Genomic DNA, 113,588 nt, shown 5'->3' on the forward strand with positions numbered 1-113,588 from the left:
TCCTTCGAAAGGCCGCGCCACTGCTGGAGGACGGCACGAGTGCCTTGTTCAGTTATCTGGCGGCGGGCAAGCGAAGCCTGGTGTGTGATCTGGAAACCGAGGCCGGTCAGAAGGTGCTGGCCCGGGAGCTGGAGCACGCCCATATACTGATCGAGGATACGCCCAGGATCGACCGAAGGGTGTATGGTCTGGAAGAGACTGTGCTGGCTGAGCGTTTTCCTTCCCTTGTGCACGTAAGTGTTTTGCCTTTTGGGAGTAGCGGTCCCAAAGCGGACTGGAATGCCGAAGAAATCAATCTGATTCATGCCAGTGGTGAGGGGTTTTTGCTACCCAACGGGCGAACCCAGGAGCTTTATCCATCTCGCCCGCCTCTCAAGGTGTACGGCCATTTTGCCCAGTATCAGGGCGGTTGTGCCGCTGCCTTGTCGGCGCTGTCCGCCTGGTGGGCCGTATCTGATACCGGTGGCCAGTATGTCGATGTCTCGGTTCAGGATGCCATGCTGCTGTGTGGCGCCTTTGCCATGCAGCGCCTGGGTGACGGTTCCCTGGAGCATCGGGCGACCCGGAGCTTCCGGTATGGCGGCGTGTTCGAGGCACGAGACGGCTATATTGAGCTGCTTACCCTGGAAGATCGCCAGTGGCAAGGACTGGTTCAGTTGCTGGGTAATCCCGAGTGGGCGCAGGACAGGGCGCTGGAGGACCCACTGGAGAGGAGTCGGCGTGGTTCTTTTATCAACGACCGAATCAGAGCCTGGGTGGCTGTTCGAAATGTTGAAACAGTAGTAGCCAATGCTCAAAAACTCGGAGTTCCGGCAGCAAAGTATCGCGCGCCTCAAGAAGTAGTTCGGGGTGACCACGAGTTCATTCGCGGTTTGTTCGCCACCTCCACACTGGAAAACGGGGAGCAGGCGCAGATTCTGGTAGCCCCGTATCGATTCCAGAGAACGCCGCTAAAAATTCATAGGGTGCCTTCTGTTGGGGAGCACAGTGGACGCGTCGCGTCGATCAAAGAGGGTGCCGGAAAAGTTGCTGTGCAGGAGGGCCTGTCATGAGCGAGGCTCTGCTCCCTTTGGCCGGCGTGCGAGTAGCGGATTTCACCATCCATGCCGCTGGCCCTTTTTCCACTCACGTGCTGTCCCAGCTGGGTGCCGAATGCATCAAGATTGAAAGCCAGTCCCGGCCGGACGCCTTCCGCAAGCCCCATGCCGTCTACGGCCGGATGACCGCTGCCACCTTTGATCAGGTGTCGGCTAACAAACTGTCGGTGCGCCTGAATCTCAAAAAGCCTGAAGCGGTGGAAATCGCCAAACAGATCGTGTCCCTCTCGGATATCGCCGCTGAGAGTTTCCGCCCGGGTGTCATGAAACGCCTGGGACTGGACTATAAAGCACTGAAAGAGGTGAAGTCCGATCTGGTGATGCTGTCGCTGTCCTCTTCCGGGCAGTGTGGCCCGGACTCCCACTTCGCCGGGTACGCCCCGCTCTTTGGGGCCTGGGGTGGCCTTGGCTGGATGAGCGGCTATCACGACGGCCCGCCCATGGAAATGCGCCACGTGATGGATCATTCCGCCGGTTATCACGCAGTGGTCGCCCTGCTGGCCGCACTGCATCAAAAGCGCCGGAGCGGGGAAGGCCAGTACATCGACCTGGCCGCCCGTGACGTTGCCTCCGCGATGATAGGCGATGCCCTGTTGATGGCCAGCCTGGGGCAGGAACCGGTACGCCCCGGCAACGATGATCTGATGATGTCGCCTCACGGCGTCTACCCCACCTCCACCAACGATCGCTGGCTCACCATTGCGGTTCGGAACGACCGGGAATGGCGAGCCCTGGTGGGCGTGATCGGCACGCCGTCAGCGGCCGACGATCCGCGCTTTGCCCGGCCCGAGGCGCGACTGAAAAACCGGAAACTGGTCAACGAACTGGTCACTGGCTGGCTCAGGGGGAAAGGTGCTGAATCGACAGCGAAGCGCCTTCAAAACGCCGGCGTATGTGCTCACGCTTCGTGGAATATGCAGGAGATTGCCGATGATCCGCACTTGCGACAACGCGGTGCGCTGACGGCCGTTGATGATCCCCTCACCGAAAAGCGATTTGCCATCGGCATGCCAGCCCGTTTCAGCAAAGCTGGGGGAGTGGGAATTCGCAGAGGCACCCCGGACCTGGGGCAGGATGAAGATTATGTTTTTGGGGAATTGCTCGGGTTGAGCTCAACTCAACGAGTAGAATTGGAAGACCGCGAGATTATTTTCTGAGGGTGCACCTCGTGCTACCCGACTACGAAAACAACAAACGCATCAATTTGCAGTGAGGCTGAAAATTATGAGTCATAAACCGCTTGCTGGTCGCAGGGTTATCGAAATGGGGACGATGATCGCAGCCCCATTTGCAACCCATATTCTTTCCCAGTTGGGTGCCGAAGTGATCAAGGTCGAGCCGCTGACAGGGGATACCACCCGAGCGCTGGTACGAGGTGGACCGAGTGGCACGTTTATCGCCTACAATCATGGTAAAAAGAGTCTGGCCATTGACTTAACTACCGCTGATGGCCGCCTTGTCTTCCATAAACTTGCGGAAACCGCGGATGTGGTGATCCATAACCTCTCGCCCGCTGCGACTAAAAAGCTCGGAATAACTGCTGAAGATCTGGCGAAGGATAACCCTGACCTCATATATTGCCACGTCCGCGGTTATTCCGCCGGGCCAATGCATGACGGCCTGGCAACCAATCCCGTTGCCGAAGCAGCAACCGGCGTTATGGACGACCATCGTATCGATGGTCGCCCCAGTCGCCTCGGTCCCTCCTATCATGATCAGTTTGCAGGCGCCTATGCGGTCATTCGTGTGCTCGCCACACTCATGAACCCGGCACCGACGCCGGAAGAAAAATATATCGAAATAGGCCTATATGAAACCGGACTCCACATTGCGAGTCGCGATCTGGCCGGTGTGCAGCTTAAAACCCAGTTGTTGGGTCGCCCCGAGAAGGAAGCAGGGGGGGAGTTTGCGATGCCCGGCTATGGCGCCTACCAGACCCAGGATGGTCGATGGATTTATCTTCTCATACTGACCGATGCCCATTGGCGCAAGCTCTCTCAGGGGCTGCAGATGCCAGAAGCGGATGACGCTCAGCTGGCTGGTCTGAGAGAACGGAAAAAACAACGCGAGCGTGTAGAGGCAGCGGTCAGAAGAGCCATTGGTAGCCTGTCTTATGAGGCGGCTACCGAAAAACTGGAAAGTGCAGGGATTGGATTTACCGAGGTTTTACCTCTCGAAAGGGTATTGGAAGCTCCGCAAGCGCGGCATCCGGGAAAACTTCGAACACTCGAGTTCGGCGGGCTTAAGTTCGACGTGCCTGAGTTTCCTGGTGACGGGGCAATTGAGCCTGGACTGGCGCCCCCGCATTTGGGGCAGCATACCCTTGAGATACTTGAACAGCTGGGATTCGACGACGGCGCGTGTGCCAATCTGCTCGAGGAGAGCGCGGTGTCAGTTCATGCTGACAAGGACCATGTTTGGGCCCCTCGAAAATAAATTGCTGCAGGGGGGCGACCGGAAAACGGCCGTATCCTCCTCTGCCCGCTCCATTTTGCGATCAGTTTTAACGATTAACACCTGGAGAGCACTTCGGGTATCAGAGAGGGCGTCTGCTCGTGACCAGAACAGCAAGATTGGTAATTGATGACTCGGAAGTCTCCATTGAGCTGCCGATTTACTCCCCATCCATCGGTCAGGACGTTATAGATGTTCGTCCTCTGACGGCTGAAGGCATCTTTACCTACGATCCAGGATTTGTCTCCACCGCTGCGTGTGAGTCTTCCATCACTTTTATAGATGGAGATCGGGGGATTCTGATGCACCGTGGCTACCCCATTGAGCAGCTTGCTCGCCACTCTTCGTATGTTGAACTGTGTTACTTGCTTTTGTTTGGTGAGTTGCCGAATTCTTCCCAGTACACGGAATTTGACGCTCGAGTAAGGAATCACACACTGGTTCACGCCCAGATTGCCAATTTCTTTCAGGGGTTCCGGCGTGATGCACATCCAATGGCCATTCTTTGTGGCGTCGTTGGTGGGTTGTCCGCTTTTTATCATGATCATACGGATAACTCTGATCCTGAGGACAGGCTAATCAGCGCAGTCCGTCTGGTCGCCAAGATGCCAACCATTGCAGCAATGTCCTACAAATATGCATTGGGTCAACCCTTCAGGCCGCCGAGGAATGACCTGAAATATGCAGAGAATTTTCTCTACATGATGTTCAGTACGCCTTGCGAGTCATACGAGGTGAACCCCGTATATTCAAAGGCTCTCGAGCGAATACTCATGTTGCATGCTGATCATGAGCAGAATGCGTCGACCTCGACTGTTCGGTTGGCAGGATCAACCGGAGCAAATCCTTTTGCCTGCATCAGTGCTGGAATTGCCGCACTATGGGGACCGGCTCACGGGGGAGCTAATGAAGCCGTCCTGAATATGCTGGATGAGATCGGTGATGATTCCGAAGAAAACATCCAGCGATTTATTGATCGTGCCAAGGATAGAAATGATCCTTTCAGGCTAATGGGCTTTGGGCATCGTGTCTACAACAGTTTTGATCCGCGAGCGCGGGTCATGAAAGAGACCTGTGACGAGGTTTTGGCAGAGCTCGGGAAAGCCGACGACCCGAAACTTCGAATAGCAAAAAGGCTTGAGCAGATAGCGCTGGAAGATGAGTATTTTGTGCAGAGAAAACTGTACCCAAATGTTGATTTCTACTCTGGCATTATTCTGAGGGCTATGGGTATTCCGACGAATATGTTCACAGTCATCTTTGCTGTTTCAAGAACAATCGGCTGGATCGCGCATTGGAACGAGATGGTTGCCGGAGGATTGAAAATTGGACGTCCAAGGCAGCTATACAGTGGCGAGAAACGCAGGGATTACCCGGCCAGATAGCTCTTTCTGAAATACGCTAATGAATGCGCCTGGCTTCCGTTAATCTGAGGCTATACTTAGGGAATGCCCCGAAACCTTTGGTGTTGTTTGTAAGGGGAGTTGAGTATAGAGTCTCACGGTTGACTTCGCCAGAATCTGCGCGCCACTGCAATTGTTGGCGAACCCATTCTCAAACTCAGAATTCGTGACGCCCTATGATGGATTACAGAACCAAAGAGGAAAGAGTCGCAGATTATTTGCGCGAGGGGATTATTTCAGGTGTTTATCCCAGGGGGTCGAGGCTAAAGCAGGCCGAGATTGCAGAAAAGTTGAATCTAAGCATAACCCCGGTTCGGGAAGCGCTGAAACTTCTTGAGGCAGAAGGATATATCAAGAGAGATTCGTACAAAGGCGCCTCAATCGTGCCTTTTGATGCAGCAGCTTCGGAAGAGGTTCTTCAGCTGAGGCTCCTTCTGGAGGCGAAACTGGTTCAGGCGGCTGTAGACAAGGCAACATCCAAAGATATTGAAGATTTGAGAGCCCTGGAGATAGAGTTCGAGCAAGCATTTGCGAGTGGCGATCGAGCAGTGGCGCGAGGGGTGAATTATCGCTTTCACCGAAAGATGTACGATATTGCCGCAATGCCTCACACGCTGCACTTTGTTCAGATTCTCTGGGCGCGCTATCCGTTTGACCTGATCAACATGTCGAGCGGAAGAAGCGACAGAGCCATTGAAGAGCACGAAGAGATCCTCCAGGCAATTTGCGCGAGGGACGCTTCTGCAGCCGTCTTTGCAATGCGTAAGCATATTGAATCGGGGTGGGAAGTGCTCAAGGCTTCCGTGGCGGAGACCTTGTCTCAAGAAGCTGCTAGTTAGTTCCTCCTTCCAATATGCGCCCAGTCCTTCGCAAAGACATCAGGAAGCAAACAAAAACCCCGGCGAAGCCGGGGTTTTTGCTGAGTTAACTAACTTCTAACGGAAGGATTAGAAGTTGTACTGCGCTGCGAACATAACCCGATTTGCGTCGCTGGAGTCGCCTGCAACCGTTTCCTGGTCAAAGTAGCCGTATTCGACGCCCATCATGACGTTCTGAACAGGTGTCCACATATAGTTAACCAGGATGTTCTGGTTGGTTTCAGGATCAGCATTGGTGGTTGCACCAGCTGCGATCGCATCGTCTAGATCCAGCGTGGTCATGCCATAGCCAACGTTGATGCTACGACCGCCGCCGAGTGCCATGCTGACACCTACGGAACCGCCGTAACCTTCGATAGTTTCAATGCTGTTACCGTCCATGTAAGCGCTTGGGCCATAATAGTTGCTGCCAGAGCGCCACAGGTAGCCAGTTGCGCCGTCAGTGTAGTTGAGAGCGCCCTGAACGCTGAACATATCGCTCAACTTGAGCTTGGCTGCACCAAAAACTGCGAAGCCCATTGCGCTGTCATCATTGGTTCCGTCGTCTGAGGTGACCTGGCTTGCCAAAACAGCCGCAGAGTAAGAAAGCGCGTCAGCAGAGTCCTGAAGTCGAGCAGTGAGTGCCGGAGCAGAGGTGCGACCTGTACCGCCCAGAATTGATTGTGAGCTAGGATCCTCAAGAGAAAAAGACATGGGACCGGTAGTGTAGCGAACCTGCTCTGCCCGATCCTGGCTGCCTGCGGTGCCGGCCAGACTGTCAAAGTCCAGAGTTGGGGTGTTGCCCACGAAGCTCAGGTAGTTGGACCAGGTACGACCAGCCAATACGCCGTTATATGTGCCGTAGGCGTGACGCATGCGAAGGCTTCCTGGGCCAGAACCTGAACCACGGAAATCACCTTCGATATTAACCATTACGCCGGAAGCGTGATTTACTTTAACGCCAATACGGCTCTGCTGTACGTCAGCGCCGAAGTGACCAGTAATATCTTCGTTCGCGGGAGAGAAAGAACCTGCACGAGTAGATACAGCCCGGTTGTCGTCCAGGTCGTAACTCATGTTCAGACGAGCGTAGCCGTACAGGCTCGCTTCGGTATCGTCACCTACGTTCAGCGTAAGCGCGCTCGCTTGAGAGGCAACCCCCATTACTACTGTTGCTGCCGTCGCACGAATTGCCAATCTCAGTTTGTTGCTTTGCATCGTTGTTGTCTCCACACATTTTTGTTGTTGGACCCAAAAACAAGGTAGTTACGAATTCGTGACAATTCAAATAAATTCATGCAGAAATTAGACGAATGTCTATAACTGCTTTTCGTTCATATACAGACATCTGCAGTTGCCAACGAGGCGTAAAGTTGTTCCATGACGTCCGAAAGTACAGTTCTTGAGTCAGCCACGTTCGCGTTTCTTGATATTGAAACTACGGGCGGCAATTCAGCCCGGGACCGGATAACCGAGATCGGGATCCGGTTCTGGCGGGCCGGTGAGGTGGTGGGTGAGTGGCAGGCTTTGCTGAATCCGGAAACGCGGATTTCGCCGTTTATCGAAAACTTTACCGGCATTTCCAACGAAATGGTGGCGGATGCGCCAGTGTTTGAAGAGATGGCGGATGAGTTGGAGGCGCAGCTTAAGGGCAAGGTTTTTGTCGCCCACAATGCCCGTTTTGATTACGGCTTTATCAAGGCTGAGTTCCGCAGGCTGGGGCGACTGTTTTCGGCGAAGGTGCTGTGCACAGTAAAGCTGTCCCGTCGGCTGTACCCGGAGTTCCGGCGCCACAACATGGATGCGCTGATCGCCCGCCATGGCCTTGCCCAGGTTCAGCGGCATCGGGCAATGGGGGATGTATCCGCGATGCTGTCCTTCTTCGAGCATGCCCGTGCCGAGAAGGGGGATGGTAAGTTCGAGAGTGCCCTGCGCGAACTGCTCCAACGCCCGAGCATTCCCTCTCACCTGCCAACGGATATCCTGCAGGATCTGCCCCGGGGGCCGGGGGTGTATCGCTTCTATGGCGAGAACGATGTGCTTTTGTATGTGGGCAAAAGCACCAACATTGCCCAGCGGGTGGCTTCGCACTTTTCCGGCGATCACAACTCTGCCCGGGGCGTGCGCATGTCCGAGAGCCTGCGTCGAGTTGAGTGGACTGAAACGGCCGGTGAGCTTGGAGCGCTGCTACTGGAGCTCAAACAGATCAAAACCCTCAAGCCCCTGTTCAATCGCCGCTCAAGGGCCGCCAAGAATCTGGTGAGCATTGAGCTGTCGAAAAACGAGGCGGGGTATCTCCAGGCGCGCCTGGTTCGTGAAATCGAGCCCCACCGGTTGGGGGATTATTTCGGGTTGTTCCGAAGCAAGCGGGATGCCGAGCGGGCATTGAGCGGCATCGCGGCCAAGAATGAATTGTGCAACCGGCTGCTGGGCCTGGAGCCCGAGCACGAGGGCCCTTGTTTCCAGCGTTCGCTGGGGCGATGCAAGGGCGCCTGCGAGGAACTCGAGAATGTCGAGCGCTACAACCTCAGGGTGCAGATTGCCTTTCACGGCCTGCGACTGAAAACCTGGCCCTGGAAAGGGCCGGTCGGGATCGTTGAACGGGATGAGCGGTCCGGGCGTACGGACATCCTGGTGGTCTATAACTGGATGCATGTAGCCACCCTGCATGAAGAGGAGGAGCTGGCGGATCTCTCACTCCGTGGCCAGGCAGTCACCTTTGACCTGGATTCCTACAAACTTTTGATCGGCGCCCTCATGGACAGAAAAAAGGGCGGGCACGAACAGCAGCGGGTGATCGAGTTGCCTGCCATCGGGGAACCGGATGTTCTTATGCCGTGAGTGGCGTATTATGGTGCAAGAGTCCGCACACCTACTTACTTGTTTGGTGTGGCCACTCTACTATTTTTAATTGCTTAGCCGCTTTCCCGAGAGAGATTTATGAATAAAGAACCCGTCAGCCGCGAACTGTTCGATGAAGTCATGGTGCCCAACTACGCTCCCGGTTCCATCATTCCGGTGCGAGGAGAGGGCTCCCGGATCTGGGATCAGGAAGGCCGCGAGTTTATCGATCTCCAGGGCGGCATCGCAGTGACCTGCCTGGGCCATTCCCATCCGGGGCTGGTGGGCGCGTTGCACGATCAGGCTGAGAAAATCTGGCACCTGTCCAACGTGATGACCAACGAACCTGCCCTGCGTCTGGCGAAAACCCTGTGCGACCTCACCTTTGCCGAACGGGTGTTCTTCGCCAACTCCGGAGCCGAGGCCAACGAAGCGGCGTTCAAGCTGGCCCGTCGGTACGCGTGGGAGCATCACGGTAAAGAGAAGAACGAGATTATTTCCTTCAAAAACTCTTTCCACGGTCGCACTTTGTTTACCGTGAGCGTCGGCGGCCAACCCAAGTACCTGGAAGGTTTCGAGCCGGCACCGGGCGGCATTCACCATGCCGAGTTCAACGATCTGGAGTCGGTGAAGAAGCTGATCTCCAAAGAAAAAACCTGCGCCATTGTGGTCGAGCCGATTCAGGGTGAGGGCGGTGTTATGCCCGGGGATCAGGCGTTCCTCCAGGGGCTGCGAGATCTTTGCGACGAAAATGACGCGTTGCTGGTGTTTGATGAGGTTCAGTCCGGCGTCGGCCGAAGCGGCCACTTCTACGCCTATCAGATGTACGGCGTGGTGCCGGACATTCTCTCCAGTGCCAAGGGGCTTGGCGGTGGTTTTCCGGTCGCAGCCATGCTGACCACGGCCAAGGTTGCAGCCAGCCTGGGGGTGGGTACTCACGGCAGTACCTACGGCGGTAACGCACTGGCCTGTGCGGTGGCGCAAAGGGTAGTGGATACCGTCAGTCAGCCAGAGATTCTCAAGGGCGTGAAAGCCCGTTCGGACAAGCTACGCAAGGGCATGATGGATATTGGCGAACGCTACGGCGTATTCACCGAAGTGCGCGGTGCCGGCCTGCTGCTCGGTTGCGTGCTCACCGAGAAATGGCAGGGCAAGGCCAAGGACTTCCTGAACGCCGGGCTGGATGAGGGCGTGATGGTTCTGGTGGCCGGCGCAAACGTGATTCGTCTGGCGCCATCCCTGATTATTCCCGAACCGGACATCGAATTAGCCCTCGAGCGTTTCGAAGCGGCAGTGAAAAAACTGACGGCCTAAGGAGATCTTATGTGGCTGGTACGTCCGGCTGAGCCGGATGATCTGGACCAGATTCTCGCCATCGCGGGCACCCAGTGTGCCCGTCTTTCTTCCACCCTGCCCAAACAGGGCGACGCCCTGGCCTACAAGATCGAGCAGTCCCTGGCGTCGTTTGCCGGCCGGATCAGCGCAGAGGATGACCCTCCCAGGTTCCTGTTCGTGCTTGAGGACACCGAAACCGGAGACATCGCCGGCACGGCCGGTATCGATGCCCATGCCGGCAATGGCCAGCCTTTTTACAGTTACCGGCGGGATGCCCTGATCCATGCCTCCCATGAACTGGGCGTGTCCCGCCGTGTGGAGGTGTTGTACCCCTCCCACTCGCTGACCGATGTATCGCTGCTGTGCTCTTTCTCGATCCGCCCGGAGCTGCAGGGCACGGATGCATTCGAGTTGCTGTCGCGGGCCCGGATTCTGTTTATTGCTGATCACCGTGAATGGTTTACCCAGCGTATGGCCGTGGAAATTCAAGGCGTTCAGCTCGAAGACGGGAGCGTGCCCTTCTGGGACAGCCTTGGCCGGCATTTCTTTGATATGGATTTTGAAACGGCGGACCAGTACTCCGGACAGCTCAGCAAAACCTTCATTGCAGAGCTCATGCCGCCCAATCCCATTTATGTGACGCTACTGAGTGAAGCGGCCCAGAAGGCGATGGGGCAGCCGCACCAGATTACCGTGCCTAACTTTGAACTGCTCCAGCGGGAAGGGTTCCAGCCGGGAAGCTATCTGGACATTTTTGATGCCGGTCCGGTTCTTGAAGCTCGTACCGACAGCCTGAAAACCCTCGTGACCAGTCACCCGAAGGAACTTCATGGGACCAACGAAGACACCGGCGAAACCTGTCTCATTGCCGCTGGCGAGGGTGAACAGTTTCGCTGCACCCTGACACCGGTCGCCGAAACACTGGACGACAAACTCAAGGTGCCGGTCTTGACCTGGAATACGCTGAACCGGACCGCGGGTGACCGGGTAAGGATCGCGCCGTTATGACCTATTCGGGAACCGATGACGCAGTCAAGTATCAACCCGCCGGGATCACGGAGGCGACACCATGCTGGTAATCCGCCCGTTGCAGGAAAGCGATCTGGACGACCTGTATGCCATGGCCCAAAGCGCCGGGAAAGGGCTGACCACCCTGCCGGCGGACCGGGAGCTGCTGCAGAAGAAGATCAACCACGCCCGGGAGACTTTTAACCAGCGCATTGCGCCGGAAGCAGGGCTCTATCTCTTTGCTCTGGAGGATACCGAACGCAAGAAAACGGTCGGTATCAGCGGTATCCAGGCTCGCGTTGGTCTGGATGAAGTGTTCTACAATTACCGTCTGAGCGTCACCGTCAATGCCTCGAAAGAGCTGGGTGTTCACGTGCGGACTCCAACGCTGCATCTGTCAAACGACATGACCGATACCAGCGAAATCTGCTCCCTGCTGCTCTCCGATGAGTATAAAGGCGGAGGCAGCGGCCTGCTGCTTTCCCGCTGCCGGTTCATGTACCTGGATGAATTCCGCAAACACTTCTCGGAAAAAATCTTCGCGGAAATGCGGGGTGTGTCGGATGCCAACGGCCGGAGCCCTCTGTGGGACGCGCTGGGAACCAAATTCTTCGACATGGAGTTCAGCGAGGCGGACATGCTCTCGGGGCTGGGCAACAAGTCGTTTATTGCCGAGTTGATGCCCAAGTATCCGATATACCTGTCCATGTTGCCGGATTCCGCCCGTGCCGTGATCGGCCGGGTCCATGACAACACCGCTCCGGCACTCCGGATGCTTCAGTCCGAGGGCTTCAACTTCAACGGACTGGTAGACATCTTTGATGGCGGGCCCGTGGTTGAAGCCTTCGTTCACAATGTCCGGACGGTTCGGGAAGGCATGAACCGACACGCCATGGTCACTCGCAAACCGGTCAACCTGGACGTGCCATCTGAGGAGCGGGTCATGGTTTCGAACCGCTCATTCCGGGATTTCCGGGTGACTACCGTGCCGATAGATTGCATCGGACCGGATACCGTCAGCCTGCCACCTGAAGTAGCCGAAGCCTTGCAGATTGAATCTGGCGATCCGGTTCGCCTGGCCCCCTTGAAAGACTCGGGGTTGCTGACCAAACATAGTTATAGAAGCTCAGTACCGGGAGGTGCATCGAAATGGCAAAGCTGACGGGTGAACTGTTTATCGACGGGCTCTGGCTACCGGGCCACGGGCCGGTATTCGAATCTGTCCAGCCGGTGACCGGTGAAACACTCTGGGATGGCGAAAGCGCCAACCTGGAGGATGTGGATGCGGCCGTTCGTGAGGCCCGCAATGCCTTTGTGAAGTGGCAGCGCAAGAGCTTTGCCGAACGCCAGGCCGTTGTTGAAGCCTTTGGTGAGCTGCTTGAGGCTCACAAGGAAGAGCTGGCACACCAGATTGGCCTGGAGACGGGCAAGCCGCTGTGGGAATCCCGCACGGAAGTGGCGGCGATGATCGGCAAGATCGGTATTTCCGTGAAAGCCTACAACGACCGTACCGGGACATCTGAATCCGATGTTGCCGGTGGTCACGCTGTGCTCAGGCACCGGCCCCACGGGGTGGTGGCGGTGTTCGGCCCCTACAACTTTCCGGGGCATTTGCCGAATGGCCACATAGTCCCGGCTTTGCTGGCCGGGAACACGGTGGTGTTCAAGCCGAGTGAGCTGACCCCGGGGGTCGCCGAGCTGACGGTAAAGCTCTGGGAGAAGGCCGGCATTCCCGATGGAGTGATCAACCTCGTTCAGGGCGCCTCGGCCACGGGCAAATCCCTGGCCGGCCACCCGTTAATTGACGGCCTGTTCTTTACCGGCAGTTCCACTGTGGGTCATCTGTTGCACAAGCAGTTTGGCGGTCAGCCCGAGAAAATCCTGGCCCTGGAGATGGGCGGTAACAATCCGCTGATCGTTCAGGATGTGGCTGATGTGGATGGTGCCGTGCATCATGCCCTGCAGTCGGCCTTCCTGTCGGCCGGCCAGCGTTGCACCTGTGCACGTCGCCTGCTGGTACCCAAGGGCAAGAAAGGCGACGCGTTCATCGACCGGCTGGTGGAAGTCTCCGCCCGCATCAAGGTAGGCGAGTTCGATGCTGATCCGCAGCCGTTTATGGGCTCCTTGATTTCCGCGGAGGCCGCCGAAAAACTCCTGGCGGCCCAGGCCAGCCTGCTTGAAAAGGGCGGCAAATCCCTGCTGGAGATGAAGTCCCTGAAGTCGGGAACCGGCCTGCTGTCGCCGGGTATCGTGGATGCCACAGGTCTGGATGTGACCGATGAAGAGTTCTTTGGCCCCTTGCTAAAGGTGTATCGCTACAAGAGCTTTGATGATGCACTGGCGCTGGCCAACGATACCCACTATGGGCTGTCAGCGGGCATCCTGACGGACGACCGGAAGCTCTACGAGCGGCTGGTGGAAGAAGTGCGCGCCGGTATCGTGAACTGGAACCGGCCGCTGACTGGCGCCAGCAGCGCGGCGCCCTTTGGCGGTGTTGGTGCCAGTGGCAATCATCGCCCCAGCGCCTACTACGCTGCCGACTACTGTGCCTGGCCCATGGCTTCTCTGGAGGCCGGCAAGAGTGAGATGCCAGAGTCTCTGGCACCCGGCCTCAATTTCGATTAACGGAACCCAGTGCCATGGTGAAACACGCGGTTGAAGCAAACTTCGATGGTCTGGTCGGTCCCACCCACAATTACGCGGGACTGTCCTGGGGTAATGTAGCCTCCAAATCCAATGTCAGTTCCGTCTCGAATCCGAAAGAGGCGGCACTGCAGGGCCTGGCCAAAATGAAGCGCCTGGCGGACCGGGGTTATGTGCAGGGCGTTCTGCCGCCCCATGAACGGCCGCATATTCCGACACTTCGGGCCTTGGGATTTGAAGGTCCGGATGCTCGCGTTCTTGAGCAGGCGGCCAAATCCAGTCCGTCGATCCTGGCAGCAGTCTCTTCTGCCTCGCCGATGTGGACGGCCAATGCGGCCACGGTATCGCCGAGTGCCGACACCTCTGACCATCGTGTGCATTTCACCCCGGCCAACCTGAGTGCCAAGTTTCATCGCTCCATCGAACACACGGTGACCGGTAGGTCCCTGAAATCCATTTTTGCCGACGAAAGCTACTTTGCGCACCATCCGGCGCTGCCATCAGTGAGCCACTTTGGCGATGAGGGCGCGGCCAACCACACCCGGTTGTGTGCCGGTTATGGTGAACCCGGGGTGGAACTGTTTGTGTATGGCCAGATGGCATTCAATGAACAGGCGCCAGCCCCGAAGAAATACCCGGCACGACAAACGCTTGAGGCATCCCAGGCAGTGGCACGGCTGCATGGCCTCAGGGATCAGAATGCGGTGTTTGCCCAACAGAATCCGGACGCCATTGATGGCGGCGTTTTCCACAACGACGTGATAGCGGTGGGCAACGGTAATGCGCTTTTTTACCATGAAATGGCGTTTCTCAACGAAACGCAGGTGCTGGCGGACATCAGGGAGCGGCTCACCGGTGCCGAGCTGGAAGCGGTCCGGGTTAGCAGTGCCGATGTGCCGCTGGAAGATGCGGTGGCCTCCTACCTGTTCAACAGTCAGTTGCTGAACACGCCCGACGGCATGCTGCTGGCGGTGCCCGGCGAGTGTCGGGAAGTGGCTTCCGTCAGCCGTTATCTGGATGGCCTCGTGAAGTCTGGCGGGCCGATTACAGCGGTGGAAGTGTTTGACGTCAAGCAGTCCATGCGCAATGGCGGTGGCCCGGCCTGTCTGCGGTTGAGGGTGGTTCTCAACGACGATGAGCTTAGGGCCATCAACCGGGGTGTGCTGCTCACCGATGAACTCTATGAGCGCCTGACCACCTGGGTAGAAGCCCATTATCGGGACGAACTGAGCCAGGGCGACTTGGGCGATCCCATGCTGCTGGAAGAAGTCCGTAAAGCGCTGGACGAACTCACCGGGATCATGGGGCTCGGCTCCATCTACGATTTCCAGCTCTAGCGGCCTGCCGGGCTGCGAGCTGTCAGGCGGAAATCGAGGACGTCAGCATATCCATGGTATGACGGATCAGCTGCTCGGCAGGAAACTCCGGGTTGCCTTCCCCCATTTCCGACTGACAGAGCAGGATCACCCCGTGAAGGGCCCCGCGCAGGTACAATGCGGTCTGAACGGGGTCGTTAATCCGGTCACGGTTCATGGTGCCGTCCCGTAGCCCCAGTTCGATGGCCCCCACCATCAGCTCCATCAGGTCTGATTTGGAGCACAACATTTCTTCCGTCTGACTTTCATCGGCCTCCGCCATGGCGGTGGACGCCTTGGTCAGGGCCGAGAAGTAATCCGGTTCTTCCAGATAAAAGCGGTAGTAGGATTCTCCCATCGCCCGGATCTGGGCAAGGCCGTTATCCGCAGTCTGTCTTGCTTCTTCAAATCGCCGGAACAGGCTGTGGCCTGCCCTGAGCATAATGCCCCTCTGTATCGCAGCCTTGTCCTTGAAGTACACGTACAGCAAGGCCCGGCTGAGGCTGGCGGTACGCGCGATGTCGTCCATGGACGTGCGTTCGTAGCCCTTTTCCGAGAACACCAGTTCGGCGGCGTCCAGAATGGTGTCGTAACGGGCCTGTTTCTCACGCTCGCGACGGGTTTTCAGCGGTTCGCTCATTCAATCATCCGGTTAGTTGGCAACAGCACGCATAGGATACCTGAAATCGAATCAAACCCGATTATTGACAAAATGTCAAAGAATGACATGATGTCTAAATCAATCATCGGGCTTCTCCAGGGACAGGACCCCGCCAACTACACAAGCAAGGATGAAAGGAAGAGTCATGACACCACTTCGAATCCCCGTTGCCATCGTTTCGCTTGCGGTTTTTTCACTGTTTCTGTCGGGCTGTAAAGCCAGTGACGTAGCCCCGGAATCCGGGCAGCAGAAGGTTTCAGTGCGTGTGTCTGAAGTTGCCGGCGGCGAGAGCCAGGATATGCCGCTGCGGTTTTCCGGAATTGTTCGTGCTACCCAGAGAGCGACGCTGACCTTCCAGGTCAGTGGCACCCTCAAGGAGCAGGCGGTGGAGCTCGGGCAGAAAGTGCAGGCCGGTGATCTGCTTGCCAGGGTCTATAACCCCGGCCTGGAGCCGGCCAGGGATTCTGCCCGGGCCCGGCTGGAAGAACTGAGAACCCAGTATCAGCAGGCTCAGCGGGAGTGGGAGCGCTCCAGCCGATTGCACGAGCGCGGTGTGGTGTCCGAACAGACGCTGGAGCAGCTTGCCGCTCGGCGGGACTCCCTGGAGGCGAGCGTCGCAACGGCGCGGGCCTCCCTGGCGGAGGCAACCCAGCTGCTCGAAGAGAGCACACTTCGGGCGCCCTTTTCCGGACGGGTTGAAGCCCTGCTGGTGGAGCGGGACGAATTCGTCGCGGCCGGACAGCCGGTGATGCGGCTTTCCTCGCCCGAGGGCCGTGAGGTAGAGGTGCGGGTACCGGCGTATCTGCTGGATCATGTTGAGCTGGAGCAAACCTTGCCTGTCTGGTCCGTCCAGGACCGCAGCCGCCCGCCACAATCCGGTTCGGTGGTCGAGATTGCCCAGGCAAGTGCCATTCGCGGCGAGCTGCATCCGGTTCTGGTGAGCCTGCCGGTGAATACGCTTGAGCCTGGCGAGCCAGTCGAGGTTGGTATCACGCCGGTGCGGGAATCTGCCATCACGGTGCCCTTGCTGTCGGTGATCCGCAACGCCGAGGGTGTCAGTGTGTTCCGGGTCCAGGATAATGTGGCCTCCCGCGTTGCGGTGGAAGTCGACCGGGTCGTGGGCGAGCGAGTGGTGGTTACCTCCGGCGATCTGTCCCCGGGTGACCTGGTGGTTTATGCCGGCATGACACGGCTGGTGGACGGTGATGCCGTGGAGGTGCGCTGATGACCCACCGGCTTCTGAATTGCCAACGCCTGCTGGGCATGGTGGTTACCATGCTCTGCCTGCTGGGTATTGCCGCCTACAGCACCATGCCGCGCCAGGAAGACCCGTCCTTTCCCTACCGGGCCGGCCTGATCAGCATCAATTATCCCGGCGCCAGCGCCGAGGCCGTTGAACGGCTCGTACTCCGGCCCCTGGTGGATGAACTTCGGCAGGTGGAGGAGGTGGATTACACCCAATCCACCGCCCGTACCGGCGTTGCCATTGTGCGCCTGCGCCTGAATGATGACATCTACGACACCGACCCCGCCTGGGATCGTGTGCGCCAGGCCATGGAACGGGCGAAACAGGACTTCCCGGACGATGTGGGCCGGATGGTGCTCGATGATCGCCTGATTGATATTCCCGCCATTGTCATGGCCGTAGGAGGCTCGCCGTCGGTCACGGAATTGTCCGGTGTTGCTGAACGGCTGAAGCAGAACCTCTCGGATTTGCCGGGGGTTTCCCGGATTGAGCTTGAAGGCGATGCCGACGAACAGATTACCCTTGCCCTGGACGATGCCGCGCTCTTCCGGCTTGGAATCTCCCCGGCGCGGGTGTTAGACACACTGGCGCGACGAAACCAGACCATTCCCGGCGGCTTTGTGGTGGTCAATGGCCGCCGCCTGTCGGTCCTTCCCAACAGCGAGTTTGCGGATATTGACGCCATCCGCGCCACGCCCATTGAACTTCCGGATGGCTCACAGGTTCCCCTGGCCGCGGCAGCGGATGTCTGGCGTGGACCAGTAGAACCCAGACAGCCGGAAACCTGGTACGACGGCGAACGGGTGGTGCTGGTCTCCATCATTATGGAAGAGGGCACCACCGATGCGATCCGCTTTGGTCAGCGGGTGCGCGAACGCATGGAGCAGATCCGCGGAGACTTTGAACCCTACGAAATCCGGGAGATGTTCTTTCAGCCGGACAAGGTAGAGGAACGGCTCGATAACCTGGCCTGGAGTCTGGTGCTCTCGGTGCTGATCATCGTTGCTGTGGTTTTTACCGGCATGGGCATTCGAATGGGCCTGCTGGTGGCCTCGATTCTGCCTATGGTCGCCCTGATCAGTGTCGGGCTCTACGATCTGGGCGGTGGTGTTCTGCACCAGATTGCAGTGATCGGTATGGTGATATCCCTCGGTATCCTGATCGACAATGCCATTGTGATTGTTGAAAACATTCAGGGCCACCTGGATGAGGGCATGCGCCGTCTCGATGCCCTGCGCCAGGCCGTCAGCGAGCTGGCCGGCCCGCTGGGTGCCTCAACGGGAACCACGCTGGCGGCCTTCGCACCCCTGCTACTGGCCAAGGGCGGTGCCGCGGATTTCACCCGTGGCGTGCCGGTCATGATCATGCTGACGCTGTCAGTCAGCTACCTGCTCGCGATCTCCGCGGTGCCCCTGCTGGCAGCCAGATTCCTGAAACCCCGCCGCAAGGCCGGGCAGGACCGTCTGACGGGCTTGGCGCGGTTCCTTGGCGGCCTGGTGTCCCGTTACCCCGGGAGACTGATTGCCGCGGGCGCCATACTAGTGGGAATCAGCGTTGCCATGACCCCCTTTATGGCCCAGCAGTTTTTCCCCAATGCCGACCGCCCCCGGGTGATTGTCGAAGTCTACATGCCCGAAGGCACCGACCAGGCCCGCACCGCAGAGGCAACCGCAAGCCTGGAACGAATTATCCGGTCACAGCCTGATGCCCTGGAGGTTCACCGGTTTGTGGGCTTCACCGGGCCGTCCTTCTATTACAACCTGCAGCGCGCGCCCCAGGCGCCGAACCGGGCCCGGCTGGTGGTCACCACACCCACACTGGAAGACACCACCGGCATGATTCGCTGGATCCGAGCCCATGTGAAAGAACAGATGCCGGAGCTGGATGTGACCGTGGGCATACTCGGGCAGGGGCCGCCAAGGGCTGCGCCTGTGGAAATTCGGGTCTACCACGCCAACAACGGCACCCGCGTAGAGGCGGTGGAACAGATTTTCAGTATCCTGCGGGGCGTCGAGGGTACGGTTGATGTCCGCCACGACCTGGATATTGGCGTGCCCAGCATTGCCATCAACGTTGACGACGCCACGGCTGCCCGATATGGCCTGACCCGCGCCGATGTGGCCCAGAGCCTTTATGGCCAGAGCTTTGGTGTGGTGGCTGAGCGCTATCGCCAGGAAGAGGATCCCATCCCCCTGGTGCTGCGTTCCCGCGAGGGCACGGCCCTGTCGCTTTCACGGTTGCTGTCAGTGAACATCTACAACGACCGGGGCGACGCCGTTCCGCTCTCAGCAGTGGCGACAGTGGATACCACCTGGGAACCGGCGGCTCGATACCTGCGTGATGGCGTAAGAATGAACACCGTCACGGCTAATCTCGAAACCGGTTACAGCTTCAGCCAGGCCCTGGACGGCCTTTACGCAGGGCTTGAGAAAAACCCGTTACCACCGGGGACCCGCATGGCCATGGGCGGCGACGCCGAAGGCTCCGGTGAAGCCAATACCGCATTGCTCACCGCAGCCCCCATCGGGATGCTGTTGCTGCTGTTCTTCCTGCTGCTGCAGTTCAACTCCTTCCGCAGGGTTGGCATTATCCTTCTGACGGTGCCGCTGGCTACCGTCGGTATTTTCCCCGGATTGGTGCTGTCCGGCTCACCCTTCGGTTTCCAGTCTCTGCTGGGCGTGATCGCCCTGGTGGGAATCGTGGTGAACAACGCCATTGTTCTGCTGGACGTGATGGACCGGGAACTGGAGAAAGGAAGAGACATCCGCGACGCCATGCGCAACGCGGTAGAACAGCGAACCCGCCCTATCCTGTTGACCACCGCAACCACCGTGGCCGGCCTGCTGCCCCTGGCGTTCTCAAGCTCCACGCTCTGGCCGCCCATGGCCTGGGCCATCATCTCCGGCCTGCTGGCTTCAACGTTACTGACTCTGCTTGTAATCCCGGCTGTCTGTACCCAGTTGATCAAAGTCAGTGTGCCGGAACCTGAAAACGCCCCGGCCTGAGCAGCGGAACCCGGGGTCAGATGAAACGTTCATCTGACCCCGTTTTTGGCTTGATCATCAGCCCAACTCTGTGGCCGACGGGCACGTCCGGATTGGGAAACACAATCGCCTCGGGGGAGTGCCCCACCCGGTAGCTGGTTTCGTCATCCTCCCAGATGACCGTGCCGGGCTGGTATTCGGTAAAATTAGCGACGTCATCCGGAATATGGAACCGGAAGTTCTTCCCGGTATTCAGAATCTCATGCACCACCTCGAACACCGTCAGATAGTCGAATGGTGGCTGCGGTGCGGGCGCAGACTGCCCCTGGAACCGACGCCGCAATGCATCTCGAATCCCCGAGAAACGCCCCAGATCATTCTGGCCAAACGGGCGCACTTTCCCCAGCTCCACGGTGAAACTCTCAGCCTTCAGGAGTGAAGAGGAAAACGATGAAAACGTCGTACCGGCCTTGTGCTGCAGCAGAAGCGTCTCAACCTCCGCCTCCAGCATGAAATCACACTGGTCTACTGGAACCGTTCGACTCTCAACAAACGGATACAGCGCAAACCGCTCACGATGAGAAGGGCGAATGGCCGTGTGCAGATCGTAGTGAGAAAGCGCCTGAGGGTTCGCCATGGCAAACTGCCGGCAAGCCTCCTCAAGCTCCTGCGCCCGCGCAGCCTCGGCCAGCCCGTCATACTCGCTTCGCCCATGAGCACCGTCGAACAGCCTGTTAAGGTTCACTTCCAGAAAGCGTTTTCCAGCCACCATCGCCGGCGGGTTGCCCAGAATCAGCAGAACCGGGCAGGCCAGTTCCCACTCGCCATCAATCAGCTCGGAAACCAGTGCGTTCAGAACCTCAATGGGTGCCGTCTCGTTCCCGTGAACACCTGCGGAAACAATGATGGCTTCGGCATTAGGATTGCTGCGGTTAGCGGGAGGCACAATGTCCAGAACGCCCGCGGCCTTGCGGCTGATTCGGGTGCCATCTGGGAGAAGGGATTTTACCTCCGGGAGGTCTGCGTTGGCATTATCCAGTGTATGGGACAGCCAATCAGGGGAACTGCCAAATAGATCCGCACTAACGGTCATGGGGACTCCACGGAAAAAGTTTGAGGGCGGTTGGCGGGTGTCTTCCCGGGAGTGTCTGAGGCCATGGATGGCCTCAGTCAAGCGCACATGGACGTGCTCGTAGCGTCTCCCGGGAAGACACCCGCCAACCGACCCGGCACCAAACTGGAAGCCAAGGGGGTCAGCCGCTAACCGGCCGCTGATGCTTCAGCAGATGATTTTCGAGTTTGCGGAACGCGAACACCAGAATAAACGTGAGTGCCATATAGCAAAACGCCACAAAGATAAACGCGTCAAATGGCGCATAGAACCGCGAGTAAATGTTACGGGCCGCCCCGGTCAGATCCACGATGGTCACCACACTGGCAATCGCACTGGCGTGCAGCATGAAGATCACCTCGTTGGAGTAGGCCTGCACCGCCCGCCGCGCTGCACTTGGCAGCACAATCCGCCGCATCCGCATAAACCAGCTCATGCCATAGGCTTTAGCTGCTTCAATTTCACCGTTAGGCGTCGACACAATCGCACCGCGGATAATCTCCGTGGTATAGGCCGCCGTGTTCAATGTGAAAGCCAGCAGGGCCGGGTAGAAAGGCTCCCGGAAAATCTCCCACCAGAAGGTTTCCTGAATGCCCTCAATCTGGGCCAGCCCGTAATAGATGATGTAAAGCTGGATCAGCAACGGTGTGCCGCGGAACAGATAGGTGTAAAGCCACACCGGGCCAGACACGAACGGGTTGCGAACCGTCCGGAGGATGGCCAGCGGAACCGCCACCAGCAAACCGATAACCAGGGACAGAAACACCAGATGTACGGTAGTCACGGCGCCATCCCAGTATTCCATGATGGTCATGGCGGTAAAGATTTCGTTCTGGTTCAGCCACTCGGCAATGAAATCAGGCATCCGTTAACTCCCCTGAACCACGCCGACATTGGCTCGTTTATCGAGCCACTTGATAAACAATTCAGACCCTGCCGTGAGGGCCAGGTAAACAAACGCCACCGGAATGAAAAAGTGGAACGGCATGCGCTCCGCCTTGGCAGCTTCTTCCGCCACACGAACCATGTCCGTCAGGCCGATAATGGAAACCAGGGCGGTGGTCTTTAGCAGAACCTGCCAGTTGTTGCCCAGGCCGGGCAAAGCATGGCGCATCATTTGTGGCAGCATGATTCTGCGAAAGGTATGAAAACGGGTAAAGCCGTAGGCGCGGGCAGCCTCGATCTGGCCGGTTTCAACCGCCAGGAAAGCGCCGCGGAAGGTTTCGGTCATGTAGGCGCCGAAAATCAGCCCGATCGTTACCACGCCGGAGATAAACGGGTCGAACTGAAAGAAAAAGTCGATTTCGTAAGTTTCCCAGATGTAATCCGAGAGCATATTCACTGCCACCTGGCCGCCATAGTAAAACAGCAGCATCATAACCAGGTCTGGCACACCGCGAATCAGTGTGGTGTAGGTAGTAGCGATACCCTTGGCAACCCGGCTTTGGGACAGCTTGGCAGACGCGCCAACCAGACCCAGGGCAACCGAGAGGGCTAGAGACAGGAAGGCCAGTTCAATGGTGACTATTGCCCCATCCAACAGGGCCGGGCCATAGCCTTTCAGATCAAGCATGGGAATGTCCGGTAAGCAGGGGCGGCCCTGACGGGCCACCCCTCGGCAGATTTACATCTTGATGTCGTAAGCGAAGTACTTCTGCATGATGGTGTCGTAGGTACCATCTTCCTTCAGGGTGCGAAGGGCCGCATTCACTTCTTCTGCAAGATCGGTGTCGCGCTGGCGCATGGCAACACCCACGCCTTCGCCAAGCTTGACCGCTTCACCAACTTCCTTGAAGCCTTCCTTGGTGAGAACAGTCTGCTCGCCCACCGGATAGTCTACGAACACGACATCGAGGCGCTGGCCTTCAAGGTCCAGAACCATGTCGTCTGCGGTGGTGTAGCGCTTGATGGTGACAATGCCACCCATGTTTTCAGTCACGTAGGTGTCCATGGTGGTACCGCGCTGAACGCCAACGGTCTTGCCTTCCATCGCACTCATGTCAGTGACGTCGGTGTTGAAGCTCTCAGGACCGAACCAGCCACCCGGGGTATTGTAGTACGGCTCGGAGAACAGAACCCGCTCTGCGCGCTCCGGCGTAATCGACATGGAAGACATGATCAGATCGAATTTACGCGCCAGCAGGCCCGGAATCATCCCGTCCCACGCCTGGATCACGAATTCGCAGTTGGCGTTCATTTCTTCACACATGGCTTCGGCCAGTTCCACTTCGAAACCGGTCAGTTCACCATTCTCGTCCTTGTACTCAAACGGCTCGTAAGGCACGTCGAACGCGATGCGGAGATCCCGCTCCTGGGCCTGTGCGCCACCAGCAATCAGGGCGAGGGCGCAGCTTGCTGCAAAAATCATTTTTTTCATGTGTCACTTCTCCAGTGGTTTGCCTTTTGGGCTTTATTTTTGATGGAAGTTTTTGGTTCCAACATTTTATTTCTTCACCGGTTCAAGATAGCACCGAGTGTCAGAAGTTGGGAGTCAGGAACTGCTTCATGCGTTCCGAATCCGGATGATCAAACACTTTTTCGGGGGTACCCTGTTCCTCGATCACGCCCTGATGCAAAAACAGGACCTGACTCGACACGTCCCTTGCGAATGCCATCTCGTGGGTAACCACGATCATGGTGCGGCCTTCCTCAGCCAGGCCTTGCATGACCTTCAACACTTCGCCCACCAGCTCCGGATCCAGCGCCGAGGTGGGTTCGTCAAATAGCATGACTTCCGGTTCCATGGCCAGTGCCCGCGCAATGGCCGCCCGTTGCTGCTGGCCGCCGGACATCTGGGCCGGGTAGTAGTCCTTGCGCTCGTAGATACCCACCTTGTTCAGGTAGGCTTCGGCGCGCTCGATGGCTTCCTTCTTGGGTACCTTCAGCACGTGAACCGGGGCTTCAATGATATTTTCCAGAACAGTCATGTGAGACCAGAGATTGAAGCTCTGGAAGACCATGGAAAGTTTTGCGCGGATCAGTTCAACCTGTTTGTTATCGGCAGGAATACGTTCGCCCTTGCGGTTTGTTGTGAACCTTATTGGGTCGCCGTGCACGATAATGTCGCCGGAGGTGGGTGTTTCCAGCAGGTTGATACAACGCAGGAAAGTACTCTTGCCCGAGCCGGAGCTGCCGATGAGGGAAACCACGTCGCCTTTGCGGGTCTCCAGTGAAATACCTTTGAGCACCTCAAGCTGGTCAAAGGTCTTGTAAATGTCCCTGCAGATCAAAGGCGCTTGGTCCGCCATGGGTGACTCCTGGGGCTGTCATTCAAAGGCGCATGTTTTACGGACTGTGGATGCGGAAATCAATCCCTTTAAGGGAGCGTTTTACCGAATTTCACTGCCGTTCGATGCATGACATTGTGGTCGAATGATTGTGTGATGCAAGCTTTTTGCCATGCTCAGGCTCCTGCCCGCAAATGATCGCTCGCGTTGTCCTGTTCAATGGGCAGCCTGATCAGTTTGCCTCCGTCTTTCTCCATGTCTCTCATGGCCTCACTGACAAACCGTACGTGGGCCATCGCCACCTTCTGGGCGTTGGCCGGCTTGCCAGCGATGACGGCCTCATAAAGCTGCCGGTGCTGGCGGACGATTTTCTTCCGCATTTCTTCTCTTGGGTTCAGGTTGGCAACCGAGGCCTGAACGGTCAACAACATCATGTTTTTCAGGCTGTTGAGCACGTGCACCAGTACCGGGTTGTGGGATGCTTCGACAATCGCAAGATGGAAACCATGATCCAGCCGGGCGTTGCGAAGCGGGTCGGTATCCTCAAGCGCCCGGAACGCCTTTGTAATGCGATGCCGGTCGAGCCGGGTTGCCCGCAGAGCAGCGAGATAGGCGGCCTGGCCTTCCAGTTGTTCGCGTACCTCAAGAAGGTCGAAAAGTGTGCGGGGGTGTCCCTCGAAAAGATGCATCAGCGGACTCTGTTCGCCCAGCTCGCTGGCGCCGGGCACCATACTGGCCACAAACGACCCCTTGCCGTGGCGGGTATCAATAACGCCGCGGCCCTGAAGCTCATGCAGGGCTTCCCGAATCACCGCGCGAGAAACGCCCAGGCGGGTCGCCAGTTGGCGTTCGGACGGTATCTTCTGCTCCGGAGCCAGCCCGCCGTCGAGAATAAGGCGTTCCAGCCGGTATGAGATTTCCTGGGAGATTGCCATTTGGGGGCCTGTTTATGCTCTCTGGTCTGACCAGTGAATGCTTCTGATTGTTGGTGTTTCCGTTCTCGCGTGATGTGCGTCCGAGCCCGTTAAATATGGCCGATTCAGAGTATTTCGTCCATTTTTAATACTTCAAAAACTGGTCAGACCAGTGCTCACCGAACTGGACTAAACCCGGATTGGCTACGAATATCGTTCTAATGTCGGCCTGCGCCGGCGTTGCCATAGACGCTGATAAAAACAAAGCCAACGGAGACGTTTCGATGAATTCGAAGAATAACATCCGAAATAGCTGTGACACTGGCGAGGCCCCACCTCGCAGAAGTTTCCTCAAGACAATCGCCATGGGCGCCACTCTGGCAGGCGCAATGCTCATGGGCGCGGGTCAGGCCCAGGCTGCTACTACGTGGAAAATCCAGTCCACCTGGGACGCGGGTACGGTGGGCTACACGCTCTTCGAGGAGTGGTGTAAGAGTATCGAGGCCAAGTCCGGCGGAGAGCTCAAGTTCCAGTGCTTCCCGGCCAAGGCGGTTGCTGCCGACAACAACGCGCTGTTTGACGCTGTTCGTAACGGCGTGCTGCAGGGTATGAACCCGTTCACCCTATACTGGGCCGGTAAGATTCCTGCTTCTGTCTTCCTGTCCTCTTATCCAGCTGGTCCAGATCAGCCTCATCAGTGGGACACCATGTTTTACTCCATGGGCATGCTGGAGAAGACCCGGGAAATCTACAAGAAGTTCGGCCTGTTCTACGTTGGCCCGATCCAGCACGACGCCAACATTATCCACTCCAAGCAGCCTGTTAACAGTCTTGCAGATCTCAAGGGCATGAAAATCCGTGTCCCAGGAGGCATGGTTGCCGAGGTTTTCCAGCAGTTTGGCGTGTCCACGGTCAGTCTGCCGGGCTCGGATATCTTCCCGGCTCTCGAGAAAGGCACTATTGATGCAGCGGACTTTGTAGGCCCTGCAGTTAACTATGAGCTGGGCTTCTCCCAGGTTACCGACTACATCATCTTTGGACCTCCAGGCGTCATGTCTATCTACCAGCCGGTGGATCTGATGGATCTGACCGTCAGCCTGCGTGCCTGGAACTCTATCTCGCCTGAGCTTCAGCAGCTGGTTGAGGACGAGGTTCGGATCTACTCCCAGAAGCACTACCTGGCCATCCAGGCGCGCAACATCGAGGCGATGGAGAAGTTCAAGGCAGATGGCGACACGGTTACCCGTCTGAGCCAGGAAGATCTGGATACCTGGCGTAAGGCCGCGATCCCCATCTGGTTCAACTGGGCCAACAAGAATGAGGACGCACGCGCCATCCTGGATATCCAGCTGAAGTACATGATGAACGACACGGTTGGCTACATTACCGAAGAAGACATCAAGGGCTTCTAAGTTCCAAAGCTCAAACAAAAAACGACACACGAGGAAGGCAGGGTTAGCCGACTAAGGATTAGCCCTCCCTTCCTCGCTCTTTGATCTGGGTGGTAACAACATGTCTGATCTGAGTTCCTTTGGCTTTGTTTTGCCGCACTGGTTCTACTGGGGCTGGCTTGCGGTAATGCCATTGCTCATGATGGCTTGGGATAAGTGGAGCAGTAAGCACGGCGGAGATAACGCCGAGCCAGAGAAAACGGTTTCCGAGCTGCAGTCTGAAGAAGATGATCCTCTTGCTCACTTTGAGTACGAGGGTAACTGGTTTACGAAAATCGTTGACTGGATGTGCGAGAAGTCAGGTCTTTTCGTTGCGTTCTGGACAATCAACGCCGTTCTTTTCTACTTCTTTGAAGTGGTAATGCGATACATCTTTAACATGCCAACGATCTGGGTGCATGAGGCCAGCTTCCTGATCTTCGGCATGCAGTACATCCTTGCCGGTGCCTTTGCGCTGTTGCACGGTGCGCACGTGCGGGTAGACGTTGTCTACAACTTCCTGCCGGTTCGCGGGCGCGTGGGCATGGATATTTTCACCTCCATGTTTTTCTTCATATTTGCAGCCGTTCTGGCTACCACATCCTGGACCTTCTTCCAGGACTCCATAATGATGCAAGAGACCACTGTCGAGACCTGGGGTATCCAGTATTACCCCGTGAAAGGCGTGATGTTTGTGGGCGCAATCCTGTTGCTGCTCGCCGGCTTTTCGAAGCTGCTTAAAGACATCGTACTGTTTATCCGTCTCGGTCAGGAGCGCACATCATGAGTACAACAACTGCAGCGCCCAGCAACGGTATGGCCGGAAAACTGGGTACATGGTTAATGATCATCGCCACCGTGGGTCTGGCGTTTGTCATCTGTGTTGAACTGATCAACATTCTCTTTTACGACCCATGGAGTGATGAGAAATTTCTTTTCAAGCTCTCGGGCAGCCTTTCTGGTGTCGAAATCGGGCCGCTGACCTACCTGATGTTTGGATCTCTGGCTGTAGCCCTGATGATGGGGCTGCCGCTGGCCTTCGTGACCGGTGGCCTTGGTGTCATGTTCATCTATCTGGTGGGTGACGCCATGATGCTGAACATTGTCCCCGGCCGGATCTTCCCACTGATGGCGAACCCGGACATTGCTGCGATCCCTCTGTTCATCTTCATGGCGTCGATGCTTGAACGCGCGGGCCTGATCGAAGAAATGTTCAGCGTGGTTTACAAGTGGATGGGCGGCATCAGTGGCGGTCTTGCTGCTGCAACCATTGTCGCCTCTACGATTCTTGCCGCGATGGTCGGCGTTATCGGTGCCGCCGTTGTCACCATGGGCATCATCGCACTGCCGGCCATGTTGAAGCGGCATTACGACCACAAGATTGCCATCGGCTCCATCATGGCGGGTGGAACCCTGGGTATCCTCATTCCGCCTTCGATTCTCGCGATTCTTTACGCCGTCGTAGCACAGCAGTCCGTGGGCGAGCTCTATCTGGGCTCTCTGTTGCCCGGTCTGATGCTCTCCGGTCTGTACCTGACTTATGTTCTGGTGCGCAGCTGGCTAAATCCGAAACTGGGTCCGCCAATTCCTGTGGAAGACCGGATCAGCCTGAAAGAAAAGCTCAAGCTTCTGGGCAACCTGATTGCTCCCCTTGCGCTGGTTGGTCTGGTTCTGGGCCTGCTGTTCGGTGGTATTGCCACACCGGTTGAAGCGGCTGGTATCGGTTCTTTCGGTGCCATTATCGTTGCGATGATGCACAAGAAGTTCTCTATCGCCGGCCTCCGCGAGGCCTCCGTTACCACCGCAAAAGCGTCTGCCATGGTTCTGTGGATCATGTTCGGTGCATCGGTATTCGTCGGCTTCTACATCCTGCAGGGTGGCCAGCAGTTTGTCACCGACGCCATACTTGGAACCGGTATGTCGGCTTACGGGATCCTGTTCCTGCTGATGGTTTTGCTGGTGGTTCTGGGTATGTTCCTTGACTGGGTTGGTATCCTGCTTCTGGCAGTCCCCATCTTCATTCCGATCGTGAAAGCGCTGGAATTCCCTGGCTTGTTCGGCTTCCCGCCGGTTGCGGGTGACGACGTGGTGCTTTGGTTCGGTGTGTTGTACCTGGTGAACATGCAGATGTCTTTCCTGAGTCCGCCGTTTGGTTACGCACTGTTTTACATCCGCGGCGTTTGTCCTCCGGAAATCTCCATGGGTACCATCTTCAAGTCTTCCCTGGTGTTCCTGGCGATTCAGGCGTTCGGACTGTTCATGTGTGTCCTGATCCCCGGCATCGTAACCTGGTTGCCAGGGCTGGTTTACGGTTAATCAAATCAAGGAGTAAAGCTTTATGTTGACGATCAAACGACTGGACCTTGCCGAGGCGCGCATCCTCATTGAGGGTGCCGCGGAAAAGGCCCGCGAAATCGGCGTGCCCATGTGCATCGCTGTGGTGGACGAATCCGGCAATCTGGTGGCCTTCGAGCGAATGGACGGCGGCAAGATCACCAGTGTGACCATTGCCCAGGACAAGGCCTTTACCGCGGCTGCGGCCAAGAAAGCCACCCATGACTACAACAAGGTGAACGTGCCCGGCAGTCTCGCTTTCGGCATTCATACCGAGGTTGGCGGGCGCATCAGTTCTGTTGGCGGTGGTCTGCCGGTGATCGTCGACGGCGAGGTGGTGGGCGGTATCGGAATCAGTTCCGGTACCCCCCAGCAGGATATGGACTGTGCCCAGGCCGGTCTTGACCACTTTGAAACAAAACGCGGTTGATGACTGTCACACTGACGTAATTCAAACCCAGAGAGTGCTATGACTACCAAGCCGAAAGTCAGCAAAGCCGAGCTGGCGGAGCAGTTCCGGGCGTTTATCGACCCGGACTACGTCATCACCGATGACGAAACCATGAAGCCCTACGAATGCGACGGCATGTCGATGTATTGCGAAATGCCGTTGCTGGTGGTGCTGCCGGAAACCGTTGAACAGGTGCAGCGGGTGATGCGCATCTGTAACGAGAACGCGGTACCTGTGGTGGCCCGTGGAGCCGGAACGGGACTCAGTGCCGGTGCCATGCCCAACAAGGAGGGCGTGGTGCTGTCGCTGGCCAAGTTCAATCGCATCGTGGAGATTGATCCGCTGGCCCGAACGGCAAGACTGCAGCCCGGGGTGCGTAACCTCGCCATCAGCGAAGAAGCGGCCCAGTACGGTCTGTATTACGGGCCAGATCCTTCCTCGCAGATCGCCTGCACCATTGGCGGTAACGTGGCCGAGAACTCGGGCGGCGTGCATTGCCTCAAGTACGGTCTGACCGTTCACAACATCCTGAGCGTGGAAATGGTCACCGCCGAGGGTGATGTCGTGACCGTGGGCAGTGATGGTCTGGATGGCTGTGGTATGGACCTGCTTGCGCTGATGACCGGCTCCGAGGGGCTGCTGGGTGTGGTGACGGAAGTCAAAGTAAAACTGTTGCCCAAGCCGGAAGTGGCCCAGGTTGTCATGGCCGGATTTGATGACGTTCAGAAAGGCGGTGATGCCGTGGGAGGCATCATTGCCCATGGCATCATCCCCGGTGGCCTGGAAATGATGGATGGCCATGCCATTGTTGCGGCGGATGACTTCGCGCAGGCCGGCTACCCACGGGACGCCAAGGCGTTGCTGCTATGTGAAGTGGACGGTACCGAGGAGGAAGTCCACGAGCACATTGCACAGGCCGAGGAAGTCTTTCGAAAGCTAGGCGCCACCTCAGTCCGCACCTCGCAGAGTGAGGAGGAGCGTGCCCTGTTGTGGAAAGGACGCAAATCCGCTTTCCCGGCCGTGGGCCGGATTTCCCCGGACTACTACTGCATGGACGGCACTATTCCCCGCCGCGAAATTGCTTTTGTTCTCACCGAAATGGAAAAGATGTCAGAAGAGTTTGGGCTGCGCGTCGCCAACGTGTTCCACGCCGGCGATGGCAACCTGCACCCGTTGATTCTGTTTGATGCCAACGTGCCCGGCGAATTTGAACGTACGGAGGCCTTCGGCTCACGCATTCTGGAAATGTGTGTGGAGGTGGGTGGCTGCATTACCGGCGAACACGGCGTTGGCGTTGAAAAGATTCGCCAGATGGCGGTGCAGTTCAACGATGAGGAACTCCAGCAGTTCCACGACGTGAAGGCCGCGTTTGATCCCGCCGGTATCCTGAACCCGGGCAAGGGCGTACCGGCTCTGCGGTTCTGTCAGGAATACCGCTCCCTTGAGCACAAACAACACACGCACGAGCATACGGAAGCCGCCCATGGCTGATAATTCCCAACAGTTGAAGGAGCACGTGCTCCAGGCCCGGGACAGCGGGCACAAACTCAATATTGTCGGCGGTGGTACCAAGGCCTTCATGGGCCGGGAAGCCGACACCGATGCCGGAACCCTCAACGTGGGCGAGCACACCGGTATCGTTGACTATCACCCGGTGGAGCTGGTTTTGACCGTCCGTGCCGGCACGCCGCTGAGCGAAATCGAAGCGACTCTGGCTGAAGAGGGTCAGTGCCTGCATTTTGAGCCACCCCATTTTGGTGCCGCGTCCACTATCGGCGGCACCCTGGCCTGTAACCTTTCCGGTCCGGGACGCCCCTGGGCCGGCTCGGTGCGGGACCAGGTTCTGGGTATCCGGTTGCTCAATGGCAAGGGCGAACATCTTCGCTTTGGTGGTCAGGTAATGAAAAACGTGGCCGGTTATGACGTATCACGTCTTCAGGCCGGTGCCCTGGGAACCCTGGGCGTGATCACTGAAATCAGCATGAAAGTGATGCCGAAACCTGCCGCCTCCCTGACCCTGGTTCAGGAAATGAGCATGGACGAGGTGGTTCACTATATGAACAGCCGGGCGGCCGAGCCCAAGCCCATCACTGCCGCCTGCTGGGTCGACGGCAAGGTTTATCTGCGCCTGGCCGGTGCGAAATCCGGTGTGGAAGCCACCGCTGAAAAGTGGTCCGGCGAGGTGATGGAGCAGGGCGACCACTTCTGGCGACAGGTGCAGGATATGCACCACGAATTTTTTGCCGGTAACGACGTGCCTTTGTGGCGCTTCTCCGTTGGTTCGACAGCTGCCACACCGAAACTGGAAGGTAACTGGTTTATCGACTGGGCTGGTTCCCAGCGCTGGTTCCGTGGCGCCGGTGAGCTGAAAGACCTGGAGCCTGCCGCCCGTGCTGCCGGTGGCCAGGTCAGCCTGTTCCGTGGTGGCGATCGCACCGGTGAGGTGATGCATCACCAGCCGGAGGCCCTGAAGGGCATCCAGCGCCGTATCAAGAATGCCTTTGATCCGGACAACATCTTCAATCCCGGACGTTTATACAGCTGGTTGTAATTATGCAGACGAATCTGGTTCAACAATTTGCCAACACCAAGGAAGGCCAGGAAGCCGAGTCCATCCTGCGGGCCTGTGTGCATTGTGGCTTTTGCACCGCTACCTGCCCGACCTATCAGGAGCTGAACGACGAGCGTGACGGTCCTCGTGGCCGGATCTACCTGATGAAGATGTTCCTGGAAGGGGCGGAAGTTACCGAGAAAACCCGTGAGCACCTCGACCGCTGCCTGACTTGCCGCAGCTGTGAGACCACCTGTCCGTCCGGTGTCCAGTACGGCCGCCTGGTGGACATCAGCCGCGGCCTGATGGAAAAGGAGATGCCCAGGGAGCCAAAAGACAAGTGGTTGCGCTGGGCCCTGGCGCGGGTGATTCCCAACCGCCAGTTGTTCGGCTTACTGCTTCGCCTGGGGCAGGTGTTTCGCCCGGTATTGCCGGAAAAACTGCGCACAAAGGTGCCGCCCAGAAAGCAGGCGAGCCCCTGGCCTGCGGCCAGCCACAGCCGTATCGTGCTGGCATTGGCGGGCTGCGTGCAGCCTTCCGCCACGCCGAACACCAATGCGGCCGCCGCCCGGGTTCTGGACCGGCTCGGTATTACCATGGTGGAAGCACCCGAGGCTGGCTGCTGTGGTGCCGTGAACTACCACCTTTCCGAGCATGAGAAAGGCCTGGAAAGAATGCGCCAGAACATTGATGCCTGGTGGCCCGCCATCGAAGCGGGTGCGGAATCGATCATAATGACGGCTTCCGGCTGTGGCGCCATGGTTCAGGATTACGGCCATCTGTTGAAAGATGATCCGGTCTATGCCACCAAGGCCCAGAAGGTAAGCGAGCTGTGCACCGATCTTGGCGCCTTCCTGCTTAAACAGGATCTGGAGAAACTGAAGGTGCGCCAGGATCCAGGCAAGGTGGCGTTCCATTGTCCCTGCACCCTGCAGCACGCCATGAAGCAGAGCGGTGTGGTTGAGCAGGTGCTGACACGGGCGGGTGTTAACCTGGCTGCGACCAAGGACAAGCACCTTTGTTGCGGGTCTGCTGGCACCTATTCGGTGACCCAGCCGGAGATGAGCCAGAAGCTGCTTGGTAACAAACTGAAGGCTTTGACCGTCGACAGTCCGGACCGCATCGTGACCGCCAATATCGGTTGCCAGATGCACCTGGAAACCAAGTCGCCGGTGCCGGTGCAGCACTGGATTGAACTTCTCGACCATTAAAACCGAAATCGGGGCCGGATGAGGTGTTCATCTGGCCCCAGAGTTTATCTGACCCCAAGCCCCGAACTTTTTCGCTATACTGCCCCACCAAATTACCGAACCACAGGGAGTGGAACCGTATGCCAAGGATGATGGCTGGTCTTGTTTTGTCTTTTTCGCTTGTCGCAGTAGCTAATGCCGAGGTCTATACCTGGATCGACGGCCGTGGTGTAGCGCACTTCTCCGATTATCCTCCGGGTGACATTCCGCACAAACAGTTGCAGGTGCAGCCGCCTGTTACAGTCCCGATGTCTGAGAATCTCAGGCAAGGAAAGCGGGTGTCCGGAATTCGCAAAGACGTTGAAGGCCTGCTTGCCTCCGGCCGCTCGGGAGGCTCCGGAATCACCGAGAAAGCAAAGGCTGAGGCCGAGCTTGAGAAGACGTGCGCGACTTACCGAAGCAAGCTGGGGCGGATTCAGTCCAAACTGCGGGCGGGCTATAGCAACGACAGGGGGAATACCCTGAGGCAACAACGCAGGACCCTCAACCAGAAGCTGAGTCGGGAATGTATCCTTCGTTGAACGGGTTAGTGGTCAGGCGCGCTTGAAGCTGGCCAGTGCGACAGCAGCGGTCACAAACAGGCCGCCAAACACGCGGTTCATTTGCCGCTGGCGCCGGGCTGTGGTCATAAACCGGAACAGCTGGCTTGCCAGCAGGGCGTAGCCGAGCATTACCAGGCAGTCCACCAGAATCAGTGTGATGCCCATGGTGAGCAACTGCGGGCCATGGGGTGCGCCTGCTACCAGAAACTGTGGAAACAGGGCCACCAGAAAGACCGTGGCCTTGGGGTTGGTGAGGTTCACGAACACGGCATTCCAGAACCGCTTGTACCCGCTAACGGGCTGACGGTCATCGTCCATGGATTCCATCACAGGCTCTCGCCATTTGGAAATGCCCAGCCAGATCAGGTAGGCAACACCCAGCCATTTGATAACCGACAGGGCGATGTTGGAGGACGCAATGAGGGCGCCGAGCCCGGCACCCACCAGCAGAATCTGGATGCCAAAACCAAGCTGCAGCCCCATGATTGCCGGCAGCGATCGGCGAACGCCGTAACGCATACCATTACTCATGGTATTGATCGCTCCTGCACCCGGGGAAACACTGATCAGAACGGCTGCAACAAGGAAGGTCAGCCAGGCTGCAAGTGACATGATTTACGCTCCCGAAAAAGCCAAGAGATACACGGTATAAGCGGTGAAGGCAAGTAGCAGGGCGCTCCCTTCAAACCGGTTGATACGTCCGGGCCCGCGGAAGCCATAGCACATGGCAAACAGAACCAGGGTGAGGGCAGCCATTACCGGGAAGTCACGGGTGAGCACTTCTGGCGCCACCGGCATGGGGGCAATAAGCCCCGCAATGCCCACAACGGCCAGGGTGTTAAACAGGTTGGAACCCAGAATGTTGCCCAGGGCCAGATCGTGTTCGCCTTTGTGGGCGGCAATGATGGATGAGGCCAGTTCCGGGAGTGAGGTGCCAACGGCTACGATGGTCAGGCCGATAACCAGATCGCTGATGCCAAAAGTAGTTGCCAGATCAACCGCACCCCACACCAGTATGCGGGAGCTGACAATCAAAAGCAGCAGTCCGACCACCAGCCATAAAATGGCTTTGCGCACTGGCATTGCGTGCACTTCTTCGGTCATCTCCTTAGCGAGAGCATCGTCTGGTTGCCGAAGGCCCTGGTAGATGCTCCAGCCAATCAGTACAACAAACGCCAGCATCAGGCCGATGGCATCCATCCGGCTCAGATCCCCGTCCCACAGTTGCCAGCCGGCAAAGGCGGTGACCAGAATGAGAATGGGCAGCTCCTTTCGCATGACCTGGGAGTGAACGGCGATCGGCGCCAGCAAAGCTGTGATGCCCAGAATCAACGCAATGTTGGTGATATTCGAGCCATAGGCGTTGCCCAGAGCCAGACCGGGATTGCCCTGCGAGGCTGCCAGTGCAGACACGGCCATCTCTGGCGCAGACGTGCCGAAACCCACCACAACCATACCGATGAGCAGCGGCGGCATTCCGAAATGGCTGGCCGTGGTGGCCGAGCCTTCCACAAATTTGTCTGCACTCCACACCAACAGAATCAGACCCGCGATGATCGCCCCAATGGCCATCAGCATTTCAATCACTCCTCATCGTCAATTGCCGTCTCGGCAGCGCAAGAATCAATGGTGCCGGAGGTTCCGGCAATAGGTATAAATGCGCTTCGATCATAATACCGATCCCGCTGTAATTGATTTCAATCAACCCTCGTATGGCCGCAGCAATGTTAGGTTGGTTAAACATTGATCAGGAAAGGAGTTGATGACATGGCAAATGGAAATCAAAGCATTGTAGTCGCGTGTGACGGCTCGGAGCATTCATCACACGCCGCCAAAATGGCAGCGGAGTTTGCCAAAGCGACGAACCAGCCACTCAAACTGCTTGCCGTATTCCCCGGTACCAAGCTCGAGAGACTGATCGTAAGTGGCATACCGCAGAGTGACATTGACGAACAAGCCAGCGAATACGGACGCAAGGCATTTGATGCCGCGAAGCAGGCGGTAAGCGGGATTGTTGAGCCGGCGGAAGAAGTCCTGCTCAAGGGTGACCCGGCCAAGGAGATCGTTGAATACCTCGATGAACATCCCGGCTCCCATATGTTTCTGGGGCGCCGCGGCGACTCTACGTTGAGAAGCCTCACTCTTGGCAGTGTGAGCGAGAAGGTCGTCAGGCATGCCCATCGTCCAGTGACGGTAGTTAGTGAGTAAATGACAAAGGAAGTTATAGATTTTAAAGCCCGCTCAACGCGGGCTTTTTCATTTCTGATCCTCAATGCCCTCCATGTTTCGCCACAATTCATGCGAAAAACAACCGAGATAGCTCTGTGCCAGAGACTTTATGCTGACCGGGTAAATTCAACGAAACGAGGTGGCTATGAAGACTGCAGAGTTGATTGAGAAGTGGCTTGATAAGTGCGACCTGGCGAGACTGGCCCAGGAGCGCTACAAAGAAGACCCGAGCCCCACCAATTACTCGGAACTGAAAAGGGCCATGTGTGAGCGACGGCTGATGGAAGAGCGTATCGATCCAAGAGCTAGCCATGCCCAAAGAATCTCAGCATGAGTCGGATTTCTCGGGCGTCAGAAACAACAAAACCCGCACAAGGCGGGTTTTGTCTGAATTCTTAATGGTGCCCGTAGGGCACCACTTTCATGTCTCATCAAATTGCGCGTAGGCGAACCCAGAATTTATTTCTTCACGTTCATGTTATTGCAGTGGGCGCGGAGCTCCAGACTGCTTATCCTCCCATCACCATCTGCATCGGCAAGTTGAAGAAATCTCGATCCGAATTGCACGGTGTCAGTGTTAGAGCTTTCGTCAAATGAGTCTGGAACATTACCGCAGGCGAGGTCTTCGGTGATTCCGCATGGGCGCAGGTATACGTGTTCAGAACGGTCGATGTAACCGTTACCATTGCGGTTAATGCATTCAAACAGTCCTTTGGAGCTCACAGATGCGCTGGAAGTTTTAAGCGTTGGTTCGACGCTGTTATTGACGCATCCAGCTACCAAAAGAGAAACCGTTAAAGATAGGGTTAGGTGGAGATTTCTCATGGTAATGCCCTCTGAAACCTTGCATTACTGGTGTTGGGAGCCAAAAACAAAGGATAGGTCAATGTCGCTAGGGGCGCCAGACATACCTGTGCTGTAAATGCGGGGCTGAGAGACCAGAGGTTGGCAGGGAGAAATATGAAGTGTTTGTGGTGGATGTGCCGTAGGGTGGCCTGGAAACAACAAAACCCGCACAAGGCGGGTTCTGTCTGAATTCTTAATGGTGCCCGGAGGCGGAATCGAACCACCGACACGGGGATTTTCAATCCCCTGCTCTACCAACTGAGCTATCCGGGCGTGTTGCGCTACTGCTGTGCAACGGGGCGCTATTAAACCGGTTTCGATGTTTTGAGTCAAGGCTAGGCCGGAAAAATTTGTGAATCTTTTCAGGCATGCTCAGGCTTTGATCAATCCGGGGTTATTGTTCCGGTGGAACGTAGCCTTCGGCCTTGTCGAAAGGTTCGTTGTTGAAGAAATGTTCCATCTGCGCCTGCAGGTACTTGCGGGTGTTCGGGTCCATCAGGCTCAGGTGTTTTTCGTTGATCAGCATGGTCTGCTGGGCCTGCCATTCTTCCCAGGCCTGCTTCGAAATGTTCTCGAAGATATCCTGTCCCTTGGCGCCGGGCATAGGCGGGAAGTCCAGGCCTTCCAGTTCTTTCTGGTATTTGCGGCAGAAAACAGTACGGCTCATGGTGGCTCCTGTTGGCAAATGTTGCTGGCGGTGATGATAACAGATCGTTGCGGCTGAGGGGGCCAGCGCACTGGATCAAAGCAGGGCCGCTTGCTCCGGTTCGGTAAGCAGCGACCGGATTGGAGCAGGCAGGCCGAGGTTCAGGGCTTCATGGCGGTGTAGCCATTTCAGATGATCCTTGTCTGCAACCGTGTTGGCGCCGCCGGTGACGTTCAGTCGGGCGGGCTGTATGTGCAGGTGGTAATGGGAAAAGGTATGTCGAAAGCCGCTGATAAGCTCTGGTTCTGCGCAATCCAGCCCCAGGCTCTGTTCGCAGGCTTCCTGAAGCTCATCGGCTCCGTAGGCCGGGTCCAGTTCCGGCAGGCTCCAGAGGCCGCCCCAGATGCCACTGGGCGGGCGACGCTCAAGCAGAATGCGCCCCTCGCCATCCTCAAGAATCACCATCCAGGTGGATTTCTCCGGCTTGGCCTTTTTCGGTTTGGAGCCGGGGTAGAGTGAGGTTTCACCCTGGGCGTAGGCTCTGCAGCCCTCTTGCAGCGGGCAGCTCTCGCAGGCCGGGCGGCTGCGGGTACACACCATGGCGCCGAGATCCATAATGCCCTGGGTGTAGTCGCGCACCCGCTGTTCCGGAGTGTGCTCTTCGGCCCGTTGCCATAGCTGGTTAAGCACGACTGTCTGGCCGGGCCAGCCGGGTATGGCATGGTAGCGCGCCAGCACCCGTTTCACGTTTCCATCCAGTATGGCGGCGCGAATGCCGAAGGCCTGGGCCAATATGGCGGCCGCTGTGGAGCGGCCAATTCCGGTCAGGGATTCAAGTTCTTCCTGGGTTTGTGGAAACTCACCTCCAAAATCGTGAACCACCGTTTGCGCGGCTTTCTGCAGGTTGCGGGCCCTGGCGTAGTAACCAAGGCCGGACCAGTGGCTGAGCACATCATCCACCGGGGCTTTGGCCAGGGCATGGACGTCCGGGAAGCGTTCCATGAACGCCTCGAAGTAGGGGATAACGGTGGTTACCTGGGTCTGCTGCAGCATGATTTCGGAAACCCACACACGATAGGCATTCCGGTTGTGGTGCCACGGCAGGTCATGCCTGCCGTGGCTGTCGTACCATTGGAGCAGTTTGTTGGCGAAGCTGTCCGGCATCAGTTGAACAGTCCTTTGAGTTTGTCGCCGATCTGTTCCTGCACCTTTTCTTTAACCTTCTCTTCCGCCTTGGCTTTTGCCTTGTCCACTTCCTCCCGGGCTTTCGCCTTGGCAGCATTTTCGGCGATGGTCTTCAGGGTGTCCCGGAAGCGGGAGCCGTCAAAGGAGCAAAGCCCTGCCGGGTCCTCAGCGAAGTTGCCCCGGCACTCCACCGGAATAACTGCATTTTCCACGTATTCGGTGACGCGGCAGGCGTTGTCCCTGTGGATCTCGCCGACGACTCTCAGTCCTACTTCGTAGTCCAGCTGGCTCTGGGCCATATCGACAGTGCCATTACCCTCAAGGCGCATACCGGCCAGTGCCGCCACCAGGTCTGTGTTGTTGAGGGTGTTGCCGTTGATGTCGAGGGTCCCGCGCATGTCGTTGAACGGTGTGCTGGTGCCCCAGTCTGTGGTTGTCAGCTCATCCTGGTTGACCAGGGCGATGCCCTGGCAGGCCATGCGGGTCAGGTTCATGCGGCGGAACTCGCCCTCTGCGAGGTTAAAGCTGATCTGGCCGTCAGCATTGCTGCGCAGTGCCGAGATCCGGTTGCCAGAGGTGTTGGCGTTCACTTTGAGGTTTGCCCCGCCGGCGAGCATATCCACTTCTGCCAGATCGGTGAGCAAAGGCAGGGTCTGTACATTGGTTACGTCTGAGCCAACGGTCCATTTCGGATTGTCGCTGCGGGCGTCGATGGTCACGTTGGCGCCAAAGCTGCCTTCGTAGAGTTTGCCGCTGAATTCATCAACTTTGAGCAGGCCATTTTTCGCGGTGGTGCTGGCCTTGATTTCGTTGATGGTCAGGTTGCTGACGATCAGTTGGCCGAGACCCAGGTCAATATCCAGCAACAGGCTGCGAACGGTCTCCAGGGGCAGAAGGTCGCCTTCGGGTCCGGCTGCAGCGGTTTCCTGGGATGCGGGTGCTTCCTCCGCCTCTCCTTCCGCTTTTGGTGGCAGGTATCGGTCGGCATTCAACTGGTCGCCCTGGAGCTGGAAGACAATGCCACTGTCGGCCAGGTTGTAACTGCCGGAGCCGTTGAAGGAAGTGTCATCCAGTTTGATGGTCAGGTCGGTAAGCTCCACCTTGCCGGCGGGGCCGCCAATACCGGTGGAGAAGGCGATGGCTTCAAGTACGTCCGGATCGCTGGTTTCCACCGGGGGCTGGCCGAGGTTGTTCAGAAGATCCTTCAGCGAGAACTCGGCGATGGAGATCTTGCCGCTCAGGGTTGGCTTGTCGCCGAATCCGGTAACGTCAAGATCGGTCGACAGGTTCAGGTTGGCCAGGCTGGCGGTAAAGCCGCTAAGGTTAGCGGTCTCGTTTTCCAGGTTCGCCCTGGCAGAGCCCGCCAGTTCAGCCGTGACCTCTTTGCCACTGAACGGCTCTCCGGTCATGTCGAACACGGCATTCAGACCGGATACGGCGAACTCGTTGAGCGCCTCGTTGGCGGCGAGGCGGGCGCTGATATTGCCATCCACTTCAAACGTGGGCTGGGTGGTGGCTACCCGGAACCCGATTTCCAGCGGGAACTCGGAGCCCAGAGTAATGTTGCTGGCGTTGACGGTGAAGTTCTCCAGCGTGACGGACTGGCCGGTGCTCTTGTCGGTGTAGTGCACCTGGGCGTTGCTGATCTGAACGTTTTCAACGTTGAAGTTCAGAGGCTCGCCGCCTGCGCCCTCGCTCTCCTGTGCCTGTTCATCCTGGGCTCCGGCTGTTTCCTCGGTTGCCGCTCCCGCCGCCTTCTCGGGCATGATGCGGGTCCAGTTGCCGTTGCCCTGTTCGTCCACTTCGAGTCGGGCGTCCAGCCCGTCCAGTACGAAGGTATTCACCCTCGGGGACATGGCAATCAGTGACCAGAAATCAATCTGGGCCACCAGTTGCTCAAGGGCAACAAAGCGGTCACCTTCCAGGGTGGCCTCTACGGAATTCAGCTCAAGGCCAAGTGGGATAAAAGACCAGCCGATGTCGCCTTCAAGGACCAGATCCAGGTTCGTGGCATCCTCAACGGCCTGTTCAATCTGCGGTTTGTAATCGTTGGGGTTGATCACGGCCATGGCGATGGCAACGGCAGCCACGGCAAGAACGATCAGTGCAACGATGGCAATCAGCACATAACGGACGGCTTTCATGATTCAGGCTTCCTTCCTATTTTTAGGAGCTTGCAGTATTCGCTGTGAATACCGACGCTAATGACCCAAAGGATAACGCAGGGTTAACAAATTAACAGCGCGGGAGTATGACAATGCGGTAGTGTTGGGCCAAAATACACGACCCTGATTTTCCGACTACATTGATACCTATAAACACAAGAAGGAGTTGGCCGTGGCTATTACCGTTTCGATTGAGCTGAACCGCGAACTTGAGATTCCGGGCAGCTATGATGAAGTGTTCGATCTGCTGGCGGATGTGCCACGTTCAGCCAGTCACTTCCCGAAAGTCCACAAACTGACCGACCTCGGCGATAACGCCTACCGTTGGGAAATGGAAAAAGTGGGCGTCGACAAACACGCCATCCAGTCGGTGTACGCCTGCAAATACCATTCGGACAAAGACGCCGGCAAGATTACCTGGGAGCCGGTGAAGGGCGAGGGCAATGGCGTCGTGAGTGGTTCCTGGACCATCAAGTCCAAGGGCGACAATGCCACCGCCGTGAAGTTCCAGACCAGCGCAGAGTTGACTGTGCCCCTGCCCAGCCTGCTCAAGCTGGCCATCAGCCCGGTTATCAAGCACGAGTTCAACAGCCTCGTAGACACTTACATGAACAATCTGAAGAAGGCGTTCTGACGCAGCCCTTTCTGCCATATACCTGCACTTCGCTATCGTAGCGATTAAACCGGTTGTGGGACTCCAGCCGACATAAAAGGTATAATCGCCGGATCGAATTTTTCCGGCTTTATGCCGCTCAATTGTCACGGAGTCCCCATGGCCGAACGCAAGGCTCGGGTAGAGAGAAATACCCTTGAAACCCAGATCACCGTTGAGATTGATCTCGACGGAACCGGCAAATCCAGTTTCGATACCGGCGTGCCGTTTCTGGAGCACATGATGGACCAGATCGCCCGCCACGGTCTGGTGGATCTGAATATCGTTTCGAAGGGCGACCTGCACATTGATGACCACCACACCGTGGAAGACATCGGCATAACCCTTGGCCAGGCCTTCAAGCAGGCGGTTGGCGACAAAAAGGGCATTCGCCGCTACGGCCACGCTTATGTCCCGCTGGATGAGGCGCTCTCCCGAGTCGTTATCGATCTGTCCGGTCGCCCGGGCCTGATGATGGATGTGCCGTACACTCGCGGTGCCGTGGGTGGCTTTGACGTCGATCTGTTCGAGGAGTTCTTCCACGGCTTTGTAAACCACTCTATGGTGACCCTGCACATCGACAACCTGAAGGGTAAAAACACCCACCATCAGATTGAAACCGTGTTCAAGGCCTTCGGCCGTGCCCTGCGTATGGCGATTGAAATGGACGAGCGGATGGCCGGCATTACACCGTCCACCAAGGGTTCTCTGTAAACACCTCGTCGCCAGAAGGCTCGCTTTAACCGGTCATTTTTGACCGGTCAATCAAGGACACCGCAACAACCATGAAAACCGTTGCCATTATCGACTACGGCATGGGCAATCTTCACTCTGCCAAAAAAGCAGTAGAGCACGTTGCCCCGGACACCACCGTACTGGTCACCGACAACGCCGAAAAAATCCGTGAAGCGGATCGTGTCATCCTCCCTGGCGTTGGCGCCATTCGCGACTGTATGGCCGAAATGCATCGTCTCGGGGTAGTGGATCTGGTTCGTGAGGTCTCTCAGGACCGCCCCTTCCTTGGCATCTGCGTGGGCATGCAGGCCCTGATGTCCCGCAGTGAAGAAAACGGCGGCGTAGACTGCATCGGCCTGTTCCCTTCACAAGTACGCTATTTCGGTGACCACCTCACGGAAAACAGCGAGCGCTTGAAAGTGCCCCACATGGGCTGGAACCAGGTGCAGCAGACCATTGATCACCCCCTTTGGCATAACATTCCCGAGGGTGACCGTTTCTACTTCGTGCACAGTTTCTACGCAGAAGCCGAGGGCAACGCTGATATGGCAGGCCGCACCCACTATGGCGTGGACCTCGCGGCAGCAGTCGCGCGAGACAATATTTTTGCAGTGCAATTCCACCCGGAGAAAAGTGCCCGGGCGGGCTTGCAGTTGCTCGAGAATTTTACAAACTGGACTGGAAAATGCTGATAATTCCTGCAATCGATCTGAAAGACGGCAAATGTGTACGCCTGCGTCAGGGCCGCATGGACGACTCCACAGTGTTTGGTGACGATCCTGTCGATATGGCCACCCGCTGGGTGGAAGCCGGCGCCCGCCGGCTGCACCTGGTTGACCTGAACGGCGCCTTTGCCGGCGAGCCGGTCAACGGCGAGATTGTCCAGGCCATTGCGCGTAAATACCCGGATCTTCCCATCCAGATCGGTGGCGGTATCCGGTCGGCAGAAACCATCGAGGCTTACCTGAAGGCCGGTGTGCAGTGGGTCATCATTGGCACCAAGGCGGTGAAGGAGCCGGAATTTGTCACTGAGATGTGCAAAAAATTCCCGGGTCACATCATCGTCGGCCTGGACGCCAAAGACGGCCGCGTGGCCACCGATGGCTGGGCGGAGGTCTCGGAAGTGATGGCTACCGATCTTGCCAAGCGCTTTGCCAACGACGGCGTGGACGCGATTGTGTACACCGATATCAGCCGAGACGGCATGATGCAGGGCGTCAATGTGGAGGCGACTGCTGCACTGGCAGAAGAGGGTGGTATTCCGGTTATCGCCTCTGGTGGCGTGACCAATATGGATGATCTGAAACGTCTGGCTACCGTGGCGGACAAGGGCATCCTTGGTGCGATCACGGGCCGTGCGATCTATGAAGGCACCCTGGATGTCGCTGAAGCCCAGGCTTTCTGCGACGGTCTGAAGGGGTAGGGGCGGCTTATGGCTCTGGCGAAACGCATCATTCCCTGCCTCGATGTCGACAAAGGCCGCGTGGTTAAGGGCGTCAATTTCGTTGATATCCGCGATGCCGGCGACCCGGTGGAAGTGGCCCGTCGTTATAACGAGCAGGGTGCCGATGAAATCACCTTCCTCGACATCACGGCCAGCCATGAGAGTCGTGACACCACCTACGAGACCGTTGAACGAATGGCGGCGGAAGTCTTCATTCCGCTGACTGTCGGCGGCGGTGTGCGTACCGTGGATGACATACGCAAGCTCCTTAATGCTGGCGCAGACAAGGTGTCGATCAATACCGCAGCCGTGTTCAACCCGGAGTTTGTCCGGGAAGCGGCGGATCGCTTTGGCAGCCAGTGCATCGTGGTGGCCATTGATGCCAAGCGGGTGAGCGGTGAGGGCGAGGAGCCCAGGTGGGAAATCTTTACCCACGGTGGCCGCAAGCCCACCGGGCTGGATGCCGTGGAATGGGCCCGCAAGATGGTGGAAATGGGCGCTGGTGAGTTACTGCTGACCAGCATGGACCGGGACGGCACCAAGATCGGATTTGATCTCGGACTGACCAAAGCCATCAGCGATGCTGTGATTGTGCCGGTAATTGCCTCCGGCGGTGTCGGAGAGTTGCAGCACCTGGCCGATGGCGTGACCCAAGGCGGTGCCGACGCGGTGCTGGCGGCCTCTATCTTTCACTTTGGACAGCATACCATTCCAGAGGCGAAGGCTTTTATGAAGGCTCAGGGCATAGAGGTTCGCGAATAGAGTGAATGGTTTGTCGGATTACGGCTTTGCCTAATCCGACCTACGATTGGAATGCGCGCGGATAAAAGTAGGTCGGATTAGACGAAGTCGTAATCCGACAAGCCCAGGTTACTTTTTCTGTGCAAAAGCCGGTCGAATGGCCTGCTTTTCTCCCTCTGCAAACATCTCCCGATTGCCGTTGCGCATGGCCCATAGGCCGCTGACTGTGGCAATGGCGATACCTTGCTCATCCAGTTTGGGCAGGTGCTTCTCCAGGTAATCCACGGTGATTTTGTGAGGATGGCCAATGCCGATGGCGCTGCCGTTTTCTTTGGCGCGCTTGATCAGCAGTTTGAACTGGCGGTCCACAAATTCTTCGGTCTGTTCGTGGTCGAGAAACACGTCCCGGGTCATGGTCGGAATGCGGTACGCCGCTGCGACATCACCGGCCACGGATGAGGCGATGGTGCGGCTGTCGATAAAATACACCGGGTAGCGGAACAGCTCTTTCATGACCCAGTCCATGGGCCGCAGTTGCTGGGTCAGCAGGCTGCCCATGTGGTTGTTCACGCCCTGGACATGGGGAATCGACTGTAAGGCACGGCGAAGGGTGGTCACCATGCTTTTTTCGTCCATGTCAGGTGTCAGGCCGCCCGGGCCCAGACCATAGTTGCGGGTGTTGGCCATGGGGGCGTGCAGCATGATTTCCTTGTGCTGCCTATAGGCGAGCCGGGCCAGGCTGTCCGTGTGAGGACGGTAGGGCAGAAAAGCGAGTGTCAGCGGCTGATCCAGGTTTGCCAGTCGCTCACCTTCAACAAGGCTGTGGCCCATGTCATCAATAATGATGGCAATGGTGGGCGGCAGTGCTTTTCGGGCCGGCTCCGCGGACACCGTGCCGGCGGTAAAACAAAATGCCATGGCCAGCAGAGTACTGACTACTCTCACTGATCGCTTCCTTCTGCCTTGGCATTGTTGTTCGGGTTCAGAATCCGGATTCCCTTGAGCAGGTTGAGTGCCGAGCGTAGTTGATAATCACGGTCGGCAAGTGAACCGGTTTCGTTCTGGGCATCATTGTTTCCATCCTGGTCCTGCCCCTCGTTCTGCCCTTCAAGGTGCCCGCTCAGATCCGCTTCGGTGAAGAACGGCTTGCTGTCGAGCTCCTTGAGTTCCGCCGGCCGTACTTCAATATCGGGTTTTATGCCGGTGGCCTGGATGGAGCGGCCATCCGGTGTGTAGTAGCGCGCGGTGGTCATCTTGATGGCGTGGGTCTCATCCAGCGGAATGACCGTCTGGACACTGCCCTTGCCAAAGGATTTGGTGCCCATCACCACAGCGCGCTCATGGTCCTGAAGCGCGCCGGCAAGGATTTCTGAAGCAGAGGCGGAACCGCCGTTGATCAGTACTACAATAGGCGTGCCTTCCATGATGTCGCCCGACCGTGCGCTGAAGCGCAGGCGGGAACTCTGGATGCGTCCCTCGGTGTAGACGATCAGTCCGTCATCAAGCAGGGCATCTGCAGTCTCTACGGCCGCCTGCAGCACCCCGCCCGGGTTGTTGCGCAGGTCGATAACAAGGCCGTCAAGATCGCGTCCGAGTTCGTCTTCCAGGCCGTTGAGGGCATCCTTGAACTGCGAGCCAGTATCCGCCTGGAACTGGGTAATGCGAACATAGCCGTAGCCATTTTCCAGCATTCGGGATTTCACGCTGGTGACCTTGATGACGTCACGTTCCACTTCGATTTCGATGGGGGCGCTTTCGCCTTCACGCATAATAGTGAGCGTCAGGATCGAGCCGGGTTTGCCCCGCATTAGCTGAACAGCCTCTTCCAGGCTCATACCTTTAACCGGTTTTTCATCCAGCTTGATGATCAGGTCCCCCGCCTGGACGCCTGCTTTTTGCGCAGGCGTGTCGTCAATGGGGGAAATCACTTTCACAAAGCCGTTTTCCATGCCCACTTCAATGCCCAGCCCGCCGAACTCGCCGGAGGTGCTCTCTTCGAGCTCTTCGTAGTCCTTTGGTGCCAGGTAGGTGGAGTGAGGATCGAGGTCTGACAGCATGCCTTTAATGGCGCTTTCGAGAAGTTTGCGATCGCTTACTTCCTCGACGTACGCATCCTTGATGCGGCTGAACACCTCGGTGAACTTGCGGAGGTCTTCCAGTGGCAGCTGCTTCTCGGGATCCGGCAGGCTGATTTCCACACGTTCGCCGTTCTGGATGCCTTCCAGCAGCTGCTCGGTAGTGGCGTCGTTATCCTGTGCCCAGGCCAGTCCGGAAGCGGTTGCGAAACAGGTAGCGAGAGCAATGCTGCGTAATGGCAAGGCGTGGAGTGTACTTCTGACCCGTTTCATTCACATATCCCGTTTTTATTCCGATAGTTGGACTGGTTTCCCTAGCTTCGGACAGTATGGCGTTACCCGCGGCGTTTGTCAGCCCTCCCGGGACCTCTCAGTTTGCCAGCCATCGGCCCGGGTTGTCGGGTTTTCCATTGTGCCGGACTTCAAAATAGAGCGCCGGGGAATCTGTGCCACCGGTACGGCCCGCCTGGGCAATGGGTTCGCCGGCAGCCACCCAGTCGCCGGGACTGGTGAACAGGCTGCTGCTGTGGCCGTAAAGTGTCATGTAGCCGTCGCCGTGGTCAATGATGGTAATCAGGCCAAAGCCCCGAAGCCAGTTGGCAAATACCACTCGGCCATAGTGTATGGCGCGGATCTCCGCTTCGTCGCCGGTGCCGATCAGCAGGCCGTTGCGACGGAGTTTGCCGTCGGCATAGTGCTCCCCGTAACGGCTCAGGACCTGTCCCTTTACGGGCCAGGGCAGCTTGTTGCGTAATGAGGCGAAGGGCTGGGATTCATTGGGCGAGGGGATGTTGTTGATCGCCTGCTGCACTTCCGCCAGCAGTTTTTCAAGCCGTTTGCGGTCGGATTCCAGGTCTTCCCGCTCGCTGCGCCGGTTCTGGATATCGGCATTGAGGGCGGCCAGTGTCTGTTGGCGCTCCTTCCTCGATGCTGTCAGTTCCTGCTGGCGTTGAACGACGTTTTCCTCGGTTCTGGCCAGTTCGACCCGTGTTGATTGCACCGCAGCCTGGGTGTTTCTGAGTTCTTGCAGGCTTTGTCTGAACGCCTCCAGGCGGTTTACCGTGTCCTTGCTGAGGTATTCATAGTAGGTCATTGTCCGGGCAATTTTGTCCGGATCAATTTCATTGAGCAGAACCTTTACTGCTGGCGCATCCCCCTCCATCCAGGCGGCGCGGATCTGCTTCTTGAGACTGTCCCGCTGGCGGTCAAGGGTTTGGGTGAGCTCCTGCGCCTCGCTCTCCAGTTCACGGAGCCTCTGCTGCTGCTGTTCGGCCTGCTGGCGCAGAGAGCGGCGTTCACGGGTCAGGCGGCTGATATTCTTTTCGGTCGCGGCAAGTTGCCGCTCCAGGGCGGAGCGGTCCTCTTCGGCGTCCTCCAGCCAGTCGTCGATGTCCTCAATGCGTTCCTTGAGTTCCTCGATCTGAGCCGGGGTTACATCCTGCTGGGCTGTTGCCGGCGCTGCGCCCAGAAGGAGGGCGAGCGCCAGAATTGCTTGGAGTTGCAAGGGTTGGTTCCGTTCCCGGATCAGCCGATCTCAACCAGGCTGTGCCCGGTCATTTCCTTCGGTTGCTCCATTCCCATCAGGGCGAGCAGAGAGGGTGCAACGTCGCTCAGGCTGCCGTCGTTCTTCAACACAACTTTGCGGTGGCCGGTGTATACGAGCGGCACCGGGCCAATGGTGTGGGCAGTGTGAACCTGGCCTGAATTCGGATCGGTCATCTGTTCGCAGTTGCCGTGGTCAGCTGTGATCAGAGCTTCGCCGCCTACTTCATCCAGGGCCTCGACGACGCGTTTCACGCATTCGTCCAGGCATTCGGCCGCCTTGATTGCCGCGTCCAGCTTGCCGGTGTGACCAACCATGTCGCCGTTGGCATAATTGCAAACAACCAGATCGTACTTACCGCTCTTGATCGCTTCCACCAGCTTGTCGGTTACCTCTGGTGCGCTCATTTCGGGCTGCAGATCGTAGGTCGCCACCTTGGGTGAGGGCACAAGAATGCGCTCTTCACCGTCGAACGGTGTTTCCAGACCGCCATTGAAAAAGAAGGTTACGTGAGCGTATTTCTCGGTTTCGGCGATGCGCAACTGGGTCTTGCCCTGCTTCGCCATATATTCGCCAAGGCCATTGGTAAGCTGCTCGGGCGGGTAGGCGCAGGAGGCTTTGATGTCCGCCGCGTACTCGGTCAGCATCACGAAGTCGGCCAGTTCCGGGTGCTTCTTGCGATCGAATCCGTCGAAGTCTTTCTCCACAAAGGTGCGGGTCATTTCCCGGGCACGGTCGGCACGGAAATTCATGAACAGAACCGTGTCACCGTCGTTGATCGATCCCTCGGGCTCGCCCGGAGCGTGGATTCGGGTTGGCGTTACAAACTCGTCGTTTTCCCCGCGCTCATAAGCCTGTTCCAGCCCGGATACCGGATCGGCCGCAGTGAACTCCGCGGTGCTCTGTGTCATCAGATTGTAGGCGGCTTCCACGCGGTCCCAGCGGTTGTCGCGATCCATGGCATAGTAGCGGCCCACAATCGAGGCAACGCGGCCGACGCCGAGGCTCTTCAATTTGGCCGCGGCCTTCTCCAGGGATGGTTTTGCGCTGCGGGGCGGCATGTCGCGGCCATCGAGGAAGGCGTGGATGTAAACTTCCTTCGCGCCACGTGCGGTGGCAAGTTCGGCAGCGGCAATAATGTGGTCTTCGTGGCTGTGTACACCACCGGGCGACATCAGGCCCATGAGATGAACGGCTCGCCCGCTCTGAACAGCCTTGTCGATCGCTGAGCAGAGCACTTCGTTCTGCTGGAAAGTGCCTTCTTCCAGATCTTTGTCGATACGAGTAAGGCTTTGATAGACCACGCGCCCTGCGCCCAGATTCATGTGGCCAACTTCCGAGTTACCCATTTGCCCCTGCGGCAGCCCGACAAACATCCCTGAGGTATTGATCAGGGTCTTGGGCTGGCTTTGCCAGAGCTTGTCCCAGAACGGGGTGCTGGCGTTGCTGATGGCGTTGTCTTCAGCCGGGTCGCGATGGCCCCAGCCGTCCAGGATAATCAGTGCAGTCGGCTTGCGCATTGCAGTCATCATTAAGTCCGGAAGTAAAATGTTAGTAAATTTACTAAAACGAAAACGAAGTTTATCTATTTTCGCATTTACTGGCCACTTTCGTCACCTTCTGTCCGGGGAGCAGGCTGTGTATAATCCCGCCAAACTCATTATCAGGGTAAATTCATGGACCGGTTGTTTGAATTTGTCGTTAACCACTACATTCTTGTGTCGCTGTTCGCGGCATTCCTGGTTGCCATCCTCATTCTGGAGTCCCGTCGTGGCGGTGCCAAGATCTCGGCCCAGGGTGCGGTCAATCTGATCAACAAGGATGAAGCCGTTGTAGTCGACATTCGGGACCGCAAGGAGTTTGGTGAGGGCCGCATTACGGGGTCGATCAACATTCCCCTGAACAGCCTGAAGAGCCGGGTTGGTGAGCTGAGCAAGTTCAAGGACAAGCAGATCATCGTTGCCGACAAGATGGGCCAGCATTCTGCCATGGCTGTTAAACAGCTGAACGCGGAAGGCTTCAGCAATGTGGTTCGCCTGAACGGCGGCGTTGCCGACTGGAAAGCCAGCAATCTTCCGCTGGTGAAGAAATAGAGCGGCCCTTGATCTGAAGATCATTCTGCCGCACTGTTTCACATAAGCCGGCCCGGCCCCAACGTAGAATGTCCCGGCAGCATACTTCAGAACATCCCATAACAACGGGCCTCGAGCCCATGATCGAGAACGAAAGGATTGAAAATGGCTGAGAATCAGCAAGCCGCAGCAGGCAGTGACAACCAGAACCAACCCCAGTTTGCCCTTCAGCGCATCTATGTGAAGGATCTGTCTTTTGAGTCACCCAACTCTCCGCTGGTATTTCAGGAGCAGTGGAAGCCGCAGGTTAATCTGGATCTGAATACGTCTCACAACAAGGTCAGCGACAACCAGTATGAAGTTGTGCTTTCCCTGACCGTCACCGCAAAAGTGGGTGAGAAGGTAGCTTACATCGTTGAGATCCAGCAGGGCGGCGTGTTCCTGGTTCAGGGCATCGAAGGCCAGCAGTTGGGCCAGATGCTGGGCGCCTACTGCCCGACCATCCTGTTCCCGTATGCGCGCGAAGCGATCGACGGTATTGTGAGCAAGGGCAGCTTCCCGGCCCTGATGCTGGCGCCGGTGAACTTCGACGCCATCTATGCCCAGGCGCTCAAGCGCAAGCAGGAAGAAGCTGCTGGCGAGGCAAGCGAAGAGCAGCAGACTCATTGATCTGCACTACTGAGATCAGACATAAAAAAACCGGCTCAGGCCGGTTTTTTTATGTCGCTCCGTTAAACCCCAGTTGCCGCCAGGCCTCGTAAACCACCAGCGCCGCGGTGTTGGAGAGATTCAGGCTGCGGCTATGCGGTTGCATGGGAACCCGCAGGCGATGCTCAGGCAGCAACCCCTCGCGGACATCAGCGGGAAGGCCGCGGGTTTCCGGGCCGAACATCAGGTAGTCGCCATCCTGATAGCTCACTTCGTGGTAATGGGCACTGCCTTTGGTGGTGAACCCGAACAGGCGCCCGGGCTGCTCACTGGCCAGGAAGTCCTGGTAACTCTTGTGGATCTTGACCGTCGCGTACTCGCTGTAATCCAGCCCGGCCCGCCGCATCTGTTTGTCTTCCAGGTTAAAGCCCAGTGGTTCAATGAGATGCAGCTGGCAACCGGTGTTGGCGCACAGCCGGATGATGTTGCCGGTGTTCGGCGGTATCTCCGGCTCGTACAGAACAACGTGGAGCACGAAGCTTAGCGCTCGACGGCCAGGGCAACGCCCATGCCGCCACCGATGCACAGTGTGGCCAGGCCCTTGTGAACATCGCGGCGAACCATTTCATGCAGCAGGGAGACCAGAATGCGGCAACCGGATGCGCCGATGGGGTGCCCCAGGGCAATGGCACCGCCGTTCACGTTAACCTTGCCGGTGTCCCAGCCCATGTCGCGATTTACAGAAATGGCCTGGGCTGCGAAGGCTTCGTTGGCTTCCACCAGGTCCAGATCATCCGTGCTCCAGCCGGCAAGCTTCAGACACCGCTGGCTGGCCGGGATCGGGCCGGTGCCCATAATCGTCGGGTCCACGCCCGCGTTAGCGTAGGCCTTGATGGTGGCGATCGGAGTCAGCCCCAGTTCTTTCGCTTTCTCGGCACTGCAGACCATCACGGCGGCGGCGCCATCGTTCAGGGATGAGGCGTTGCCGGCGGTAACGGTGCCGTCCTTCTTGAAGGCTGCACGGAGTTTGCCAAGCCCCTCGGCAGTGACGCCGTCGCGGGGGCCTTCGTCGCGGTCAACGACAATCGGGTCGCCCTTACGCTGGGGAATGGAGACCGGAACAATCTGGCCATCGAAATAGCCGGCTTCGCGAGCGGCGGCGGCCTTCTGCTGGGACGCCGCTGCAAATTCGTCCTGCTCGTCACGGCTGATGCCGTATTTCTCGACGATGTTCTCGGCGGTAATGCCCATGTGGTAATCGTTGAAGGCGTCCCACAGGCCGTCCTTGATCATGGTGTCCACCATGGACCAGTTGCCCATCCGCTGGCCATTCCGGCTGTTGGGCAGTACATGGGGCGCCTGACTCATGCTTTCCTGACCGCCCGCGATCATCATCTCGGCGTCGCCACACCGGATGGCCTGCACCGCCATGTGAACCGCTTTCAGACCGGAGCCGCAGACCTTGTTGATGGTCATGGCGGGCACCGAGGCAGGAATGCCGGCGTTGATGGCAGACTGGCGAGCGGGGTTCTGGCCAACACCCGCGGTGAGAACCTGACCCAGCACCACCTCGTTGATCTGGTCACCGGCAACGCCGGTTTCTTCCAGTAGTGCCTTGATGACGGCGGTTCCCAACTGGTCTGCGCTCAGGCTGGAGAGACCTCCGCCAAAGGTTCCAATAGCTGTACGGCGGGCGGCAACAATAACGACATCACGCATGGGAATTCTCCGGATCAGTGGCGCGCGCGGGACTGGGGCCGGCGCGAGCAGGATTGAAAACTGCTGGCATTGTATCCGGAAACCGGTCACCGGCCAAAGAACAGGTCCGTCATGGGCGGGTTGTGCTACATGTTCAGGCTTCGGCCGCCATCAACAGAGACGATCTGCCCGGTGATAAAAGGCGCATCGCAGATCAGGAACGCGATGGTTTCGGAAATATCGTCGGGGTTGCCGGTGCGGGCCAGCGGCGTCTTCTGGAGAATTGCCTGCTGGGCGGATTGGTCCATCTCGGCTTCGCCCTCTGGCCAGAGGATTGCGCCTGGCGATACGCCGTTCACGCGCACGTCCGGCGCCAGGTCTTTTGCCCACGAGCGCGTCAGGGCAGCCAGGCCGGCCTTGGTGGCGCAGTACAGCGGGTGATCATCGATGGGCCTTTCACTGTAAATATCGATCAGATTTACGACGCTGCCGCGGTTTCGCCGAAGTTCGGCCAGGCATCCCTGAAGCAGGAAAAATGGGGCCCGTAGGTTGGTGTTCAGGATTGTGTCCCAGTCGTATTCGGTGGCGTCTGCGGTCGGGGTGGGGTAGAAGACCGATGCATTGTTCACCAGTGCGTCCAGTCGGCCCCACTGTGCGACGGCGTCACTGGTCAACCGGTCCACTCCAGCTAACTGGCTCAAGTCCGCCTGGAGGGCGCAGGCGGAGGCGGGCCGTTGGCGGTTCATCTGCGCAATCAGTGAGTTCGCCTGCTCTTCCCGGCTTCGGTAGTGAATCACCAGGTTCCACCCTCTTTCGTGAAGTGTACGGGCAGTCTGTGCGCCAAGACGGTGGGCTGCGCCGGTGATCAGGGCAACAGGCGTTGTGGACGGCATGGTGCCTCCTCAGTGGTTGGTCGGGGCGACGGCGTCGCCGATGCGTTTCAGGCGTTCAGTCCGGATTGCGCTGCCCAGTTCCTTACCTTTATAGCCTTGCGCCAGGAGGGTTCTGGGCTCAACGCCGGTAGCGGCTTCCGAGGCGGTTCGCAGCAGGTTCAATGTGCGGGAATCGCTCGGCAGGGCGCACTCGAGCACGTTCAGAAGTTGCGAAAAGCGTTCGGGGCGGCGCCAGAAGTCCGCCTGGTCGAGCAGGTCCAGAAGCGTTTCGGCTTCCGGGCGTTGCGCATCAATGTCCCGGATCTGGGGTGTGAAGGCAGTAACCAGTCGCGCCAGATTCTGACAGTCATTGGGTGCCTTCAGGGCTTTGGCCCTGTCCTTTGCGACAGGGGCATCCAGGGGGGAGAGCAGGGCCGCAAAACGCTCCTCCGTCTCGGCTTGGGGCTGGTCGTGGACGCAGCAAAGTGCCGCCATCGCGAGTTGAAAAACGTTTTCCGAAGCTAATTCCGGAATAAGAACCTCAAGGGCGCGGCAGTCACGAAGAACTTCAAAAAAGGCCTCGGGCGCCTGTTCATGCAGCGCCCGCTGGAATTCCTGCCAGACCCGTTCGGGCACCAGGTGGTCCACTTCTCCGCTATCCACCATGCGCCTCATCAGGGCCATGGTCTGGTCGCACACGGAAAATCCCAGCGGGTGAAAGCGGGCTGCGAACCGGGCGGTGCGCAGAATTCTCAGGGGGTCCTCGGCGAAGGCCTCCGAGACATGCCGAAGCTTGCGATCTTCAATATCTCTGCGGCCTTCAAAGGGGTCGACCAGATCGCCGTTTTCAGCTTTTGCCATCGCATTGATGGTCAGGTCCCGGCGCTTCAAATCCTGCTCAAGGGTGACGTCGGGCGCGCTGTAAACAGTGAAGCCGTGGTAGCCGCGTCCCTGCTTCCGCTCGGTGCGAGCCAGGGCATATTCTTCCCGGGTTCGGGGATGCAGAAATACCGGGAAGTCCGCGCCCACCTGCTTGAAGCCGTTGGCTAGCATTTCCTTTGGAGTTGCGCCGACCACCACCCAATCCCGGTCCTTGACCTCAAGGCCGAGTAATTCGTCACGAACGGCACCGCCAACCAGATAGGCTTGCATGAAATCTCTGATTCCTTTCGGGAGTGTGTCGGTGGATTATCCGGTTCCCGGGCAGGGCAGGCAAACCTCTGACGCCGCTTGCCATAAAAAAAGCCCGCCCGGGATTGCCCGGGCGGGCTTTGACAGAGGTTTGCTTCAGAACGCGGTGCCAAGCTCCAGAGCCGCGCCTACATCGGCATCGCTGTACAGGGCACCGATATCGAGGCGGACGCCGACAATGTTCAGTCCGAGACCTGCAGTGAACTGGGTTTTCTCTTCAATGCCGTCGTTGTCATCGTTGCTGGCCAGGTTGTGGCGAACACCCACCCGCAGCTGGGCGTAACGGAAGGCGTCGAATTCGGCGCCAAGAGCTGCCCACTGGGTGTCATCCTCAAAGCCAAAGGCTTCCTTTTTGGTCAGGTCCACTTCCGCGGTGATAACGTGGTATTCGCTCTTGTGGGCAATGCCAGCTGTAACCATCGGGTCCAGCTTTAGAGTGCGAACTTCCTCTCCGAGCAAAGGCCGGCTCGCAGCGGAGTCGAGCTCCATGGGGATCAGGTTTTTAACGACAATTCCGGTGTTCCACTGGTTGGAATCACCAAAGCTGTAGGCTGCGCCCACGTCGAGGTTGAAGCCGCTCTTTTCAGTCTGATACTGGTCATCGTCGAATTCGTCATCTTCGAAACCGGAAACCGCTTCCGTGTACTGGAAGGTGCGCAGCTCCACGTATTTCGGCGACAGGCCAAGCTGGAAGCTGTTGCCATCCTGTAGCTCAAAAGCCCGTGCGAAGCTGATGCCCACTTCCCCGACGGCGGATGCCAGTATTTTTCCTTGTGATGTCAGGTTCAGGGTGCCATTCGTACTGATCTGGTCGACGGCATTCTGAACGTCCTGGGCCGTTGCTGCAGTGGTAATCGCATTCAGAGCGGTAATATCCTGATCGGACACGTCACCACGAACGGTTGCTGTCAGGTTTGCATTGGTGAACACGCCGACAGCCAGAGATTGTCCCGGCACAGCCAGGCCCAGCCCCAGACCGGCGTTCACTCGCATGGTGTCCCTGTCGAATTCGGTCAAACGGTCGCTGAGATCGGCGGCGCCGTCCTGAATACTTTGTGGGTCGTCGGTATTGGGATCAAAACCGGAAACCAGCGATTCAAGATCAGTGATTACATCCTGGATATCATCCACCTGGTCAACTGTTTCTTCCTCATCCGCTGCGCGAGCATTCACCGAGGGCAGCATCAACCCAAAATCATCGTTCCAGCTGTGGTGATCGGAGGCCATCATCGCCGGGTTATCCATCGGCGCTGATGATGGTGTTGCTACAGCCACCCCAGTGCCACCCATGGCAAAAGAGCGCGCAGACATAAACGACTGCGGGCTGGCCATTGCAGAACTGGTGGCAATGGAAAGACCAATAGCCAAAGAAAGTTTGGTCAGGCGGTATCCGGTCATGAAGAATCCTGTCAGGTAAAAAGGCAAAATAGATGTTACGTACCTGAAAGGGTAAGGCAGAACCTTATCCAGCTCATGACGCATGGGGTAACGGTTTGTTTTTGATGTGTAAACAGAGGCAGTTTTTTGCCGCATAGGGATTGCAAAACAATACGGTTGGGGGTTGTTGATCGGAATATCAGGCAGTTAGAAAAACTGGCGTAGTTTTTTCATGGGAAACCGGAAATGACGTTTTCTGGAGACACGCAATGAACCTTCGCTGGATACTTATGCCTCTGCTGGCAACAACGGTGGCTGCTTGTGCGCCGGTTGGCAGTTATCAGGGGGATAACGGCAACCAGTCCCGTCAGGATACGATGCTGGAGCCAATCACTGTGCGGGTGAGCGGTCTGGGTACCTATGAGGATGTTGCGGCTGACCGTTCAAATACCCGCAAACGTCTGATGGCCCGCCGGGCCTCCCAGCTGGACGCCTACCGGAATCTCGTTGAACGGGTCTACGGTACCGTCGTGTACGGCAGTTCCACCGTTAATGATTTTGTGCTGCGCAATGACACGTTCAGAACCTACGTCGACAGCTATATTCGCGGCGCCAAGCTTGTCGCGGTTAACGAGCACAGCGACGGTGTCTTCGAAACCGTGATGGAATTGAAGCTTGAACCACGTTTCCGGGCCTGTGTGGCCAAGGTTGCTGATGATCAGGTGCAGGATCTCTGCCCGATCCCCATGCCGCAGGAAAATGACAGTGTGGGCGATGTGCAGAGCAAAGGCGTGGATTCCCTGTATTACCTTGATTGATCGAGAGTATAGAGAGTGTAGGGAGTATCGAGAGTTATGAAACGCTTGCTGTCACTGTTCGTGCTCGGGGCCCTGGCCCTTTTGGTGGTTTCTGGCGCCCATGCGGTTGTTCTGGAAGGCGTGGGCCATGCCAATATCCACAATGGGAATCTGGATGCCGCCCGGGCGGAAGCCCGCAAGTCTGCGATCCGGGACCTTTCCCTGCAGTATGAAGCCAGGGTAAGCACGCATGACACCATGGAAAACGGCGTTATCACCGAATCCAGAATGGATCTCGCCTCGAGCGCTCGAGCCCGGAATGTGCGAATAGTCGATGAGTACCAGAGCGGCAATCTGTTGCGGGTGATTGTTCGGGGAGATATCAGCGAGAGTCGCAGCCAATGCGGATCGGGAGATTCCGGGCGCCTGAAAAAGCGTGTTGCAGTGACCGGATTTCCTATGCTGTACCCGGACCAGGCCAGGGTGGGGCGGATTGATGACGCCGGCGAAATCTTGCCGCAACAACTTCAGCAGCGTTTGGTTGCCCAGGGCGGATTGCAGGTTTTCGGTGCGACAACCTCACGGATGTTCACGGATCTGCTGAACGCGCCTACGGTACAACAGGGCGACAATCGATTGACCAACGTGCTGGAACTGGCCCGTGAAATGGGCGTTCAGTTCGTTGTGACGGGTGTGATTCGGGATCTTGGCGTTGCTGATCCGTCGGCCTGGGGAACCTCCGTACTGGATAGAATGCAGAGGGGTATCGGAGTGGTGGATCAGCGGCGCCGGTTTGCGGCTGACCTCGTTATTTTTGATGGTTTCAGCGGCGCGCCGGTATACCGGCAGAGATTTGAAGCGGCAGCCGATTGGGATGCCGGGCCGGGCAGTTCAGCAGGGTTCGGCTCCGCCGGCTTCCAGACAACCGCCTACGGTCAGGCCGTGGAGGACGTTATCACAGACATGGCGATGGCAGTAACGGAGGCACTGGCGTGTCAGCCCTTCATGACCAGGATTGCGCGGGTAGACGACTTTTCTGTAACGCTGGAATCCGGGGCTACAGCAGGCCTTAGACCGGGTGATGAGTTAAAGATCTATCGCAGCAAGCGCTACCTGGAATCACCAGATGACTCACCAGAGTTGCAAGACAGCGACTTGTCAGTGACGCTCGAAAAAGTTCAGCCGCACTTCAGCTGGGGCACAATGCCTCAACTGGGCGGAATCGTGAATATCCAGAGAGATGATATAGCGATTATCTGGTAGGGCTGGCGGGCATCAGTTGCTGGCGCTGGCCACCTCGGCGGCCGCAATGTCGCGGATCTTGCCAACCATTGCCCTGAGCCCGTTGCCGCGGGTCGGGGAAATGTGGCGGAACAGGTCCAGCTGTTCAAAAAGCTCATCGATGTCTGTGGCCAGCAGGTCCCTCGGAGTTTTGCCGTTCAGGGCAACCAGAATGATAGCGGCGAGTCCCCGAACAATCATGGCGTCCGAGTCAATCAACAGGTAGAGCCGGCCACTGTCTTCATCGTAGTGGTGAATCAGCCAGACCTGGCTCTGGCAGCCGTGAACATAGTTCTCTTCAACCCGAGATTCTTCCGGGAAGGCAGGAAGCTGCTTGCCCAGATCAATGATAAAAGCGTAGCGCTCTTCCCAGTCGTCCAGTAGCTCGAAGCCATCGAGAACGTCATCCAGGGTGGTGTCTTTACCCAGGGGGTTGTTCAGAAAGGTCTGTTCACTGGCAGTCATTTACAGCATTCCCAGTTCGAGTTTGGCTTCGTCGGTGAGCATTTCGTTGCTCCAGGGCGGATCGAAGGTCAGTTCAACGGTCACCTTGTCCACATTGGGCACATGCTCGAGCTTGGTTTTCACATCTTCGGTAATCACCGGGCCCATGCCGCAGCCGGCGGCAGTCAGGGTCATCAGCACGTACACATGGTTGCCGTCTTCGGTGCCATTTTCAATCCTGCACTCGTAAATCAGGCCCAGATCCACCACGTTCACCGGAATTTCCGGATCGTAGCAGTTCTGCATGGCTTCCCAGACCTGGTTTTCGTTGACGGTGCCGTCTTCCGGGGTTTCGAAGCTGCTTTCCAGGGGTTTCTTGCCGAGCGCGTCGGCATTGTGGCCTTCAATCCGGGCAAGGTTACCGTTAACGGCGACCGTAAAAGTGCCACCCAGTGACTGTGTGATGGTCACAAAGGTGTCCGACGGAATCATGATTTCGGTTCCGGAAGGAACAAGGCGGGCTTCCACCTCGCGTTTGGTCAGGACCACTTCCCGTTCTTGCATGCCTGTTCGGGCCTCGCTTTTTCAATCTTTGGTGTCGGATTACGCTGCGCTAATCCGACCTACATTTTAAGGGGATTAGGCTACCGTGAAACTCTCGCCGCAGCCGCATTCCGCGGTGGCGTTCGGGTTGCGGAACTGGAACATGGAGTTCACGCCCTCCGTCACAAAATCGATCTCGATGCCGTTCACCAGTGGCAGATGCTCTTCTTTCACGAAAACATCAACGCCATCAATGTGAAACACCTTGTCGTCGTCGGCGGTGTCTTCCACCCATTGGGTTTCGTATTTGAAGCCGGAGCAGCCACTTTTCTTGATGGCCAGCCGGATGCCCTTGGCGTCCGGCTTTTTCTCCAGCTGTTTGCGCACGTGCTTGACCGCGCTGGGCGTCATGGTGACGGCGACGGTCGGGGTGAAGACTTCGGCTGTCATAATTCCACCTCCATCAGGCAAACAGACGCTGGACTTTCTGCAGGGCGGTAAACAATGTATCCACCTCATCCAGTGTATTGTAGAACGCGAATGACGCCCGGGCTGTACCGGGAACTCCATAGAAATCCATCAGCGGCATGGCGCAATGGTGGCCGGTGCGGATCGCAATACCCTGCTGATCCAGCAGCGTGCCTATATCACTGGGGTGCAGGCCGGCAATTTTAAAGGACATAACCGGCACTTTGTGTTTTGCCGTACCGATAATCTCCATGCCGGGTACGGTTTCCACCAACTGGTTGGCTCGCTCAAGCAGGGCGGTCTCTGCCGCCTCCATGGCGGAACGATCCAGGCCATTCAGGTAGTCGATGGCGGCTCCCAGTCCGACTGCCTCGGCAATGGCCGGGGTGCCTGCCTCGAATTTGTACGGCAGGGTATTCCACGTGGTCCGCTCAAAGGACACTCGTTCGATCATCTCTCCGCCGCCCTGGTAGGGAGGCATTTCCTCCAGCAACTGGGCCTTGCCGTAAAGCACACCAATACCTGTGGGGCCAAACAGCTTGTGAGAGGAAAACACGTAAAAGTCGCAGCCGAGTGCCTGAACGTCCGGCTGGTAATGAGGTACCGCCTGGGCCCCGTCCACCAGGGTGATGATGCCGTGGGCCTTGGCCTGTTCAATCAGGGCCGCCACCGGATTTACGGTGCCAAGCACGTTAGAGACGTGAGTGATTGCCAGCACCCGGGTCTTCTCATTGAGCAGGCTGGTGAAGGACTCAAGGTCCAGCTCGCCTTCCGGTGTCACCTGAACAGGCACCACTTTCGCACCCGTGCGCTCGGCAATCATCTGCCAGGGCACGATGTTGGCGTGGTGTTCCATGTGGCTCACCAGGATCTCGTCGCCAGCCTTCAGGCGCGGGGCGAGGCCGTTGGCAACCAGGTTGATGGCCTCGGTCGTGCCGCGGGTCCAGATAATTTCCCGGGTGCTTTCGGCGTTCAGGAAGGTTCGAACCGTCTCGCGGGCACCCTCGAAGGCGGAGGTCGCACGGTCTCCCAGCGTATGGGCGCCCCGATGGACGTTGGAGTGCATCTCACGGTAATACCGATCCATGGCATCCAGCACAGCCTCCGGCTTCTGGGCCGACGCACCGTTGTCCAGATACACCAGGGGCTTTCCGTTCACCTGCTGGGACAGGATCGGGAAATCCCGGCGAATCGCGTCCACGTCGAAGGTGGTGCGCTTGGCGGTGCTTGCCACGGACAGATCGGTCATAACCGGTTACGCCTCCTGAAATGTCTGTTCGAAGAAGTGGTTCAGACGGCTTTGGACCGTCTCCCGCACTGCTTCAACCGGAATCTGCTCGACCAGCTCGTTGATAAAGGCCATGGTGAGCAGAACGTTCGCCTGACGCCGGCCGATTCCCCGTGAAACCAGGTAAAACAGCGAGATTTCGTCAAGCTGGCCGATGGTCGCGCCATGGGCACATTTCACGTCATCGGCATAGATTTCCAGTTCCGGCTTGGTGTCAATCTCTGCCCCGTTGGATAGCAGCAGGTTCTTGTTGTTCATATCCGCATTGGACTTCTGGGCGTCCTGATGGATATGAATCCGGCCATTGAACACGGCGTGGGACTGGTCCGCTGCGATATTGCGATAGGTTTCTTCGCTGTTGCAGTGGGCAGCCACGTGCTCGATGGTGGTGTGGTTGTCGTAGTGCTGTTTGCCCTGGGTAACAACTACCCCGTTGAGCTTGCACTCAGCGCCTTCACCTTCAAGCCGTACCTGCAGATCATGCCGGCGCAGGGGACCACCAAACCCAACGGTATGGCTTTCAAAACGGGAGCTGCGCTGTTGCAGGACGCCGGTTGAGCCAATGTGCTGGACGTTCTCACCTTCCATGTTCAGGCGAATGCTGGTGATGTTGGCGCCGTCGGCCACATTGAATTCAGTGACGGTATTGACCATGACCTGGGCCGAGCCGCTGGAGATGTACTCCTCCACGAGCGTAATCTGGCTATGACGGCCGGCATCCACGAAAATGCGCGGGAAAGCCGAACCGCTGGCCTCGGCCGTTACCTCATGAACAATGAACAGCGGCTGGTCGAGCACTGCGTCTGGCTTCAGGCGAATCAGCAGGCCATCTTCAAACCGGGCGGAATTCAGCCGGGCCATCTGAACCGCCTTGTTGTCCAGGGTGCTGTCCAGGCGATCCGCCAGATCGCTGGCTTCTTCATCGCTCAGATCGCCGAAACTCTTAATGCTGATGCCGTCCAGATCCGGATATTCGCAGGCCTCTGGCATCATTACACCGTTAAGGAACGCAACCTTGTAGCCGGGAACTGCCAGGCCGCTGCCGGTCTTGCCATCCGCCGGCAGGGAGATGGCCATGTCGTCGGTCAGCTTCAGGTACTTGCTGGAGTATTTCCAGTTTTCGGTTTTCCGGGTCGGCAACGGCATGTCGACCAGAGCGGTTCCACGCTGCTTGCGCAGGGCGAGCAGGGGCTCCGGCAGGGACTGCCCGGCCGGGTGCAGGAACGCGGTGGAAAGAGTGGGTGCTGGTTTCATTCCGCGACCTCCTTAGTTGGCTGAACTGTCGGCAGTTTCTTCATCCTTGATGCCCAGCCAGCCGTAGCCGCGTTCTTCCAGCTCCAGCGCCAGCTCGCGGCCACCGGATTTGATGATCTTGCCGCCCGCCAGAACGTGCACGTAGTCCGGCACAATGTGGTTCAGCAGACGCTGGTAGTGGGTCACCATCAGGATGGCGCGGTCTTCCGCGCGCAGAGCATTCACGCCGTCAGAAACAACCTTCAGGGCGTCGATATCGAGCCCGGAATCGGTCTCGTCGAGAATCGCCAGCTTCGGCTGCAGCAGCAGTGCCTGCATGATCTCATTACGCTTCTTCTCACCACCGGAGAAGCCTTCGTTGACGCCCCGCTTCAGGAACGCCGGATCCAGATCCACCTGCTTGGAAATTTCTTTGGCGAGTTTCATGAACTCGGCCGCGTTCATCTCGTCCTGGCCTTTGTGCTGGCGCATGGCGTTCACGGCAGTGCGCAGGAACTGCAGGTTGCTCACCCCGGGGATCTCCACCGGGTACTGGAATGCCAGGAAGATGCCTTCGCGGGCGCGCTCTTCGGTTTCAAGTTCCAGCAGGTTGTCGCCGTTCAGGGTGATTTCACCCTCGGTAACTTCAAATGCTTCGTTGCCTGCCAGCACCTGCGACAGGGTGCTCTTACCAGAGCCGTTGGGGCCCATGATGGCGTGAACTTCCCCGGCCTTGATTTCCAGGTTGATGCCCTTGAGGATTTCTTTGCCCTCAACGGATGCGTGCAGGTTCTTGATGCTCAGCATTTGTAGCGTCTCTCTCATTTAACCGTCTGAATTCTGTTGCCTGCCCCTAACTGGGCGGAGTCAGCCATCGGGCAGGCCCTTCCGGGATACGCTGTAAATACATCCTTGTACGCTCGACGAAATCATCCCTGATTTCGACGATCCCGGAAGGGCCTGCCCGACGGCTTCTGCGATACTTTGTTGCTTGCCGTCCTGTTAACCAACGGACCCTTCGAGGCTAACTTCAAGTAGCTTGCCGGCCTCGACAGCGAACTCCATCGGCAGCTCCTTGAACACTTCCTTACAGAAGCCGTTCACGATCATGGAGACCGCCTGTTCCGGGTCGATACCGCGCTGGCGGCAAAGGAACATCTGCTCGTCGCTGACCTTCGAGGTGGTTGCCTCGTGCTCAACGATGGCCGACTTGTTCTTGCTCTCGATGTAAGGGAAAGTGTGGGCGCCGCAGCGGTCGCCGATCAGGAGCGAATCGCACTGGGTAAAGTTACGTGCACCTTCCGCCCCGGGGCCAAATTTCACCAGGCCGCGGTATGCGTTGGAGCTCTTACCGGCGGAAATACCCTTGGAGATGATCGTGCTGGAGGTGTTCTTGCCCAGGTGGATCATCTTGGTGCCAGTGTCTGCCTGCTGGTAATTGTTGGTCAGTGCTACAGAATAGAACTCACCAACGCTGTTTTCGCCACGAAGGACGCAGCTCGGATACTTCCAGGTGACCGCGGAGCCGGTTTCCACCTGGGTCCAGGAAATCTTGGAATTCTTGCCGATGGCGGCGCCACGCTTGGTAACGAAGTTGAAGATGCCGCCTTTACCTTCTTCATCACCCGGGTACCAGTTCTGCACCGTGGAATATTTGATCTGGGCGTCGTCCAGAGCCACCAGTTCAACGACCGCAGCGTGCAGCTGGTTCTCGTCCCGCATGGGCGCGGTGCAACCCTCAAGATAGCTCACGTAGCTGCTGTCTTCGGCGATAATGAGGGTGCGCTCAAACTGGCCGGTGTTGGCCGCGTTGATGCGGAAGTAGGTGGACAGTTCCATGGGGCAGCGAACGCCCTTGGGTACGTAAACAAAGGTGCCATCGGAGAAGACCGCGGAGTTCAGCCCGGCGAAAAAGTTGTCACCGGCCGGCACTACCGAGCCCAGGTATTTTTTGACCAGCTCCGGGTAATCCTGGATCGCTTCGGAGATGGAGCAGAAGATCACGCCGGCCTTGGCCAGTGGCTCCTTGAACGTTGTTGCTACGGAAACCGAATCGAATACGGCATCAACAGCCACGCCCGCCAGCTTTTCACGCTCGTGCAGGGGGATGCCCAGCTTTTCGTAGGTTTTCAGCAGTTCCGGATCCACTTCGTCCAGGCTCTGGGGCATATCTTCAGGACGCTTGGGCGCGGAGTAGTAGGAAATCGAGTTATAGTCGATTTTCGGGTAGCCCACATGGGCCCAATCCGGCTCGTCCATCTCGAGCCAGCGACGGTAGGCTTTCAGCCGCCACTCCAGCATCCATTCCGGTTCTTTCTTGAGGCCGGAAAGGCGGGCGATAACGTCTTCATTAAGGCCGGGTTCGAACGTGTCGGATTCGATGTCTGTTACAAATCCGTATTCGTATTCCCGTTTGATCAGCTCGTTCACCTCGGTGTCGGTGGTCGCCATGATCGTCGCTCCGTATTCTCTCATCGCGGGCTTGCGCCCTTAGTGTCGCCGGCAGCCTCATGAATGGGCTGTCGATCGGATGTCATCAGTTTGGGTGTCGCAGTGGTCGCTCATCCTGTGAGTACGCCCTGCAATCGCTTTTTGGATGACGGATTTCCAAAGCTGATGCTGATAAATAAGCAGAAAAGCAGCTTGAATCCATCGCTTCTGGGCAGCGATTATACAATACCAGAGTAAAATAGTCAGGTATTAATTTGAACGTGGGGTGATTATACCTTAATCGGCCTTTGGGGCACTAAGGGGAGGGTGATCGGGCTGATAGCTTTTACCTAGGAGACTTCTGGCTTGGGTGAAGCATGCAGGACGGCGATCTTCTCCCAAAACACGCCGTGAACCCATCCGTGGGGGCTCCGTCTTGCCATCCTTGGCAAGACAGGGTTTTGGGAGAAGATCCCCGCCCTGCACGCCCTACCTTTTGCCATTCGCGACCAAGGTCTAAGTCCGGCTTTAAGACTGGTTGGAGAGGATTCTCGTCAGATAGCTGAAATCCAGAGATTCTGGCAAGCGCTCTGGCTTCGGAATCCGCACGATATGCCCGCTGCCAGGTGCATAGTCCATGGCCTGGCCGTTTCGGTTTTCCATGACATTAGCCGAGAACCGGATGTTGCCGGCCGGGCTGATCAGTTCCAGTTGATCGCCGGGCGCGAATTTGTTTTTCACCTCGATGGTCAGCCATCGATCATCCGCATCCCTGATGGTGCCGACCACCTGCTGGGAGCCGAGGAAGGAGGAGCCCTGTTCGTAGGTCTGGTATTCCCGGGGCATATGGCGGCGGAGGAAGCCTTCGGTGTAGCCCCGGTTGGAGAGGGCTTCCAGTTCGTCCATCATGCCCATGTCGAAGGGCTTGCCCTGCATTGCCTCGTCGATGGCGCGGCGGTAGACCTGGGTGGTGCGGGCCACGTAGTAGGTACTTTTGGTTCGGCCCTCAATTTTCAGGGAGTGAACGCCCATCTTTGCCAGTTCAGCGACGTGTTGAACGGCCCGCAGGTCCTTTGAGTTCATGATGTAGGTGCCGTGCTCGTCTTCGTAGGCGGGGATGAAACCGCCGGGGCGGTTGGGCTCTTCCAGCAGGATTTCTTTGGGCGCCACTTCCTGCGCTTCGCCGCTTCCGCAGGCGGCGATCAGGTCGCCGGTCTGGTCGTGGCCGTGCTGGACCTGCTTGTAGCTCCAGCGGCAGGCGTTGGTGCAGGCGCCCTGGTTGGCGTCCCGATGGTTCATGTAACCCGAGAGCAGGCAGCGGCCAGAATAAGCCATGCACAGGGCGCCGTGAACGAAGACTTCGAGCTCCATTTCCGGGACCCGTTCGCGGATCTCGCGAATTTCATTCAGGTCGAGTTCCCGGGACAGGATGACCCGGCTGATTCCCTGGCGCCGCCAGAACTCCACCGTGGCCCAGTTCACCGCGTTGGCCTGTACTGAAAGATGGATGGGTTGGTCTGGCCATTTTTCCCGCACCAGCATGATCAGGCCGGGATCTGACATGATCAGCGCGTCGGGTTTTTGTTCCAGTACTGGCGCCAGATCCCTCAGATAGGACCGCACCTTGTCGTTGTGAGGTGCTATGTTGGAGACAAGGTAGAACTGTTTGCCCAGTTCGTGGGCCCGTTCAATGCCCGCGCCAAGCGCTGCAACGTCTTTGAAACTGTTGTTTCTTACTCTCAGCGAATAGCGCGGCTGGCCGGCGTAGACCGCATCGGCGCCATAGGCAAAGGCGGTTTCAAGGTGTTCGGGGGTGCCCGCGGGGGCTAGCAGTTCCGGGGTATTCATTGTGGCTCCGGGGGATTCTGAAAGCGGGGCATTTTGCCGTAAACCGATGGGCATTCCCTTGATCCTGCTCAAAGGTCTTATTGATTGTTTTCGGCTAACATGTGTACGCTCACGGTTCGGGCTTTTCGGGCCGAAGCGTTGCAAAGGAGGAATTCAGGATGGGATCAAAGCCTCTGACGCCAGAGGTGGCACGGGCTTCGCTGAGTGTCAGGGTCAGTTCCCTGATCAGTGTTCAGCTTGCTCGTGGCAAAGTTGGTGTGGAAGTCGTGGCGTCGCAGCTGCATATGAGCCGCTACACGTTGCACAAGAAACTGAAGCGTGAAGGGCTGACATTCGCCCGTTTGCTGGAGGATGTTCGCCGCAGGCAGGCGCTGACCTACATGCAGGACAGGACCAAACCGCTGGTGGAGATTGCCGAGCAGCTCGGTTTTTCGGAGTTGAGCGCATTCAGCCGGGCTTTCAAGCGCTGGATGGGAACATCCCCGGCTGAATACCGCTCTGTCAGGCTTTCCTGATCCGGATCAGACCTTTTTGAACACCAGTGAGGCATTTGTGCCGCCAAAGCCAAAGCTGTTGCTCATCACAAGGTCCAGTTTCTGGTTATCCATGCGTTCCCGAACGATCGGGTAGCCTTCGGCCCCTTCATCAAGGTCCTGGATATTTGCCGATGGAGCAATAAAGCCTTCACGCAGCATGATCAGGCTGTAAATAGCCTCGTGTACGCCCGCCGCGCCAAGAGCGTGGCCGCAAAGGGGTTTGGTGGAGCTCAGCGGCGGGATCTTGTCGCCAAACGTCTCTTTCAATGCTTTCAGCTCGGTGATGTCTCCGGCCGGGGTGCTGGTGCCGTGAGTGTTCACGTAGCTGATTTCGCCATCCAGGTTCTTCATTGCCTGCTTCATGCAGCGCACTGCGCCCTCGCCACTCGGGGCAACCATGTCGGCGCCATCGGAAGTTGCACCGAAGCCGACGAGCTCTGCCAGGATGTTTGCGCCCCGCGCTTCCGCGTGCTCCAGCGCTTCAAGGGCCAACACACCGCCACCACCAGAAATCACGAAGCCGTCCCGGTTCGCGTCATAGGTGCGTGACGCCAGTTCAGGCGTGTCGTTGTATTTCGTCGACAGGGCGCCCATGGCATCGAACAGCAGGCTCAGGGTCCAGTGGATATCTTCGCCACCGCCGGCAAACATGACATCCTGGCGCCCGAGAGCGATCAGATCGGCGGCATGGCCGATCGAATGCGCGCTGGTAGCGCAGGCAGAGGTGATGCCGTAGTTGATGCCGCGAATGCCAAATCCGGTTGCCAGTGACGCATTGATCGCACTGCCCATGGTGCGCGGCACGCGATAGGGCCCGACACGGCGGATACCGCGGTCGCGATGGGTATCGATGGAATCCAGCAGCTCAACCGTCGAGGCGCCGCCCTGGCCAAAGATGATACCAGTGGTGTCGGCCTTGATGTGCTCATCGGTCAGCCCGGCCTGCTCGATAGCCTCAAGCATCGCCAGATAGGTGTAACCGGAAGCGGGGCACATGAAACGCCACAGTTTCCGGTCAATCAATTCGGGCAGGTTCAGGTTGATCTGGCCGCAGATGTGGCTGCGCAGACCATTGTCCCGGGCTTCTTCGCTAAAGCCGATGCCAGAACGGGATTCCCTGAGTGACTGTGCGACTTCCTTCTGGTTGGTACCAAGGCTGGAAACAATGCCCATACCGGTGATTACAACACGACGCATCCTGTTAACTCCTAAAAATCATCGGTCGAGGTGAACATGCCGACCCGCAGGTCTTTGGCTGTGTAGATTTCCCGGCCATCTACTTCCATCCGGCCATCGGCAATTGCCATGGTCAGTTTGCGCCTGATCACGCGTTTGAGATCCAGACGGTAGGTGACTTTCTTGGCCGTCGGCAAGACCTGGCCAGTGAACTTCACTTCACCGGCGCCCAATGCGCGGCCTTTCCCTTCACCGCCACCCCAGGCGAGGAAGAAGCCTACCAGCTGCCACATGGCATCGAGGCCGAGGCAGCCCGGCATCACGGGATCATCAACGAAGTGCACCTTGAAGAACCACAGGTCCGGATTGATGTCGAGCTCCGCTACCAGGCTGCCCTTGCCGTAGAGGCCGTCGTCGTCCGCAATGTGCGTGACGCGGTCAAACATCAGCATCTCGTTGATGGGCAGGCGCATGGAGCCGGGGAAGAGCTCGCCATGGCCGCATTTGATCAGGTCTTCTTTATCAAAATGATCCGGGTTCATAGTGCCAGTGTCTCTGTTACAAAATGATTTCCTCATACTTTAGCTCGAATTTCGGGAGCTGCTATTGACCTTTAGTGGATGATTGCCGGTTTGAAGTTCCCCGAACTCGTCTGTTAATCCCGTTTGATGGTCATCAAGGTGCTTGTGCGACCCCGCGAATACAATCATCTATCAGAAGTCCGTTCTGTGACATCCGGAGATTCGAGACTGGCAAGGAGGGCGTATGTCCGGGAATGAGGAAATTATCGCAGGCAAGGTTCGGCGCGAGGGTGACCGGGTTTTGGTACGTCTTGAAAGAGAAACCGGGCACTTGCCTGAACGAGTCTGGAAAATGCTGACAGACTCGGTGTGTCTGGCGGAGTGGCTGGCGCCTGGAAAGCTGGATGCCAGGCTCGGCGGTCGGGTTCAGCTGGATTTCGGTAACAGTGGTATGCCGATCGATTGTCGGGTCACGGATTGCCAGCCGAATCGTCGCTTGGCCTATTCCTGGAGTTCGGGTGATTCCCCTGAGCGTCCGTTGATATGGGACCTTGATCCCATCGACGAGGGAACCCGCCTGTCGCTGACATTATTACTGCCTGATGATGAGGTGGTGCCGATTGCCTGTGCGGGCTGGGATGCTCATCTTGAGATGCTTCTGGCGGCATTGGAAGGAATCAGTATTCACTTCCCTGCCAGCCGGTTCCGCCAGGCAAGGACAAGGTTCGAGTTGCTGGTCAGGCAGGAGTTGGCTGCCTGACCGGCCGGCCGGGGTCAGCCTTCTCGGCCATCCGGTCTGGGGCTGGCCAGGATGGCGGTGTAGCGGTACAGGAATATACCAAAGGCGACCAGCCAGAGCAGTGCGCTGCCACCAATGCCCGGGTGCCATGGGATGATCTCGAAGGCTGTGAGTACTCGTACCAGCGCGGCCAGATGAATTGCAACGAAGGCAAACACCATTCCCTTCGGCAACACCAGCGGTCTGCCGCTGTGGCCGAGGGCGACCCGGGAAATAACCCCCAGAATCAGGCACGCCACCGCCCCGGTGCCGGCTGCATGGCTCCAGGCGTTGGAGGGCCAGCCCGCGAACAGTGTGCCTGCCAGCAGGAACAGGGCCACCGGCACCCACAGGATGGACAGGTGCAGAATCCAGAGCAGGGGCTCCTGGCGTACGAGCCAGCCCTTCCATCCCGCCAGACGCACCAGCATAAGCCCACCGGACAGCAGCGCCAGCAAACCAGTAACGGTTTGCCAGCCAGTCACCAGGGATGCCATCAGCAGAATCAGGCTGAATACAGTTGCCATGTCCAGCGCTGGAATGGTCTTTACAGCGTTGCTGTCGAGTCCCCTCTGGCGCAACCAGCCGGTGGAAAACGCCGGAGTGATGCGGCCACCGACAATACTGATCAGTGCCATGGCCATGATCAGGGCACCATAGCTGAAGGCCATGTCGAGGCGGGTGACAAAGCCAATCTGCATCAGCCAAAGCAGGCCGAGTACCACCATGATCATCAGTTGTCGTTTTTGCCGGGCGTGCCAGATACGCCAGCCGGCATCCACCATCACCAGGGGCAGGAATGCCAGGTTTACTCCCTGAACCAGCCAAAAGGGCAGGTCAGCACCGGTTGCCAGCAGTACACGGCCGGCCAGCCAGACGCCCCAGAGCAGCACCAATCTGAATCCATGGGTTCGTTCCGTCTGGGTCCACACGCACACTGCGGTTAACAGGAACCCCGCGATCGCTGCCGACAGAAAGCCAAACAACATCTCGTGCTGGTGCCAGAATAACCCGGGCATGGCCAGTGGAAGACTGATAACACCATTGACCTGCATCACCCAGAGGGGAATGACGGCAAGGGCCAGAACGGTCATGGACAGAAAGAAAATCCGAAAGGGGTAGGAAAATAATTGGCTGACGCTGACCGACGCCCGTTCAGGGGAAGTAGAAATGGCCCGCATAGATGTCTCCCATATACATGTATTCTGTGTATATGTTAAACCCTGACAACCGCGTTAACCATACCTGCTTGTAGGTAGATTGCGTACAATGCGGCAAAACGCCTGTTAACCAAGGAACTTTCATGACCGCGTACATGATTCTGAAACACCTGCACGTGACCACCGCGTACCTCACCATCACCCTCTTTGCCCTGCGTCTGCTCCTGGATGCCGTCGGAAGACCTGGGTGGCGACAGACACCGCTGCGGTTTATTCCCCACATCAACGACACCATTTTGCTGGTGGCGGCGATCTCTCTGGTTTTTGTGGCCGGGTACGCTTCGGCCATGCCGGGTTGGCTGATTGCCAAAATTGTCTTACTGGTCGGCTACATCATCGCTGGCGTGTTCGCCCTGAAAACCACCCTCGGAAAGCCCGTTCGAATTTCCGCGGCGGTACTGGCCCTGGTGCAGGTTACGGCCATTCTTCATCTGGCCCTGGCCAAGCCGTTCTGAGTCAGCGCTTTTCGCTGATCTGCTTCGTCAGCTCCGCCAGTTGTACCTGAACGGCCTGGAGCTGGCGGGCAATTTCGTCCCGCTCATCGTGGGCCTTCTGGGCCTGCTTGGCGTTCTGCTCCTCACTCATGACCTCCAGGATTGCCCCGATCATCATATTCAGGAAAACAAACGCCGTCAGGAATATGAAGGTGATGTAGAAAACCCAGCTCAGCGGATACTGCTCCATGGTGGCGTACATCACATCCGTCCAGTCCTCGAAGGTAGCCACCCGGAAGAGTGTCAGCATGGCAATGGCCACGTCGCCCCAGAGTTCCTCGTCCACGCTGGCGAAGAACATCGAACCCATGGCCGCGTAAATGTAGAAAATGATGAACATCAGCAGGGCGATGTAGCCCATGCGCGGAATCGCTTTTAGCAGCGAGTTGATCAGGAACCGGAGCTCCGGAACCACCGACACCAGGCGCAACACCCGGAAAACCCGCAACAGACGTCCCAGCAGAACCGCTTCGGAGTTATCCAGAGGAATCAGGCTGCCGATGACCACGAGGGTATCGAACAGGTTCCATCCGTCGAACAGAAAACGTTTCTTGTTAGCGCACACACCAAATCGGAACAGGATTTCCAGCAGGAAAAACAGGGTGATGGCGTTGTCCATCACGATGAGCGACTTCTCCACCAGGGGAGGCAGATCATAGGTTTTGGCGCCGATGGTCAGTGCCGACAGGATGATGATGGTGATGACTGCGCCCTGGAAAACCTTGCTGGACTCAATGCGGCGGAGTTTCTCGAAACCGGAGGCGGGGTTCAGTTGGGACGGCATGGCAGGCGACGGCTCCAGAAGATTCGGGGAAGGCCGAATTCTAAAGGGCCGGGACAGAATTGGATAGCCTCAACAAGGGTCGTTCGTTGTGCAAGGTGTCCCGCTGGGTGTAATTAGCAGGATTTATTCAGCCTGATCAGAAATATTCATTCGTGCGATCCGCAAACCCTTCCCATAATCAAGTCGCAAACAATAAAACCAAAAAGCGAGTGACAATCCATGGAAGATAGACCGGAGTTAGCCGGCTGGCGCTGGGGGCCGTTCACGTTCCGCGTGCCCTTTTACCACACGCGCCTGTGTTGGTCCGAGTTCCTGCAAGGGCTGTTTGTTTCAGCCGCTACAGGCCTGGCATTGATTCCCGTAATGACCGCCTTCTTCGGCCTCAGTTTTGAAGAAGCCGTCGCATTGTCGATGATCCATGCCTCCCTGATTGCCTCGGCGGTGATTGTTTTCGGCGAGCCCTACGCTGGCGGCTGGATTACCCCCGCGTTGCCCCTGATTCTGGCGTTTGTAATAGGGGGCTACGAGGACCCGGTGAGCCGGTTCCAGGCGATGACCGCGCTGAGCCTGGTGTTTGCCTCGCTTGTCCTTTTTCTCGGGATAACCGGCCTGGGTCGTCGCTTTGTGATATGGCTACCCGATACGCTCAAGGCCGGCATCATTCTCGGGGCGTCGATAGCTGCGCTCAAGCGGGTGTTCGTGGACGATGCCGAGCGCTTTCTGCTTGAACAGCCCATCGCCACGGGTCTTGCCTGTGCCATCTGTTTGATATTCACGTTCTCCATTCCAATGCAGAAGCTCAAGGAGCGCAGCCGATTCTTCTTTATGCTGGGAGCCCTGGGCCTGCTGCCGGGCTTTCTGGCCGCGGCCATCGTCGGGCCCTTGGTTGGCGAGGTGGATTTCGATATTCAATGGGGAATCCTGGTGCCACCACTGGGCGAGGCATTGGCGAAGGTTTCTCCACTGGCCATCGGCTGGCCGTCCCAGGAGATGATTCTCCAGAGTATTCCGCTGGCACTGATTGCCTACATCATTTTGTTTGGCGATCTGGTCACCGGGAATGAAGTGCTGCGGGATGGCTTGAAGGTGCGCAAGGACGAGCACGTGGATATCAACCTGAACCGCACCCATTTCTCCCTGTCGATCCGTAACGCCATCATGGGTATTGTGGCGCCCTTCTTCCCGACCCAGGGAGCGGTGTGGACCGGCGTACATGTAATTGTGGTGCAGCGCTGGAAGCAGGGGCCGAAGGCGATGAACAGTTTGCACAGTGGCCTGGCCTCCTACTACCTGATGGGCCTGCCGTTCATCTTCTTCCTGTTGCCGCTGCTGACCGGGCTCAAACCGCTGCTAGGTGTTGCGCTGTCGCTGACTCTCGTGCTGACCGGTTTTGCCTGTGCTTACATTGCCATGTCGATTCCGAGGGACAATGCCTCAAGGGGCACGGTGGTTCTGATCGGCGCTGCTCTGGCGTTCTTTGAGCCATGGATGGGGCTGTTGATCGGCGTGGTGGCAACCCTGGCTCTTGTGGGCTGGGACCGGAGCCCGGACCCGATTCCCCACGACGAGTGACGAGCTGATGGCAGATCCCTGGTGTCAGCCAGCCTCGCCCAGGATGATCTGCCATTCCTCCTCGCTCACGGGTATCACCGAGAGCCGGTTACCCTTCCGGATCAGAGGCAGGTCTTCGAGCCCGGCCATGGATTTCAGCTCATCAAGCGGGATCAGTTTCGGCAGCGTGCGAACGTACTTCATGTCCACGGCTTGCCAGCGAGGCTTCTCAGCGGTGCTCTTGGCATCAAAATAGGGTGATTCAGGATCAAACTGGGTTGGATCTGGATAGGCGCTGCGAACGACCTTTACGATACCGGCTATCCCGATGTGTTTGCAGCTGGAGTGGTAAAGAAAGACCTCGTCACCCTCTGCCATGCGCGCCAGAAAATTCCGGGCCTGGTAGTTGCGCACGCCGTCCCACGGGATCACACCGTTCGGGGCTCTGGCAAAGTCCTCGATGCCGCATTCCTCAGGTTCTGATTTAACTAGCCACTTGGCCATTGCGCCCTCCGGTTAGTGATAAAAACCACGATTTTAAGCCAAAAAAGCCCCCGGGGGGCGGGGGCAGAGAGGCGCAGGGTATCTCCCGGTTATGGCTTTTTCCGGTTGAGCGGATAAAACAGTTGTGGCGAGGCCAATTCCGGCAAGTCCGTTCTTTCTTCGTTGGCGGCCCATTCCACCCGCTCGGCAGACCGGATCGCGTAGTGCATCCACACCAGGGCAGCGGCGACGATAACGAACATCAGCATGAAACAGCTCTGCCAGATCCCGGTTAGATCGTTCAGAACGCCAAATGTCAGCGGCAGGATGAATCCGCCGAGACCGCCAATCATGCCTACCACACCACCCACTGCGCCGACGTGCATGGGGTAGTACACCGGAATGTGTTTGTAGACGGCGGCCTTGCCCAGCGACATGAAAAAGCCGAGCACAAAAATCAGGGCTACGAACATGGGCAGGTTCATGGCCAGGGTAAAGCGGATATCGCCATCAATGCCCTGGACCACATAATCAGTGGGCGGGTAGCTCAACAGAAACGTGCACAGAACCGAAGCACCGAAGGTCCAGTACATTACCCGCCGGGCGCCGAAACGGTCCGACATCCAGCCACCGAGAATCCGGAACAGGGAAGCGGGGATGGTGTAGAGCGCCGCAATGATGCCGGCGGTTTTGATGTCCAGGCCGTAAACGCCGATCAGGAAGTGCGGCAGCCAGAGCGCCAGGGCCACGAATGCGCCAAAAACGAAAAAATAGTACAGGGCAAACCGCCAGACCCTTAATTCCCGCAGCGGCTCCATCTGCTCCATGAAGGACTTTGCCTTTTCGCCCGCGCGCTCGGCGGCCATCGGGTCTTCCTTGGCCAACACGATGAAAACAACACCCATGATTGCCAACACCGTGGCATAGATCTGCGCAGTGCTCTCCCAACCGAACGCGACCAGCAGGAACGGGGCTCCGAAGTTGGTGACAGCAGCGCCCACGTTACCCGCACCAAAAATCCCCAGCGCCGTGCCCTGACGTTCCGGCTCGAACCACGCCGCCGTATAGGCTACCCCGACAATAAAGGCACCACCCGCCAGGCCTACGCCGAGGGCGCCCACCAGCAGCATGACGTAAGTGGTTGCGAAGGTAAGCAGGTAAACGCACGCAGCGGTGGTGAGCATCAGGATGCCGAATACCCAGCGGCCGCCGTACCGGTCTGTCCAGATACCCAGGAAGAGTCGGCTGATGGAGCCGGTAAGAATGGGTGTGGCCATCAGCAGGCCAAGCTGGGTATCCGAAAGCCCGAGGTCTTCGCTGATGCGGATCCCGATGATGGAAAAAATGGTCCACACCGCAAAGCACAGGGTGAAGGCAAACGTGGATAAACCGAGCGCTCGGTACTGTTCTGGTTGTGACGGGCTATTGGCCATGCTCCGCTCCCCCTGGACATTCATTAAATAAGGTCTGAAAACACTTCTTAAACCTTACCAAAAACAGGGTTTTTCCATGCGGGGCATTGGAGGTACCTCCAGCTGGGTGCAGTGGTGGTAGGCAATCGGGGGCTTTGGGCGGCAGGGGGATAGATTCTTGATTTCTCTCGTGGGGTACGGGCTATCAACGTTGATTTACGTCAATTATGGGCGGCACCGGAGTGTGGACTAATGCTGACAGATATCAATGGATGCCCCTTGAGATGCCCTTCGAAAGGGTGCCAATAACGCCTTCGGGAGAACCCAGAAATGAAAATCATGATTGCCTACGACGGCTCGCGGAATGCCAGGTTGGCGCTGGCTCAGACTATCACCATGTTTCGCGATCTAAAGCCCGTAATCACCCTCGTGGCCGTTGCCGAAAACCCCCGCGACATCACCTCCGGGAACGAGGACATGTTCCAGGAAGAGGTGGCGGACCTGAAAAAGCACATCGCCGAGGCTATGGAAGTATGTGCGCAGGAACAGATCTCCGCCGAAAACATGCTCCTGGAGGGCGATGCCCGAAAGATGTTGCTGTTCGCAGCGGAGAAGAAGGTTCATCCGGACATGCTGGTTATTGCGCGCCACAGCCATGAGCCAGACGGCGGCTTTATTGCCCGCTCACTGACCTACTTCGTGGACGAACTGGATTACATGACCTTCGGCAGTGTGAGTTCCTTTCTCGCCCGCCGCATCCAGTGCCCACTTCTGATTCTGCCCAGCCGTTGAGCCTGGTCATAACCGTTTCTGTACCTGAAAGCCCAGGGAGGCTGACATGAAAGTCGCAGACGTTTTCCACGTCAAGAATCCGGAGATCAGGGCACTGCACCTGACCTGGATCGCATTCTTTATAACCTTTTACGTGTGGTTCAACATGGCGCCACTGGCATCCAGCATGCTCAAGAGCGTCAACTGGCTGACCACCGATGATCTCCGTCTGTTTGCGATCTGCAACGTGGCGCTGACCATACCTGCCCGGATTATCGTGGGCATGGCTCTGGACCGTTTCGGTCCTCGGCGTGTGTTCTCGGTGCTTATGGTGCTGATGTCCATTCCGGCGCTGGTGTTTGCCTTCGGTAATACCATGACGCAACTGCTGGTCAGTCGTCTGGTGCTCAGCTCCATTGGTGCCAGCTTTGTGGTTGGTATCCACATGACTGCCATGTGGTTCAAGCCCAGAGACATCGGTTTTGCCGAGGGTTTCTATGCCGGTTGGGGCAACTTCGGTTCTGCTGCTGCGGCCATTACCCTCCCGACCATTGCCCTGCAAATGTACGGTGGTGAAGATGGCTGGCGCTGGGCCATTGCCCAAAGCGCTATCGTGATGGCGGCTTACGGGGTTTACTACTGGTTTGCGATTACCGATGGCCCTGTTGGCACTGTCCATCGCAAACCGCGCAAGGCGGTGGCACTGGAGGTCAGCAGCTGGGGCGACATGATCAAACTGATCCTCTGGACCATTCCCCTGGTTGGCGTGCTGGGCATTCTGGTATGGCGTATTGAGAACATGGGGTACCTGAGTGCTACCGGGGCAGCGATCAGTTACGCAGTGATTGTGGCCATTGTCTGCTACCAGGTTATCCAGATTCTCCGGGTTAACGTTCCCTTACTGAAAAAGGGCGTACCCGAGGATGACAAATACCCGTTCAATAGCGTTGCCGCGCTGAACAGCACCTACTTCGCCAACTTTGGTGCGGAGCTGGCTGTAGTATCCATGCTGCCAATGTTCTTTGAGGAAACCTGGAGCCTGAGCGCCACTGCTGCCGGCCTGATCGCCGCTTCCTTTGCCTTCGTAAATCTGGTGGCGCGCCCGATGGGTGGCCTGGTTTCAGATCGCATGGGCAACCGCCGATTCGTGATGCTCAGCTACATGTTTGGCATCTCCGTCGGCTTCGCGCTCATGGGCCTGATGAACTCTAACTGGCCGCTGATTATTGCCGTGGGCATTACTGTATTCACCTCGTTCTTCGTGCAGGGTGCCGAGGGTGCAACCTTTGGTATTATTCCCTCCATCAAGCGGCGCCTGACCGGCCAGATTTCAGGCATGGCCGGGGCTTACGGCAATGTGGGCGCGGTTGTGTACCTCACCATCTTCACCTTTGTAACCCCGACCCAGTTCTTCTACATCATTGCCGGCGGCGCGTTCATCAGTTGGCTGCTGTGCATCATGTGGCTGAAAGAGCCGGAATCAGGGTTTGCCGACGAGTATCAGGTGTCCTCTGTGGACCTCCAGATCGAAGAGGAAGAGCGTCGCCGGCAGGCTGCTGCGACCGGCTAATCCCCCCGCTGTAGAACAGGCCGCCGAGGCATTGCCCGGCGGCCTTTTTTCGTCTCAAGGAAATTCATTTCCGGGATCACCGTTGGTCTTCACATGACCCGGGTGTCGGTCTTGCTGAATCTGAACCCTGATAGGCATCCAGGACCAATGCCTGCCCAGGGTCAGAAGTGATTGTATCCGAATTTCATATATGTGATTCCAGGGCTCAGAACCAGCCTCCAGGCCAGTTCGATATCGTCGCTGCACTCCCAGTCATAGTTTTTTACGGTGTCCGTCAGGCAGTCGAGCCAGAGATCGTAGAGGTGGGGCTTGATACTAAGATGGCGGGCACTGTGCAGGCAGGCAATTCTATGAAGGACGTCGTCAACGTTGCCGCTGGCGTAAAAGGCCACGAGGCTGAAAAAGGATTTCTTCAGCATACTTCGCTGAACTGCCATGTCTGTATTGCGAAACAGTGCCCGAACCTCCGGCGAAGACATCAGAAACCGGCGGTAGAAGGCTTCAAAGAAATCAGGAAGTCCGGGTGGGGGCTGAAGGACGCGTTCGTAGCTTGCGTCAAAGAGCTCTTCGAAAGACATGTCAGGCTCCCTGATTCTGGTGGGCTTAAATCAATCATCTTAAATCTAGCATTTACCAGCAGGTGCGTCATTCGGAACCGATGGAGAGGAACCTTTGATGGAGCGCAGACACAAAAAAACCGGCGCCCTTATCGGACGCCGGTTGTTGCATGAATCCAGTATCAGGGATTTTTGATGTACGCATTCTTGCGCAGGTAGAACCACCAGTTAACCACCAGGCAGAGTGCGTAGAAAACCGCAAATCCGTACATGGCCACTTCCGGGGTGCCAGCCTGGATTTCCTGGCCCATCACCCGTGGGGCAATGAACGCGCCATAGGCAGCAACCGCAGAGGTCCAGCCCAGAACCGGACCTTTCTGCTGCTGATTGAAGATGAAGCCAATGCTTCGGAAGGTGGAGCCATTGCCGATACCGCTGGCCGCAAACATGATGATGAACAGAATCAGGAACGGCGCAAAGTAGGCGTTCGGATCGGTGGAGTTGTAGGCCAGCATCATCACGTAACCGGTTGCCACAGAGGCACCAACCATCACCACCGAGATGATCTGGGTAACGATAGAGCCGCCCACCTTGTCGGAAATCCAGCCGCCCACAGGGCGAATCAGCGCGCCCACAAACGGGCCCATCCAGGCCCAGGTCAGTGCGCTCGGCGCATCAGGGTTCACCACCCGTGTTACGGTGCCGTCGGCAGCGACTTCCATCATGTTGCCGAAGATAACGCTGATGGACAGAGGCAGGGCAGCGGAGAAGCCGATGAATGAGCCGAAGGTAAGGATGTAGAGCACGGTCATGGACCAGGTATGCTTGTTACTGAAGATGGCAAACTGGTTCTGGATGTTGGGTTTGATGTCGCCGGGGATCAGGCGCAGAAGAATCAGCGTAAGCACGATTGTCAGGGGCAGTGCCAGCCACATGTTCAGTACGCTGAGGGCCCAGACGCCTGCGATAGAGGCGAGAATGCCAACACCATAGAGCCCGAGAATCTTGCCAAAGGCTGAGAGTGGGTTGCCGGGATTCGGGGTAACCACTTTCAGGTTATTCATGCCAAACCAGCCGGCAAACGCCAGTGGGATCAGAAACACCAACCAGATAAAGCCGGCGTTCTGGATCCAGGTGTCGGTACCGGCCTCAATACGCCCAATCAGAGTGCCGCTCGGGCTCTGCAGTTGCATCGGATCACCGGCCAGGGCGCCGAAGATGCCCACGGTCATTACCAGTGGAATGACGACCTGCATGGTCGTTACACCGAAATTGCCCAGCCCGGCGTTCATGCCCAGGCCATAGCCCTGTTTGCTTTTCGGGTAGAAGGTGCTGATGTTGCTCATGGAGCAGGCAAAGTTACCGCCACCGATACCGGAGAGCAGTGCCAGGGCCTGGAACACGATAAAGGGTGTGTCCGGGTTCATCAGAGCAAGGCCGGTACCGGCAGCGGGAATCATCAGCAGGGCAGTGGTCAGGAACACCGTGTTTCGACCGCCGGCAATCTTGATCATGAACGAGGCCGGGATCCGCAGGGTTGCGCCGGAGAGGCCTGCAATCGCAGAAAGGGTAAACAGCTGATCAATGGTGAATGGAAAACCCAGATTCTTCATCTGGGTGGTGATCATCCCCCACATCAGCCAGACGGCGAAGCCCATCAGCAGGCTGGGTATGGAAATCCACAGGTTTCGGGAGGCGATGCGCTTGCCTTCCCGTTCCCAGAATTCTTCACTTTCGACATCCCAGTGTTCGATGTCTGCGTTGGTCCTGTTTCTCGCGCCAATGTGGCCGGCGCCCGCTGTACTGTTAGCCATGATTCGTGCTCCTCGGTTTGCATGACCCTTTGCCTCCGGTCAGAGGCGTCAGGGCTTTGTGCCATTGTGCAAAGCGGGAGGGGGAGTAATTCTTGATATTGCTCAAGGACAAGACTGCGGAGTGAATGGCCGGTTTTTATACGCCCTTTTAGTGGTGCTTCGGCGCTTTAAAAGGTTTGTAAATCATGAAGATACGGTGGTGATATTCCGAAGGTGGTAGGCGGGCCGGTTGTCAGCGCAGTGGAGGTAGCCAATCATTTCCGGCGGTTCTGGCTATCTCGGAACAGCAAAATCACCTGCAGCGCCACAAAACCATAGATACAGGACCAGCTCGCAGCTGCCAACCAGAGTGCAGTCGGTTCAAGAAAGGGCGTGTTCCCCGCGTAGAGTCGGGCGATTGCGGCAACGGCCATGCCGGAGGCGATGCCAACAACCTGCCAGGTAGGTGGTGTCATTCGTCTGGCTCGCTGCCAGGCCAGCCGCAGTATGACACTGGTGGAAAGCGTGCCTAGGGCACCGATTGTTATCAGGTGCATGGAGGAGACAGGATTGCTTTCCATCACAATGCTTAACCCGCTTGCGCCCGCCCCTGTAGCCAGCCATAAGTAGCCTAGCGCCAGCATCAGCAGATCCGGCCGGTTGCGGCAATGCCAGAGTTTCCAACGAACAGCGCGAACCACGATCAGAAAACCCGTAACCAGCAATAACAGCCCTGCGACCGGAGCCGTCACTGGCAGAAAGCTGAATAGCAGTGCCAGCAGCAAGGTGGCCAGAAGAGCCCCCTCAACATGTGGCTGAACCCGGGCCTCGAGGGGAATGCCTTGTTTTTCGAGCGTGCCGGCCACTGCCGGCGCGATGATTCTCCCCCCGATAAACGTCATCAGGAGCAGCAGAGCGACAATCGCGGTTGTCAGTACCCGGCGGCTATCCGGCATTGCTGGTTCGCTTGCTGCCATTGTGTTACTGGAGAACCAGAAAACGACCGACAACAGGCACAGAAGCAGAATCAGCGGGCCGGCGATCCGATTGCGCCATTTTTTTGCAGCCTGGAATCTCGGGACCGCATAGCGCGCCAGCAAAAGGGCGAAAGCCGGGCTCAACAGTTGGCCGGCAATGCTTGCCGGGGCCAGAATCCAGCTGACTCTCGCGAGTATCCAAAGAACGAAGAGCAGAGTGAGCACCCGGTTGGGTTGGGGGCCGAGCGTGTAGCCTGCGATTAGGGCAAGAGCGAAGCCGAATATCAACTCGTGGCCGTGTCCCGCTCCCAGAAAACCAGGCGGCCAGCCTGTCTTGGAGAGCACGCTGTAAATCGACAGGGGAACAGCCAGTGCAGCGAATATTGATGCGGCAGGGAAGAAGAGCCAGAACGCATGAATATTCTTCCGTGGCATGCCCGAGTTGTCTAAAGTCATCTCGTATCCTTGACCGGTCAGCGCACCGAAACTATCAGTAAAAATAACGCGGGATACATTTTAAAGGTGCATCATGAATATTACACAACTTGCCCGTCTACCTTTTTCCGGCAATGGCGCATGGTTCGAATTGCAACGCCTCAACCTCTCCATTCCGTTCCTGGCCTGGGTGGTGGTAGTACCGATGTCGTTTCTGCCCCCGGTGCTGCTCTATTTTGCCGGTACACACTACGGCGACGCCTTCATGCAGGGGTTCGGTGACAAAGAGTGGAAGTTTATAACCACGATCCTTTTCCTGGCAGAGCTACTGACGTTCTTCGTGATGGGATGGCTGATTCACGCTGTTATGAACAGTCATCAACTGAAAATCAGCTATCAGGATGCCTATTTACTGGCCGCAATTGCGCCGCTGCCGCTCTGGTTGTCATCACTGGCGTTGCTGATGCCGGTGCTGGCAGTGAGCGTGGTGGCAGTTTTTGCCGCTTTGTTCCTGTCCTGCGCGCTGGTTTACCAGGGCGTTCGCTCAGTTTGCGAGCGAAGCGATAACGATGTGGTGGTCATGTCTGCCACTTACACGGTGATGGCAGCTTCCCTGCTGGCATGGGGCGTTCTGATGGCCATGGTCTGGGCATTCTGATCAGGCCACATGGGGCAACACGCCATAGTAGATGGCACTGAAGTGGCAGGCGCTGCCGCCGATCACGAACAGGTGCCAAATTGCATGCATGTAAGGTATGCGGTCGGCCAGGTAGAAGGCGACACCGGCGGTGTAGACAACGCCGCCGGCAATCGTCAGGTTCAGGGCGGTCTCACTCAGGTTGGCCACCAGATCGGAAGACGCGAAAGTGATCAGCCAGCCCATGGCGATATAGATGCCGACCCTGGCCAGTTTGAACCGGTTCTTGAAAATAACCTTCAACACCACCCCGGTAATCGCTAGTGACCAGATCACGGCGAACAGCGTCCAGCCGACCGTTCCGCGCATATTTACCAGGAGGAACGGCGTGTAGGTACCGGCAATCAGCAGAAAAATGGCGCAATGATCAAGGGTCTTGAAGGCGCTTTTGAGTTCCGGCCGCCGGGCACCGTGATACAGGGCGGAGGCCAGGTAAAGCAGGATCAGCGAAGCGCCAAAAATACTGAAGCTGACAATCTTCCAGACATCCCCGAACTGGCTGGCGCCAATGATCAAGGCCGCGGTGCCGATAATGCTCAGGATGGCGCCGAGCCCATGGGTGGCACTGTTCAGCCATTCCTCGATGCGGTGATGGATATTTGGTGCTGGGGATGGAGTTGCTGTCACTGAGTGGTCTTCCTGATATGCCATGGCGATAAAATACTTGAGCGTACACGTGTACGCAATGGCCGAGAGTGACCATCCTGTGAGGCTGTTCAGAAAAATTGAATAACCTGTCGGAAAACTTCCGATTTCTCTCGAGTCTGCCCCTGGTTAGCATCCGTATAACGATTTAAAGACACGGGAGGTTTTTCTCATGGCAAAAGTGCTTGTGCTCTATTACTCCATGTATGGCCATATCGAGACGATGGCAAACACCATTGCCGACGGAGCTAAAGGCGTCGACGGTGCCGATGTGACGATCAAGCGCGTGCCCGAGACAATGGGCGACCAGGCATTTATCGGTGCTGGTGGAAAGGCGGAGCAGGAAGCGCCAGTGGCTGATCCGAAAGAGCTGGCAGAATACGATGCGGTGATTTTCGGCACGCCCACTCGTTTCGGCAACATGGCTGGCCAGATGCGGACCTTTCTGGACCAGACAGGTGGTTTGTGGGCCGAAGGTAAGCTCCATGGCAAACTAGCCAGCGTATTCACGTCTACCGGCACCGGGGGCGGGCAGGAGCACACTATCAGCTCTTTCTGGACCACCCTGGCTCACCACGGCATGGTGATTGTGCCCCTCGGGTATGGAATTCCCGAGTTCTTCGATATCTCTGAAGTGAATGGCGGAACGCCCTACGGAGCTTCAACCATCGCTGGTGGCGATGGCTCCAGGCAACCGAGTGAAAAGGAACTGGCCATTGCCCGCTTCCAGGGCAAGCACGTTGCCGAACTGGCAGTAAAGTTGCACGGCTGAGATTGAGGTTTTAGCAAAGCGTTGAGCGTTTTTCAGGGCGGCAGGCGAGAGCTTGCTGCCCTTTTTTATGCAGCGCTCCGGGTGCCTCACCTTCACAGTCAGGTTCTTGCAGCCCCGGTTTTGAGGCGGGAAAAAGTCGCCGGCACAACACCGAGCCATGACGCCAGTTGATTGTCCGGCACCCGTTTGACCAGCTCTGGATATTCCTCAAGCAATAACCGATATCGATCACGGGCAGGCATCGTGTGCTTGCGGAATTCCCTCATGCTGGTCAGCTCAGCAATTTCTTCCGTCAGGGCAAGTGCAAACCGGGGCCAGAGCCCTTCACTGTGAGACTGGATCGCGGACCGGAACGCAGCGAAGTCAGCAACCCAGATCGTTACCGGCGTTACTGAGGTCAGGCAAAGGGTGTTTCGTACGGTCCGACTACGACCAAAAACCGGCCAGACCATATCGCCTTCGGAGAAGAAGTGGTGCACTGACACCTTGCCACTGGGTGCTTCCCGGAAAAGCCGGAGTATGCCGTACTGAATCAGGTAAACGTTTGCCCAGGGTTTATCGTGTTTCTCCAGTGCAGTTTCGGGGTCTACCCGTCTGAGGTGGAATAGGCGTGCGAGGTCTGCCAGAAACCGGGCGTCCGGATCATTTTCATGGCCTGCCAGACGAATACCGAATACCCGGCTCAGACCATGCAGGAGGGATGCCGACTCTGGCGCGGCATCCTGCTCAACAATATCGGGGTTGTTTTCTCCCAGCATGCATGGAGCGGAGGAGACGTCTGGTCTGAAAATGCTGTTCATGGCATTGACCCTGTTTTGAGTGTCACCTCAATTATGGTATCAGAGAAGAATCTTTTGAAATGACTTAAATCATTAAGGCTTTTTCACTGAGTCGATATCGCGATTCGGCGAAAGTTCAGTGATAGACTCCGCCTCCTGTTGCTGGAAGTTTACCCTCGCCTCACGGAGTCCCGATGGCTGCAGCCTTTGCCCTTTTCTTCAAACTTATACCGCTCTATGTGACGGTCGCACTCGGCTGGGTGGCCGGTCGTTATCTTGAGGCCAGTGGTCGCCATATCGCCGGCATCATGCTCTACATCGTGACACCATCGGTGGTGTTTTCCGGTGTTATGGCAGCGCCGCTTTCTCCCGAAGTTATCCTGCTGCCCTTTCTGGTATTCGGGATTTCTTCTGTTCTGGGAATTGTGCAATTAAAGCTGGCAAAGAGGGTGCTCTCCGACGGCAGTGCCAACATCATTCCCCTGTGTGTGGGTTCCGGTAACACCGGGTACTTCGGGGTGCCGGTTGCGTTGTTGCTGTTCGGTGAAGAGGGGCTCGGGCTCTACATCGTTTGCATGCTGGGCACCACGCTGTTCGAGAACTCCGTCGGCTTCTATCTGGCGGCGAGAGGACGCTACAGCATCAAGGATGCGCTCTGGCGGGTGCTGAAGCTCCCGTCTGTCTATGCCTTCCTGGCGGCCGTTGCCCTGAATCTGGCGGGTGTTGGGATTCCCGATATTTTCGTGCCACTGTTCGATAACCTGCGCGGTGCCTACAGCATTCTGGGCATGATGATCATCGGCATGAGCATCACCAGCTTTCGTGGGCTGGCGGGCAATGTCCGCTTCACGGCACTGGCGTTTTTCGGGAAGTTCGTGATCTGGCCACTGGTGGCGATGGTGTTCTGGTGGGTCGATTCAGCAGTACTGGGCATCTACGAGCCAGCGGTTCACAAGGCCATGTTCCTGATCTCGATCACCCCGATTGCCGCCAACACCGTGGTTATCGCCACGTTGCTGGATACCTCGCCGAGGCAGGCAGCGGGTACGGTGTTGCTTACCACGCTGTTTGCCCTGGCGTTCATCCCGGTAATGATCTCCCTGGCGTTTTAGCGGCTGCTCGATGCTGTAGCCGCTGGTTGCGCTTCGCTGGCCCTGGCTTCTGCAATGTCGCTTCGGGCATGGCGCACCACACTGATGCCCGCGGTGATGGCCAGCGTACCCATTATGGCGGCAACGATCAGGTCCGGCCAGGCGGTTCCGGTGCCGAACACACCGAGAGCGGCCACCATAACCGCGATGTTGCTGATGGCATCGTTCCGGCTGCACAGCCAGACCGAGCGCATGTCGGAATCGCCTTCACGGAATTTGAACAGTATCGCAGCCACGCTCACATTCGCGACAAGCGCCAGCAGGCCGACGGCCCCCATGGTCAGCGGCTCCGGCGTAATGCCCTCCTGTACCACCCAGACTGCCCGAGCCCATACCACCAGGCCGAATACCGTCATGGTGATTCCTTTGACCATGGCCGCTCGTCCGCGCCAGAGCATGCCCATGGAAAGCACTGTCAGAGAGAGGATGTAGTTGGCGCTGTCGCCAAAGAAATCGATGGCATCTGCCATCAGCGAGACCGAGCCGGATGAGAGGCTGGCCAGCCCTTCCACCACAAACATCGCCAGATTCACCCACAGAGCAATCCACAGCGCGCGGCGGAAGCCGGGGGCAGGGGACTTGGGTTCGGGGGCGGAGCAACTGCACGCCATAAAGACCTCCTTTGTTCAGATGGTCTTATTGAAAACCCTGTAGTTACTGCAGGGTCAAGTTTGTTTGAAAATATCCAGCGGAAGGCAACGACTTTGGCGCGACAATCAAGCGATTCAAAAATAAGGTTTCAAGTTTGCACTTGGGTATCGAAAGGTATCCCGAGTGCTCTTGACGCCACTGTTTCAGGGAGCTTGACATACACTAAGGAACTGGCCAATCTCTGTACAAATAATCATAAAGCCGATTTCGGTGGGTCAGTTATGCTTGGAAACGCCTTCGCAACGGCAGGGTTCGACCGCTGGATCAGTGATGTAAATCAGATCTGCGGACCTTTTTCGGCAGAGCCTCTCGAACAGGAGTTCTCCGGAAACATAAGTAAAATGGGATCCAGTGCCCTGGATATGTCCCACGTTACCATTCGTGGCGCTCAGCTTGTGCGAGGCCGAAGCGATATCCGTCGTTGTGTTACTCCAGAGTTCTTTTGTGTATTCCAGCTCCGAGGAAAGTCGAGGGTTGAGCAAGCTGGGAACAGGTCTATTCTTGAGACAGGTGACATTGTTCTGGTTGATTCGGCTCTTCCCTTCAGCTTTACCTACGACAATGAGTCGGAGCAGATTTCGTTGATTCTGCCGCGCCCAATTATAGAACGAACCCTGAATCTGTCAGGGATCGAGCTGGGTGTCCGGATTCCCTCCGATAGCCATATTGCCCGCGTAGCGAATTTATTGATTGGCGGAGCGGCAAATTACGACAGTCTTGATGAGGAAGAAGGCGCAGCGATCATTGACTCATTGATCATGCTGATCAAACCCTCTGTCATCCGAAGTGTTGGGCAGCACAGCCCCAGTGAGCGCGTGTTTCTGCAAGCTGCCTCATTTATTCGGGAAAACATCGGGGAGTCTGAATTGAGCGCGCGGATGGTGGCTAATACCACCGGAACCTCGGTTCGCGGCCTCTACCGGGCGTTTTCTGCCCGCTCGTTGACCGTGTCGGGGTACATCAAAGCCCAGCGGCTGGAGATGTGTGCCGATTACCTGAAGAAGTCCAAAGGCAAGGTGAACCTGACGGAAGTCGGATACCGTTTCGGTTTTGTCAGCCCCAGTGCTTTTTCAACGGCTTTCAGGCAGCATTTCGGGGTGACACCTTCGAGTTTTTGCCAGGACCGTATTTCCTGAAAAAGGGGAGCTGCCAGGCCGTTGATTCTGGCAGCTCCCTAAAGGGGCAGTGTCGCCGACGCTTTATTTCTTGATGCTGATAACTCTTGGCTGAGTGACCGCTTTCAGTCCTTCCAGGCCAAACTCGACCCCATAGCCGGACGCTTTATTGCCACCAAAAGGCACCATGGGGTGAATTGCCCCGTGCTGGTTGATCCAGACGGTTCCCGCTTCCAGTCTCATGGCAACCGGCTCAGCTTCTTCCGGGCTGTTGGCCCAGACCGAGGCGCCAAGGGCTGCTGACAGGCTGTTGGCAGAAGCGACTGCGTCGTCCAGGTTTTTATAACGGACGATAGGCAAAGCCGGGCCGAACTGCTCCTCATCCACCAGCCTCTGCCCATCCTGAATGTTGCCCACGAGGGTTACAGGCAGGAAGTAGCCGGTGTCAGGCACATCGCCGAATTCCATGACATCGCAGCCGTTGGACCGGGCATCGCCGACCAGCTCCTTCACCTTGTTGTACTGCATCTTGTTCTGGAGCGGACCAATCAGGTTGTTCTCGTTCATGCCGTCGCCAATGGGCATCTGGCGGGCAAGATCACTGAGGGCGGCAATCACCGAGTCGTAGTCGTTTTCGTGCACATACAAGCGCTTGATGCACGCGCAGGTCTGACCCATGTTCAGGAATGCGCCCCAGAAAAGCCCCTCTGCAATGGCGGTGGCATCAGTGCCAGGAACGACGATGGCGGGATCATTGCCGCCAAGCTCCAGCGTGATCGGCGCGAGGTTTCGTGACGAGGCTTCGATAATACGCCGGCCGGTCGCCTCGCTGCCCGTGAACATGATCTTATCGATGTCGGGATGGCTGGTCAGCGCGGCCCCGATACGGCCGTCCCCGGAGATGGTGTTGAGAACACCCGGGGGCAGTACCTGATTGATCAGCCGAACCATTTCCAGTGTTGCGATCGGGGTGTATTCGGAGGGTTTGAGAACCACCGTATTGCCCATGCGGATGGCAGGAATAATTTGCCAGATGGCAATCATCAGGGGCCAGTTCCAGGGAGCAATCGCTGCCACCACGCCCAGTGGTACCCGGTGCAGTACGTCCTTGCGTTCCTCGTCCTCGTGGACGGTTTCCGGGGCCAGTGCCAGTGCTGCCGGTACCTGTGTCCAGCCCACGCAGGCCTGCACCTCGAAACGGGAGCCGGGGCCAGACAGAGGTTTACCCTGCTCCCGGGTGATCAGTTCGGCCAGGTATTCCGAGTTATCCTGCAGTACCTGAGCCACGCGGGCGACTGTTTCCTGTCGCTCCTGATCACTGACTCTGGACCAGTCCTTCTGTGCGTTGCGTGCGGCAATGACGGCGTCGTTTACGTCCTGCTCGCTGCTGATGGCCGCGAGCCCCAGGGAATCACCGGTTGCGGGATTGAGAATCTCCTGGTGACTGGTTGCCTCAACCGGTTTCCCATTCACCAGGTTGCTGTAGGTTTGCATGACAATGCTCTCCTGCGGGTGTTCGTTAGAGTTAGGCTGAAAGTCCGCTGAAGCCACCCACGGCTTTGCCTATGGGCGGCTTGTACTTGGTTGGCGGATGGCAACGGGTTAGAACGGAACAATGGCAATGATCTGCGCATAGGTATTGGTCTCGTCACTGCCGATCTGGCTGCCGCCTTCGGCAGCGCTGTTGTCTGGCATATAGAGGCCAACCAGAGGGCTGATAATCAGATGCGGTGCTGCCACCCATTCGGCATAAAGATCCACTTCCTGGGCGTTCAGGTTCCCTGTGCCGCCTGCGGTGTCAGTGAAATCAAAGAAGAGAGCACCGATACTGAGTGTTTCTGAGGGGGTAGCCTTGAAGCCCAGGTGATGCACGGAGGCATCAGAGTTGAAGGGTCCTGCGTAGTTGGCTGCGACCTCACCCTGGAACCAGGTGCCATAGCCACGGTTGAAACCGAAGAACAGCGGATCGAAACCCTCATCAAAGCTCGAGTAGCGATAGTTGACGCTGGGTGACCAGGGCGTTTCGCTGAAGGTCCAACCGGCTTCGGCATACCATGCCTTGGAATTTTCGTCAGAGCCCTCTCCGGCTTCCTGGTTGACGAATTCAGCGGACAGGAACAGCTTGTCGACACCCGCATTGCCCTGGTAGCGGAGGCTCATGGTTTTTTGCCCGTCTCTTGAGCCGTACCCCAGAATCGGAGCAAAGGTGTCGTCAACGTCCAGCCCTTCGATATAAGCCAGACCAAATGTACCTTGCGAGGTCACATACTCGGTATTCAGGCCTGCCAGTTCCATTTCAGCCTGGGCTTTATTGTCAGAGGCCAGCCAGAACAGGTCGGCGCGCAATCCGTCTGAGCCTCCAATACGGGCAATGGCGGTCTGGTCAAATGCCTTGCGGGCTGCAAGCCAGTACGCGCCGCCCCGATCAAAGTCCAGTCCGCCACCATTAAGGGCATCGCCAAAGTTCAGGGCATCGCTGTTAATCAGGAAGCCGTCGCCGATAGTGAACTGCTGGCGACCAACGGAAAGATCAAGGCCATCCTCTCCAAGCGCCGGAATCAGATTGCCTGAGCGCCAGCCGAGGTAGGCATCCTCAAGGTCGGTTTCCCGTTCGTTGCCTGAAGTAATCCCCGCGGCATCGCCGTCCCCCCAGGTGCCGGATGAGACCAGGTTAACCGCTCCGTAAAGTCGGCTGCCCGAGCCGACACTCTGGCTTCCCGACAATCCGTACTTGATGTAACCCTCCTGCCAATCTGAATCACCGGCTTGGGACTTGGCACCAAGGTTGTAGGTCTCTGCACTGGAAAAAACACCCACAGCCGCTTCTATATCGACGTTCAGTTCCGTACCGTTCTGGTCGTAAAAATTGTAGGCCGAAGCGGGTGCCGATAATCCGGCCACGGCCAGGCAAATAATGCTTTTTATGAAACGCTGATTTTTCATCATTTCTGATTCCCGTATATCTGTTTTTTTATGACCGGGCTTCCCTGCCCGGATAGCTCACCGTTCCCTGCGAATCAGTTCTCCGGCGTCTGTTGCTCGGGCAGATTCAGAGTGGGTGTCTGGTCAAAGAAGTTCCAGGGCTTGAGCAAGGAGTGGACATACTCCGTGGGCATCATGGGCCACTCCTCCGCCCGGGCGACGTGGGTCGCCCCGGTGGTCATCCAGAGCACGGTGTCGACGTTCTTAATGGACTCGTTGTCCTCGACAAAGGTTTTCAGGCCCGTATCGGTTTTCGCCCGGTTCGGGTATTTGCCTTCCGGAAAGCGTTCTTCTGGTTTGTATTGTGTGACCCAGATCTGCTTATCCATGAAGTTGACCCGCTTATACAACCACTCGTCGTCGCTGAACAACGCACCCTTGGCGATGGGGTGAGTACCACCGGCAAACGGGATGATCTGGTAACCAACCGGGTAGCCCATGCGGTTTTCTTTGTTGGGGTTGGTCATCAAACGCACGGTTGACGGGTCGAACTTCTGAACCGCGTCCTGTTCCGTTTCTACGACCCGCTCTTTGGTGATCATCACACTCTTACGAGGGCCACCGGCCGTGTTTTCCGCGACCACGGGATCGATTTCTTTGAGGCTGTTCTGCTCGCCGTCAACATCCAGGTCCAGCCGGAAGTTGTAGATATGCTGGTGGGTGGTCCCCACGATGTTGTGGTCGATCAGGGTGCCATAGCGGGTATCTTCTTCGGCGGTTTCATCGTGAACAGTGCGGGACTTCACGGCTTTGACCGCTTCAATGCCCGAGGCTCCGACGGTCAGCCTGATATTGCCATTCGCCATGAACACCCAGTCGAACATGTAGTCGTAGTTACCGATGGTGCTCACCCAGCGGACAACCAGTTCCCTTCGTTCGCGGCTCTCATTGCCCGGGCTGCTGCCCAGCATTTCCGTGTGCTTGAATTCCGGGCCAGCGTAGCGCTCAAAAACGGCAATGGCATTGGGAATGGTAAAGGGTGCGCCGCCGTTATCGACCAATGTTGCCGGCAATAATGTCGCGTTGTTGGGGGTATCGACGCCGCCTTCCAGGGGCGAGGTCAGGTTCCCCATGCCGTAATCGCCGGAGTCGAGGTAGGACTTGAAGTACCAGCCTACGTCAGGATCGCCGTAGGGTACGATCATCCCGCCCAGCGACCCCTCGTACATGACTTTCCGTTTTTCACCCTGGTCGTCGTAGGTCAGTGTGGAAATGACAGGGCCAACGCGAGAATTCAGCTTGAGATGGAAATTCCAGTTCTGCCATTGAATGGTATGGCCAGACATCGAGATGTTGGAGCCTTCCGGCTGCACCACCATCAGCGGTTTTACATCCGCAATGTTTTCCTGATCACGTCCATCGTAGGGGCGGGGAGCCATCGGTACCGGGATAACGCCGTCATCCTCAATCTTGAGAATGCTCTTTTTTTCCAGGTCCACGACTGCCACGAGGTTTTCGATAGGGTGCGCCCAGTAGTTACCGTCACCGATGTCCAGGTAAGACACCACTTTCAAGAGTTTCAAATCGTGCTCAAGGCCGTCGTCTCCCCCGAAGTACCCGACGGTGAGTGGTGTTGCGACCACATTTTCCACATTGTCGATACCGCGCTTTTTCAGGGCTTCTTTATAGGCGTCACTGTTTGAGACGATTTCCTGAACTGCCAGGAAGTCGTCGAAGGTCACCATGCCATGGGCGTCTTCGATGTGTTCCCAGCCAACAACGGACTCAGAGTCGAGATCGACTGTGCCTTCGTAGACCTTCCGGCCATCCACGACCGTAAAAATGGCCTGACGTGAAAAGTCGTGGCCTTCACCAAAGGACCATTCCCAGACTTTTTCTTTGCTGGGGTCGGCGAGTCGGATTTGGGTGAAACGGATAGTGTCCTTCCAGTGCTTGGAGGACTTGACTGCGTTCGCAGCTGTGGTGATTTCTTCAGCGGATAATGGGTCCAGTGGATGGGCTTTATTACCAATGCTGATGTTTTGGGAAACCTGACCTGAGAAAAGATCGTGGGCAAAGCTCCGCTCTACGAGGACTTCACCATCGTGCAGTTTTGCAGGGGCTGACAGCTCAATCTCATCGCCATTGAAAAACGCCCTTGTCTCTCCCAGAGGCACCCGGATTTTTGTGTCTCCAGACACAACCAGCAGTTCGCTTTTATCTTCACTGAGTTGATAGCTGGCACCCGAGGAATTCAGTGCTTTTGCGATCGGCATATAATCCGCCGAACCGCCGTGGGCCAGAGCCGTTGAACTGGCAACGAACAACGACGAGGCCAGGGCGACCGAGAGTGCGAGTTTATTTTTGTACATAATGACTCCTGACAATGTTTGCTTTGTGCATGAGAAACAGTTCAGCCGAGCTAGTTAATGCCAGCCCGGCTGTTCCAGGGGCGGGCGAACCTAACCGTGCATCTGTAAGGCATAGAAATAGCATTTCAGTGGCGCGGAGGCTTTTGAATGACTGCCAGAGTCTTTTCGAATCGTGCCGGTTGAAATGAGGTAGGGTTTATTCGTCAGACGAGGATGAGACTGGGGGCGAGGAAGGTTTCAGTGGTTGCCCGGGCCATGGGTACCGGGAACGTGGTTGTGGCGATCCTCCGGTTCCGGTGTCTGAAGCTCCGAGCTCAACCCGCCCAGAATGCCGCACTCCCGCACAGTGCGGCCATCCGTGCAGGCTTGCTGAAGCTGCTCCAGGGTTTCTTCCAGGCTCGCCAGTTCCTTCAGCCGCTCACGAACATGATTCAGATGGCGCGCCAGCAGGGCGTCCACTTCGCTGCAGTCCGCTTCCGGTTGCTCGGCCAGGCGTATAAGTTCGCGGATCTCTTCCTGGGCCATATCCAGGTTGCGGCAGCGTTTGATAAACAACAGGCGGTCCAGGTGAGCATTTCGGTAGGAGCGGTAGCCGCTGCTGTCTCGATTCGGTTCCGGCAGCAGGCCGATCTTTTCATAGTAGCGGATGGTTTCAACGGGAATGTTTGTGACTTTCGCCAGTTCACCGATTTTCATCGCATGATACCTCAGACACGACCTGGAAAATGGACGGTTGCCTTAAGTCCTGTCATCAAGGCAGAGCCTGAATTCAGGATATCACAATGCGAGTTATGATCTCCCCGGGCGTTTGGATGACACAGATCAACCTGAGAGGACTTAAACGGGGTTCAAGGGGCCTTTTTCAGCCTCAATTCAGTTTCATGGTCTTTACTGATAAGGATGCACAAAGTTGCAGCCTATAAGGAGGATCTCATGAACAGATTAAGCCGTTTGGTGGCCTATTCCATTATTGTCGCGTTTCCTGTATTCGCCTTTGCCCAGAGCAACTCCGGGCAAATGCCTCGTGGCGGCATGATGAGCCAGGAACAAATACAGCAGATGAATGAAAATATGGCTCGCATGCAGGAAATGATGCAGGAGATGCGTGGTACTAATTCCAATGCTGAGCGTCAGCGCCTGCAGGAGCAGCATATGGAGTACATGCAGGAGCAGATGCAGATGATGCGCGGCGGCATGATGGGCTCTGGAATGATGGGTAACAGTCAGGGAATGATGAATGGCCAGGGCATGATGGGCAACAACCAGGGAATGATGAACAATCAGGGCCAGGGCAATAAACAGCCTGGCAATGCCCTGGGAAATCGGTCTGGTGGCCCCGGGATGGATAACGAGCAGCGCCTGGAGATGATGGAAAACCGGATGAATCAGATGCAGCTCATGATGGAGCAGATGCTGGAGCACCAGCGGCAGATGCACCGCAACTGAGGTTCCAGTGCCGTCTAGTCAAACAGGGATAGCTGGTCTGATTGGCCTTTCGATGGCAGGTCGGGTCGCTTCTGCACGGGGCCCTTGCGGCTACCATGACGCTGCAGTACCCGATCTGTCTCTGCCCGGCTGACGCTCTGTTTTCTGAAGTCGCCCACCGCCTTGCGAGCGACCCGTGCGGCCTGCTCGTGATCACAGACTGGCGTGATGTACGTGTTGCCGCCGTATCGGACCTTCTGCGCCGGCGTCATTAACCAGGGGGTGTGTATCATTTCGCTGGGGACGCCGGCCAGCTCGGGAATCCACCGCCGGATGAACTCGCCCTCCGGATCCAGTTTCTGGCTCTGTAAAACCGGGTTGTATATTCGTAGGGCGTTAATACCGGTGAGGCCAGATTGCATCTGGGTCTGTGAGTAGTGTATGCCCGGCTCGAAATCGGTAAACAACCGGGCCAGACGTAAGGCCGGATCGCGCCAGTGCAGCCACAGCTGGTAGCTGGCGATTGCCATCAGCATGGCCCGCATACGAAAGTTGATCCAGCCGGTGTGATGCAGTGCGCGCATGCTCGCATCCACCAGGGGCCATCCGGTCTGGCCTTCCTGCCAGCGCTGCAGTCGCTCGGAATCATTGGGCCCGGTTTTCAACGCCTCCATTTCCCGGTGCATGGCCCGGAACTCCAGCTCCGGCTCGTCCTCCAGTTTCTGGATGAAATGGCAGTGCCAATGCAAACGGGAGCGGAAGCTGGTCAGGCTTTTCTTTTTTCGGGGCAGGGTATTGCGGTGGTTGCCGGTGGCCTTGGCCTCCTGGTAGATCTCCCGGAGGCTGACGGTGCCGTAGGCAATATGCGGACTCAGGCGCGAGCAGGCCCTGACGGCGGTGTTCGGGCTGGAAATGTTGTACTGGTAACCGACGCAGCGGCGATCCAGGAAGGAGCCGAGAAGCTTTTCACCTCTCGCGCTGCCGCCAATCTGCCGGTCCGGACACTCGTCAGGCATTGCGAAGACTTGACCTGTGTCGCCAGTGGAAACGGCCTGAAAGTTGTCCGATTTCGGGATTGCAGTCGGAGCCTCCAGCACTGGCTGCCGCATCAGCTCGGTCCACGCCCTGTCCCAGACATCCCGGTCGCTCAGGCGTCGAACCACACCGAACTGGTTCCACTCGCGGAATTCCACCTGGTTTTCCGAGCACCAGCCAATCACCGCCCTGTCACGCTCGAAGGTCCAGTGTCCGCCGGTTTCCTGATGGCAGAAGATGCGGTTGATGCCCAGGCGGGCCTGAAGCTGCTTCAACGCATCTGTCACCGACCCTCGGATCACCAGCAACTGGCTGCCGGCCTTGCGCAACTGTCGGTCCAGATCGTCCAGAGAATCACGGATAAACGCCCACTGCCGGCCACTGGTGTCCGGCAGTTGCCAGTACTCATCTTCGATGACATACAACGGTATGACGGGCTCTCCCAGGCTGGCTGCCGCCACCAGAGGGGCATGATCCCGTGTACGCAGATCGCGCTTGAACCACACCACGGTGGTCATGAGGGGGCGTTCCTCTCGCGCCGGCAACGTTCGCTGCAGTAGCGGACATTTTCCCAGTCTTTAGCCCACTTTTTCCGCCACACGAAGGGCCGCTGGCAGACCGGGCAGGTCTTTTCAGGGAGGTTCAGCTTTTTGTGGGGCACTAGCGGGCTCCGTTCAGGTTTCTGGCCATAGTACGTCCGGCTCCTGCCCAAGGATCAGCAGTAGGCAAGTGTCGGACAACTGCTGGCCTCCCTCTCCGATTGAATGGTCACATGCTGGATATTGAAGTCACTTGACAGCATTCGGGTGGCCTGCTCGATGATCTTATCGTCACTGGCCGGGTCCGGCTTTACCAGATGGACCGTGAGAGCGTTTTCCGTTGTGCTCAGTCCCCAGATGTGGAGATGATGAACCGATTCAACGCCGGGCAGTTCTTTCAGGCTATCAAGGACTTCCTGCGGATTGATGTCCCTGGGTACCGCGTCCACCGCAAGATTGAGCGAATCCTTGAGCAACTGCCAGGTTCCCAAAAAGATCACCGCTGCGATCACCAGACTCACGAGTGGATCTATCCAGTCGAGGCCGGTAAACAGGATCACAAGGCCCGCAACCACCACGCCTACGGACACCGCCGTGTCTGCTGCCATGTGGAGGAACGCCCCGCGGATGTTAAGATCGCCCTCCTGGCCTTTCATGAACAGTAGCATCGTGAGGCCATTGATAATGACCCCGATGCCGGCGACTACAATGACGGTCAAACCGGTAACCTCCGCCGGTTCGCTGAAACGGCCAATGGCCTCCCAGGCAATGCCGCCAACGGCAGCAATCAGAAAAAGCGCATTGAACAGAGCTGCCAGGATAGTGGATTTTTTCAGTCCGTAGGTGTTCCTGTCGGTGGCTTTCTGGGTGGCAAGCCAGCTCGCAACCCAGGCCATGACAAGGCCCAGCACATCGCTCAGGTTATGGCCGGCATCGGCCAGCAGGGCCAGGGATCCGGACAGGACACCGTAGACCGCCTCGATGGCAACAAAGACCACGTTGAGCACGACGGCCAGCGCAAACGAGCGATTATGCGTGTCGAAATGCTGTGCATGGCCGTGCCCGTGGCTGTGATCGTGGTGGCTGTGCATTTTCTGCTCTCCGTTTAATAATGATTCTGGCGAGCATTCAAAACCCTATAGTTGCTACAGGGTCAAGGGCGAGATTAACCCGACTCCCGGGCCAGCTGGGCCAGATCTTCACTGATCTGCTGAGGCGACAGGCCGGGGCGTAGCAGTAGCCGGGCGTTGCCACTGCGATCGAATACGTAAACGGCGCTGCTGTGGGAGACGTTGTAGTTGCCACTGTCGTCGGGCTTGTCGTAACCGAAGGTTGTTCGGTAGCGTTTGGTGAGCTCTCGAAGCGCGGGCTCTTCCGCCGTCAGGCCAACAACCCGATCACCGAAAAAATCCACATAGCTGGCGAGGCGTTCCGGGGTATCCCTGCGTGGGTCAACGCTGACGAACAGGGTTGTGACATCGTCACGGTACTCTTCGGGCAGTTGCCGAACGGACCGGCGAAGATCGGTCAGCGTGGTCGGACAGACATCCGGGCAGGAGGTGAAGCCGAAGTAGAGCAGCCGAATGGTGCCTTGTGAGTCAGCGGGGGTCACGGTATTCCCATCGGTGCCCTCGAGCTGGAACTCAAGCTCGGGCATCAGGCCTGCGATGTCTTTGCCATGCCAGCTTTCATCCTGCCCGGTGCAGCCGGTAAACATCAGTGCCACGAAAATCGGCCAGAGTAGCCGTATTCTGCTCATGCATTTCCTCCCGCCAGAGAGCGGCTTTTCGGAACTTTGCCATCTTCATGCATGGCCCGGCGGAGAACAATCAGGATGCCTATGATGCTCATCATGGCCGGGGGAATCCAGGTCAGCAGGCCGCCAAGCAACTGGTCCGTTTCCGGAGGCATCGGCCATGCCCGGCCGCAGACTTCGTAGACGTCATACACCATGCCCCTGGAAAACACGATCCAGGCGCCAAGAATCATCTGGGGTATCGCCACCAACGCCAGCAGCAGGATACGTTTTCCGTAGCCAAGCGCATTTGTGACTGCAGGACTACGGGGATCGAAGATCAGCCACCAGAACAGCAGACCGTCCAGCAGCATGCTCCAGTTCATGACCCAGTAGAGCTGCCGGCTGAGCATGGCGTCAAAATGGATGGGCGGCCAGAGCCAGAAGTAGATCAGTCCCACGAACAGAACCGAGGCGATGAGGGGCTGCTGCAGTAGGCGGTAGAGCCAGCCCAAAGGTTGCAGCCAATAACGCACAGACGGGGAGATCCTCTGGTACCAGAATCGCATCACGGGCAGCGGATTGGACAGCGCAATCAGAATCGGCCCCAGGTGGTGAAGAATCAGGTGTTGTCCCCGATGGACGAAAAACATGTACTGGGAGTAGTAGTCGAACCGGGTCTGCATCACCGCGTAACAGATCATGACCCCGAGCGTAAAAGTGACGATCCGGCCCGATCCCGGCCGGTCTTGCTCCGGCATCCTCAATAGCGCGACGCCATAAAACCCGAGCACCAGCATATAACCAAGCAGGGTCAGCGGTGAAAAATCGTAGGGCAGCAGGTAGCTCGATACTGGCATGGATCAGACTCGATGCGTGCACGCAGTGGAAACCGGGTTTATCTTTCTTATCATTACCGCTGAGTTTTGCCGGCCCGGCGGCGGATTTCAAGGCTGGCTTCAGGAAACTTCTGATGGAGGCGGGGCATGGCCCGATTCTGTGATTCCATTTCAGCGCCGTCGGTGTTGATCTTTGACTGGCACGGCACCCTCGTCGACACCCACGATGCCATGTTCAGCGCCATGGAAGATATGTTGCCGCAACTGGAAGAACTGGGGCTTGTGGAGCGGCTACTGCCGGAGGATAAATGCCGTACCGGCGACGACGCGCGTCTGGTGCGCTACATCCGGATCTTCCGGCGCCTGCATCCGCGTATTCTGGCAGAGCGGCGGGTTTCAAGAACCGACGTTTTCAATGCCATCTTTGGCGACGACAAAGAAGCCAAGCTGATTGCCCATAAGGCCTACAACGAGGCCTACCGCCGTTATTTCGGGCAGGTAAAACCGTTTCAACCCGGCGCGTATGAGTACCTCAGCGCCCTGAAAGCGATGGGTATCCGCCTGGCGGTGTCGACCAACAGGAACCGCGAATTCCTGGACCGGGAATTACAGACAGTTGACGAAGGCCGCTGGCGACGCCTGTTCGATGCTACGGTCTGTGCCGACGACGTAACCGAGTACAAGCCCGACCCGGAGGTGATTCTCAGGGCGCTTGAAAAGCTCGGTCTGCCAGCGGATGAAAAGGCCTGGTATGTCGGCGACAGCTACGTCGATATGCTCACCGCAAACAAGGCTGGCGTGTCGGGCGTGTTCTACAACGGCGCCTGCTGGGAATCCGGCCGGATCGACAGCTGGTTCTCGCACCGGGACGCGCCCGCGGCCATTCTGGACAGCTTTGAGGACCTCATGGACCTTTTAGCCCTGCTTGAGCGGAGCCAGCCGGAAGCCTTCGAGCAGACGCCTGCTGAGGTTCGCCCCCGGCCGTTCCCGCCACCACCGCGCCCCGAACCCAGGATTGAGCCGGACTGGCACCCGGCGGTGGTCAAGCTCATTCGCCCGGCGGTTATCCTGTTCGACTGGCACGCCACCCTGGTAGATACCCTCGACGCCATGTACCACGCGGTGGACGACATGCTGCCGGATTTCCACAAACTCAAACTGATGGACCGCATGGTGGCTCCGGAAGACAGCAAGACTCCGGAAGATGTGAAGCTGGTTGCCTATGTCCGGGAGTTTGCGAAGTTGCACCCGAAGGTGAAGGCAGACCGGAAGATCTCCAGAACCGATATTTTTGAGGTGCTGTTCGGAGAGGATCAGGAAGCCAAGCAGATTGCCCACCAGGCGTTCAATCATCACTACCGGAAACACTACGGTACCGTGAAGGCTTTTGAGCCGAAGGTACGGGAAGTTCTGGAAGGGTTACGGCGTTTGGGTATCCAGGTGGGTGTCATTACCAACCGGGATCGCGAGTTTTTCGAACATGAACTGGCGGCGGTGGAAGACACCGGCTGGACGCATCTGTTTGATGTCGACGTCTGCGGCGACGATACACCCCTGCGCAAGCCCCACCCGGATCAACTGCTGCTGGCGGTCCAGAAACTGGATTACCCGCCCGACCCGAGTGTGTGGTACGTGGGCGATAGCACGACTGACGTTATTGCCGCCAAGCGCGCGGGCCTGACCTCGGTATTCTTCAACGGGGCCCAGTGGGATCTGCCCTGGCTGAACAAGATTTTTCCGGGTACCCACAAACACCCGGATAAGCCGGATGTGGTGGTCAATGACTTCTCTGAGTTCTGGGCGCTGGTGTTGGCCTGTGAAGTCGGGCCGCCGTAAGGTCAGGGGCGTTCGAGGTCGCGTAATGCGTCTTCGGCATCCAGCCCCAGCATGAGGACGCCGAGAGGAACGCCATCGGAAATTGGGCTGACAGGGGCGCTTACGGTGACCTGAAATCGGGATGTGGAGGCGTCGTAGCGGATTGGTGAAATATACAGTGCCTCCATTCCCTTGAGACCTTGGCGGGTGGCGTCCAGCACTTTCTGAAACTTGGCTTCATCTCCTTGCCAGTAATCGGTTGTAAGCTGGCTGATCGCCGCCAGGGTTCCCATGTTATTCATGATCATGGCCTCAGTAACGAGACCGCCTTGCGCCATTTTCCAGCCATACAAGGTTCGAGAGCCCGCCAGATCAAGAATCCGGTCGGCCAGTTGCGTGGAGGCAAAAGGTGCCAGAGCCTGCCACATGCTGTCCTGAGTCATCACGTCTGTGAAGCTCTCCTGTCTCGGGGCCGAAGCGATAATCTGTGGGATATCCAGAGCGCTGCTGACCTCGCTGATCAGGCTTTCCGAGAGGGACCGGATGCGACGTTCTTCCTCGTCCGACAGGGCGAGGTGACCGGCCATGCAGCTGTTCAGCGTACGATTGAAGGTGCCAAGAAACTCCGGATAGCTGGAAGCAAAGGATTCGCTCAGATAAAGGTAAAGCGGAGCGTAGCGAACGAAATGTCGCTCCAGAACCATGTCAGGCTCTCCGTTTTCGAGGCGCAGGCCGTTCATGACACGCTCATCCATCAGAGCCGCATCAATACGCTCACGCTTCAGAAGGGCGAGGAGTTGCGAAGCCGAGGTTACGCTGAGAAAAATCGAATAGTTATTGGCCTCCAGCCAGGCCTCTTCATTGCTGCCATCAACAACCCCGATCCTCAGATTATCGGTGGAGAGTTGGTCGCCCCTGGTAAAAAAGTACCACTTCTCCAGAGCCACCGGATCGCTCCGTGTGGCAATGGTGTCGAGTTCTGCAGAAGGATCAATGGCAAAATAGCCATCAATCATATTGCGTTCCAGCGAATGTATGGCCCGGTTTTGGGGCGTAATCCGGATGCGGGTTGACCAGCCGGCCCGGTTGGCAGCACAAATCACCGTGTCTGCGGTTTCACCGGAAATTCGATTGGCTCCACCCTTCCCCTGGCTTGCCACCTGATAGGGTGGGCTTTCGAAGGTGTAGAGGTTCAGTGTCGGAGGCTGGGCCTGACACAGGGTTGAAGCCAGTATTAGTGTCAGACTCAGAGCGAGTCGAAGGTTCATGGTGAAGGCAGCATCCGTGATGTTAACAATCCTTACGTCAGGCTAGCACCATTGTGGGGCTTTTGCTGCACAACGTTAGGACATATTCTGATAGGCATGAATAACAACAAAGACCAACCCATGAATGAAAGAAAAGCATCGATACTGGTAGTGGATGATGACGCTGCTATCCGTGAACTGTTAGAGGAACATCTGACCCGGGTAGGGTACGAGGTCCGGAGCGCGGGGGACGGCGATCAGATGCGCCTGCAGCTGGACTCGGCCCATGTTGACCTGATTGTTCTGGATGTCATGTTGCCGGGCGACGACGGTTTCACTCTCTGTCGACAGATTCGTGAACACAGTCGGGTGCCAATTATTATGCTCACGGCGAGCTCCGACGAAACCGACAGGGTGGTCGGGCTGGAACTTGGCGCCGATGATTACCTCGCCAAACCGTTCAGTGCCCGGGAGCTGCAGGCCCGAGTGAAAGCTCTTCTTCGCAGGGCGAGTTTCAGTCGATCCGACAACCCTCGCTACGTCGTCTTTGATCGTTGGCGGCTGGATACCCTGGCCCATGAGTTGATTGACGAAAATCAGCAGGGCACGGCGCTTTCAGGGGCAGACTTTGCTTTGCTTCAATTGTTTCTGAGTCATCCCAACGAGGTGCTGGATCGGGACACCATATCTGATGTCACCCGCGGCCGTGAATCCATGCCCCTGGATCGGGTGGTGGATGTGGCGGTGAGCCGTTTAAGGCAACGGCTGGGAGATCAGGGTCGTAACCCGAGGCTGATCAAAACAGTGCGGGGCGCCGGTTACCTCCTGGCAGCAACGGTGACTCATGTTGCCGAGTAATGGGAGTGAACCGGAAAAGAAATCCTGGCGCTTGTTTCCCTCCTCACTGCTCGGGCGGGTATTGCTGCTGACACTGCTGGCGATGGCCAGCGCCCAGGTGATTTCCAGTGCCGCCTGGATTGCCACGTTCCGAGCGCAGCAGGTAGAGGGGCTGGTGGCTACCACCCGCAACCTAGCCCAGTCAGCCGCGGCCACCGCGCAATTCTTTAACTCGTTGCCACTGGAATACCGGCATATTGTGCTGGACCAACTCCGGGACATGGGCGGTACCCGCTTTTTCGTCTCACTCAATGACAAACGTATCAATATGGTGCCGTTACCGGACACCGAACGGAAACGGCTGGTGACGGAGGAAGTTGAGTCGGTCTTGCGCAGACGATTGGGCAACCGGATCAATCTTCATGTCGACTTTGTGGATCCATCCAGCCTGCGAATTCTCAACAGCGAGTTGCCGCTTGATGCGTTGCCGCGGTCCTGGGCTCACTATGCGCTCACTCTGGAGCCGCTGGATCCGCCGGTTCTGGTCACTCAAGTCGAGGTGGCAGAAGGTGAATGGCTATACTTGGCCGCTGCACTGCCGGCGCCGTATGTGTCGCTGGAAGATGAGGGCATACCGGGGCAGCAGATCCTGTTTCTGGTGGTGATGATCGCCATACTGTTTCCGGTACTGGCGTGGCTTATCCGACAACAGACGCGGCCGTTGCGCAAACTGGCCAAGGCTGCCCGCGATCTGCCCCTCGAAGATGATCAGCCGCCGCTGGTGGAAAAGGGCAGTGCCGAGATTCTGGCGGTGACCCGAAGCTTTAATACCATGCGCCGCCGATTGCAGAGCTATATCAGCGACCGGAACCAGCTATTCCGTGCCATTTCCCACGACCTCAAAACCCCGATTACACGGTTGCGTTTGCGGGTGGACCTGATTGATGACGACGTGATGCGCGAACGTCTGGAGGCGGACCTCCGGGAACTGGAATTGCTGGCAAAAAATGCCCTCCAGTCCATGAAGGATACCGACATTCATGAAAATCCCGAGCCCGTGGATGTGGAGCAAATGCTGAGGGTAATGGCTGAAGCCTACCAGGGAGAGGGCGCCGGGCAGGTGGTCGTGCAGGGACATTGCCGTTCTTACCGGGGTAAGCCGCTGGCGCTGAAACGGTGTCTTGGAAACCTCGTGGACAACGCCGTCAAATACGGTGACAAAGCCCTGGTGAGAATTGAAGACATGGCGGGCCAATTGCTGATCCACGTGGAGGATGAGGGCCCAGGTGTTTCCGAGGACCAGTTGTCCCGCATTTTCGAACCCTATTACCGGCTGGACAAAAACCAGCGCCAGGGTTTTGGGCTCGGCCTGGGAATAGCCCGCAACATTGCGCAAAGCCACGGCGGTGAGCTGGAGATCAGCAACCGGCCCACCGGAGGATTGCACGTCAAGCTGACCTTGCCCCGCCACTGATAGCCCATGTAACAAGTCTGTTACATGGGCATTTCCCTTTGATACGTAGAGTGTTCGTTTCTTGCCATAGACTCCATCGTTGCCAATAAAACAAAAACAAGGAGTCAAGAATGCTCAATGTTACCTATGGCACTACCCCTGCAAACCCTGCAAAAAGAACACCCAACGTACGTCTGTTACCCGCTGCCGTTGGCCTGATATCACTTGGACTGATGACCGGACAGGCACAGGCTCAGGACCAGACCGTAGAAGAACGGCTCGCGACTCTCGAGGCAAAGCTGGCCGAGGTTGAACCGAAGGCCAATGGTCTGGAGGGCTTTTCCTTCAACACCTACGCGCGCTCCGGTCTGCTTCTGAACGGCGATCTGCAAAGTGCCCCGGGCGGTCCCTACCTGACCCCCGCCGGCTCGGTTGGCGGTGCAGTCGGTCGACTCGGCAATGAGCCTGATACCTATCTTGAGGCTATCCTGAACTACAAGCAGGTGGCCGAGAACGGGACCAAATCCCACTACAGGCTGATGATTGCCGACTCCACGACGTCCTCGAACGACTGGACGTCCGGTGATGGTGCCCTTAACGTTCGTCAGGCCTATGTGGAATTCAGCAATCTGGCCAGCTTTTCCGGTATCTTCGAGGATGCCTCGATATGGGCCGGCAAGCGCTTTGACCGGGATCTGAATTTTGACATCCACTGGCTGGATAGCGACATCATCTTCCTCGGCGGACTCGGGGCAGGTATCTACGATGTCCGGTTCAGCGAGAACGTCAAATCCAACTTTTCCCTCTATGGCCGCAGTTTTATCGACTTTCCCGCGGATACCGATTTTGTCCCGGAAGGCAGTTACAGCACCGACAACCTGATTCTTACCGCCGACAACTATTTCGGCAACGTCCAGTGGACCCTCAGTGGTATGAAGGCCCAGGACAATGATCAGCGCGTGGTGAGCGGCGCCAATACCTCGGCCGCTGAAACCGGTGTTCACACCATGCTGGCTTACCATGGAGACAGCTTCTTCGGTGTTTCCGATGGCAACTTCAAGGTCGCTGTCCTGCACGGGCAGGGCCTGGGTGCGGAAACCAAGAACCTTGGTGCCGATGGCAACTTGCACGAGGACGCGGTCAGCACCCGTTTTGCGGTCTACGGCACAACCTACCTGAGCGAAAACTGGCGCCTGGCGCCGTCGATCCTGGCGGAAACCAGTGAGGACCGTTACATCAAGGGTGACGAATACCAGTGGCTGACCTTCAACGCCCGCCTGGCCCAGGAACTCACCGCCAACTTCGAGATGCAGTACGAAGCCTCCTGGCAGACCATGGATCTCAAGACCCTGGGTTACGAAGGCCGTAATGCCGTGGACGGAGACTACAGCCGTTTCACCATCGCCCCCACCTTCAAACCCCAGGTCGGCGGCTTCTGGAACCGTCCGGAAATTCGGGTGTTCGCCAGCTACTCCACCTGGGATGACGAACTGGATGCCTACGCCAGCGGCGATCCGCTTGGTGCCGACAGTGATTTCGAAAGCGGTCAGTGGACCTTTGGTACCCAGATGGAAATCTGGTTCTGAACCTGATCAATACAACAAAACAGGAAGGAATGACCATGAACATGTTCAAGAAGACTCTTACCGCTGCAGCTATGTCTGCGGCATTGCTTCCGGCCCAGGCCCTTCAGGCCGGTGAAGTTGAAGTCCTGCATTGGTGGACGGCCGGCGGCGAGGCCCGCGCAGCCGCAGCCCTGAAGGAGATGATGGAAGAACAGGGCCACACCTGGAAAGACTTTGCCGTGGCCGGTGGCGGCGGTGAAGCGGCCATGACCGTCCTCAAAACCCGCGCCGTGTCCGGCAATCCCCCGGCTGCCGCCCAGATCAAGGGCCTGGATATCCGGGAATGGGCGAAGCTGGGCTTCCTCACCAGCCTGGATGACGTGGCCGAGGCCAATAACTGGAACCAGCTGATTCCGCCGGTGATTGCCGATGTCATGAAGTACGAAGGCAGTTATGTCGCGGTGCCAGTGAATGTGCACCGGGTGAACTGGCTCTGGGCCAATCCGGAAACTCTGAACAAGGTTGGTGTCGAGGTGCCAACGACCCTGGATGAGTTCTATCAGGCTGCAGAAAAGCTTCAGGCTGCGGGTATCATTCCTCTTGCCCATGGCGGCCAGCCCTGGCAGGACGCGACGGTTTTCGAAGCTGTGGCCCTGGCGGTCATGGGCCCGGAAGACTTTGCCAGTGCCTTTGTTGAACACGATATGGACGTGATTAACAGCGCGCAGATGGAAGAGGTGTTCGCAGAGTTTACCAAGGTGATGAGCTATGTGGACGATAACGCCGCCGGGCGCGACTGGAACACCGCTACCGGCATGGTCATCCGCGGCGAGGCAGCCATGCAGATCATGGGCGACTGGGCCAAGGGTGAGTTCACTGCTGCCGGTCTGACACCGGGTGAGGATTACGTGTGTGCACCGGCTCCGGGTACCGGTGGCCAGTTCACGTTCAACGTGGACTCGTTTGCCATGTTCAGCCTGAGCGATGAGGACAACACCAGGGCACAGAAAGACCTGGCGCGTACGATCATGGAACCGGAATTCCAGACCGTGTTCAACAAGGCAAAAGGCTCGATCCCGGTCCGTACCGATATGGACATGTCCGGCTTTGACACATGTGCCCAGGCGTCCATGGACACGTTCAAAAGCAGTGCTGACGACGGCGGCCTGGTCCCCAGCTTTGCCCACGGCCTGGCCACGACCAGTTACGTGCAGGGGCAGATTTTTGATGTTGTCACCAACTTCGTGAATTCCGACAACAAGGATCCGGCTCGCGCCACCGACCAGCTGGCAGCCGCCATCCAGGCGGCACTCTGATCCGGTAAGGGCCACCCGACCGGGTGGCCCCCGATCCTTTCGGGAGACTCATCATGGAACACATTCAACGTCACTCCGCCAGGGTGACCAGGGCTGCTCCTTCGCGCTTTCTTGATGCGTTGCAGCGCTGGTTGCCAAAGCTGGTTGTGGCGCCAACCTTTGTCCTCATCGGTGTCGGTATCTACGGCTACATGCTCTGGACCGGTGTGCTGTCGTTCACCAGTTCGAGCTTCCTGCCGGTTTACGACTTTGTCGGCTTCGAACAATACGCCAAGTTAATGGCCAATGATCGCTGGCTGACCGCCTCTCTGAACCTGGGCATCTTTGGCGGCCTGTTTATTCTCAGTTGCCTGGTTATTGGCGTGGTGCTGGCCATCTTCCTGGATCAGCGGATCCGCCAGGAAGGCGCTATCCGCACCATCTATCTCTACCCCATGGCCCTGTCGATGATTGTTACCGGCACCGTGTGGAAGTGGATCCTTAACCCGAGTCTTGGGTTGGAGAAACTGATGCACGACTGGGGCTGGGCGTCATTCAGCTTCGACTGGCTGGTGAGCTCGGATATGGCGATCTACACCATCGTGATGGCGGCGGTCTGGCAGGCCTCCGGATTCGTCATGGCCTTGTTCCTGGCCGGCCTTCGTGGCGTGGACTCGTCCATTATCCGGGCTGCCCGGGTCGATGGCGCCAGCCTGCCGCTGATTTACTGGAAGATCATCCTGCCCTCCCTGCGCCCGGTGTTTTTCAGTGCGGTGATGGTTCTGGCCCACATCGCCATCAAGAGCTTTGACCTGGTCATGGCCATGACCGCTGGTGGTCCGGGCTACTCAACCGATCTGCCGGCGGTATTCATGTACGCCCACACCTTCACACGTGGGCAGATGGGCCTTGGGTCGGCCAGTGCCATGCTAATGCTGGGTGCCATTCTGGCTCTGATCGTGCCTTACCTGTATTCGGAACTGAGGGAGAAACGCCATGACTGATGTGGTTCGTACCGGCTTTCGTCCCAGCCGCGTGGCCATCTATGGGGTCCTGCTCCTGGCCGCCCTGGTGTATCTGATACCGCTGTTCATCATGTTGGTGACCAGTTTCAAGACACCCATGGATATCCGCACCGGCAACCTGATGGCCCTGCCCACGGACTGGACCACCGCTGGCTGGACCAAGGCCTGGTCCGAGGCCTGCACCGGTGTTCAGTGCGAGGGCATCCGGGGGTATTTCTGGAACTCGTTCAAGATGACCGTGCCCGCAGTTCTGATCTCCACACTGCTGGGCGCCTTCAACGGCTATGTGCTGTCCAAGTGGAAGTTCAAGGGCTCTGATCTGTTCTTTGGCATGCTGCTGTTTGGCTGCTTCGTGCCGTTCCAGGTGGTTCTGCTGCCCATGGCGGCAACCCTCGGAAAACTGGGCCTCGCCAACACAACCGCGGGCCTGGTTCTGGTGCATGTGATCTACGGTGTGGCCTTTACCACACTGTTTTTCAGGAACTACTACGTGGCCATTCCGGATGCTCTGATCAAGGCTGCGAGGCTGGACGGCGCCGGCTTCTTCACGATTTTCTTCCGCATCCTGCTGCCCATGTCCACGCCCATCTTCATGGTGTCGCTGATCTGGCAGTTCACCCAGATCTGGAACGACTTCCTGTTCGGGGTGGTGTTCGCCAGCGGTGATAGCCAGCCCATCACGGTGGCGCTCAACAACCTGGTGAACACCAGTACCGGGGTGAAGGAATACAACGTGGATATGGCCGCAGCAATGATTGCGGCGTTGCCCACCCTGGTGGTCTACATCGTCGCTGGAAAATACTTCATCCGGGGGCTGACCGCCGGATCTGTCAAAGGTTGACCTGAGAGGATAACAATAATGTCTCAACTGGAACTGCGGAGCATCCGCAAAACCTATCCGGGCGTTGCCGATGAAACCCTCAAGGGGATCGACATCGACATCGCCTCCGGTGAATTCCTGATACTCGTTGGCCCGTCCGGCTGCGGTAAATCCACGCTGATGAACACCATCGCCGGCCTGGAAACGATTACCGACGGCTCTATTGTCCTGGGCGGCAAGGACATCTCAAACATGGAACCGAAAGACCGGGACATCGCCATGGTGTTCCAGTCCTACGCCCTCTACCCGACCATGAGCGTCCGGGAGAATATCGCGTTTGGTCTGAAGATCCGAAAGCTGCCGAAAGCCGAGATTGATCAAGAGGTGGAGCGGGTAGCCGATCTGTTGCAGATCTCGGATTTAATGAACAAGAAGCCCGCGAACCTGTCCGGCGGTCAGCAGCAGCGGGTGGCCATGGGTCGTGCCCTGGCCCGGCGCCCGAGTATCTATCTGTTCGACGAGCCGCTGTCCAATCTCGATGCCAAGCTGCGGGTGGAGATGCGAACGGAAATCAAGAAACTGCACCAGCGTCTGAAAACCACCATTGTGTACGTCACTCATGACCAGATAGAGGCAATGACTCTGGCGGACCGGATTGCAGTGCTCAAAGACGGCGAGCTGCAGCAACTGGGCACACCAAAGGAAGTGTACGACACGCCAGAGAACCTGTTTGTTGCGGGCTTTATGGGCTCGCCTTCCATGAGTTTTATCGACGTTGCCGTTGAGCGTTCGGAAACGGGTTTCTCTGTCGCGGTGGAAGGCAGAGATGGCAGAATGCTGGCCCTGCCAGTGCCGGATTATCTGAAGAGCTGGGCGGGTAAGCGGGTGATTCTTGGCATTCGCCCGGAGCACGTCAGCCAGCCAGACGAGCAGAAGAGGGACGATTCGATGGTGACTGAGGGCCGATTCACCGTGGAAGTGACCGAGCCCACCGGCCCGGACGTGCTCGCGGTTATCCGTCTCAATGACACGGATGTGCAATGCCGGCTTGATGCCGAGCACCCGGTTGAGTGGGGCGAGGATGCTGACCTGATGTTCGACATGCGAAAGGTCGTATTCTTCGATCCCGAGACCGAGAAGCGTATCTGTCCGCAATAGTGCAGTCAGTAGCCGTTGTTCAGAGTTGCTCCAGTCGCGCCAGCAAATCGTTGGCTCGCCGGAGCAGCGCTTCCCGCCTCTCCGGTTTTTGCTTGTCCCAGTTCCGGTACATCATGCCCATGCGGGGATTGTTGGCAAAGTCGTCCCGGTGTCGGTCGATGAAATGCCAGTACAGCGAGTTGAACGGGCAGGCGTCTGATTCGGTCGCCTTGTTCACCTTGTAATGGCAGTTGGCACAGTGGTCCGACATGCGCTGGATATACTTGCCGCTGGCGGCATAGGGCTTTGAGCCGAGGTAGCCGCCATCGGCATGCATTACCATGCCGAGCACGTTGGGTAACTCCACCCAGTCATAGGCATCGGCGTACACGGCCAGATACCAGTCGCATATGTCTTCCGGTTTGATGCCAGCCAAGAGCGCGAAGTTGCCGGTAACCATCAGCCGCTGTATATGGTGGGCATAGGCGTTGCGGCGGGTTGCATCAATGGCCTTGTGCATACAACGCATCTTTGTGTCCCCGGTCCAGTAGAACCAGGGTAGGGCGCGAGTGTTACCCAGCCGGTTCTCCTGCGCGTACCCGGGCATGTTCATCCAGTAAATACCCCGCACGAATTCGCGCCAGCCCAGTATCTGACGGATAAATCCCTCCACCGCATTGATCGGTGCACGGCCTGAATACCAGGCCTGTGCCGCTGCCTCGCAAACCGCCAGAGGGTCCAGCAACCCGCAGTTGATGTAGGGCGAGAGGATGGAGTGAAACAGCCAGTCCTCGGTATCTGAAATCGCGTCCTGGTAATCCCCGAAGCAGGGCAGGGCAAAATCGATAAAATGCTCAAGCGCTGCCTGTGCGTCCGCCGCCGTCACCGCAAAATGAAAGTCATCGGTAGTGCCGAAATGATCGCTGAAATGCTCGTCCACCAGGCCGATAACCTCTTGCGTAATGGCGTCCGGCCCCACCCGAAACGGCGCCGGCGCTGGCGGCTTACCGGTCCACTTCTTCCGGTTGTCGGCATCGAAATTCCACTGCCCGCCCTCCGGCTCGCCTTCGGACGTCATCAACAACCCGGTCTTGCGCCGCATCTCCCGGTAGAAGAACTCCATCCGCAACTGCTTCCGGCCCTCGGCCCAGTTCGCAAACTCTTGCTTGGTGGCAATAAACCGGGTATCCGGCCGGATCTCCACCGGCACCCCAAGGCGTTCATGCCATCCGCTGATATTGTCATGCAGCCGCCATTCACCGCACTCGGTAGTGATGACTCTGTCCGCCTCGATCCGTTGCGCCTGTTCGGCAACGACCGCTTCCAGAGTCTGGTGTTGGTTGTCCGGGTGATATGCCTGGTAGTGCACCTGCCAGCCCTCGCTCTCCAGTTGCCTGGCAAAGTGACGCATGGCACTGAACAGCAGCACGATTTTCTTCTTGTGATGGTTGGTGTAGCTGGCCTCGTCGTGAACCTCCGCCATCACGACCAGATCACGATCCCGGTCGGCGTTGTCGAGGGCGCTGATGTCTCTCGTTAATTGGTCGCCGAGGATCAGAATCAGGTTGGCCATGGTGGGAAAATTCTCCAGTTAATAAAGGGGCGGGCCGGATAGCACCGGGCCATGCCTACAAAGTGGTAAACCAAGTACGCCAACAGCTCAAGGGTGGTTCATAAACCAGACTGGTAAACTGAAACCAACACTCAGCTGACCCGCATCAAAACGGGACGCACAGGATTGCCCTAAAATGCGTCAGCTTCCTTGAACATGGGGTCAGATGAAATCTTCATCTGACCCCGATTTCATCTGACCCCGAGTTTTCTATGACCGCAACCGTCGCACTCAACCCCCAGGACTCAACACTGCCGGAATTCATCTGGGACGAAGCCCTGATCCGCCGCTACGATCTTAGTGGCCCGAGGTACACTTCCTACCCCACGGCCGTTGAGTTCAACCAGAACTACCCGATCGAAGACATGGTCAAAGCGGCCGCTCGCAGCAAGGCCAGTGACCGGCCGTTGTCTCTCTATACCCACCTGCCGTTCTGTGCGCATCTCTGCTATTACTGCGCCTGCAACAAGGTGATCACCAAGAAACGTGACAAGGCCATGCCCTACGTGGAGCGAGTGCTCAAGGAAGCGGCGATCCAGTCAAAACTGTTCGGCGCCGACCGGCCGGTTACCCAACTGCACTGGGGTGGCGGCACGCCTACATTCCTGCCAAAGGATGTAATGGCGTACCTGATGGCCGGGTATGGTGAACTGTTCAACCTGCAAACCGGTGACGAGCGGGATTACAGTGTGGAGATCGACCCCCGTGAGGTCGACCAGGACACCCTGCCCACGCTCTGGGATCTGGGCTTCAACCGAATCAGCCTGGGTGTTCAGGACGTGAATCCCCAGGTTCAGAAAGCGGTGAATCGCATTCAGCCGAGAGAGATGACCGAAGCCGTGCTGAATGAGGCGCGCCGCCTGGGTTTCCGTTCCATCAACCTGGACCTGATCTACGGCCTGCCACATCAGACCCCGGAAAGCTTTGCAGAAACCCTGGAAGCGGTGATCGAAATGTCCCCGGACCGGCTCTCTGTGTTCAGCTACGCGCACCTGCCGGACCGGTTCTATCCACAGACCCGCATCCAGGACAGTACTCTGCCGAGCCCGCAGCAGAAGCTGACCATCCTGCACAACACGATCAATCGCCTGTTGGAAGCTGGCTACGAATACATTGGCATGGACCACTTCGCCAAGCCGGACGATAGCCTCGCGGTGGCGCAACGGGAAGGCCGTCTGCACCGGAATTTCCAGGGTTACACCACCCATTCCGAGTGCGACCTGGTGTCCCTCGGGGTATCGGCCATTGGCCAGACGGATGATGCCTATTTTCAGAACAATCACGACCTGCCGTCCTGGGAAGCCGCTATCGATGCCGGTCAGCTCGCCATCACCAAAGGCGTGAACCTGACCCGCGACGACCGCATCCGTCGCTGGGTGATTGGCCAGCTGATCTGCCAGTTCCGGCTGGACCGCCAGCTGTTTGCAGAGGTTTGGCAGGAAGATCTGGATCGCTACTTTGCGGATGAGCTCAGCCGTCTGAAGCCCATGGTTCAGGACGAGCTGATTGCTGATGACGGTAACTCGCTCCAGGTTCAGCCCGCCGGCCGGTTGCTGATCCGGGCCATCTGCCAGATCTTTGATCTCTACCGAAAAGAAGGCGCGAGCCAGCGGTTTTCGCGGATCATCTGAGAGGAGCGGCAAAGTGGGGTCAGAAGAACGCTTTCTTCTGACCCCATGTTCACTTTCAGAGTCAAAAAAAGGGCTGCCCGTCACCGGGCAGCCCTTTTTTAGCTTCTGTTGGTTTCAGCTATACGCCGGCACCTTGAACTCATTAGCCAGATCCTGAAGTACCCGCGCCAGCCTTGCCTGTTCTCCGGTCACCTGGGTGATCTCCTGGGAACCGGTCAGGGTCAGAATGGCAGACTCACTTACTGATTCCATATTCCCTGCCAGCTCTCTGGTCACCGCGACCTGCTCCTCTGAAGCAGTAGCAATTTGCCCGGCCATATCGGAGATGCTGTTCACATCGATCAGGATATCGGCAAATGTCTGCTCCATTTCCGAGGCCTGTTCGCTCGTGGCATTGGCCAGCTTATGACTTTCCACGATTGAACGACTGGCATTCTCGGTAATGCTCTGGAACCCGCTGATAATCTCCTCGATCTGGGTCGTGGATTCATGGGTCTGCTGGGCCAGGGTGCGCACTTCGTCGGCAACCACCGCAAAGCCGCGACCATGCTCGCCAGCCCGGGCGGCTTCAATCGCCGCATTCAGCGCCAGCAGGTTGGTCTGGTCGGCAACTTTTCGAATTACATCCACCACATCGCTGATGGTTGAGCTGCGGCTCTCCAGCTCTTCAATAACCTCATTTACCTTCTGAACCGATTTTGCCAGGGAACGAATGCTTTTTACGCTGCCGTGCAAGACCTGCTCGCCACTCCGGCTTTTCTCCATGGCACTGCGGGCGGCATCTGCGACTTGCTGGGTGTTCCGGGAGATTTCCTCGGAGGTGGCGGACATCTCTTCAGTTGCCGCCGCCACCTGTTCGATCTGTTGCTGCTGGTTTTTCACCTGGTGTGCATTCTGGCCAGCAGTGGAGCTGGTTTCCTCGGTGGCCGTGGCAAGTTGGACGCTCGACTTGTCGATATGCAACAGCGCGTTTCCGAAGCGTCCAAACAGTTCGTTGATGGCTTTGCCAATCGTGCCCACTTCATCACGGCTGGAAATCTCAATCTCGCGGGTCAGGTCCTTGTTGTCCATGGCAAACCGAACGCCATCGAGCAGGCGGCCGACCTGGAGATTGATGGCACGGATGATGATCATCATTAATACCAGTACGACCAGAACGGCAACTGCAGAAATGCCAGAGGCCAGCATCAAATCACCGCGGGTATCGGCAACGCCATCGGATGCCAGGGTCATTACGCCAGCCAACATGTCCTTTCTGGCCTGATTGAGGT

The 113,588-nt window shown here is 57.4% G+C and carries 107 protein-coding genes and 1 tRNA gene (1 of these 108 running past the window's edge); 52 read left to right on the forward strand and 56 right to left on the reverse strand.

The window, feature by feature from the left end:
* The 5 genes from J3362_RS00005 to J3362_RS00025 form a co-directional block, all read left to right on the forward strand.
* Positions 1 to 1,052, forward strand: a 1,052-nt coding sequence (locus J3362_RS00005; RefSeq protein WP_349517541.1) for a CoA transferase, incomplete at its 5' end; no start/stop codon positions are given.
* Complete coding sequence (locus J3362_RS00010; RefSeq protein ID WP_349517542.1) at positions 1,049 to 2,254, forward strand: CaiB/BaiF CoA transferase family protein; 1,206 nt, start codon at positions 1,049 to 1,051, stop codon at positions 2,252 to 2,254. The genes J3362_RS00005 and J3362_RS00010, both read left to right, overlap by 4 nt.
* A gap of 67 nt (positions 2,255 to 2,321) precedes the next feature.
* Positions 2,322 to 3,533 (forward strand): CaiB/BaiF CoA transferase family protein, encoded by a 1,212-nt coding sequence (locus J3362_RS00015; RefSeq protein WP_349517543.1) that lies wholly within the window; start codon positions 2,322 to 2,324, stop codon positions 3,531 to 3,533.
* A 113-nt stretch (positions 3,534 to 3,646) separates the two neighbouring features.
* Positions 3,647 to 4,936, forward strand: a complete 1,290-nt coding sequence (gltA, locus tag J3362_RS00020; protein WP_349519225.1) for a citrate synthase — start codon at positions 3,647 to 3,649, stop codon at positions 4,934 to 4,936.
* Positions 4,937 to 5,130: 194 nt separating this feature from the next.
* Complete coding sequence (locus tag J3362_RS00025) at positions 5,131 to 5,793, forward strand: GntR family transcriptional regulator (RefSeq protein WP_349517544.1); 663 nt, start codon at positions 5,131 to 5,133, stop codon at positions 5,791 to 5,793.
* 108 nt (positions 5,794 to 5,901) lie between these two features.
* Here the strand turns inward: J3362_RS00025 and J3362_RS00030 are convergent, their stop codons facing one another.
* The gene (locus J3362_RS00030) at positions 5,902 to 7,029 is read right to left on the reverse strand and encodes a DcaP family trimeric outer membrane transporter (protein ID WP_349517545.1); all 1,128 of its coding nucleotides are present in this window, start codon (positions 7,027 to 7,029) and stop codon (positions 5,902 to 5,904) included.
* Between the two features lie 162 nt (positions 7,030 to 7,191).
* Between J3362_RS00030 and J3362_RS00035 the strand changes: the two genes are divergently transcribed.
* The 6 genes from J3362_RS00035 to astB all read left to right on the forward strand — a co-directional run bounded on the left by J3362_RS00035 (position 7,192) and on the right by astB (position 14,975).
* On the forward strand, positions 7,192 to 8,652 hold the full coding sequence (locus tag J3362_RS00035) for an exonuclease domain-containing protein (RefSeq protein ID WP_349517546.1): 1,461 nt from the start codon (positions 7,192 to 7,194) through the stop codon (positions 8,650 to 8,652).
* A 99-nt stretch (positions 8,653 to 8,751) separates the two neighbouring features.
* Positions 8,752 to 9,966, forward strand: a complete 1,215-nt coding sequence (locus J3362_RS00040; RefSeq protein WP_349517547.1) for an aspartate aminotransferase family protein — start codon at positions 8,752 to 8,754, stop codon at positions 9,964 to 9,966.
* Between the two features lie 9 nt (positions 9,967 to 9,975).
* On the forward strand, positions 9,976 to 10,995 hold the full coding sequence (locus J3362_RS00045) for an arginine N-succinyltransferase (RefSeq protein WP_349517548.1): 1,020 nt from the start codon (positions 9,976 to 9,978) through the stop codon (positions 10,993 to 10,995).
* A 61-nt stretch (positions 10,996 to 11,056) separates the two neighbouring features.
* Positions 11,057 to 12,157 (forward strand): arginine N-succinyltransferase, encoded by a 1,101-nt coding sequence (gene astA / locus J3362_RS00050; protein ID WP_349517549.1) that lies wholly within the window; start codon positions 11,057 to 11,059, stop codon positions 12,155 to 12,157.
* Entirely contained in the window at positions 12,145 to 13,620 is a 1,476-nt protein-coding gene (astD, locus tag J3362_RS00055; protein WP_349517550.1) for a succinylglutamate-semialdehyde dehydrogenase, read from the forward strand. The genes astA and astD overlap by 13 nt, the downstream gene beginning before the upstream one ends.
* Before the next feature lie 14 nt (positions 13,621 to 13,634).
* Complete coding sequence (gene astB / locus J3362_RS00060) at positions 13,635 to 14,975, forward strand: N-succinylarginine dihydrolase (RefSeq protein ID WP_349517551.1); 1,341 nt, start codon at positions 13,635 to 13,637, stop codon at positions 14,973 to 14,975.
* Positions 14,976 to 14,997: 22 nt separating this feature from the next.
* Here the strand turns inward: astB and J3362_RS00065 are convergent, their stop codons facing one another.
* Positions 14,998 to 15,633, reverse strand: coding sequence for a TetR/AcrR family transcriptional regulator (locus J3362_RS00065; protein ID WP_349517552.1), 636 nt, complete (start codon positions 15,631 to 15,633; stop codon positions 14,998 to 15,000).
* Between the two features lie 166 nt (positions 15,634 to 15,799).
* Here J3362_RS00065 and J3362_RS00070 point away from each other — a divergent pair, with 166 nt between their 5' ends.
* The gene (locus J3362_RS00070; RefSeq protein ID WP_349517553.1) at positions 15,800 to 16,879 is read left to right on the forward strand and encodes an efflux RND transporter periplasmic adaptor subunit; all 1,080 of its coding nucleotides are present in this window, start codon (positions 15,800 to 15,802) and stop codon (positions 16,877 to 16,879) included.
* Positions 16,879 to 19,905 carry an efflux RND transporter permease subunit gene (locus J3362_RS00075; protein WP_349517554.1) on the forward strand — a complete coding sequence of 1,009 codons (3,027 nt, stop codon included), beginning with the start codon at positions 16,879 to 16,881 and terminating at the stop codon, positions 19,903 to 19,905. Before J3362_RS00070 ends, J3362_RS00075 begins: the two co-directional genes overlap by 1 nt.
* Before the next feature lie 16 nt (positions 19,906 to 19,921).
* Here the strand turns inward: J3362_RS00075 and astE are convergent, their stop codons facing one another.
* From astE to J3362_RS00105, 6 genes are all read right to left on the reverse strand, one after another.
* Positions 19,922 to 20,977 (reverse strand): succinylglutamate desuccinylase, encoded by a 1,056-nt coding sequence (astE, locus tag J3362_RS00080; RefSeq protein ID WP_349517555.1) that lies wholly within the window; start codon positions 20,975 to 20,977, stop codon positions 19,922 to 19,924.
* 160 nt (positions 20,978 to 21,137) lie between these two features.
* Positions 21,138 to 21,860 carry an ABC transporter permease gene (locus tag J3362_RS00085; RefSeq protein ID WP_349517556.1) on the reverse strand — a complete coding sequence of 241 codons (723 nt, stop codon included), beginning with the start codon at positions 21,858 to 21,860 and terminating at the stop codon, positions 21,138 to 21,140.
* 3 nt (positions 21,861 to 21,863) lie between these two features.
* Entirely contained in the window at positions 21,864 to 22,568 is a 705-nt protein-coding gene (locus J3362_RS00090) for an ABC transporter permease (protein ID WP_349517557.1), read from the reverse strand.
* Positions 22,569 to 22,619: 51 nt separating this feature from the next.
* Complete coding sequence (locus J3362_RS00095) at positions 22,620 to 23,372, reverse strand: transporter substrate-binding domain-containing protein (protein WP_014578262.1); 753 nt, start codon at positions 23,370 to 23,372, stop codon at positions 22,620 to 22,622.
* Between the two features lie 100 nt (positions 23,373 to 23,472).
* A complete protein-coding gene (locus tag J3362_RS00100; RefSeq protein ID WP_349517558.1) occupies positions 23,473 to 24,243 on the reverse strand; it encodes an ABC transporter ATP-binding protein in 771 nt (256 codons plus the stop codon).
* A gap of 155 nt (positions 24,244 to 24,398) precedes the next feature.
* Positions 24,399 to 25,157 carry an FCD domain-containing protein gene (locus tag J3362_RS00105; protein WP_349517559.1) on the reverse strand — a complete coding sequence of 253 codons (759 nt, stop codon included), beginning with the start codon at positions 25,155 to 25,157 and terminating at the stop codon, positions 24,399 to 24,401.
* Between the two features lie 344 nt (positions 25,158 to 25,501).
* On the opposite strand from J3362_RS00105, the gene dctP reads away from it, so the two are divergent.
* The 8 genes from dctP (at position 25,502) to J3362_RS00145 (ending at position 33,673) form a co-directional block, all read left to right on the forward strand.
* Positions 25,502 to 26,548 carry a TRAP transporter substrate-binding protein DctP gene (dctP, locus tag J3362_RS00110; protein WP_349519226.1) on the forward strand — a complete coding sequence of 349 codons (1,047 nt, stop codon included), beginning with the start codon at positions 25,502 to 25,504 and terminating at the stop codon, positions 26,546 to 26,548.
* A 100-nt stretch (positions 26,549 to 26,648) separates the two neighbouring features.
* The gene (locus J3362_RS00115; RefSeq protein ID WP_349517560.1) at positions 26,649 to 27,353 is read left to right on the forward strand and encodes a TRAP transporter small permease subunit; all 705 of its coding nucleotides are present in this window, start codon (positions 26,649 to 26,651) and stop codon (positions 27,351 to 27,353) included.
* Entirely contained in the window at positions 27,350 to 28,882 is a 1,533-nt protein-coding gene (locus tag J3362_RS00120; RefSeq protein ID WP_064230042.1) for a TRAP transporter large permease, read from the forward strand. The genes J3362_RS00115 and J3362_RS00120 overlap by 4 nt, the downstream gene beginning before the upstream one ends.
* Positions 28,883 to 28,904: 22 nt before the next feature.
* A complete protein-coding gene (locus tag J3362_RS00125; protein ID WP_008169282.1) occupies positions 28,905 to 29,330 on the forward strand; it encodes a GlcG/HbpS family heme-binding protein in 426 nt (141 codons plus the stop codon).
* Positions 29,331 to 29,369: 39 nt separating this feature from the next.
* The gene (locus J3362_RS00130; protein ID WP_349517561.1) at positions 29,370 to 30,842 is read left to right on the forward strand and encodes an FAD-linked oxidase C-terminal domain-containing protein; all 1,473 of its coding nucleotides are present in this window, start codon (positions 29,370 to 29,372) and stop codon (positions 30,840 to 30,842) included.
* The gene (gene glcE, locus J3362_RS00135; RefSeq protein WP_349517562.1) at positions 30,835 to 31,902 is read left to right on the forward strand and encodes a glycolate oxidase subunit GlcE; all 1,068 of its coding nucleotides are present in this window, start codon (positions 30,835 to 30,837) and stop codon (positions 31,900 to 31,902) included. The genes J3362_RS00130 and glcE overlap by 8 nt, the downstream gene beginning before the upstream one ends.
* A gap of 2 nt (positions 31,903 to 31,904) precedes the next feature.
* Complete coding sequence (glcF, locus tag J3362_RS00140) at positions 31,905 to 33,113, forward strand: glycolate oxidase subunit GlcF (protein ID WP_349517563.1); 1,209 nt, start codon at positions 31,905 to 31,907, stop codon at positions 33,111 to 33,113.
* A gap of 119 nt (positions 33,114 to 33,232) precedes the next feature.
* A complete protein-coding gene (locus tag J3362_RS00145; RefSeq protein ID WP_349517564.1) occupies positions 33,233 to 33,673 on the forward strand; it encodes a DUF4124 domain-containing protein in 441 nt (146 codons plus the stop codon).
* Positions 33,674 to 33,685: 12 nt separating this feature from the next.
* On the opposite strand, the gene rhtB is transcribed toward J3362_RS00145, so the two are convergent.
* Positions 33,686 to 34,306 carry a homoserine/homoserine lactone efflux protein gene (gene rhtB, locus J3362_RS00150; RefSeq protein WP_349517565.1) on the reverse strand — a complete coding sequence of 207 codons (621 nt, stop codon included), beginning with the start codon at positions 34,304 to 34,306 and terminating at the stop codon, positions 33,686 to 33,688.
* A 3-nt stretch (positions 34,307 to 34,309) separates the two neighbouring features.
* A complete protein-coding gene (locus tag J3362_RS00155; RefSeq protein ID WP_349517566.1) occupies positions 34,310 to 35,272 on the reverse strand; it encodes a calcium/sodium antiporter in 963 nt (320 codons plus the stop codon).
* A 189-nt stretch (positions 35,273 to 35,461) separates the two neighbouring features.
* Between J3362_RS00155 and J3362_RS00160 the strand changes: the two genes are divergently transcribed.
* The gene (locus J3362_RS00160; protein WP_041645579.1) at positions 35,462 to 35,902 is read left to right on the forward strand and encodes a universal stress protein; all 441 of its coding nucleotides are present in this window, start codon (positions 35,462 to 35,464) and stop codon (positions 35,900 to 35,902) included.
* A 166-nt stretch (positions 35,903 to 36,068) separates the two neighbouring features.
* Positions 36,069 to 36,257 carry a hypothetical protein gene (locus J3362_RS00165; RefSeq protein WP_349517567.1) on the forward strand — a complete coding sequence of 63 codons (189 nt, stop codon included), beginning with the start codon at positions 36,069 to 36,071 and terminating at the stop codon, positions 36,255 to 36,257.
* A gap of 125 nt (positions 36,258 to 36,382) precedes the next feature.
* Here J3362_RS00165 and J3362_RS19795 read toward each other — a convergent pair whose 3' ends face one another.
* The 5 genes from J3362_RS19795 to J3362_RS00185 all read right to left on the reverse strand — a co-directional run bounded on the left by J3362_RS19795 (position 36,383) and on the right by J3362_RS00185 (position 40,744).
* A complete protein-coding gene (locus J3362_RS19795) occupies positions 36,383 to 36,748 on the reverse strand; it encodes an EF-hand domain-containing protein (protein ID WP_502882393.1) in 366 nt (121 codons plus the stop codon).
* 218 nt (positions 36,749 to 36,966) lie between these two features.
* Positions 36,967 to 37,042: transfer RNA gene (locus J3362_RS00170), tRNA-Phe, on the reverse strand.
* Positions 37,043 to 37,163: 121 nt separating this feature from the next.
* On the reverse strand, positions 37,164 to 37,436 hold the full coding sequence (locus J3362_RS00175) for an oxidative damage protection protein (RefSeq protein ID WP_008169302.1): 273 nt from the start codon (positions 37,434 to 37,436) through the stop codon (positions 37,164 to 37,166).
* A 75-nt stretch (positions 37,437 to 37,511) separates the two neighbouring features.
* Entirely contained in the window at positions 37,512 to 38,579 is a 1,068-nt protein-coding gene (mutY, locus tag J3362_RS00180) for an A/G-specific adenine glycosylase (protein ID WP_349517568.1), read from the reverse strand.
* Complete coding sequence (locus J3362_RS00185; RefSeq protein WP_349517569.1) at positions 38,579 to 40,744, reverse strand: AsmA family protein; 2,166 nt, start codon at positions 40,742 to 40,744, stop codon at positions 38,579 to 38,581. The genes mutY and J3362_RS00185 overlap by 1 nt, the downstream gene beginning before the upstream one ends.
* A gap of 193 nt (positions 40,745 to 40,937) precedes the next feature.
* Between J3362_RS00185 and J3362_RS00190 the strand changes: the two genes are divergently transcribed.
* The 5 genes from J3362_RS00190 (at position 40,938) to hisF (ending at position 44,358) form a co-directional block, all read left to right on the forward strand.
* The gene (locus J3362_RS00190; protein WP_008169307.1) at positions 40,938 to 41,399 is read left to right on the forward strand and encodes an SRPBCC family protein; all 462 of its coding nucleotides are present in this window, start codon (positions 40,938 to 40,940) and stop codon (positions 41,397 to 41,399) included.
* A gap of 138 nt (positions 41,400 to 41,537) precedes the next feature.
* Entirely contained in the window at positions 41,538 to 42,131 is a 594-nt protein-coding gene (gene hisB, locus J3362_RS00195; RefSeq protein ID WP_007153401.1) for an imidazoleglycerol-phosphate dehydratase HisB, read from the forward strand.
* Between the two features lie 71 nt (positions 42,132 to 42,202).
* Positions 42,203 to 42,844, forward strand: coding sequence for an imidazole glycerol phosphate synthase subunit HisH (gene hisH, locus J3362_RS00200; RefSeq protein ID WP_349517570.1), 642 nt, complete (start codon positions 42,203 to 42,205; stop codon positions 42,842 to 42,844).
* Complete coding sequence (gene hisA, locus J3362_RS00205; protein ID WP_014578248.1) at positions 42,838 to 43,575, forward strand: 1-(5-phosphoribosyl)-5-[(5-phosphoribosylamino)methylideneamino]imidazole-4-carboxamide isomerase; 738 nt, start codon at positions 42,838 to 42,840, stop codon at positions 43,573 to 43,575. Before hisH ends, hisA begins: the two co-directional genes overlap by 7 nt.
* A 9-nt stretch (positions 43,576 to 43,584) precedes the next feature.
* Positions 43,585 to 44,358: an imidazole glycerol phosphate synthase subunit HisF gene (gene hisF, locus J3362_RS00210; RefSeq protein ID WP_349517571.1), complete on the forward strand. Its 774-nt coding sequence runs from the start codon at positions 43,585 to 43,587 to the stop codon at positions 44,356 to 44,358.
* A gap of 108 nt (positions 44,359 to 44,466) precedes the next feature.
* Here the strand turns inward: hisF and J3362_RS00215 are convergent, their stop codons facing one another.
* From J3362_RS00215 to gpmM, 4 genes are all read right to left on the reverse strand, one after another.
* Positions 44,467 to 45,282 carry a divergent polysaccharide deacetylase family protein gene (locus tag J3362_RS00215; RefSeq protein WP_349517572.1) on the reverse strand — a complete coding sequence of 272 codons (816 nt, stop codon included), beginning with the start codon at positions 45,280 to 45,282 and terminating at the stop codon, positions 44,467 to 44,469.
* Positions 45,279 to 46,685, reverse strand: coding sequence for a S41 family peptidase (locus J3362_RS00220; RefSeq protein WP_349517573.1), 1,407 nt, complete (start codon positions 46,683 to 46,685; stop codon positions 45,279 to 45,281). The genes J3362_RS00215 and J3362_RS00220 overlap by 4 nt, the downstream gene beginning before the upstream one ends.
* A gap of 97 nt (positions 46,686 to 46,782) precedes the next feature.
* Complete coding sequence (locus J3362_RS00225) at positions 46,783 to 47,916, reverse strand: murein hydrolase activator EnvC family protein (RefSeq protein WP_349517574.1); 1,134 nt, start codon at positions 47,914 to 47,916, stop codon at positions 46,783 to 46,785.
* A gap of 20 nt (positions 47,917 to 47,936) precedes the next feature.
* On the reverse strand, positions 47,937 to 49,484 hold the full coding sequence (gene gpmM, locus J3362_RS00230; protein WP_349519227.1) for a 2,3-bisphosphoglycerate-independent phosphoglycerate mutase: 1,548 nt from the start codon (positions 49,482 to 49,484) through the stop codon (positions 47,937 to 47,939).
* 147 nt (positions 49,485 to 49,631) lie between these two features.
* Here gpmM and J3362_RS00235 point away from each other — a divergent pair, with 147 nt between their 5' ends.
* Complete coding sequence (locus J3362_RS00235; protein WP_349517575.1) at positions 49,632 to 50,048, forward strand: rhodanese-like domain-containing protein; 417 nt, start codon at positions 49,632 to 49,634, stop codon at positions 50,046 to 50,048.
* Between the two features lie 144 nt (positions 50,049 to 50,192).
* Complete coding sequence (gene secB / locus J3362_RS00240; protein ID WP_008169324.1) at positions 50,193 to 50,696, forward strand: protein-export chaperone SecB; 504 nt, start codon at positions 50,193 to 50,195, stop codon at positions 50,694 to 50,696.
* Positions 50,697 to 50,745: 49 nt separating this feature from the next.
* Here secB and trmL read toward each other — a convergent pair whose 3' ends face one another.
* The 5 genes from trmL to traF all read right to left on the reverse strand — a co-directional run bounded on the left by trmL (position 50,746) and on the right by traF (position 55,834).
* Positions 50,746 to 51,210, reverse strand: a complete 465-nt coding sequence (gene trmL, locus J3362_RS00245; protein ID WP_349517576.1) for a tRNA (uridine(34)/cytosine(34)/5-carboxymethylaminomethyluridine(34)-2'-O)-methyltransferase TrmL — start codon at positions 51,208 to 51,210, stop codon at positions 50,746 to 50,748.
* A gap of 5 nt (positions 51,211 to 51,215) precedes the next feature.
* Positions 51,216 to 52,394, reverse strand: a complete 1,179-nt coding sequence (locus tag J3362_RS00250) for an acetyl-CoA C-acetyltransferase (RefSeq protein WP_349517577.1) — start codon at positions 52,392 to 52,394, stop codon at positions 51,216 to 51,218.
* A gap of 125 nt (positions 52,395 to 52,519) precedes the next feature.
* Positions 52,520 to 53,266, reverse strand: coding sequence for a pteridine reductase (locus J3362_RS00255; RefSeq protein WP_349517578.1), 747 nt, complete (start codon positions 53,264 to 53,266; stop codon positions 52,520 to 52,522).
* 9 nt (positions 53,267 to 53,275) lie between these two features.
* Entirely contained in the window at positions 53,276 to 54,397 is a 1,122-nt protein-coding gene (locus tag J3362_RS00260; protein WP_349517579.1) for a tRNA nucleotidyltransferase/poly(A) polymerase-related protein, read from the reverse strand.
* A gap of 135 nt (positions 54,398 to 54,532) precedes the next feature.
* A complete protein-coding gene (gene traF, locus J3362_RS00265; protein WP_349517580.1) occupies positions 54,533 to 55,834 on the reverse strand; it encodes a conjugal transfer protein TraF in 1,302 nt (433 codons plus the stop codon).
* A gap of 248 nt (positions 55,835 to 56,082) precedes the next feature.
* Between traF and J3362_RS00270 the strand changes: the two genes are divergently transcribed.
* Both J3362_RS00270 and J3362_RS00275 read left to right on the forward strand, forming a co-directional pair.
* Positions 56,083 to 56,631: an LPP20 family lipoprotein gene (locus tag J3362_RS00270; protein WP_062781091.1), complete on the forward strand. Its 549-nt coding sequence runs from the start codon at positions 56,083 to 56,085 to the stop codon at positions 56,629 to 56,631.
* Positions 56,632 to 56,667: 36 nt separating this feature from the next.
* A complete protein-coding gene (locus tag J3362_RS00275; RefSeq protein ID WP_349517581.1) occupies positions 56,668 to 57,873 on the forward strand; it encodes a flagellar assembly protein T N-terminal domain-containing protein in 1,206 nt (401 codons plus the stop codon).
* Positions 57,874 to 57,885: 12 nt separating this feature from the next.
* On the opposite strand, the gene J3362_RS00280 is transcribed toward J3362_RS00275, so the two are convergent.
* From J3362_RS00280 to trhP, 8 genes are all read right to left on the reverse strand, one after another.
* Positions 57,886 to 58,356 (reverse strand): SufE family protein, encoded by a 471-nt coding sequence (locus J3362_RS00280; protein WP_349517582.1) that lies wholly within the window; start codon positions 58,354 to 58,356, stop codon positions 57,886 to 57,888.
* Positions 58,357 to 58,899 (reverse strand): putative Fe-S cluster assembly protein SufT, encoded by a 543-nt coding sequence (sufT, locus tag J3362_RS00285; protein WP_008169336.1) that lies wholly within the window; start codon positions 58,897 to 58,899, stop codon positions 58,357 to 58,359.
* Between the two features lie 75 nt (positions 58,900 to 58,974).
* The gene (locus tag J3362_RS00290) at positions 58,975 to 59,328 is read right to left on the reverse strand and encodes a HesB/IscA family protein (protein ID WP_349517583.1); all 354 of its coding nucleotides are present in this window, start codon (positions 59,326 to 59,328) and stop codon (positions 58,975 to 58,977) included.
* A gap of 13 nt (positions 59,329 to 59,341) precedes the next feature.
* The gene (locus J3362_RS00295; RefSeq protein ID WP_349517584.1) at positions 59,342 to 60,595 is read right to left on the reverse strand and encodes an aminotransferase class V-fold PLP-dependent enzyme; all 1,254 of its coding nucleotides are present in this window, start codon (positions 60,593 to 60,595) and stop codon (positions 59,342 to 59,344) included.
* 6 nt (positions 60,596 to 60,601) lie between these two features.
* Positions 60,602 to 61,888 (reverse strand): Fe-S cluster assembly protein SufD, encoded by a 1,287-nt coding sequence (gene sufD / locus J3362_RS00300; protein WP_349517585.1) that lies wholly within the window; start codon positions 61,886 to 61,888, stop codon positions 60,602 to 60,604.
* Positions 61,889 to 61,900: 12 nt separating this feature from the next.
* A complete protein-coding gene (sufC, locus tag J3362_RS00305; RefSeq protein WP_008169344.1) occupies positions 61,901 to 62,674 on the reverse strand; it encodes a Fe-S cluster assembly ATPase SufC in 774 nt (257 codons plus the stop codon).
* A gap of 195 nt (positions 62,675 to 62,869) precedes the next feature.
* The gene (sufB, locus tag J3362_RS00310; protein ID WP_008169346.1) at positions 62,870 to 64,318 is read right to left on the reverse strand and encodes a Fe-S cluster assembly protein SufB; all 1,449 of its coding nucleotides are present in this window, start codon (positions 64,316 to 64,318) and stop codon (positions 62,870 to 62,872) included.
* 507 nt (positions 64,319 to 64,825) lie between these two features.
* Positions 64,826 to 66,145, reverse strand: a complete 1,320-nt coding sequence (trhP, locus tag J3362_RS00315; RefSeq protein WP_349517586.1) for a prephenate-dependent tRNA uridine(34) hydroxylase TrhP — start codon at positions 66,143 to 66,145, stop codon at positions 64,826 to 64,828.
* Between the two features lie 158 nt (positions 66,146 to 66,303).
* On the opposite strand from trhP, the gene J3362_RS00320 reads away from it, so the two are divergent.
* Complete coding sequence (locus J3362_RS00320; RefSeq protein WP_349517587.1) at positions 66,304 to 66,660, forward strand: helix-turn-helix transcriptional regulator; 357 nt, start codon at positions 66,304 to 66,306, stop codon at positions 66,658 to 66,660.
* A 6-nt stretch (positions 66,661 to 66,666) separates the two neighbouring features.
* Here the strand turns inward: J3362_RS00320 and fabB are convergent, their stop codons facing one another.
* A complete protein-coding gene (gene fabB, locus J3362_RS00325; protein ID WP_008169352.1) occupies positions 66,667 to 67,878 on the reverse strand; it encodes a beta-ketoacyl-ACP synthase I in 1,212 nt (403 codons plus the stop codon).
* An 11-nt stretch (positions 67,879 to 67,889) separates the two neighbouring features.
* Positions 67,890 to 68,399 (reverse strand): bifunctional 3-hydroxydecanoyl-ACP dehydratase/trans-2-decenoyl-ACP isomerase, encoded by a 510-nt coding sequence (gene fabA, locus J3362_RS00330; protein ID WP_008169354.1) that lies wholly within the window; start codon positions 68,397 to 68,399, stop codon positions 67,890 to 67,892.
* Positions 68,400 to 68,622: 223 nt separating this feature from the next.
* On the opposite strand from fabA, the gene J3362_RS00335 reads away from it, so the two are divergent.
* Positions 68,623 to 69,138 (forward strand): SRPBCC family protein, encoded by a 516-nt coding sequence (locus J3362_RS00335; protein ID WP_349517588.1) that lies wholly within the window; start codon positions 68,623 to 68,625, stop codon positions 69,136 to 69,138.
* 14 nt (positions 69,139 to 69,152) lie between these two features.
* Here the strand turns inward: J3362_RS00335 and J3362_RS00340 are convergent, their stop codons facing one another.
* On the reverse strand, positions 69,153 to 70,337 hold the full coding sequence (locus tag J3362_RS00340; protein WP_062781102.1) for an NnrS family protein: 1,185 nt from the start codon (positions 70,335 to 70,337) through the stop codon (positions 69,153 to 69,155).
* A 122-nt stretch (positions 70,338 to 70,459) separates the two neighbouring features.
* Between J3362_RS00340 and J3362_RS00345 the strand changes: the two genes are divergently transcribed.
* Positions 70,460 to 70,831 (forward strand): SirB2 family protein, encoded by a 372-nt coding sequence (locus J3362_RS00345; protein ID WP_041645567.1) that lies wholly within the window; start codon positions 70,460 to 70,462, stop codon positions 70,829 to 70,831.
* A gap of 1 nt (position 70,832) precedes the next feature.
* Here J3362_RS00345 and J3362_RS00350 read toward each other — a convergent pair whose 3' ends face one another.
* On the reverse strand, positions 70,833 to 71,654 hold the full coding sequence (locus J3362_RS00350; RefSeq protein ID WP_014578224.1) for an ion transporter: 822 nt from the start codon (positions 71,652 to 71,654) through the stop codon (positions 70,833 to 70,835).
* A 219-nt stretch (positions 71,655 to 71,873) separates the two neighbouring features.
* Here J3362_RS00350 and J3362_RS00355 point away from each other — a divergent pair, with 219 nt between their 5' ends.
* The gene (locus tag J3362_RS00355; protein WP_092032095.1) at positions 71,874 to 73,226 is read left to right on the forward strand and encodes a hypothetical protein; all 1,353 of its coding nucleotides are present in this window, start codon (positions 71,874 to 71,876) and stop codon (positions 73,224 to 73,226) included.
* 24 nt (positions 73,227 to 73,250) lie between these two features.
* Here J3362_RS00355 and J3362_RS00360 read toward each other — a convergent pair whose 3' ends face one another.
* Together J3362_RS00360 and J3362_RS00365 are read right to left on the reverse strand one after the other, a co-directional pair.
* Positions 73,251 to 73,709 (reverse strand): EVE domain-containing protein, encoded by a 459-nt coding sequence (locus tag J3362_RS00360; RefSeq protein ID WP_349517589.1) that lies wholly within the window; start codon positions 73,707 to 73,709, stop codon positions 73,251 to 73,253.
* An 89-nt stretch (positions 73,710 to 73,798) separates the two neighbouring features.
* Positions 73,799 to 75,121: an MFS transporter gene (locus J3362_RS00365; protein ID WP_349517590.1), complete on the reverse strand. Its 1,323-nt coding sequence runs from the start codon at positions 75,119 to 75,121 to the stop codon at positions 73,799 to 73,801.
* A gap of 309 nt (positions 75,122 to 75,430) precedes the next feature.
* On the opposite strand from J3362_RS00365, the gene J3362_RS00370 reads away from it, so the two are divergent.
* On the forward strand, positions 75,431 to 75,892 hold the full coding sequence (locus J3362_RS00370) for a universal stress protein (protein WP_349517591.1): 462 nt from the start codon (positions 75,431 to 75,433) through the stop codon (positions 75,890 to 75,892).
* A gap of 46 nt (positions 75,893 to 75,938) precedes the next feature.
* Positions 75,939 to 77,441, forward strand: coding sequence for an MFS transporter (locus J3362_RS00375; protein WP_349517592.1), 1,503 nt, complete (start codon positions 75,939 to 75,941; stop codon positions 77,439 to 77,441).
* Positions 77,442 to 77,602: 161 nt separating this feature from the next.
* Here the strand turns inward: J3362_RS00375 and J3362_RS00380 are convergent, their stop codons facing one another.
* The 3 genes from J3362_RS00380 to J3362_RS00390 form a co-directional block, all read right to left on the reverse strand.
* Positions 77,603 to 78,019 carry a globin gene (locus tag J3362_RS00380; protein ID WP_349517593.1) on the reverse strand — a complete coding sequence of 139 codons (417 nt, stop codon included), beginning with the start codon at positions 78,017 to 78,019 and terminating at the stop codon, positions 77,603 to 77,605.
* 161 nt (positions 78,020 to 78,180) lie between these two features.
* Positions 78,181 to 79,812 carry an MFS transporter gene (locus J3362_RS00385; protein WP_349517594.1) on the reverse strand — a complete coding sequence of 544 codons (1,632 nt, stop codon included), beginning with the start codon at positions 79,810 to 79,812 and terminating at the stop codon, positions 78,181 to 78,183.
* Between the two features lie 254 nt (positions 79,813 to 80,066).
* Positions 80,067 to 81,224 (reverse strand): NnrS family protein, encoded by a 1,158-nt coding sequence (locus J3362_RS00390; RefSeq protein ID WP_349517595.1) that lies wholly within the window; start codon positions 81,222 to 81,224, stop codon positions 80,067 to 80,069.
* A 73-nt stretch (positions 81,225 to 81,297) separates the two neighbouring features.
* On the opposite strand from J3362_RS00390, the gene J3362_RS00395 reads away from it, so the two are divergent.
* Positions 81,298 to 81,861 (forward strand): Yip1 family protein, encoded by a 564-nt coding sequence (locus J3362_RS00395; protein WP_349517596.1) that lies wholly within the window; start codon positions 81,298 to 81,300, stop codon positions 81,859 to 81,861.
* On the opposite strand, the gene trhA is transcribed toward J3362_RS00395, so the two are convergent.
* On the reverse strand, positions 81,862 to 82,551 hold the full coding sequence (gene trhA, locus J3362_RS00400; protein ID WP_349517597.1) for a PAQR family membrane homeostasis protein TrhA: 690 nt from the start codon (positions 82,549 to 82,551) through the stop codon (positions 81,862 to 81,864).
* A 166-nt stretch (positions 82,552 to 82,717) separates the two neighbouring features.
* Between trhA and wrbA the strand changes: the two genes are divergently transcribed.
* Positions 82,718 to 83,317 (forward strand): NAD(P)H:quinone oxidoreductase, encoded by a 600-nt coding sequence (gene wrbA, locus J3362_RS00405; RefSeq protein WP_349517598.1) that lies wholly within the window; start codon positions 82,718 to 82,720, stop codon positions 83,315 to 83,317.
* A gap of 98 nt (positions 83,318 to 83,415) precedes the next feature.
* Here the strand turns inward: wrbA and J3362_RS00410 are convergent, their stop codons facing one another.
* Positions 83,416 to 84,117 (reverse strand): Crp/Fnr family transcriptional regulator, encoded by a 702-nt coding sequence (locus J3362_RS00410; RefSeq protein WP_349517599.1) that lies wholly within the window; start codon positions 84,115 to 84,117, stop codon positions 83,416 to 83,418.
* A gap of 173 nt (positions 84,118 to 84,290) precedes the next feature.
* Here J3362_RS00410 and J3362_RS00415 point away from each other — a divergent pair, with 173 nt between their 5' ends.
* Entirely contained in the window at positions 84,291 to 85,208 is a 918-nt protein-coding gene (locus J3362_RS00415) for an AEC family transporter (RefSeq protein ID WP_349517600.1), read from the forward strand.
* Here J3362_RS00415 and J3362_RS00420 read toward each other — a convergent pair.
* Positions 85,205 to 85,858: a cation efflux transmembrane domain-containing protein gene (locus J3362_RS00420; protein ID WP_349517601.1), complete on the reverse strand. Its 654-nt coding sequence runs from the start codon at positions 85,856 to 85,858 to the stop codon at positions 85,205 to 85,207. The two genes, J3362_RS00415 and J3362_RS00420, sit on opposite strands and share 4 nt — an antisense overlap.
* A 60-nt stretch (positions 85,859 to 85,918) precedes the next feature.
* Between J3362_RS00420 and feaR the strand changes: the two genes are divergently transcribed.
* Positions 85,919 to 87,034 (forward strand): transcriptional regulator FeaR, encoded by a 1,116-nt coding sequence (feaR, locus tag J3362_RS00425; protein WP_349517602.1) that lies wholly within the window; start codon positions 85,919 to 85,921, stop codon positions 87,032 to 87,034.
* Positions 87,035 to 87,097: 63 nt separating this feature from the next.
* On the opposite strand, the gene J3362_RS00430 is transcribed toward feaR, so the two are convergent.
* The 4 genes from J3362_RS00430 to cadR form a co-directional block, all read right to left on the reverse strand.
* Complete coding sequence (locus J3362_RS00430) at positions 87,098 to 88,507, reverse strand: aldehyde dehydrogenase family protein (RefSeq protein ID WP_349517603.1); 1,410 nt, start codon at positions 88,505 to 88,507, stop codon at positions 87,098 to 87,100.
* Positions 88,508 to 88,615: 108 nt separating this feature from the next.
* Positions 88,616 to 89,959, reverse strand: coding sequence for an alginate export family protein (locus tag J3362_RS00435; RefSeq protein ID WP_349517604.1), 1,344 nt, complete (start codon positions 89,957 to 89,959; stop codon positions 88,616 to 88,618).
* 71 nt (positions 89,960 to 90,030) lie between these two features.
* Positions 90,031 to 92,307: a copper amine oxidase gene (locus J3362_RS00440; RefSeq protein ID WP_349517605.1), complete on the reverse strand. Its 2,277-nt coding sequence runs from the start codon at positions 92,305 to 92,307 to the stop codon at positions 90,031 to 90,033.
* 237 nt (positions 92,308 to 92,544) lie between these two features.
* The gene (gene cadR, locus J3362_RS00445; RefSeq protein WP_349517606.1) at positions 92,545 to 93,003 is read right to left on the reverse strand and encodes a Cd(II)/Pb(II)-responsive transcriptional regulator; all 459 of its coding nucleotides are present in this window, start codon (positions 93,001 to 93,003) and stop codon (positions 92,545 to 92,547) included.
* A gap of 237 nt (positions 93,004 to 93,240) precedes the next feature.
* Here cadR and J3362_RS00450 point away from each other — a divergent pair, with 237 nt between their 5' ends.
* Positions 93,241 to 93,753 (forward strand): hypothetical protein, encoded by a 513-nt coding sequence (locus J3362_RS00450; protein ID WP_349517607.1) that lies wholly within the window; start codon positions 93,241 to 93,243, stop codon positions 93,751 to 93,753.
* Between the two features lie 14 nt (positions 93,754 to 93,767).
* Here J3362_RS00450 and J3362_RS00455 read toward each other — a convergent pair whose 3' ends face one another.
* From J3362_RS00455 to J3362_RS00475, 5 genes are all read right to left on the reverse strand, one after another.
* Positions 93,768 to 95,285, reverse strand: coding sequence for an FAD-binding domain-containing protein (locus J3362_RS00455; RefSeq protein ID WP_349517608.1), 1,518 nt, complete (start codon positions 95,283 to 95,285; stop codon positions 93,768 to 93,770).
* Positions 95,282 to 95,428: a DUF2256 domain-containing protein gene (locus tag J3362_RS00460; protein WP_349517609.1), complete on the reverse strand. Its 147-nt coding sequence runs from the start codon at positions 95,426 to 95,428 to the stop codon at positions 95,282 to 95,284. Before J3362_RS00460 ends, J3362_RS00455 begins: the two co-directional genes overlap by 4 nt.
* Positions 95,429 to 95,482: 54 nt before the next feature.
* A complete protein-coding gene (locus J3362_RS00465; protein WP_349517610.1) occupies positions 95,483 to 96,397 on the reverse strand; it encodes a cation diffusion facilitator family transporter in 915 nt (304 codons plus the stop codon).
* 74 nt (positions 96,398 to 96,471) lie between these two features.
* Entirely contained in the window at positions 96,472 to 97,065 is a 594-nt protein-coding gene (locus tag J3362_RS00470; protein WP_349517611.1) for an SCO family protein, read from the reverse strand.
* Positions 97,062 to 97,901 carry a cytochrome c oxidase assembly protein gene (locus J3362_RS00475; RefSeq protein WP_349517612.1) on the reverse strand — a complete coding sequence of 280 codons (840 nt, stop codon included), beginning with the start codon at positions 97,899 to 97,901 and terminating at the stop codon, positions 97,062 to 97,064. The genes J3362_RS00470 and J3362_RS00475 overlap by 4 nt, the downstream gene beginning before the upstream one ends.
* Positions 97,902 to 98,027: 126 nt before the next feature.
* Between J3362_RS00475 and J3362_RS00480 the strand changes: the two genes are divergently transcribed.
* Entirely contained in the window at positions 98,028 to 99,716 is a 1,689-nt protein-coding gene (locus J3362_RS00480) for an HAD family hydrolase (RefSeq protein WP_349517613.1), read from the forward strand.
* A gap of 2 nt (positions 99,717 to 99,718) precedes the next feature.
* Here J3362_RS00480 and J3362_RS00485 read toward each other — a convergent pair whose 3' ends face one another.
* Positions 99,719 to 100,963, reverse strand: a complete 1,245-nt coding sequence (locus J3362_RS00485) for a substrate-binding periplasmic protein (RefSeq protein ID WP_349517614.1) — start codon at positions 100,961 to 100,963, stop codon at positions 99,719 to 99,721.
* Between the two features lie 120 nt (positions 100,964 to 101,083).
* On the opposite strand from J3362_RS00485, the gene J3362_RS00490 reads away from it, so the two are divergent.
* The 7 genes from J3362_RS00490 (at position 101,084) to J3362_RS00520 (ending at position 109,095) form a co-directional block, all read left to right on the forward strand.
* Complete coding sequence (locus J3362_RS00490) at positions 101,084 to 101,800, forward strand: response regulator (protein ID WP_349517615.1); 717 nt, start codon at positions 101,084 to 101,086, stop codon at positions 101,798 to 101,800.
* Positions 101,787 to 103,253 carry an ATP-binding protein gene (locus J3362_RS00495; protein WP_349517616.1) on the forward strand — a complete coding sequence of 489 codons (1,467 nt, stop codon included), beginning with the start codon at positions 101,787 to 101,789 and terminating at the stop codon, positions 103,251 to 103,253. Before J3362_RS00490 ends, J3362_RS00495 begins: the two co-directional genes overlap by 14 nt.
* A 110-nt stretch (positions 103,254 to 103,363) precedes the next feature.
* Positions 103,364 to 104,818: a carbohydrate porin gene (locus tag J3362_RS00500; protein ID WP_349517617.1), complete on the forward strand. Its 1,455-nt coding sequence runs from the start codon at positions 103,364 to 103,366 to the stop codon at positions 104,816 to 104,818.
* A gap of 35 nt (positions 104,819 to 104,853) precedes the next feature.
* Complete coding sequence (locus J3362_RS00505; RefSeq protein WP_502882394.1) at positions 104,854 to 106,113, forward strand: ABC transporter substrate-binding protein; 1,260 nt, start codon at positions 104,854 to 104,856, stop codon at positions 106,111 to 106,113.
* Between the two features lie 53 nt (positions 106,114 to 106,166).
* On the forward strand, positions 106,167 to 107,096 hold the full coding sequence (locus J3362_RS00510; RefSeq protein ID WP_349517618.1) for a carbohydrate ABC transporter permease: 930 nt from the start codon (positions 106,167 to 106,169) through the stop codon (positions 107,094 to 107,096).
* Positions 107,089 to 107,958 carry a carbohydrate ABC transporter permease gene (locus tag J3362_RS00515; protein ID WP_349517619.1) on the forward strand — a complete coding sequence of 290 codons (870 nt, stop codon included), beginning with the start codon at positions 107,089 to 107,091 and terminating at the stop codon, positions 107,956 to 107,958. The genes J3362_RS00510 and J3362_RS00515 overlap by 8 nt, the downstream gene beginning before the upstream one ends.
* Positions 107,959 to 107,976: 18 nt before the next feature.
* Positions 107,977 to 109,095, forward strand: coding sequence for an ABC transporter ATP-binding protein (locus J3362_RS00520; RefSeq protein WP_349517620.1), 1,119 nt, complete (start codon positions 107,977 to 107,979; stop codon positions 109,093 to 109,095).
* 19 nt (positions 109,096 to 109,114) lie between these two features.
* Here J3362_RS00520 and J3362_RS00525 read toward each other — a convergent pair whose 3' ends face one another.
* Positions 109,115 to 110,647 carry a cryptochrome/photolyase family protein gene (locus tag J3362_RS00525; protein ID WP_349517621.1) on the reverse strand — a complete coding sequence of 511 codons (1,533 nt, stop codon included), beginning with the start codon at positions 110,645 to 110,647 and terminating at the stop codon, positions 109,115 to 109,117.
* A gap of 251 nt (positions 110,648 to 110,898) precedes the next feature.
* On the opposite strand from J3362_RS00525, the gene hemN reads away from it, so the two are divergent.
* Entirely contained in the window at positions 110,899 to 112,317 is a 1,419-nt protein-coding gene (gene hemN / locus J3362_RS00530) for an oxygen-independent coproporphyrinogen III oxidase (protein WP_349517622.1), read from the forward strand.
* Positions 112,318 to 112,431: 114 nt separating this feature from the next.
* Here the strand turns inward: hemN and J3362_RS00535 are convergent, their stop codons facing one another.
* A protein-coding gene (locus J3362_RS00535; RefSeq protein WP_349517623.1) for a methyl-accepting chemotaxis protein crosses the window boundary here: on the reverse strand, positions 112,432 to 113,588 show its 3' portion. The gene runs 859 nt beyond the window's last position; the window shows 1,157 of its 2,016 coding nt (coding positions 860-2,016); its start codon lies off the right edge, out of view; its stop codon occupies positions 112,432 to 112,434.

Origin of the sequence: Marinobacter sp. NFXS11, from assembly GCF_040148675.1 — a bacterium.
In the GTDB taxonomy this organism is placed as follows: Bacteria; Pseudomonadota; Gammaproteobacteria; order Pseudomonadales; family Oleiphilaceae; genus Marinobacter.

Bases quoted from the DNA above. Each gene is read 5' to 3' on its own strand.
- J3362_RS00290 (WP_349517583.1), bottom strand. From the start codon at position 59,328: ATGACAGCCGAAGTCTTCACCCCGACCGTCGCCGTCACCATGACGCCC.
- fabB (WP_008169352.1), bottom strand. From the start codon at position 67,878: ATGCGTCGTGTTGTAATCACCGGTATGGGCATTGTTTCCAGCCTTGGT.
- J3362_RS00095 (WP_014578262.1), bottom strand. From the start codon at position 23,372: ATGAAAAAAATGATTTTTGCAGCAAGCTGCGCCCTCGCCCTGATTGCT.
- J3362_RS00065 (WP_349517552.1), bottom strand. From the start codon at position 15,633: ATGAGCGAACCGCTGAAAACCCGTCGCGAGCGTGAGAAACAGGCCCGT.
- glcE (WP_349517562.1), top strand. From the start codon at position 30,835: ATGGCTGATAATTCCCAACAGTTGAAGGAGCACGTGCTCCAGGCCCGG.
- J3362_RS00105 (WP_349517559.1), bottom strand. From the start codon at position 25,157: ATGGCAATCTCCCAGGAAATCTCATACCGGCTGGAACGCCTTATTCTC.
- J3362_RS00015 (WP_349517543.1), top strand. From the start codon at position 2,322: ATGAGTCATAAACCGCTTGCTGGTCGCAGGGTTATCGAAATGGGGACG.
- hisH (WP_349517570.1), top strand. From the start codon at position 42,203: ATGAAAACCGTTGCCATTATCGACTACGGCATGGGCAATCTTCACTCT.
- astA (WP_349517549.1), top strand. From the start codon at position 11,057: ATGCTGGTAATCCGCCCGTTGCAGGAAAGCGATCTGGACGACCTGTAT.
- J3362_RS00345 (WP_041645567.1), top strand. From the start codon at position 70,460: ATGACCGCGTACATGATTCTGAAACACCTGCACGTGACCACCGCGTAC.
- J3362_RS00260 (WP_349517579.1), bottom strand. From the start codon at position 54,397: ATGCAAGCCTATCTGGTTGGCGGTGCCGTTCGTGACGAATTACTCGGC.
- J3362_RS00480 (WP_349517613.1), top strand. From the start codon at position 98,028: ATGGCCCGATTCTGTGATTCCATTTCAGCGCCGTCGGTGTTGATCTTT.
- J3362_RS00395 (WP_349517596.1), top strand. From the start codon at position 81,298: ATGAATATTACACAACTTGCCCGTCTACCTTTTTCCGGCAATGGCGCA.
- J3362_RS00420 (WP_349517601.1), bottom strand. From the start codon at position 85,858: ATGGCGTGCAGTTGCTCCGCCCCCGAACCCAAGTCCCCTGCCCCCGGC.
- J3362_RS00320 (WP_349517587.1), top strand. From the start codon at position 66,304: ATGGGATCAAAGCCTCTGACGCCAGAGGTGGCACGGGCTTCGCTGAGT.
- J3362_RS00035 (WP_349517546.1), top strand. From the start codon at position 7,192: ATGACGTCCGAAAGTACAGTTCTTGAGTCAGCCACGTTCGCGTTTCTT.
- astB (WP_349517551.1), top strand. From the start codon at position 13,635: ATGGTGAAACACGCGGTTGAAGCAAACTTCGATGGTCTGGTCGGTCCC.
- cadR (WP_349517606.1), bottom strand. From the start codon at position 93,003: ATGAAAATCGGTGAACTGGCGAAAGTCACAAACATTCCCGTTGAAACC.
- J3362_RS00335 (WP_349517588.1), top strand. From the start codon at position 68,623: ATGTCCGGGAATGAGGAAATTATCGCAGGCAAGGTTCGGCGCGAGGGT.
- J3362_RS00435 (WP_349517604.1), bottom strand. From the start codon at position 89,959: ATGATGAAAAATCAGCGTTTCATAAAAAGCATTATTTGCCTGGCCGTG.
- J3362_RS00070 (WP_349517553.1), top strand. From the start codon at position 15,800: ATGACACCACTTCGAATCCCCGTTGCCATCGTTTCGCTTGCGGTTTTT.
- J3362_RS00390 (WP_349517595.1), bottom strand. From the start codon at position 81,224: ATGACTTTAGACAACTCGGGCATGCCACGGAAGAATATTCATGCGTTC.
- J3362_RS19795 (WP_502882393.1), bottom strand. From the start codon at position 36,748: ATGAGAAATCTCCACCTAACCCTATCTTTAACGGTTTCTCTTTTGGTA.
- J3362_RS00385 (WP_349517594.1), bottom strand. From the start codon at position 79,812: ATGGCTAACAGTACAGCGGGCGCCGGCCACATTGGCGCGAGAAACAGG.
- J3362_RS00165 (WP_349517567.1), top strand. From the start codon at position 36,069: ATGAAGACTGCAGAGTTGATTGAGAAGTGGCTTGATAAGTGCGACCTG.
- J3362_RS00185 (WP_349517569.1), bottom strand. From the start codon at position 40,744: ATGAAAGCCGTCCGTTATGTGCTGATTGCCATCGTTGCACTGATCGTT.
- J3362_RS00465 (WP_349517610.1), bottom strand. From the start codon at position 96,397: ATGCACAGCCACCACGATCACAGCCACGGGCACGGCCATGCACAGCAT.
- J3362_RS00125 (WP_008169282.1), top strand. From the start codon at position 28,905: ATGTTGACGATCAAACGACTGGACCTTGCCGAGGCGCGCATCCTCATT.
- J3362_RS00145 (WP_349517564.1), top strand. From the start codon at position 33,233: ATGCCAAGGATGATGGCTGGTCTTGTTTTGTCTTTTTCGCTTGTCGCA.
- J3362_RS00275 (WP_349517581.1), top strand. From the start codon at position 56,668: ATGAAACGCTTGCTGTCACTGTTCGTGCTCGGGGCCCTGGCCCTTTTG.
- sufB (WP_008169346.1), bottom strand. From the start codon at position 64,318: ATGGCGACCACCGACACCGAGGTGAACGAGCTGATCAAACGGGAATAC.
- J3362_RS00500 (WP_349517617.1), top strand. From the start codon at position 103,364: ATGCTCAATGTTACCTATGGCACTACCCCTGCAAACCCTGCAAAAAGA.
- J3362_RS00470 (WP_349517611.1), bottom strand. From the start codon at position 97,065: ATGAGCAGAATACGGCTACTCTGGCCGATTTTCGTGGCACTGATGTTT.
- J3362_RS00455 (WP_349517608.1), bottom strand. From the start codon at position 95,285: ATGACCACCGTGGTGTGGTTCAAGCGCGATCTGCGTACACGGGATCAT.
- J3362_RS00490 (WP_349517615.1), top strand. From the start codon at position 101,084: ATGAATGAAAGAAAAGCATCGATACTGGTAGTGGATGATGACGCTGCT.
- J3362_RS00255 (WP_349517578.1), bottom strand. From the start codon at position 53,266: ATGCCGTCCACAACGCCTGTTGCCCTGATCACCGGCGCAGCCCACCGT.
- sufC (WP_008169344.1), bottom strand. From the start codon at position 62,674: ATGCTGAGCATCAAGAACCTGCACGCATCCGTTGAGGGCAAAGAAATC.
- glcF (WP_349517563.1), top strand. From the start codon at position 31,905: ATGCAGACGAATCTGGTTCAACAATTTGCCAACACCAAGGAAGGCCAG.
- J3362_RS00030 (WP_349517545.1), bottom strand. From the start codon at position 7,029: ATGCAAAGCAACAAACTGAGATTGGCAATTCGTGCGACGGCAGCAACA.
- J3362_RS00475 (WP_349517612.1), bottom strand. From the start codon at position 97,901: ATGCCAGTATCGAGCTACCTGCTGCCCTACGATTTTTCACCGCTGACC.
- astE (WP_349517555.1), bottom strand. From the start codon at position 20,977: ATGACCGTTAGTGCGGATCTATTTGGCAGTTCCCCTGATTGGCTGTCC.
- wrbA (WP_349517598.1), top strand. From the start codon at position 82,718: ATGGCAAAAGTGCTTGTGCTCTATTACTCCATGTATGGCCATATCGAG.
- J3362_RS00160 (WP_041645579.1), top strand. From the start codon at position 35,462: ATGGCAAATGGAAATCAAAGCATTGTAGTCGCGTGTGACGGCTCGGAG.
- J3362_RS00410 (WP_349517599.1), bottom strand. From the start codon at position 84,117: ATGAACAGCATTTTCAGACCAGACGTCTCCTCCGCTCCATGCATGCTG.
- gpmM (WP_349519227.1), bottom strand. From the start codon at position 49,484: ATGACTGCAATGCGCAAGCCGACTGCACTGATTATCCTGGACGGCTGG.
- J3362_RS00075 (WP_349517554.1), top strand. From the start codon at position 16,879: ATGACCCACCGGCTTCTGAATTGCCAACGCCTGCTGGGCATGGTGGTT.
- J3362_RS00415 (WP_349517600.1), top strand. From the start codon at position 84,291: ATGGCTGCAGCCTTTGCCCTTTTCTTCAAACTTATACCGCTCTATGTG.
- J3362_RS00235 (WP_349517575.1), top strand. From the start codon at position 49,632: ATGGACCGGTTGTTTGAATTTGTCGTTAACCACTACATTCTTGTGTCG.
- hemN (WP_349517622.1), top strand. From the start codon at position 110,899: ATGACCGCAACCGTCGCACTCAACCCCCAGGACTCAACACTGCCGGAA.
- J3362_RS00450 (WP_349517607.1), top strand. From the start codon at position 93,241: ATGAACAGATTAAGCCGTTTGGTGGCCTATTCCATTATTGTCGCGTTT.
- J3362_RS00525 (WP_349517621.1), bottom strand. From the start codon at position 110,647: ATGGCCAACCTGATTCTGATCCTCGGCGACCAATTAACGAGAGACATC.
- hisF (WP_349517571.1), top strand. From the start codon at position 43,585: ATGGCTCTGGCGAAACGCATCATTCCCTGCCTCGATGTCGACAAAGGC.
- J3362_RS00090 (WP_349517557.1), bottom strand. From the start codon at position 22,568: ATGCTTGATCTGAAAGGCTATGGCCCGGCCCTGTTGGATGGGGCAATA.
- J3362_RS00295 (WP_349517584.1), bottom strand. From the start codon at position 60,595: ATGACCGATCTGTCCGTGGCAAGCACCGCCAAGCGCACCACCTTCGAC.
- rhtB (WP_349517565.1), bottom strand. From the start codon at position 34,306: ATGTCACTTGCAGCCTGGCTGACCTTCCTTGTTGCAGCCGTTCTGATC.
- J3362_RS00485 (WP_349517614.1), bottom strand. From the start codon at position 100,963: ATGAACCTTCGACTCGCTCTGAGTCTGACACTAATACTGGCTTCAACC.
- J3362_RS00370 (WP_349517591.1), top strand. From the start codon at position 75,431: ATGAAAATCATGATTGCCTACGACGGCTCGCGGAATGCCAGGTTGGCG.
- J3362_RS00505 (WP_502882394.1), top strand. From the start codon at position 104,854: ATGAACATGTTCAAGAAGACTCTTACCGCTGCAGCTATGTCTGCGGCA.
- J3362_RS00520 (WP_349517620.1), top strand. From the start codon at position 107,977: ATGTCTCAACTGGAACTGCGGAGCATCCGCAAAACCTATCCGGGCGTT.
- J3362_RS00025 (WP_349517544.1), top strand. From the start codon at position 5,131: ATGATGGATTACAGAACCAAAGAGGAAAGAGTCGCAGATTATTTGCGC.
- J3362_RS00040 (WP_349517547.1), top strand. From the start codon at position 8,752: ATGAATAAAGAACCCGTCAGCCGCGAACTGTTCGATGAAGTCATGGTG.
- J3362_RS00430 (WP_349517603.1), bottom strand. From the start codon at position 88,507: ATGCAAACCTACAGCAACCTGGTGAATGGGAAACCGGTTGAGGCAACC.
- mutY (WP_349517568.1), bottom strand. From the start codon at position 38,579: ATGCCGGACAGCTTCGCCAACAAACTGCTCCAATGGTACGACAGCCAC.
- J3362_RS00440 (WP_349517605.1), bottom strand. From the start codon at position 92,307: ATGTACAAAAATAAACTCGCACTCTCGGTCGCCCTGGCCTCGTCGTTG.
- J3362_RS00515 (WP_349517619.1), top strand. From the start codon at position 107,089: ATGACTGATGTGGTTCGTACCGGCTTTCGTCCCAGCCGCGTGGCCATC.
- J3362_RS00510 (WP_349517618.1), top strand. From the start codon at position 106,167: ATGGAACACATTCAACGTCACTCCGCCAGGGTGACCAGGGCTGCTCCT.
- J3362_RS00010 (WP_349517542.1), top strand. From the start codon at position 1,049: ATGAGCGAGGCTCTGCTCCCTTTGGCCGGCGTGCGAGTAGCGGATTTC.
- J3362_RS00155 (WP_349517566.1), bottom strand. From the start codon at position 35,272: ATGCTGATGGCCATTGGGGCGATCATCGCGGGTCTGATTCTGTTGGTG.
- J3362_RS00270 (WP_062781091.1), top strand. From the start codon at position 56,083: ATGAACCTTCGCTGGATACTTATGCCTCTGCTGGCAACAACGGTGGCT.
- J3362_RS00380 (WP_349517593.1), bottom strand. From the start codon at position 78,019: ATGTCTTTCGAAGAGCTCTTTGACGCAAGCTACGAACGCGTCCTTCAG.
- J3362_RS00340 (WP_062781102.1), bottom strand. From the start codon at position 70,337: ATGCGGGCCATTTCTACTTCCCCTGAACGGGCGTCGGTCAGCGTCAGC.
- J3362_RS00250 (WP_349517577.1), bottom strand. From the start codon at position 52,394: ATGCGTGATGTCGTTATTGTTGCCGCCCGCCGTACAGCTATTGGAACC.
- hisB (WP_007153401.1), top strand. From the start codon at position 41,538: ATGGCCGAACGCAAGGCTCGGGTAGAGAGAAATACCCTTGAAACCCAG.
- J3362_RS00115 (WP_349517560.1), top strand. From the start codon at position 26,649: ATGTCTGATCTGAGTTCCTTTGGCTTTGTTTTGCCGCACTGGTTCTAC.
- fabA (WP_008169354.1), bottom strand. From the start codon at position 68,399: ATGAACCCGGATCATTTTGATAAAGAAGACCTGATCAAATGCGGCCAT.
- dctP (WP_349519226.1), top strand. From the start codon at position 25,502: ATGGGCGCCACTCTGGCAGGCGCAATGCTCATGGGCGCGGGTCAGGCC.
- J3362_RS00360 (WP_349517589.1), bottom strand. From the start codon at position 73,709: ATGGCCAAGTGGCTAGTTAAATCAGAACCTGAGGAATGCGGCATCGAG.
- J3362_RS00495 (WP_349517616.1), top strand. From the start codon at position 101,787: ATGTTGCCGAGTAATGGGAGTGAACCGGAAAAGAAATCCTGGCGCTTG.
- hisA (WP_014578248.1), top strand. From the start codon at position 42,838: ATGCTGATAATTCCTGCAATCGATCTGAAAGACGGCAAATGTGTACGC.
- sufT (WP_008169336.1), bottom strand. From the start codon at position 58,899: ATGCAAGAACGGGAAGTGGTCCTGACCAAACGCGAGGTGGAAGCCCGC.
- J3362_RS00100 (WP_349517558.1), bottom strand. From the start codon at position 24,243: ATGGCGGACCAAGCGCCTTTGATCTGCAGGGACATTTACAAGACCTTT.
- J3362_RS00280 (WP_349517582.1), bottom strand. From the start codon at position 58,356: ATGACTGCCAGTGAACAGACCTTTCTGAACAACCCCCTGGGTAAAGAC.
- J3362_RS00350 (WP_014578224.1), bottom strand. From the start codon at position 71,654: ATGCCGTCCCAACTGAACCCCGCCTCCGGTTTCGAGAAACTCCGCCGC.
- J3362_RS00220 (WP_349517573.1), bottom strand. From the start codon at position 46,685: ATGAAACGGGTCAGAAGTACACTCCACGCCTTGCCATTACGCAGCATT.
- J3362_RS00375 (WP_349517592.1), top strand. From the start codon at position 75,939: ATGAAAGTCGCAGACGTTTTCCACGTCAAGAATCCGGAGATCAGGGCA.
- J3362_RS00085 (WP_349517556.1), bottom strand. From the start codon at position 21,860: ATGCCTGATTTCATTGCCGAGTGGCTGAACCAGAACGAAATCTTTACC.
- trhA (WP_349517597.1), bottom strand. From the start codon at position 82,551: ATGGCATATCAGGAAGACCACTCAGTGACAGCAACTCCATCCCCAGCA.
- J3362_RS00045 (WP_349517548.1), top strand. From the start codon at position 9,976: ATGTGGCTGGTACGTCCGGCTGAGCCGGATGATCTGGACCAGATTCTC.
- sufD (WP_349517585.1), bottom strand. From the start codon at position 61,888: ATGAAACCAGCACCCACTCTTTCCACCGCGTTCCTGCACCCGGCCGGG.
- astD (WP_349517550.1), top strand. From the start codon at position 12,145: ATGGCAAAGCTGACGGGTGAACTGTTTATCGACGGGCTCTGGCTACCG.
- J3362_RS00365 (WP_349517590.1), bottom strand. From the start codon at position 75,121: ATGGCCAATAGCCCGTCACAACCAGAACAGTACCGAGCGCTCGGTTTA.
- J3362_RS00120 (WP_064230042.1), top strand. From the start codon at position 27,350: ATGAGTACAACAACTGCAGCGCCCAGCAACGGTATGGCCGGAAAACTG.
- trhP (WP_349517586.1), bottom strand. From the start codon at position 66,145: ATGAATACCCCGGAACTGCTAGCCCCCGCGGGCACCCCCGAACACCTT.
- J3362_RS00175 (WP_008169302.1), bottom strand. From the start codon at position 37,436: ATGAGCCGTACTGTTTTCTGCCGCAAATACCAGAAAGAACTGGAAGGC.
- J3362_RS00355 (WP_092032095.1), top strand. From the start codon at position 71,874: ATGGAAGATAGACCGGAGTTAGCCGGCTGGCGCTGGGGGCCGTTCACG.
- traF (WP_349517580.1), bottom strand. From the start codon at position 55,834: ATGACCGGATACCGCCTGACCAAACTTTCTTTGGCTATTGGTCTTTCC.
- secB (WP_008169324.1), top strand. From the start codon at position 50,193: ATGGCTGAGAATCAGCAAGCCGCAGCAGGCAGTGACAACCAGAACCAA.
- J3362_RS00130 (WP_349517561.1), top strand. From the start codon at position 29,370: ATGACTACCAAGCCGAAAGTCAGCAAAGCCGAGCTGGCGGAGCAGTTC.